The sequence below is a fragment of the Roseinatronobacter sp. genome (assembly GCF_051859525.1).
Classification (GTDB): Bacteria; Pseudomonadota; Alphaproteobacteria; order Rhodobacterales; family Rhodobacteraceae; genus Roseinatronobacter.
This window is the reverse complement of record NZ_JBHYFM010000004.1, coordinates 115,344-205,377: the sequence shown is the minus strand read 5'-3', so window position 1 is coordinate 205,377 and position 90,034 is coordinate 115,344. Positions and strand designations below refer to the sequence as shown.

The window sequence follows — 90,034 nt, the reverse complement described above, 5'->3', positions numbered from 1 at the left end:
CAGATTCGCGCGCCATTCGTCGGCCAGATCTTTCAACTCGTCACGAACGGCCTGACGGGTCCAGCTTGCGCCCAGATCCTCGCCTTTCCAGGTCCATTCTTCCATGGTGATCAGGTCAATGATGCCTTCCAGCTGGTCTTCTGCACCAATCGGAAGCTGTACTGGCAACGGGGTCGCGCCGGTACGGTCCTTGATCATTTTCACACAGTTAAAGAAATCCGCACCGATCTTGTCCATCTTGTTGACGAACACGATCCGCGGAACCTTGTAACGGTCAGCCTGACGCCACACGGTTTCAGTCTGCGGCTCAACACCGGCGTTACCGTCCAGAAGACAGATCGCGCCATCAAGCACAGCCAGCGAACGCTCGACTTCGATGGTGAAGTCAACGTGGCCCGGGGTGTCGATGATGTTGAAACGGTGCTTTTCGCTTAGGGGCGTTGAACCGTCGATGGTTTTTTCCCAGAAAGTGGTGGTCGCAGCAGAGGTGATGGTAATCCCACGCTCTTGCTCTTGCTCCATCCAGTCCATGGTGGCCGCGCCATCATGAACTTCGCCGATCTTGTGCGACTTGCCGGTGTAGAACAGAATCCGCTCGGTCGTCGTGGTCTTGCCAGCGTCGATATGCGCCATGATCCCGAAGTTGCGGTAGCGCTCAAGGGGGTATTCGCGTGCCATGGTGTTAGGTCCTTTGGCTTGACGAGTGGTCGAAGTTTACCAACGGTAGTGGCTGAATGCCTTGTTGGCATCGGCCATCTTGTGGGTATCTTCACGCTTCTTGACGGCAGAACCGCGCGAGTTGACTGCGTCAACCAGCTCGCCTGCCAAACGCTCTTCCATCGTGTTTTCATTACGGGTGCGTGCGGCCTTGATCAGCCAGCGAATCGCCAGCGCTTCGCGGCGCTCGGGGCGGACTTCGACCGGAACCTGATAGGTTGCACCACCAACACGACGAGAACGAACCTCGACCGAGGGTTTGATGTTTTCGAGCGCTTCGTGGAACACTTCGATAGGGGCGCGTTTCAGCTTGCCTTCAACGCGGTCCATCGCGTTGTAAACAATTGATTCCGCAACCGATTTTTTACCGTCGATCATGAGGTTATTCATGAATTTCGACAGAACCTTATCCCCGAACTTGGCGTCGGGCAGGATTTCGCGCTTCTCAGCGGCGTGACGACGAGACATCTGGGACTCTCCTTACTTCGGACGCTTCGCGCCGTATTTCGAACGGCGCTGCTTACGATCCTTGACGCCCTGAGTATCCAGAACACCGCGCAGGATGTGATAGCGCACACCGGGAAGGTCTTTTACGCGACCGCCACGGATCAGCACGACCGAGTGCTCTTGCAGGTTGTGCTTTTCACCCGGGATATAGCTGATGACCTCATACCCATTCGTCAGGCGCACTTTTGCAACCTTTCGCATGGCCGAGTTCGGCTTCTTAGGTGTGGTGGTATAGACGCGCGTGCACACGCCGCGTTTCTGGGGGCATTGCTCCAGATGCTGCGACTTGGAGCGCTTGACTTTAGGCTGCCGCGGCTTGCGGATCAGCTGTTGGATCGTTGGCATTCCGGTTCTTCCCGTTTCAACCCGTGTTACATGGCGCTTGCACGCCTCTCTATCGTATGCACCTGCCGAATCGACAGAACGCACAAAACCGCTTGCGCCCCATTGGGGACGCCGCGGTGGAATTCCAGAGGATCGGGGCATACACCCGGATCTTGACCACTAAAATTCGTATGCCTGACCACGCGCACCAAACGGCCTGCGGGCAAGGTTATCGCGCGTATAGGGGGAGTCGCTGGGGTTGTCAACAGCTACCCGCTCGATGTCAGGGATGCTGCCGCCATTCGCTGCTTGTGCCGCCGTTCACGGTACAATGTATAGATGCCCGTTATGACAACCACCCCACCCCCGACGAACGTAAGGCTGTCGGGCCATTCATCCAGCACGAACCAGCCCAGCATCAGCGCGGACAACAATCCCGCATAGCGGAAGGGCGCAACGAAGGTCAGTTCCCCCGTGCGCATGGCCAGAACAATCAAGTAATAGCCGATGAAGGAAAACACCACCGTGCCCGCCAGCCAGCCCCATGCAACAGCGCCAGGCATGACCCATGTTTCCGTCACCGCACCAACAAGCCCGAACAATGTGACACCCAGCGCAGTCGTGCAGGCAACAAGGGATGACGGGACATTCTTGGCCATGACACGGGTGGACAAATCGCGGATCGTAACCATCCCGACCGTCAGCAGTGCAAAAACCGAGGGTGCGCCAAAATCCGCACCACCCGGTCGCACAATCAGCAAGACGCCGCAGAACCCGACCAGAATCGCACTTAACCTGCGCCAGCCCAAGGGTTCGCGCAGAAACAGCCATGCAGCCAGCGCGACAGCCAGCGGCACCACCTGAAGAATGGCCGTGACATTAGCCAGCGGCATGTTGAACAACGCATTGAAGAAGAAATAGGCCGCCAATGCCTCGGCGCTGGACCGCAGAATCAACAGCCGCCGGTCGCGCGGGCCAAGCTGCGCGAAGGTGATACGACTGCGCCAGACCAACACACCGAACAGGGCCGTCACAATGGCACCCCGCATGGCCAGTATCTGGAACGCGGTCAGTTCATCACCCAGCAATTTCAGAAAGGTATCGTTGATCGCAAACGCACTTGACCCGAACAGCATGAACAGGGCCGCGCGGGTATTGTCATCTTTCATGGTCGCCCCTTAGGTCATGCATCCCGCTACCCGCCAAGTGACATCAGCGTCTGGCGCGAGAAGGGAAATCCTGCCGAAAGAATCCTGTCCAGCTCATCATCTGGCAGGTCAACGCGGGTGCCTGACATGAACCCGCTTGAATCATTGTCGCGGTGTACGGTCCTGATAAAACGCGGCGTCACACCGTCGGTAAAGCAGTTCCAGCGCGTATGGACCATGCGGTGATCCATTGAAAAGATCGTGGGCCGCGCGCCACGCTGGGCAACCAGCGACATGCCGATGCCCAGTGGTGTCTTTTCATGCACACCATAAAGCGTATTGCCCCCTGCCCCCAATTCCAGAAACAGCCCGTGATTGAACGCAATGATCGCGGGATTTTCAGGACCGGAGATCTGAAGCAGGGGTGGAACAATCCGTTTGGTTTCCGCAATGCAGTCGGCGCTGATGGCATCATCATCATCCAGACGCATGGACACCACATGCGACGTGTCGGGGCGGGTGCACTGGTCCAGCACCTTCTTGGTCGATTTGAAATTGTTCAGGGGCGGCAACGGGATGATCCGCGCGCCAGCCAGCGGGCGCATCACGTCCTGCAATCGCTGGTGCCAAGTGCGGGGGAAATCAGCCCCGATCAGGACTGCGGTTGTGAAATCCTGATCGGTCTGCGCCAGCAGGGACGGCAGGGTCAGGGCCTCGAACAGACGAAACCGCCGTTCCAGCCGTTCGGTCGCATACAATGCCTTTCGGACGTCCCCTTCCCCGTTCCTGCTAAGGCGGAACCCCGAGAGTGCAACATAGGAAAACCGGATCACAATAATGATTTGCGGGGAAAATTCAGGGGGCATGCCACGCTCCTTAACACATTCATAAGTGATGCCCGAGCGGTCGGAAAAAGAAAAGCCCCCGCAGCAACAGCTACGGGGGCTTTTCGTGTTTTCAGACGTGTCGCTTAGTCGTCGCGTTTGCCAAAGACGATATCGGCTTCCGAACGCTCTACCGGGGCGGGCGCCGCCAGGGCTGCCGCCGCTTCGGCTTCCGCGCGGCGTGCTTCCAGCACCTTGCGGTCGCGTTCACCCGCGATGTGGCGCACCTGATTGACAACGCCACCCGTGCCCGCCGGAATAAGGCGACCCACGATCACGTTCTCCTTCAGGCCGACCAGATGATCGCGCTTGCCCTGCACCGATGCTTCGGTCAGCACACGCGTCGTTTCCTGGAAACTTGCCGCAGAAATGAAGCTGCGTGTCTGCAAGCTGGCTTTGGTGATGCCCAGCAGGATCGGTTCGCCGCGCGCAACTTCCATACCATGTGCCATGGCCTTGGCATTTGCCTCGTCAAACTCGATCTTGTCGACATGCTCGCCTTTCAGCAGCGTGGTTTCACCACTGTCGAGGATCTCCCATTTCTGCAGCATCTGCCGCACAATCACCTCGATATGCTTGTCGTTGATCTTCACGCCTTGCAGACGATACACGTCCTGCACTTCGTCGATCAGGTAGTTTGCAAGCGCCTCGATACCCAGAATACGCAGGATGTCATGTGGCGCAGGGTTGCCGTCCATGATGTAATCCCCGCGCTGCACGAAGTCGCCTTCCTGCACCGGAATATGCTTGCCCTTGGGAACAAGGTATTCTGCCGGCTCCAGCGTTTCATCGATAGGCTCGATGCGGATACGGCGCTTGTTCTTGTAGTCCTTGGCAAAGCGCACATAGCCGTCCAGTTCACAGATGATCGCGTGATCCTTGGGGCGACGCGCCTCGAACAGTTCGGCAACACGCGGCAGACCACCGGTGATGTCCTTGGTCTTGGCACCTTCACGCGGGATACGCGCAACAACGTCACCAATCAGAATATCCTGCCCGTCCTCGATCGACAAAATGGCGTCAACCGACATCGGATAGGTTACCGGATTGCCCTGCTCGTTGCGGACGGGGTCGCCGGTTTCAGGGTCCATCAGAATGACTTCGGGCTTCAGGTCGCCACCTTTGGGCACCGACCGCCAGTCCGTGACAATCTTCTGTGTCATGCCTGTGGCTTCATCGGTTTCGTCACGCACCGACAGACCGGCAATCAGGTCCACGAAACGTGTCTTACCGTTGGTTTCCGCGATGATCGGCAGGGTATAGGGGTCCCATTCGAACAGCTTCGCGCCACGCTCCACTTGATCCCCATCCTTGACGAACAACTTGGACCCGTAGCCGGGCTTGAACACAGCCCGTTCCACGTTGTTTTCGTCGATGATGGCAATCTGCATGGACCGCCCCGTGACAATCAATTCACCGGCAGCATTCTCGATGGTCTGGGTGTTGCGCAACTCAACGCGGCCAGCAGCATTCGATTCCTGGAAGGACTGGCTGCCCCCCTGCGCGATACCCCCGATATGGAAGGTCCGCATCGTCAGCTGGGTGCCCGGCTCGCCAATGGACTGCGCCGCGATAATGCCGACAGCTTCGCCCTTGTTCACCAGCGTGCCGCGGGCAAGGTCGCGCCCGTAACACTTGGCGCAAACGCCTTCTTCAGCCTCGCAGGTCAGCGGCGAGCGGATTTTGACCGTGGCAATTCCGGCCCCTTCGATGATATCCGCGTCGCGTTCATCGATCAGGGCATTCTTGGAAACCAGCACTTCGCCTGAAGCCGGATCCACGACATCTTCTGCCGCGACACGCCCCAGAACCCGTTCGGCCAAGGATGATACCACTTCGCCGTCATTCACCGCAGCTTGCGCTGTGATGAACAATTCGGTGCCGCAATCGTCACTGCGCACAATGCAATCCTGCGCCACGTCAACCAGACGACGGGTCAGGTAACCGGAGTTTGCAGTCTTCAACGCCGTGTCGGCCAGACCCTTACGCGCCCCGTGGGTGGAGTTGAAGTACTCCAACACGGTCAGGCCCTCTTTGAAGTTCGAGATGATCGGCGTCTCGATGATCTCGCCCGACGGTTTGGCCATAAGACCGCGCATACCGCCAAGCTGCTTCATCTGGGCGGGCGAGCCACGCGCGCCGGAATGGGACATCATGTAAACCGAATTCGGTTCCAGTTCACGGCCTTCATCATCGCGGCGCACCGCCGATATTTCGGCCATCATCTCATTCGCGACGGCATCCGAGCATTTTGACCAGGCGTCTACAACTTTGTTGTATTTCTCGCCCTGCGTGATCAGACCGTCCAGATATTGCTGCTCGAAGCTGCCAACCTGATCGCGGGTTTCATTTACCAGCGTCCATTTGGTTTCAGGGATCAGCATGTCGTCCTTGCCAAAGGAAATACCGGCGCGGAACGCTTCGCGGAACCCAAGCGACATGATCTGGTCACAGAAAATAACCGACTCTTTCTGACCGCAGTAACGGTAGACGGTGTCGATGACATTCTGCACATCTTTCTTGCGCAACAGGCGGTTGACCAGTTCAAACGGCGCTTTCGCGTTCAATGGCAGCAACGCACCCAACCGCAAGCGGCCAGGGGTGGTTTCATACCGACGCGAAACTTCGTTGCCATCCTCGTCGATTTGCATGACGCGGCACTGGATCTTGGCATGCAGATGGACTTCATCCGCCGCAAGCGCATGTTCCACTTCCTCGATTGACGAGAAGATCATCCCCTCACCCTTCATGCCTTCGCGCATCATCGACACATAATACAGGCCCAACACCATATCCTGCGACGGCACGATGATCGGCGCGCCGTTCGCAGGCGACAGCACGTTGTTCGTGGACATCATCAGGACGCGCGCTTCAAGCTGGGCTTCAAGCGACAGCGGAACGTGAACAGCCATCTGGTCACCGTCGAAGTCGGCATTGAAGGCCGAACAGACAAGCGGGTGCAGCTGGATTGCCTTGCCTTCGATCAGGATCGGTTCAAACGCCTGAATGCCCAAACGGTGCAGGGTGGGCGCACGGTTCAGCAGAACGGGGTGTTCGCGGATGACTTCATCCAGAATATCCCAGACTTCGGGGCGTTCCTTCTCGACCAGCTTTTTCGCCTGCTTGACGGTCGATGACAGGCCCTTGGCCTCCAGCCGCGAATAGATGAAGGGCTTGAACAGTTCCAACGCCATTTTCTTGGGCAGGCCGCACTGGTGCAGTTTCAATTCCGGCCCGGTCACAATGACCGAACGCCCCGAGAAGTCCACGCGCTTGCCCAAAAGGTTCTGACGGAAGCGGCCCTGCTTGCCTTTCAGCATGTCCGACAGCGATTTCAGCGGGCGCTTGTTGTTGCCCGTGATCACGCGACCACGACGGCCATTGTCAAACAGCGCATCGACCGCTTCTTGCAACATACGCTTTTCGTTGCGCACAATGATATCGGGCGCACGCAGTTCGATCAGGCGCTTCAGGCGGTTGTTGCGGTTGATGACGCGACGATACAGGTCATTCAGATCCGATGTCGCAAACCGGCCACCATCCAGCGGGACCAGCGGGCGCAGTTCCGGCGGGATGACCGGCAGCACGGTCAGCACCATCCATTCCGGGCGGTTGCCGGATTCGATGAAATGCTCGACCACTTTCAGCCGTTTGATGATCTTCTTGGGCTTCAATTCGCCCTTGGCTTCTTTCAGCTCCTCGCGCAGGCGCATCGCTTCATCGTCAAGGTCGATATTTGCCAGCATCTCGCGGATCGCCTCGGCGCCGATATTGGCCGTGAAGGCATCCGCGCCATACTGGTCCTGCGCATCAAGAAATTCTTCCTCGCTCATCAACTGGCCATAGGTCAGGTCGGTCAGGCCCGGCTCGATGACGACATAGTTTTCAAAATACAGAATGCGTTCCAGATCGCGCAGCGTCATGTCCAGCATCAGGCCGATCCGTGACGGAAGCGACTTCAGGAACCAGATATGCGCGACAGGTGCGGCCAGTTCGATATGCCCCATGCGTTCGCGGCGCACCTTTTGCAGGGTCACTTCCACACCGCATTTTTCGCAGACAACGCCGCGGTATTTCATGCGCTTGTATTTGCCGCAAAGGCATTCGTAATCCTTGATCGGGCCAAAGATACGCGCGCAGAACAGCCCGTCACGTTCGGGCTTGAACGTGCGGTAGTTGATGGTTTCGGGCTTCTTGATCTCGCCGTAGGACCAGCTCAGAATACGCTCGGGCGAGGCCAGTGACACTTTGATCTGATCAAAGGTCTTGGTCTGGGCCAAGGGGTTGAACGGGTTTGTGGTAAGTTCCTGGTTCATGATCATTTCCTTGAAAGGGTCGGGGGGATGGGGGTTCAGCGTGAAATCACGCGCCCTGCCCGTTTGGGACAGGGCGCAAGCTCTCGCGCGGGCTTACCCCTCCTCCTCCGAATCCAGGAGTTCCATATTCAGGCCGAGGCCACGGACTTCTTTCACCAGAACGTTAAACGATTCCGGCACGCCCGCTTCATAATTGTCCTCGCCCTTGACGATCGATTCATAGACCTTGGTCCGGCCTGCCACATCGTCCGATTTGACTGTCAGCATTTCCTGAAGCGTGTAGGCCGCGCCATATGCTTCCAGCGCCCAGACCTCCATCTCGCCCAGACGCTGACCACCGAACTGCGCTTTACCACCCAGCGGCTGCTGCGTGACAAGGCTGTATGGCCCGGTTGAACGTGCGTGCAGCTTGTCATCGACAAGGTGGTGCAGTTTCAGCATGTATTTGACACCCACAGTCACCGAACGGGCAAACTGTTCGCCAGTGCGACCGTCAAAGACGACCGACTGGCCGGATGTGTCAAAACCGGCACGCCGCAGCGCATCATCCACGTCAGGTTCCTTGGCCCCGTCAAATACCGGCGTACCGATCGGCACCCCTTTGGTGACGGTGGTTGCGGATTCGACCAAGGCATCTTCATCCATGCCATCAAACACTTCGGCATAGAAATCGTCGCCATAGCCGATGCGCATTGCGTCACGCACAGGTGCCATGTCGCCCGACCGGCGGTATTCCTGCAACGCTTCGTCAATCTGGACACCAAGACCGCGCAACGCCCATCCCATATGTGTTTCCAGAATCTGACCGACATTCATACGCGATGGCACACCCAGCGGGTTCAGCACCATGTCAACCGTGGTCCCGTCTGCAAGGAAAGGCATATCCTCGACCGGCACCACTTTCGAGATGACACCCTTGTTGCCGTGACGACCGGCCATTTTGTCGCCGGCCTGAAGCTTGCGCTTCACGGCCACGAACACCTTGACCATTTTCATCACGCCCGGCGGCAGGTCGTCACCACGACGCACCTTTTCGACCTTGTCGTCGAAACGTGCCTGAAGCTGGCGCTTCTGCTGGTCATAAAGGGCATTCAGCGCCTCGACTTCCTGCGCATCTGCCTCATTGGACAGGGCAAGCTGCCACCACTGGCCACGGCTCAGGCTTTCAAGCAATTCCTCGGTAATCTCGGAATTGGACTTGACGCCTTTGGGGCCTTTGACCGCCACCTTGCCGATAATCAACTGGCGCAGACGGCCATAGATGTTGCGCTCCAGAATCTCCAGCTCGTCGTCACGGTCGCGCGACAGGCGTTCGATTTCCTCACGCTCGATCTGAAGCGCACGCTCGTCCTTTTCCACACCATGGCGGTTGAACACGCGCACCTCTACGATGGTGCCATATGCCCCCGGCGGCAAACGCAGCGATGTATCGCGCACATCGGACGCTTTTTCACCAAAGATCGCACGCAACAGCTTTTCTTCCGGTGTCATCGGGCTTTCGCCCTTGGGCGTAACCTTGCCCACCAGAATATCACCTGCCTGAACTTCGGCACCGACATAAACGATGCCCGCCTCATCCAGATTGCGCAGTGCTTCTTCACCCACGTTGGGAATGTCGCGGGTAATCTCTTCCGGTCCCAGTTTCGTGTCACGGGCCGCAACTTCGTATTCATCGATATGAATCGAGGTGAACACGTCATCTTTCAGAATACGTTCCGAAATCAGGATCGAGTCCTCGAAGTTATAGCCATTCCACGGCATGAACGCGACGACGATATTCCGACCAACGGCCAGTTCACCCATGTCGGTGCAGGGGCCATCGGCGATAACTTCGCCGCGCGTCACATGATCGCCCACTTTCACCAAGGGACGCTGGTTTATGCACGATGACGCGTTGGAGCGCTTGAACTTCCGCAGGCGGTAGATATCGACGCCCGGTTCGCCCGCTTCTAGCATTTCGGTCGCGCGCACAACGATACGCTGCGCATCCACCTGATCAATCACACCGGCGCGGCGTGTCAGAATGGCTGCACCGGAATCGCGTGCAACAGTGCCTTCCATGCCCGTGCCGACAAGAGGCGCGTCCGATTGTAGCAAGGGCACAGCCTGCCGCATCATGTTCGACCCCATCAAGGCACGGTTGGCGTCGTCATTTTCAAGGAACGGAATCAACGATGCCGCAACCGAGACAAGCTGCTTGGGCGACACGTCGATCAGGTCGACCGCTTCACGCGGGTTCAGCATGAATTCGCCGGCTTTGCGCGTGGACACCAGTTCGTTGACGAAGGCGCCATTTTCATCAAGCGTCGCGTTCGCCTGCGCCACAGTATGACGCTGTTCTTCTGTGGCTGACAGATAGACCACGTCATCCGTAACCTGCCCGTCCACAACCTTGCGGTATGGCGTTTCAATGAACCCATACTTGTTGACACGGGCAAAGGTCGCCAGAGAGTTGATCAGACCAATGTTCTGACCTTCTGGCGTTTCAATCGGGCACATGCGGCCGTAATGGGTCGGGTGCACGTCGCGCACCTCAAAACCTGCACGTTCGCGTGTCAGACCACCTGGCCCAAGCGCGGACAGGCGGCGTTTATGTGTCACTTCGGACAGCGGGTTCGTCTGGTCCATGAACTGCGACAACTGGCTGGACCCGAAGAATTCGCGCACAGCGGCGGCTGCCGGTTTCGCGTTGATCAGATCCTGCGGCATGACCGTGTCAATCTCGACCGAGGACATGCGTTCGCGGATCGCGCGCTCCATACGCAGCAGGCCGACGCGATACTGGTTTTCCATCAACTCGCCCACGGACCGCACACGGCGGTTGCCAAGGTGGTCAATATCGTCAATCTCGCCCTTGCCATCACGCAACTCAACCAGACCGCGAATACAGGCCACCACATCTTCAGGGCGCAAGGTGCGCAATGTGTCGGGTGCATCCAACTGAAGGCGCATGTTCATTTTCACACGGCCCACGGCAGACAGGTCATAGCGTTCTGCGTCGAAGAACAACTGGTCAAACAGCGCTGACGCTGTATCAACGGTCGGCGGTTCACCAGGGCGCATAACACGGTAAATGTCCATCAGCGCGTTGTCGCGGCTCCAGTTCTTGTCTGCAGCCATGGTGTTGCGGATGTACGGGCCAACATTCACACCGTCGATGTCCAGAACATCGATATTGGTGATGCCATTGTCCAGCAGCACTTTCAGGGTGCCGCCCTTGACTTCGCCGTCCTTGTCCAGTTCCCAGGTCAGTTCGTCACCGGCCTCGGCATAGATTTCGCCGGTTTCCTCGTTGATCAGGTCCTGGGCGACATAGCGGCCAACGATATGCTCAAACGGGACCAGCAGGTCCGTGACGCTGCCATCGTCGATCAGTTTCTTGACCATGCGCGGGGTCATCTTGTCGCCCGCCTTGCAGATCACCTCGCCGGTTGCCGCGTCCACCAGATCGATGGTCGGGCGGGTGCCGCGCACACGTTCGGGGAAGAATTTGGTGACCCAGCCCTTGTTCTTTTGCAGGCTGAAGCTGACGCGATCATAATACGCATCCATGATCTGGTTCTGGTCCATGCCCAACGCATACAGAAGCGTGGTCACAGGCAGCTTGCGGCGACGGTCGATCCGCGCATAAACCATGTCTTTGGCGTCGAATTCAAAATCCAGCCACGACCCGCGATAGGGAATGATCCGGCAGGTAAACAACAGCTTGCCCGAGCTGTGTGTTTTCCCCTGGTCATGGTCAAAAAACACACCGGGGCTGCGGTGCATCTGGCTGACAACAACACGTTCGGTCCCGTTGACAATGAACGTCCCGTTTCCGGTCATAAGCGGCATATCGCCCATGAACACGTCTTGTTCCTTAATGTCCTTCACGGATTTCGCGCCGGTATCTTCGTCGATATCAAACACGATCAGCCGCAGCGTCACCTTCAAAGGCGCTGCATAGGTCATGTCGCGCTGGATGCATTCATCCGTGTCGTATTTCGGCTTTTCCAGCTCGTACTTGACGAACTCCAGCGTAGCTGTTTCGTTGAAATCCTTGATCGGGAACACCGACTGGAACACGCCCATGATGCCTTCGCCGTCAAGCGGGCGGTCCGCATCGCCGGAGCGAAGGAACAAATCATAGGAATTCTTCTGAATCTCGATCAGATTCGGCATTTCCAGAACTTCACGGATCTTGCCGAACATCCTGCGGATACGTTTCTGGCCAACATAGGACTGAGCCATGCGCGTCGTCACCTTTCATGGTCTTCGCTGGCGGGCGCGCTGTCGGGCATCAGGCGCCGCGCCGCTTGCGAAACGGGGGGTGTGGCTCCATTCATGCGGACCCTCCCACAGGTCCACTCCCGAGCCGCACTATCCCTGGACAGGGCTTTCAAGTCACGGGCAAAAGCCCTGTCCAGAAACAGTGATAAACTGGGACCGGATGCGTCCGGTCCCAGTCTGATTTTCAGAAGGTCAAGATGCTGCGCATCCCGCCCTATTACTTCAGCTCGACTTTTGCGCCAGCTTCTTCGAGCTTCTTCTTGATCTCTTCGGCTTCCTCTTTCGGAGCGCCTTCTTTCACGGCCTTGCCACCAGCTTCGACCAGGTCTTTGGCTTCTTTCAGGCCCAGACCGGTGATGCCGCGAACTTCTTTGATGACCGCGATTTTGTTTGCACCGGCTTCGACCAGTACAACGTCGAATTCGGTTTTTTCTTCGGCAGCGGGGCCAGCATCGCCAGCAGGGCCTGCCATCATGACAGCGCCGCCAGCAGCGGGTTCGATGCCATATTCGTCTTTCAGGATTGTTTTCAGTTCCTGAGCTTCGAGCAGCGTGAGGTTCACGATTTGCTCTGCAAGTGCTTTAAGATCAGCCATTGTTCAGTTCCATTCTGTTCAGGTTCAAGGGTCCAACATGGGTGTGCTTCACGCCACACTGGCCAAAGGTTGCTTATGCCGCCTCGCGCTCTTCGAGCGTTGAAAGGATACCGGCAATATTCGAAGCAGGAGCGCCAATTGCACCCGCGATGTTCGAAGCAGGGGCACCGATGCACGACACGACCTGAGCGATAAGCTCTTCGCGCGACGGCATTGCAGCCACTGCCTTGACACCGGCCGGGTCAAGGGCCGATTCACCCATTGCACCACCAAGAACAACCAGCTTCTGGTTTTCCTTGGTGAACTCCTGGACCACTTTTGCAGCTGCAACAGGGTCTTCGGAATAGGCGAGAACGGTCATGCCTGTCAGAAGGTCAGAAATGCTTGCGCAGGGCTTTCCTTCCAGGGCGATCTTGGCGAGCTTGTTCTTGGCGACGCGAACAGCCCCACCCGCATCACGCATGCGTGCGCGCAGGACCTGCATCTCAGCAACCGTGAGGCCAGCGTAATGTGCTACCACAACCACGCCAGAGCTTTCGAAGATCTGGCCGAGTTCCTCGACCACTTTCTCTTTTTGGGCTCTATCCACAGGGTCTCTCCAATTATTAGGGGTTTCCCCCCGGCTCGTTTCGCCAGACTTGTCGTCTGGCATAAGGTCCGAACGGGCCTTTCCCAATTCCGCCCGAGGAAATACCCCGGAAACCGAAAATGTTCCTGTCCCGCCTCAGGCAGGAATTACGATGTTACCATCACCCACCGTCTCGGACGAATCGCCAGGGCATTCAAGTATGCACCTGATACCCCAGCGGGGCGTTCCTTAGACGCTATGCCCGCGAATGCCAAGCGAAAATGTCAGTTCTTTTGCCAAACCGCAGCCAGGTTGTCTGCAACTGCAAGCTGATCAGCCCTGTGACTGCTCCAGTTGGGCGCGATAATACTCTGCTTCGCTGCGTGCTTCGCGCAATCCGTCCATTGCGGCCCTCAATTCTGCCTCGGTCTGGGTCAGTCGCGCTGTCAGATCACGTTCGCGTGTCTCGACATACTCGATGGCCTGATCGCGAATTTCCTCGGCTTCATGAAGCGCCTGTGCCATGCGGTCCAATTCGCCCAGATCCTGCTGGCGAACGCGGGTGAACCTGTGCACCAGCCAGTTTGTGAACCACCCCAACGAGAAGGCGACAAACAGGATCAGGGCCGTAACGACGATAAATTCAAACCGGTTCATTTCTACCTCTGTTCAGGCGGGCCGCAGAAACAGCATTAACTAACATCCGCATATCAGGGGCTTTGCGGGCGGGGTGGCGGACGGGGCGCATCTTCGGCCCCTATCGTGACTTCAATTTCCAGATCATCCTCATCAAGCTGTATTTCAGGCTCCGCCTCCTCGCCCAGTTCCTCGCGGGCGGCAGCGGCAGACTCGCCAATCAGGCTGAACTCTATCCGGCGGTTTGCTTCGCGGCCAGCCGCTGTGCTGTTATCCGCGATCGGAAATTCGGGGCCATAGCCGCGGGCCTCAAACCCTGAAATCGGAATTCCGCGTGCCAACAGCGCCGCCATGACTGCTTCGGCGCGTTGCTGGCTTAGGCGCATATTGGTTTCCAGCCGCCCCTGACTGTCGGTATGACCCGCAATTTCCATTTCAAGGCGGCCACAATCGCGCAATACTTCGGCGATCTGGTCCATGACCCTGACGGCATCAGCAACCAAAGTTGCCGAACCCGGATCGAATGTCAGCTGCTCCTCGGTCAGGATTTCCTTGATCCATGCCTCGCAGCGGGCGGGGGTCGGCTGCATGGCAACAGGATCAAAGCGTTCATCATAGTTGATATTCAGATTAAAGCGCGCCCCCGCCCCCAGCCGGTCGGTCAGAATTTGCGAGATACGATCAGACGCGCCCGCATCCCCTGTCACGCCCCGAATATCGATCTGGGACGGACGCACCCGCACAGTACCATGTTCAAGATAGCTAAGCACATCGACCGCCAGCAGGGTGCGCACCGACCACCCTTCGGGGGTGTCGGGCGTGATATTGGCCTGCATATCCACGGCAGACAGCCCGAATTCCGACCGCGCCATGGACAAAAGCGCACTGCGCAAACGATCATCCGTCAGGCGCCCCCGCATCACAACCGCGCCTTCGGGCGCGCGGGTGATCTGGAATTCCACGGCATTTTCCGGCGCGTCGGTATCCCCTTCCTCGGGCGGCAACCTGACCGCCTGCAAGGAAAAGACATCCGGAATGGCGTTTTCCAGCGTTCCGACAATACGGTCGAATTCTGCAACCTCGACGGCATTCGGCACCACAAACGATATATCAGTATCCGAGAAGGTCACAGTGCCCGCACCCGCATCGGCAAGCGCACGAACCGCCGCGACAGTTGCCACCTGCCACCGTGGCGAGGGGCTGCCAAGGCCAATCGTGCATTCCAGCACCCCGCTTGCACCCGCCTGACGCGCGGCTTGCAAAATGGCCGCACGCGCTTCTTGTGAATCTGCTGAACAGGCATCAAAGCGCGCGCCATCCTCATCTATAACAAAACGCAATGTGAAGGGCGTGATCGCGGGACGGGGCGCGGATATTTCTATGCTGGCAATCAACCCGCGCGGGCGCTCGCGTTGCAGGCGTTGACGGAAATCGTCGCGCTGGCGCTCGGATTCGGCCAGACCAAACACCTCGACCTGATCGGCCGACACGGAAATCTTGCTGACCGGCACAAGCGACACGGCCTTCAGGGCATAATCCACCGACCGCTCCCAGCCGAAGGGCACGGCATGGGCGGCGGTCTCGACCATATTGACGACCGACACCTCTGGCCCGATTCCTTCGATCCGCCGGACAATACCATCCACATCATAGGTTTCCGGAACCAGGCCGATCAGCGACACATCAAGCCCGTTGCGCATCATCTCGACCGAGAAGCGGGGCGAGGCGATGGCCACCGAAGGGGCCACGGTCAGCCGGTCAATCACACGTTCCGCGCCGACCACATTGCTGACAACGCCCAGCGCGCGAAAGCGCTCTGCCTCGGACCCGGCCTGCCCATTCATGGTGACAAGAAGACCGTCCACCTGAATCTCTGGCCAGTCGATCTGCGCCTCGCCCAGCGCGTCTTGTGCTTCACTCGCAAGAAGATGTTCGGTTGCGCGCACACTCAGCGTGGCACCTGCAACAGCCAGAAGGGCCGCAACAACGAAGGCAGCCGCAGTCAGCACATTGGCCTTGTGGCGCTGCCACACCAAGGCAGTTCTGGTTCGCAGCACTGCCGGTATCTGGGAGATCTGGATTCGCATATCCGTCACCTAGCCAGTTGCGCAGACAGGCGCAATCACGCGAAAAGTGTTATGGCGAAAAACAGCGCAACGAAAAGCCCTGCATCGCGGTTGGATCTGAACAGTTTCAGACAGACATCGCCATCATCAATATCCAGCTTGCCCAACTGCCAGTTCATGTGCCACCCCATGGCCCACGCCCCCGCCAGACCAAGCGACATTTTCAACGGATTTGCCAATGGTGCCAAGGCGTAAATGACCGCAAGCGACAGCAGCACAACCGTGGCCACAAGGAACCCGCGCAGCCACTGGTCGGTCTGGTTTCCGAACAGCCGCGCGGTGGATTTCACGCCGATAAGTTCGTCATCCTCGCGGTCCTGATGGGCGTAGATCGTATCATAAAAAAGTGTCCAGCAAATGCCCGCAAGATACAGAAACACCGCAGGCAACCCCAAGGAACCGGTCTGTGCCGTCCATGCCAGAAGTGCGCCCCAGTTGAACGCCAGACCCAGGAATATCTGCGGCCACCATGTGAAACGCTTGGCAAAAGGATAGATGGCAACCAGACCCAGCGACAACACACCCAGCCCGATGGCCGCCCAGTTGAAGGTCAGCAGGATCAGCGCGGCAATACCCGCCTGAACCGCCATCCAGATGCCAGCCTGCTGCACAGTCACCTGCCCCGACGGTATGGGACGTGAACGGGTGCGCGCCACCTTGTCGTCAATGTCGCGGTCGGTGATGTCATTCCATGTGCAGCCCGCGCCCCGCATCAGCAACGCGCCCAGCCCGCAAGCTAGAACCAGCCATGCCGTAAGCCAGCCCGCTGTTTCGGGATAGGCGGCAGCGCCCAGAAACACCCCCCACCAGCACGGCAACAACAAAAGCCATGTTCCGATGGGACGGTCGGCGCGTGACAGGCGCAGGAACGGACGTGACTGCTCTGGCGCAAGCGTGTCTACCCAGTTTTCTTCCGGCGCATCTGCCACTGCACCATTCTTGCCCGGCCCCTCTGGTCTTTGATCGTCGTCGGTCATACTATCAATCCCATGGCAGCGCATAGTGAACAGGCGAAACACAGGCTCTATCTAGAGCATGCATTGGGTCAGGGGCAAGTGATTGACCTGTCGCGGGATCATGCACATTACCTTTTCAACGTATTGCGCCTGTCGGTCGGGCAGCGTGTGGCGGTTTTTGACGGTCAGAACGGCGAATGGCAGGCCGAAATTGTGACAAGCGGCAAGCGGGGCGGAACATTGCGCTGCCTGACGCAATCCGCACCACAGCGCATGCCGCCGGACCTTTGGCTGCTGTTTGCCCCCATCAAGAAGGCGCGCACGGATTTCATCGTTGAAAAGGCAACCGAACTGGGCGCTGCACGCATTCTGCCCGTCCAGACCGATTTCACCAATTCCGAACGCATCAGGCAGGACCGCTTGCAGGCCCATGCTGTGGAGGCCGCGGAACAATGCGGCGGCACCTATGTGCCCCAAGTGGCGGATTTGCAGCCCCTGTCGCGCCTGCTGGACGGGTGGGACACCTCTCGCGCGCTGATATTCGCGGATGAGACCCTGCGCGACACCCCTGCGCCCGCATTACCGCCCGCACCCGCCGCAATCGTCATCGGCCCCGAAGGCGGGTTCTCGGCCAGCGAACGGGACCGGTTGCGCAGCATGGCCGGCGTCACACCGGTTTCGCTTGGCCCGCGCATTCTGCGCGCGGACACGGCCGCAGTGGCGGCCCTGACCCTGTGGCAGGCGGCACAAGGGGATTGGGAATGATCCGGCCCGAATTGCGCACGGAACTGGCGCGCTGGTCCGAAGTGCTGACCGGCCTTGTCATTGCCGCACTGGGTGTGTGGGCCGCCTTGCTGGCGCGCGACAGTTTTTTTCAGCTGATTGCTGCATTGATTGCGGGCACTGGCCTGACGCTGGCCGTAATCGGCTGGCGGCGCATGCGGTTTCACCGCACAACGGACGGCCCGGGCATTGTGCAGGTGCTGGAGGCGCAGATATCCTATTTCGGCCCCGAAACCGGCGGCTTCATAAGCGCACGCGATCTGGTTGAATTGCACCTGACTGACAGTGGCACAAGCTGGCACCTGATCGGGCAGGATGGAACACGACTGGACATTCCTGTCGGTGCCGAAGGCGCTGATGCATTGTTCGACATTTTCGCAAATCTGCCGGATGTGCATATGCAGTCCATTCTTGATGCGCTGGACAGCCCCGCGCAAGTGCCCGCCCGCCCGCTATGGCTGCACCCGTCACGGCGCAGTATCGCCCGCCGCCTTCATTGATGCGGATACCGAAAACCGCCCATGTGGCGCGACGCCCCCCTTGGCTGTGCATTTTTGCACGGCAGTTCGTCTTGACTTGGACTGGCGCAAACGCCAAGTCCGGACTATCAAGCATAGCGATATGACACACACAGGATCGGAGCGCAGATGTCCATTCCCCAAACCGGCGGCGGGCCGATCGAGAACAAGGCGCAACTTGCCGAATATCTGGCATCAGGCTGCAAGCCAAAACAAGACTGGCGCATCGGCACAGAGCACGAGAAATTCGGCTATTGCCACGATACATTGAACCCCCTGCCCTATGACGGACCAAGGTCCATCCGGGCTGTGCTGGAAGGGTTGCGCGACCGCTTCGGCTGGTCCCCTGTGCTGGAGGGGGGCAATATCATCGGGCTGGAAAAGGACGGCGCGAATGTGTCGCTGGAACCGGGCGGACAGCTGGAACTGTCGGGCGCACCGCTGGAAACCATCCACCAGACCTGTGACGAGGTGAACCAGCACCTGCGCGAAGTGCGCAGCGTGGCGGATGAAATCGGCGTGGGCTTCATCGGGCTTGGCGCTGCCCCGATCTGGAGCCATGAACAAATGCCGGTCATGCCCAAAGGGCGCTATGCGCTGATGACCGATTACATGGACCGCGTCGGCACCATGGGCAAATCGATGATGTATCGCACCTGCACGGTGCAGGTGAACCTAGATTTCGGGTCCGAGCAGGACATGGTGCAAAAGCTGCGTGTCGCACTTGCCCTGCAACCTGTGGCAACCGCGCTGTTTGCCAATTCCCCCTTCTTTGACGGGAAACCCAACGGACATAAAAGCTGGCGCGCCCGCGTCTGGCGCGATCTGGACCCCGCACGCACAGGCATGTTGCCCTTCGTGTTCGATGACGGTTTCGGGTTTGAGGCATGGGTCGATTACGCGCTGGATGTGCCGATGTATTTCGTCTATCGCGACGGCAAATACATCAACGCATTGGGCCAGTCCTTCCGCGATTTCATGCAAGGGAAACTGCCCGCCCTGCCCGGCGAAATCCCTACCCTGTCGGACTGGGCCGACCACCTGACAACCATCTTCCCCGAAGCGCGCATCAAGAAATTCATCGAAATGCGCGGCGCGGACGGGGGGCCATGGCGCAGGCTGTGCGCGCTGCCCGCATTCTGGGTCGGGCTGACCTATGATCAGGGGGCGCTGGACGCGGCATGGGACATCGCCAAAAACTGGACACCGGAGTTGCGCGACGAATTGCGCATCGCGGCATCTGTGGACGGGCTGGCCGGTCAGGCACAGGGCCTGAAACTGCACGATCTGGCGCGCGAGGTTGTCGGGATCGCCGAAGCCGGACTGAAGGCCCGCGCGCAACCCGGCGCAGGGGGCATGTTGCCCGATGAAACCCATTTCCTGAACGCGCTGAAAGAAAGCGTCGAGACAGGCCAGACCCCTGCGGATGAATTGCTGCACCACTATCACAGTGACTGGCAAGGCGATTTGTCCCGGATCTACGGCGCATACAGCTACTGACACCTTGGCGCGCGGCAATTGATTTTGCCGCCGCTGTATTCTTGACTTTGACTGCCTGTCGGGTGCAATCAGCGGATATGGTGCAACAGTCGGAAATTTCAGCCGCTGACAAAGTCTCGTCACAGCGACCCAGTTGGCGACATTGGGCACAGGATCGCTTCGCGGCGGTGCTGCTGGCCATGTTGCGCCCGTTGCCCTATGCGTGGCGCATCCCTGCCATAGGCTGGCTGGGGGGGGTGTTGATTGGTCCGCTGGCAGGCATGCGCGCGCGCATTCGCGACAATCTGACACATGTGATGCCGGACATGCCCCCGTCAGAGGTGACGCGCCTGTGCCGCAAAGTGCCCGACAATATGGCCCGCACCATTGCCGAGATCTTCACAGGCGACGAGTTCCTTGAACGCGCCCGCAGCAGCACTGTCGAAGGCACCGGCCTGCCCGCCCTGCAGGATGCGCATGAACAAGGTCGCCCTGTCATGCTGGTCACTGCCCATCTGGGTAATTATGACGCTGCACGCGGCTTCTTGCTGGCGCAGGGGTTCAATGTCGCGGGGTTTTATATGCCCATGACGAACCCCGCCTTCAACACGCGCTATGTCGCGGCCATTTCCCGCATTGGCACGCCGGTTTTTGCGCGCGGGCGCGAAGGGCTGGCGCATATGCTGCGCTTCCTGCGCCGTGGCGGCATGGTGGGCATGGTGGTCGATCACTATATGGACCACGGCGAGATTGTGGACTTCATCGGCAAGCCCGCGCGCACGGCCCTGTCTGCGGCAGAACTTGCGCTGAAATATAACGCGCTGCTGGTGCCCGTCTATGGCATTCGCAATCCCGACGGGATTACCTTTCGGGTGCGCATTGAAGACCCTGTTCCCCACACGGACGCACGCACGATGACAGCACAGCTGAACCAGTCGCTGGAAAAGCTGGTCAAGTCCCATATGGACCAATGGATGTGGTCGCACCGGCGCTGGAAAAACACCTGACCCTTGCTTGCGGGTTGGTTGCTGCCTGTTGGGGACAGTCGTAGTTGGAACTAGCGCCTGTCGCGTTCATTCGTATTCACGCGACATGCTCTAACTTATTGGTTTTGCATGTTCGAGAAGCTCAAAACCGGTTCCCACTTTTGAGCAACATGCTCTAACTGTCGCCGCGCTTCACGGGTTTGGGGGCATCGTCATATTGCGCATTCAATATGCGCTGGCTGTCGCCATCAGGGTCGTCATACATGCCCTTGCGCAATGTCCACAAAAACGCGGCCAGACCCACGAACCCCAGAAACAGGGAAACGGGTATAAGAATGGTCAGAACTTCCATGCCCAGATGGTCCTTTTGTCATTTCAGCCGCAAGGCATTCAGCGTCACCGTGATGGATGAAATCGACATCACAGCCGCAGCCCAAAGCGGGGTTGCGAACCCCAGCAAGGCTATGGGAACGAATATAATATTATACAGGCCAGATTGCACGAAATTCTCGCGGATACGTCGGGTGGACTGGCCTGCGATCCGCATCGCATCGGAAATCGGTCCAATGTCACGCCCCAGAAGCACCATGTCGGACGCCGCGCGCGCCGCATCCAGTGCTGTGGCGGGCGATATGGACACATGCGCGGCGCTTAACGCCACAGTGTCGTTCAACCCGTCGCCCACCATAAGCACCTTGTGACCGGCATCGTGCAAAGCAGCAATCCGCGCGGCCTTGTCCTGCGGCAGCGCTTCGGCGTGCCAGTCGTCAATGCCCAACCGCTGCGCCATATCGCGCACCACATGCGCCACATCCCCCGAAACCAGCAAGACTGCCTTGCCTTGTGCCTGAAGTCCCTTGACGACATCTTCTGCACCGGGGCGCAACGCGTCGGTAAAGGTGAAGGCCCCCGTTTGCGTGCCAATAGACAGATAGGCCGCCGTCATCTCGCTTGCTGGTGCGCCGACCCAGGCCGCGCGGCCCAACCGCACGCGCTGGCCCTGCCAGTTCCCTTCAATGCCATAGCCCGGCACCTCTTGCACATCGTCCAGCCGGGCGAGGGCAACCCCGCGTGCGCGCAATGCCTGCGCAAGGGCCTGCGCCAGCGGGTGGCTTGATGCATCTGCCAGTGCAAGCGCCACGCGGGTTTCAGTTGCACCATGCGCATCCAGATTGGCGGGCACAGGCGCGCCCATTGTCAATGTGCCGGTCTTGTCAAAGACAACAGTGTCAACCTCGGCCAGACGTTCCAGTGCGGTCCCGTCCTTGATCAGCAACCCCTTGCGAAACAGTTTGCCACTGGCCGCCGTCACCACGGCAGGCACAGCCAGACCCAGCGCACAGGGGCAAGTGATGATCAAGGTGGCCGCAGCAATATTCACGGCCAGCCGCAAATCCCCGCCTGAAATATACATCCAGACAATGAACGCCCCGATGGACAGCAGGGGAATTGTCGGCGCATAGGCACGCGCGGCGCGTTCCGCCAATGTTGTATATCTGGTGCGGGCCGATTCCGCATTTGCAACCAGATCGGCCATGCGGTGCAGCGAACTGTCCTTGCCTGCCGCACTCACGCGCACATGCAGCGGGCCTGTCAGGTTCACTTCGCCCGCGCTTACCGCGCAGCCCTCGGCGGCATAGACAGGCAGGGTTTCCCCCGTCAGAAGCGAACGGTCGATTTCCGACTTGCCGGAAGTGACCACGCCGTCCACCGGCACGCGCCCGCCCGGACGCACCAGCACCATATCGCCCACGGCCAGATCCGCCACCGACACCGTGCTTTCGGTGCCATCCACCAAACGAATGGCGCGCGGCACCTCCAGTGCGGCCAGTTCCTGCGCGGCGGACCGCGCCACGGCACGCGCGCGAAAATCCAGATACCGCCCCGCCAGCAGAAAGAAGATCAGCATGACCACCGCTTCAAAATAGGCGTGTTCGCCCGATTGCAGCGTTTCATAAATGGATATGATCAGCGTCAGGATGATGGCAAAGGAAATGGGCGCATCCATATCCATACGCCCCGCGCGTAACCCCTTGAGTGCGGCGCGGAAAAAGGGCTGGCCGGAAAACGCCACTGTGGGAATCGCAATCAGCGCGGAAATCAGGTGGAACATGTCGCGGGTCGGCCCTTCGGCCCCCGACCACACGGCCACCGACAAAAGCATGATGTTCATCATGGCAAAACCGGCCACGCCAAGGCGCATCAGCAATTCGCGCCCCTGCTTGTCGGTTTCGGTCATCGACAGCGTGCCCGCGTCCAGTTCATGCGCGTCATAGCCCAGCTTGTCCAGCCGCGCGATCACGTCCTGCACCCCCACAGCGGCGGCGGCATCCACGCTTAACCGCTTCAGCGTCAGGTTCAGGCGGGCGGAATTCACCCCGTCCATGCGCGCCAGATCACGTTCAATCGTGGAAATGCAGGCTGCACAATGCACTTCGGGCACTGACAGCAGCAGCCGCGCATTGGGCAGGGCGGCATTACCTGCCAGCGCCTCGGCAGCGGGGGCCGCATCACAGGCAGGGCAGGCAGAAGGACGAAAGGTTGCAGTGCTCATCAAGCCACCCTAGAGCATGTCGCGTTCATTCGCATTCACTTTGCATACTCTAACTTATTGTTTTCGCATGTTCGAGAAGCCCAAAACCGGTTCCCACTTTTGAGCAACATGCACTAGCGGACGTGTAGAACCACACGCTGGCGAAATTCGGTCCCGTCTGCGGCGACTGCATGCATCCGGATATTCCAGTTCCCCTGCCCGATATCGACCGGCGCGCGATATGCCCCGTCAACAAAGCGGAAGTCTGGCGTCTTGTCGGCCCGCACATGCGTGGCCGCGCCGACCACAGCGTCCAGATGGGCCACCTGCACCGGCGCGCCCTGCGCATCCGTAATGGCCAGTTTCAGGTTCCCGTCTTCCACGCTTGCCTTCACGTCCCAGCCCAATGACAGCTGCGCCGCCAGTTCTTCGTTAAAATTCTGGCTGGCGACATAAGAATTCTCCACCTCCAGCCCCGGAAAAGTGCTGACGGCGTTGAATGCCAGCGTCAGATTGGCAGCAAGAATAACCCCGAATGCCGACACCGCGATGATCAATACCTTTCTTCCCGTCATCCGGAACCCGTTGCGCGCAGTTTGTGTCATTGGTTTCTCCCGTTAAATGTGGTGTCGGAATGGACACGTTCGGATGTGCCCGACAATGTTGCCCATATCCGCGCTGGCCGGCGTTCCGCCATAGCCGAGTCTGTGTTCGGGCCCGCCGTCAGATAGACGCGCAGCAAGGCCATTTCATCGGGCCCTACGGTCACTGCGGGGCCGTCCTCGCCCTCGATCGAGAGGGTCAGATCGGGGTTTTCGGTGACCGACAGAACAAATTCCCTTGGTTCATGATACATGTTGCGCAGGCGTATGTCATAAACATTGCGCACCGTGCCGTCTGACAAGACGATATGCGTGGGGTTGCGAATGGGCGACACGCTCATGTCCAGATCGGCGCGAATGAACAATGCGACGACCAGCCCAATCCCGATGGCAGCCCAGATTGCCGTATACAGAACCGTGCGCGGGCGGAATACATGTTTCCAGACGGATTTGGCATCCTTGCCCTCGCGCTCGGCAATCTCGTCGGACAGCGCCATATAGGCCACCAGTCCGCGCGGCTTGCCGATCCGGTCCATCACCTCGTCGCAGGCGTCAATGCACAACCCGCAGGTGATGCATTCCATCTGCTGACCGTCGCGAATATCAATGCCCATCGGGCAAACGTTGACGCAGGCCATACAATCGATGCAATCCCCCTGGTTCGGATCAAGCGCGCCTTTCTTCAGTTTGCCGCGCGGCTCTCCGCGCCAGTCACGATAGCCGATTGTGATGGTGTCTTCGTCCATCATCGCGGCCTGAATCCGCGGCCACGGACAGGCGTAAATACAAATCTGTTCACGGAAAAAACCGCCAAACAGAAACGTCGTCATCGTCAGAATCAGAACGGTCAAATAAGCGATTGTGCTGGCCTGTCCGGTAAACAGATCAACGAACAAGGTGGGCGCGTCCGCAAAATAGAACACCCATGCCCCGCCGGTCGCCATGCCGATTGCGAACCACAATGTCCATTTCAGCCCGTATTTGCGGACCTTTTCAAAATCCCAGCCCTTGCGGTGCAGGCGCAACCGCGCGTTGCGGTCGCCCTCGACCCAGCGTTCCACCAGTATGAACAGGTCGGTCCAGACCGTCTGCGGGCAGGCATAGCCGCACCAGACACGCCCCAGCGCCGAAGTGAACAGGAACAACCCGATCCCCGCCATGATCAACAACCCCGCCACGAAATAGAATTCATGGGGCCATATCTCGATCATGAAGAAAAAGAAGCGCCGGTTGGCAAGGTCCAGCAAAACTGCCTGATTGGGCATTTCCGCGCCACGGTCCCAGCGTATCCACGGCACCAGATAGTAGATTCCCAGCATCACGGCCAAAAGCCACCATTTCATCGTGCGGAAATTCCCACTGACGCGACGCGGGAAAATCGGTTCGCGTTTGGCGTATAATGGCGGCGGTGTCTGGTCTGGGGAACTCATCCAGGTACTCCGGCTAATGGGTTGATCCGGTTATGACAGGCGCCGCCGGACCACTCCTTGACTTGAATCAAAAAAACGCTTTCCTGATGCATCTTTTCGCGATTTGCATTGGCGCCACAAATAATCGAAGGGGAATGATGTAGCGTCGGCCCTCAGTAACACGCGCGAACAGGAACGAAGGCCGACGCGGCCCTGCATCGCAAGGCGTGGCCGAGCATTGCCCCCAATTCGCGCGAACAACCTTGATGCAGATCAAATACTTCTGGGCATTGAACAACAGGCGACAGGATGTCGCAACGCCCTGTGATACTGCTAAAATGATCAGGCCCCCGCATTGCGAGGGCCTGACAAACCACTTGATACGGCAGTCCTACTGCCCGCCACCCAACTGGTGGACATAGGCCGCAACAGCGCGGATTTCAGCTTCGCGCAGGCGTGTCTCGAAACCGGGCATCACACCGAAACGCGAGTAGTAGATCGTTTCGCGGATGGCATCGAACGACCCGCCATACAACCACACCTGATTGTTCAGCGCAGGCGCACCAAGGAAGTAATCCCCTTCGCCACCGTCGCCATGGCAGGATGCACAGTTGAATTCGTACAATTCTGCGCCCGCTGCGGCGATCTGTGCGTCATGATCCGACCCTGACAATGACAGAACATGATGTACGATCTGGTCAATCTCGGTATCATCCAGAAGGCCGTCACGGCCGAAGGCAGGCATTTCCGACCAGCGCGCATCAGGATAATCCTCGTTTCGGATACCCCATGTCACAGTCGTCAGAATATCCTCATAGGTGCCACCCCATAGCCAGTCATCATCCAGCAGGTTCGGATAGCCGGCGGCCTGCACACCCGCGCCGCCACTGCCGTGACATTGCGAGCATTGCGCACGAAATACCGAAGCACCGGCATTCACCGCAAAACGGTGCAATTCGTCATTGTCGCGCAGGTCTTCCAGATCCGTATCTACCAACTGGACAAAAAACTGTTCGTTGCGGGCTTCAAAATCGCTGATCTCTGCCGCGACATTGGCGCGCGACGAATAGCCCAGCAAACCCGCCGTTGACGACTTGATCCCCGGCCATGCCGGATAGGCGATCCAGTATCCCACAGACCAGATGATGGTGATGATGAAAATCCAGACCCACCAGCGCGGCATAGGGTTGTCATATTCCTCGATTCCGTCCCAGCTGTGGCCGGTTGTGGCAACATCATCTTTCAGCTTCTTGGCCGGATCAGGATACTGCCGAGAGGCAGGTGTGACCTTGTTGTCGGAATTGTCAGCCATCAGCGGGCCTCTTTTGGTTCGGCGTGACGCCCCGTGCGGGGGGCGCTTTCGTCCCCTGCCGGTTTGTCATCATTACGGAAAATCATGTTCGCGGATTCGTCGTGAACCTTTCGTGAGCCGGGGCGCAGGATGAACACGAACACCCCGATGAAGAAGCAGAACATGAACAGCAAATGCCAGCTATCGGCAAACGCGCGCAGAAAAGTGTATGTTTCCATTCCCCTTCCCCCTTAGCGATTGGCCACAGGAACGAATGTGTCGAAATCGACCAGCGTTCCCAGCATCTGCATATAGGCAATGATGGCATCCATTTCGGTGACCTGATCCTGCCCGTCGAAGCTGCGCTGCTGCGCACCCGGATAGCGGTCCACCACACCCGGGTCACCGAATTCCTGCGCTTGCGCGAAGAAGTCATCGACCGCATTTTCCATCATCTCATCGGTGTAGGGGTGCCCCAGCACACGGTAGACCGCCATGATATCGCGCACATGTTCCGCATCCGAGCGGTCCAGCGTGCGGTTCATCATGAACCCGTAGGATGGCATGATCGATTCCGGCACAACGTCGCGCGGGTTGATCATGTGCTGGACATGCCAGTCATCGCTGTAGCGCCCGCCCAGACGGGCCAGATCCGGCCCCGTCCGCTTGGACCCCCACTGAAACGGGTGATCATACATCGATTCCGCAGCAAGGCTGTAGTGGCCGTAGCGTTCCACCTCGTCGCGCATGGGGCGGATCATCTGGCTGTGGCAGGTATAGCACCCTTCACGCAGATATATCTCGCGGCCCGCGATTTCCAGCGGCGCATAGGGGCGCATGCCTTCGACCTTCTCGATGGTGTTATCAAGATAGAACAACGGCACGATCTGAACGATGCCACCTATGGTGACGACCAGAAACGACAGCACCAGCAAAAGCGTGGCATGTGTTTCGATTTTCTTGTGATGATCAAGAAGTCCCATCACGCCCTCCGTTATTCAGCGGGAACTGCGGCAGCGCGGGCGGGTTGTCTTTCCGCCGTGCTTGTCACAGTTTTCCACAGGTTATAGCACATGATGATCGCGCCCAGCAGGAACAGCGTTCCGCCCAGACCCCGCACCACATACATCGGGAACTTGGCCGCAACCGTGTCCGCGAAGGAGTTGACAAGGAAGCCTTGCGCATCAACTTCACGCCACATCAGACCTTCCATGATGCCGGTCACCCACATCGACGCCGCATACAGAACGATGCCGATTGTCGCCAACCAGAAGTGCCAGCTGACCAGCCGCAGGCTATACAGCCCCTCGCGCTGCCACAGTTTGGGCACCAGATAGTATAGCGCGCCGAAGGTGATCATGCCGTTCCAGCCCAACGCGCCGGAATGCACATGCCCAATGGTCCAGTCGGTGTAATGCGACAGGCTGTTGACGGCCTTGATCGACATCATCGGCCCCTCAAACGTGGCCATACCATAGAAGCCCACGGCGACAACCATCATGCGGATAATGGGGTCTGTGCGCAACTTGTCCCATGCGCCCGAAAGCGTCATAAGACCGTTGATCATGCCCCCCCATGACGGCATCCACAGCATGATCGAGAATGTCATGCCCAATGTCTGTGCCCAGTCAGGCAACGCCGTGTAATGCAGGTGGTGCGGACCGGCCCAGATATACAGGAAGATCAGCGCCCAGAAATGCATGATCGACAGTTTGTAGCTGTAGACCGGACGTTCTGCCTGTTTGGGGATGAAGTAATACATCATGCCCAAGAAGCCGGCCGTCAGGAAGAAGCCGACCGCGTTATGGCCATACCACCACTGGATCATGGCAGATTGCACGCCCGACCAGACAGGAACCGATTTCGACCCGAATGCCGAAACGGGGATTGCGGCGTTGTTGACAAGATGCAGCATCGCAACTGTCACAATGAAGGCAATGTAGAACCAGTTGGCCACATAGATATGCGGTTCGCGCCGGTTGATGACCGTGCCCATATAGACAGCAAGGAACGCCACCCACACGATGGTCAGCCACAGGTCGGTCAACCATTCAGGTTCTGCATATTCATTGCCCTGGGTCGAGCCCAGCACATAGCCTGTTGCGGCCATGACAATGAAAATCTGATAGCCCCAGAACACGAACCATGCCAGACCACCGCCCCAAAGGCGGGACGCTGATGTGCGCTGCACAACGTAGAATGCTGTTGCAATCAGGGCGTTGCCCCCAAACGCGAAAATCACCGCCGAGGTATGCAGCGGACGCAGACGGCCGAAGTTCAAATAGCCCTGTGCCCATTCAAAATTCAATTCGGGCCATGCCAACTGAAATGCGATGACAACGCCCACCAAAAACCCGACAACGCCCCAAAATGCCGTCGCCACCACGCCGAAGCGAACAGGGCCATCCATATATTCATTCGGATTCGCGACAACGGCCGGTTCCCCGACACGGCGAATCTGCCACACGAAGGTGATCGCTGCCGCAAGCATGATCACCAGCATGTGGACCAAATAAGGCAAATCGCGTGCCATGCTGGCAGCGATCGCGGCGACAACCACGACGACCCCCAATACAGCAAGCTTCAAGTAATCCCACATGTTCTGCGTCCCTTTTTATCGTCCTGCCACGTTCATACATCCAGCACAGACAGTTTTGCATGATGCGTTTTGTCACGGTCTGCGTATACCGACTTTGATTCATGTCAATTTTTGTGACCGTTAAGTTTGCGTCAGATCAATGCACGATAGCACAGGTCGGGGCATGTTGGGCGGGTTGCATGTAAAAGACTGTAATATCATGGTGCAAACAGGTGGTGCCCAACAGCGCCGGGATTGTGAAATCAAGCGTGTCGCCGGTGAAGCAAATGATCCTTTCACCACGGCACATTCAATGAAAGGAGTGCACGATGTCCTATAAAACTCTGGTCACATTTGTTGCAACCGAAACAGGCCTGAAGCCGCTGCTGCAATCTGCCAGCGCCCTGGCAAGACGTTTTGACGCCCATCTGGAAGTCTGCTGCATGGGCGTAGACACGACACAAAGCATGGGGTTCTATGCCGGTGCGCCTGCAATCATCTATCAAGACAGCCTGAACGCGGCAAAAGCGACTGCCGAAACGCTACAGGACACGGCAAAAGAATGCCTACGCGGTGCCGATATACGCTGGAGTACGGATAGCGCAGTTCTGTCACTGGGTGGAATCACGTCCTATGTCGGTTTGAAGGCGCGGTTTTCCGACCTTGTGGTCTTGCCATTACCATATGGTGCAGGACGCGGCCCGCAAGACGAGGTTATCATCGAAGCGGCCTTGTTCGAAGGGGATACGCCGGTTCTGGTGTTGCCCCAAACAGGTGGCGCCTTGCCGGAATTCAACAAGCTGGTTCTTGCATGGAACCAAAGCAATGAGGCGCTGCATGCAACCCGCGCCGCCCTTCCACTGATGAAACAGGCCGATCTGGTCAATACCGTCATTATCGACCCGCCCTCTCATGGCGCGGAACGATCCGATCCTGGCGGTTTGCTGGCCCAGATGCTTGCACGGCACGGCATTCAGACGGATGTATCCGTTCTGGCGCGGACATTGCCCCGCACCAGCGATGTGTTGCGCAGACACCTGAAGGATCAGGCCGCGGATCTGCTGGTCATGGGGGCCTATGGCCGGTCGCGGCTGCGCGAGGCAATTCTTGGCGGCGCAACGCGTGACATGCTGGAAGACACGCCATGCGCGGTATTCCTTGCGCATTGACACCGCGCGCGGGAAGGGGCTGACAGCGCTTCCCGCGCGGGAAATTTCTTGGGCGCCTTGCACAAAGGATCAGAGTGGGGCGCGCAAATATGCGCTATGGCAGGGTATTGAATACGGCCAGACCGCGCCTGTCCATTTCCAGTTGCAACAGGGTCAGGACGTCATTCAAGGCATCCACGCCCAAACCGTTGGCGGCATGAACCAGATCCGCTTTGGTCTGGCGGGCATAGGTGACGACATCGGCATCTGAAATCGCCGCGATACCCGCCATGAAGTGACGAAATTCCGGATCGGAATAGGCCCGCAGCCCGACCGGCATTGCAATATGGTCCATTCCATCCGCGCCGGTAAACGGCGATATCACGGCGAAGGCCAAGGCGGAACCGGACGCTGTGCCGGATTTGCTTGGGAACAGCGCGATAAGGGCCGCGCAAATCAATGCCGCAATCAGTGCGACGCGGCCCAGATGTGACGTCACATCATCAGAGCCGGACATTTCCGGATATACGCCTGCCTTGGTGTTGGTCCGGTTCCCATGAACCAGATCATCGTAATCCCTGTCCCAATCGAACATCCGTCCCCCGATGCATGCAGCCATTCAACCCTAAGTATATTCAGGACTACAAGCTGCATTGATGGCGATTCGGCGCACAAACTGTGTTAATTATATGGCACGCCTTCGGAATAAGGCGTTATATATCTGCACGTTAAGAAATTGTTCAGAATGTCAGACCAGAAAGCCGCCATCAGAATCGTCACCGGTTTGTTCCAGAAGCTGGTCGAAATCGGGAATGACAATTCGGCGCTTGCCCTCGGTTATGATCAACCCTTCCTTGCGCAGGCTGGACATCTGGCGGCTTACCGTCTCCAATGTCAGCCCCAGATATTCGGACATCGCCTCTCGTGTCAGGGGCAATTCGAAACTTAATTCGCCCTGCGACTGGCTTAGCTGAAGCGATGCATCGCGCCGCGCAATGATACACAGCAGGCTCGCGATTTTCTCTCGGGCGGTCTTGCGCCCCAGAAGCAGCATCCATTCGCGTGCAGCGTCCAGTTCATCAAGGGTCATCTCCAACAAGCGCTGCCCGATATGCGGCGTGCTTATCATCAATTCCTCGAATGGTTTTCTGCGAAAACAACACATAACAAGATTGGTCGCGGCGGTCACGTCATAAGCGGATGTGCTGCGGCCGGGGCGGCCTGCAAAATCCGAGGGCAGCAATAGGCCCACCATCTGGCGGCGCCCATCCTCCATAGTCTGGCTTAATGTCGCGATCCCCGTGACAACGGATGCGACAAAATCCATCGTATCACCCGCCCAGACAACCGTCTGGCCCGCCTCGAAGCTGCGATAATATTTTATCTGCTCAAGGACTTGTAGTTCATCAGCTTCGCAGCGCGCGCAGACGGCACGATGCCTGATTGGACATGCTTCGCAATCATGGCCAGGCGTCTGGATTTTCGAGGTTACGCGATTCATGCTGGTTGATCTACATCAAAGAGTTTCGGGCTTTCGTGCGTATATTCTACAGGCATGTCACATCTTTCGCAACTTAGTAAGCTGGGCCTGTTTGACGCGCGTGTGCCGCGCTACACAAGCTACCCGACCGCGCCGCAGTTCTCATCCGAGTTGCGCGGCAACACTTTAACAAGCTGGATCCAACAAATCCGGCCGAACAGTGAAGTGTCGCTGTATCTGCATGTGCCCTTCTGTCGCAGGCTTTGCTGGTTTTGCGCGTGTCGCACCCAAGGCACCAGCAGCGATGCGCCGGTGCTGGCCTATATAGACTCGTTGCGCATGGAGCTGGAGCTGCTGCGCGCCATATTGCCGGACGGTGTGCGCCTGTCGCGGCTGCATTGGGGCGGTGGCACGCCAACGCTTATGCCCGCTGCGCAGATGCGGGAACTGGCAGCGCTGGTGTTCGACATCGCGCCAATGGCCGAAGGGGGCGAATTCTCGGTCGAGATTGACCCGAATGAAATTGACGCGGCGCGTCTGGACGCGCTTGCCGATGCGGGAATGAACCGTGCCTCCATCGGGGTGCAGGATTTCGACCCGGAAATCCAGAAAATCATCGGGCGCGACCAAAGTTTCGAAATTACGAAACAGACCGTTGACGGGCTGCGCGCGCGCGGGATCGTCAGCCTGAACGCAGATATCCTGTATGGCCTGCCCCATCAGACCCCCAAACGCATTTCCGATTCGGTGCAAAAACTGCTGTCGCTGAATCCTGATCGCGTCGCATTATACGGCTATGCGCATGTGCCATGGATGGCGCGGCGTCAGCAAATGATCCCGTCGGAAACCCTGCCGCGTCCCGAAGAACGTCTGGAACTGTTTGATACGGCCCGCAGGCTGTTCATGTGGGACGGATATGATGAAATCGGCATCGACCATTTCGCCCGCCCCCATGACAGCATGGCAAGGGCAGCCGCCGCTGGTACGCTGCGCCGGAATTTCCAAGGATATACCGACGACACATCCCCTGTGCTTATCGGATTGGGCGCATCGTCCATTTCGCGTTTCCCGCAAGGCTATGCACAAAATGCACCGGCAACTGCGGACTGGAAAAAATCCGTGCATGCAGGCCAGTTTGCAACGGCACGCGGGCATGTGTTCACCCCGGCCGACCTGTGGCGCGGCCGCGCAATCGAGGCATTGATGTGCGATTTCGCCATCAATCGCGCGGAGCTGGTGGAGAGGCTGGGCGCAGATCCGGTCGAACTTGACCAGTTGTTTGATCGTGTGGCGTTGAAATACGGGGCATTCGTCAAACGGACATCTGCGGGGCTGGAAATTCCCGCCGAAGGGCGGCCCCTGACACGAATGATTGCCACCATGTTTGATGAATATGCGATGGCAAAGGCGGGCCATAGTTCTGCTGTATAGCCGGATTACGCAAGGGGGGCGTGGGGTTATCCCCCTTCAACAAACCTGACAAGGCGCGGCAGGCAAATCCGCTTCAGGTCATAATTCTCGATAATCGTGCGGCGTGCATTTTCGCGTATCCGGTCATAGCGGTATGGCGCTTCCAGCGCGTCAACCAGCATCTCTGACCAGCGGTCTATATCGAAGAAATCGACCAGCCGCCCATTCTCGCCATCGGTTATGACTTCTTCCACAGGGCCAGTGCGCGATGCCACGACACAGGCGCCCATGCTCATGGCTTCCAGCAACGACCATGACAGCACGAAGGGCACTGTCAGATAGGCATGCACACGGCTGATACGCATGATGGACATGAAATCGGCATAGGGCACGCGGCCCGTGAAATGGACGCGCGACATATCCAGCCGCCCCTGCACTTCGCGCAGGAACTGGTCTTTCCAGCTGCCATGTCGGGGCGCGGCCCCGTAGCTGGCGCCATCCCCGCCGACAATCACCACATGCACGCCCGGGCGCGCCGCCATAACTTCGGGCAGGCTGCGCAGGAAAATATGTGCCCCGCGATAAGGTTCCAGATTGCGCGCAACGAAGGTCAGAACCTCATCGCCGGAATGCAGCAACGGACCGCCGGGCACCTGATAGCGCGCCAGCGGGTCCGGTGTCAGATAATCGGTATCAATGCCGTCATGATTGATGGTTATCTTGTCACGGAACGCGGCGGGAAAACTGTCGGCCTGCCATTCTGTGGGCGACAATGCCGCATCGGCCTGCACCATGGACAGTGCCAGATGGGCCTGACGCGCCACCACAGAGAACTGCCCCGCAATATCATCACGGCTGAATTCAGGGTCAAACCCCACATCCAGCCCTTTGGTCGCGTAGTAGAATTCCGCGTAATTCAGCAGGCGGGCATCAGGCCAGACTTCGCGCAGGAACAGGGTTTCGCCCCAGCCGGAATGCCCGAATATGACATCCGGACTGAACCCGATATTGTCGCGCAACTGTACCGCTGCGCGCGCGGCACGGTGCGCGCGATCTGTCATCGCGGTATAGGTTGTGCCCATGCGCGAATGTCGCGGGTCGGGCGCGGGGTCGGGCATCGGATAGCGGTAGGTGCGCAACGCGGTTTGTCGGGTGTTGTGTTCCGCAGTCAGCGCAATGACATGATGCCCCCGCTGTGCAAGCGCCGGTGCAAGGTGTTTGAACTGACCGGGGAAGTTCTGATGCACGAACAGTATCTTCATCGCCCCTCCCCCCGCGGCCGGATTTATCAGGCGGCACCAATCGCCGTAATGTCAAAAGCGGCGGCAAGCAACTGTCGGGTATAGTCCTGCCGTGGGGAATCGAAGACCTGATCAATCTGGCCAGCCTCGACAACGTCACCTTGCTTCATCACCATAACCTTATGCGACAGCGCCCGCACAACGCGCAAATCATGGCTGATGAACAGATAGGCCAGCCCGTGTTTGCGTTGCAGGGCACGCAGCAATTCGACAATCTGCACCTGCACGGTCATGTCCAGCGCGGATGTCGGTTCGTCCAGAACCACCAGTTTGGGGCGCAGGATCATGGCGCGCGCAATCGCAATGCGCTGGCGCTGGCCGCCCGAAAACTCGTGCGGGTAGCGTTCCATCGTGGCGGGGTTCAGGCCAACTTCTTCCATGATTTCCGCGACCAGATCGCGCGATGACCGGCCCGAGGGCACGCCATGCACGCCCAGCCCTTCAGAAATGATCTGCTCAATGGTCATACGCGGCGACAGGCTGCCGAAAGGGTCCTGAAACACGATCTGCAAATCCCGCCGCAGCGCGCGCAACTCCTTGAACTTGCGGCCCTGAATATCCGCGCCGTTAAAGACAATCGGCCCTTCACTGGAAATCAGCCGCAATATGGCCAGTGCCAGCGTTGTCTTGCCCGACCCCGATTCCCCCACAACCCCAAGGGTTTCACCCGCGCGCAGGGTCAGGCTGGCATCATTCACGGCCTTTACATGCCCCACAGTGCGCCGCAAAAACCCGCGCTGGATGGGAAACCAGATGCGCAGCCCGTCCGTGCGCAGGATTTCCGGCGCATTTTCCGGCACGGCATCCGGCGAGCCGGTGGATTCCGCCGCCAGAAGCTTGCGCGTATAGGGGTGCTGCGGGTCTGCGAAAATCTGCGCCGTAGCGCCTTGCTCGACAATCTCGCCGCCTTGCATGACGCACACACGGTCGGCAAAGCGGCGCACGATGTTCAGGTCATGGGTGATGAACAGCAGGCTCATGCCCTCGGCGCGTTTCAGGTCAACAAGCAGTTCAAGGATTTGCGCCTGAATTGTGACATCCAGCGCGGTGGTCGGTTCATCGGCAACCAGCAATTCCGGCCCGTTGGCCAGCGCCATGGCAATCATGACCCGCTGGCGCTGCCCGCCCGACAATTGGTGCGGATAGGCCGACATGCGGCTTTCGGCATCACGAATGCCCACCTTGTCCAACAGGTCCAGCACACGCGCCCGCGCCGGCGCACCGGACAGGCCCTGATGCAGCGACAGACTCTCAAGGATCTGCTTCTCGATGGTGTGTAGCGGGTTCAGGGATGTCATCGGTTCCTGAAAGATGAAACTGACATCATTGCCGCGCACCTGCCGCAGCACCTTGTCACTTGCGCCCACCAGTTCGCGCCCCTTGAAGGTAACCGATCCGGACACGTCCGCCGAATCAGGCAACAGCCCCACGGTGGACAATGCAGTCACGGATTTACCGGAACCGGATTCGCCCACGATGGCGACCGTTTCCCCCTTGTCGACATGAAACGACACCCCGCGCACGGCATGCACGGGCTGCCCCGCCTGCATGAATGTCACGGACAGGTTTTCAACAGCCAGACAACGCGTCATGAAAAGGTCTTTCGTGGATCAAAGGCATCGCGCACCCCCTCGAATATGAACACCAGCAGCGACAGCATGATCGCAAAGGTGAAGAAGGCACTGAACCCAAGCCATGGCGCTTGCAGGTTGTTTTTCGCCTGAAGCGTCATTTCCCCAAGGCTGGGTGCCGAGGATGGCAGGCCAAATCCCAGAAAATCCAGCGCGGCCAGCGACCCGATAACCCCCGTCACAATGAATGGCAGGAATGTCAGCGTGGCCACCATCGCATTGGGCAGGACGTGGCGGAACATGATTGTGGTGTTCGACACACCCAGCGCACGCGCGGCGCGCACATATTCGAAATTACGCGCCCGCAGGAATTCCGCACGCACCACGCCCACAAGGCCAGTCCAGCCAAACAGCGTCATCAAAAACACCAATAGCCAGAAATTCATCATGAACATCGAAGATACAATGATGATGATGTAAAGCGACGGCACCGATGTCCATAATTCGATCACGCGCTGGAACAGCAAGTCCAGCAAGCCCCCGAAAAACCCCTGCACCGCCCCCGCGGCAATGCCGATCACCGATGTCAGCGCGGTGACCACCAGCGCGAAGGTAATGGACAGCCGGAACCCGTAGATGATGCGCGCCAGCACATCGCGCGCCGTGCCATCCGTGCCCAGCCAGTGGCGACTTTCGGGCGGGGACGGGGCAGCGCGGCCAATATCATTGACCGTGTTGTAGGAATAGGGGATCAGCGGCCAGACCATCCAGCCCGCGACAATTTCCTGCCCGTCAACAATGCCGGTGGTTTCGGCCTGTTCCATCGCTTCGCGCGGGTCGTCAAGGCACAATTCCGCCCCGCCTGTGCGGATCAGGCATTGCACTTCGGCATCGCGGTAGACGGCTTCGGTCCTGAAATCCCCGCCAAAGGCCGTTTCAGGATAGAAGTTATGGATGGGGAAATAATACCCGCCACGATAATTGATGACGATGGGCCGGTCATTGGCAATAAATTCGGCAAATAGCGACAGGCCATACAGCACCAACAGGATCATCAAGGACCAGAACGCGCGACGGTTGGCCCTGAAATTGCGCCAGCGGCGCTGGTTCAGGGGTGATAGTGTAATCCCGAAGCGGCGCTTGCGCTGCGGCAGGGCTTGGCCCACCCCGTCTTGTTGTGGTGCGGGGGGCGTGTGAACCAGAATATCGGTGCGTTGGTCCATGGCTATGTCTCTCGCGATTCGAAATCGATGCGCGGATCAATCCAGACATACATCAGGTCTGAAATCAGCCCCACAACCAGCCCGATCAGGCTGAACACGAACAGCGTGCCGAACATGACAGGATAATCCCGCGCAACCACAGCCTCAAAGCCCAGCCGCCCCAGACCATCCAGCGAGAAGATGGTTTCAATGATCAGCGACCCGCCAAAGAATACGCCCACAAATACCGCCGGAAACCCCGCAATGACAATCAGCATCGCATTGCGGAACACATGCCCGTACAGCACGCGATTTTCCATCAGCCCCTTGGCGCGCGCGGTTATGACATATTGCTTGCGGATTTCTTCCAGAAAGCTGTTCTTGGTCAGCAGCGTCAGCGTGGCAAAGGCGGATATGGTCGAGGCCAGCACCGGCAGCGTGATATGCCAGAAGTAATCCAGCACCTTGCCCAACGGGCTTAACTGGTCCCACACTTCCTGCGGTGAAGTCAGCCCCCGCGCGGGAAATATCTGCCAGTATGACCCACCTGCAAACAGCACCAACAGCAGAATGGCAAACAGGAAACCCGGTATTGCATAGGCCACGATGATCAACCCCGAAGTGAAGCTGTCATAGCGCGATCCGTCGCGCACAGCCTTGCTGATACCCAGCGGGATAGACACCAGATAGGCAATCAGCGTTGACCATAGCCCAAGGCTGATGGACACAGGCAGCTTTTCGATCACCAGATCCACCACCGAAATGGACCTGAAATAGCTTTGCCCGAAATCGAACCGCATGTAGTTCCACATCATATGCAAGAAACGCTCCAGCGGCGGTTTGTCGAAACCGAATTCGCGTTCAAGCTGGGCAATGAATTCCGGCGGCAGGCCCCGCGCGCCGGTATAGCGCTCATTCTCCATGGCGCCGACATTCACATCCGATGCACCCCCGTCGAACGCACCGAACACATTGCCTTGCCCTTCCATCTGGGCAATGACCTGTTCAATCGGGCCACCGGGTACGAATTGCACCAGAAAGAAATTGATGACCATCACCCCGAACAGTGTCGGAATGATCAGGGCCAGCCGTCGCGCGATATAGGCGCCCATGGTTACCTCAACGCGCCAGCGGCGCGCAGTTCAGCGGCGCGGTCTGCGTTGAACCACCAGAAATCAAGCTCTCCGGTGGAAAATGGCGGCGTCTCCTCGGCCGGGCGGGAAAAGATATCCCAATACGCGACCCATGCCGTATCATTATACCATGCGGGTATCATGAAAAGTTCATGCCGCAAAACCCGGTCCAGTGCCATCAGGGCCGCGTCACGTTCTTCCGGCGTGGGGGCCATAAGGGATGCGTCGATTACTGCATCCACCAGCGGGCTGGCCAGTCCGGCGGGGTTGAACAGGCTGAATTCGGCGGTTTCCGACCCGTAGCGCTGGTGCAACCCTGTCCCTGTGTCCATGAAGGCACCATACTGGTCGAATATGATGTCATAGTCACGGTTGCGCCGCCGGTCGGTGTGTTGTGCCGCGTCAATGCGCTGGAAACGCGCGTCGATGCCCAGTTGTTGCAGGTTCTGGGTATAGGTTTCGATAATCGCATCCATGGTGGCCGATCCGGCACTGGACACGGGAATTTCGATCACCATACGCTCGCCCGCGTCATTGCGCAGCACGCCGCTGGCGTCAATGCTCCAGCCGGCGTCATCCAGCAGGCGGGTGGCGCGGCGAATATTGCCGCGGTCGACCAGCCGTTCCACACTGGATGTATGCGGCATGCGCGCAGGCTGTGTCAGCACGTCCTCGGGCACCAGATCGCCCAGCGATTGCAACAGGTCCAGTTCAAGCCCTTCGGGCGGGCCATCGGCTTGCAGCGGCGTGCCTTGGGTGAAGGACGCGCGGGGCTGGAACAATCCGAATTGTAATGTCTGGTTCGTCCATTCAAAGTTATATGCAAGCGACAGCGCCTCGCGCACGCGCTTGTCCTGCAAGAACTCCCGCCCAAGGTTGAATATGAATCCGGACGCTGAAGGCGGTGTGCCAACGGGCAATTCGCCCCGCACCACATGGCCGCGCGACATGGCAGGGAAATCATAGCCCGTGGCCCATTGGCGGGAATTATTTTCTGCGCGGAAGGTGTATTCGGCAGTCTTGAACCCTTCAAACGCGGCCGCCCCATCGGCGAAATATTCAACGCGGATCACATCAAAATTATGCCGCCCGCGATTTTGCGGCAGATCACGGCCCCAGTAATCGGGGTTGCGCCGATAAGTGATGCGGCGGTTCACCTCATAGCTGTCCAGCATATAGGGGCCGGACCCCGGCGATGTGGTCATGCGCGATTCATCCAGCCGCGCGCCGGTTTCTTCATACCATTTCTGCGAAAAGACCGGCGTGCCCCCCACCTGATCAATCAGCGACCGCCGAGAGATACCCTCGGCAAAGGTGAATTTGACAGTGTGATCGTCCAGCACCTCTGCATCGATGACGCGCGCGCCGACACCCTGGGCATAGGATGGCAGACCCTGTTCCAGAAACAGGTTATGCGAAAACACAACATCATGCGCGGTTACCGGCGTGCCATCGGAAAACCGCGCTTCCGGGCGCATATGGAAGATCACCCAATCTTTGGTTTCAGGGTATTCGACGGTATGCGCCAGCAAACCGTAGCTTTCGCCATACACATCGGCGGGAACACCGCCACCGCCCATCGGTTCGGCCGTTTCCAGCAGGCTTTCATACATGGAATTCGACAAAACGCCCGGACGACCGGCGCGTGTGTAGGGGTTCATCGAATCGAATGTCCCCTGAAACGAGATCGAAATCTCGCCCCCTTTGGGGGCATCGGGGTTCACATAGCTGAAATGCTCGAAATCCGGGGGATAGCTTAGATCGCCATAGAAGGAATAACCGTGTGCAACAATCATTTGCGGTTCGGTGTCATCCGCATCGGGGCGCGCGGGACTGGCCCAAAGCGCTGCAAGCAGCAGCCCTGCGGCAGAAATTTGCACGACATGACGAATGGAACACACACCCGCCTTGATCACCACCGATGCTGAATCGCGTCCCTGATGCATAGAACCCCTCCGTGCTGTGGCGGCCATCTGCTTGTCCGGCCGCGCCTTTTTCGCATTATTCCGGTTTTCCGCGCCCCTGTCGATAACAGCACGCAAAAATAGCCGTAACCACAAGGTAATTTGATTTCAGTTCAAAAAAAGCAAACAGACCGCACTTATTCAGTGCGGTCTGTCTATTATGCGTGGTGCAGGCAAAAGCGATCAGCTTTCGCTTTCGATATAGGCAATCAGGTTCGCGCGATCTGTTACACTGGCAATACCACGAAAGTTCATGGATGTGCCCGGGGCAACCGCACTTGGGTTCGCAATGAAATCCGACAGGATTTCGGGTGTCCAGACATCGCCTGCCTGCGACAGGGCACCGGAATAGTTGAACCCTGCAACATCGCCGATCTCGCGGTTCACGATACCATGCAGATAGGGACCAACGCCGTTGCGCCCTTCTTCCAGTGCGTGGCAGGCGCGGCATTGCGACCACAGGCGCGAACCGGCAGCGGCATCTGCAATGTCATAGGCCTCATCAAATGTCAGCTCTACCGCATCTTCGACAACCACATCATCGTCGCCGGTATCGATGATGTAGGCTTGCGGGGCGTCAGCGTTGCGCGGCACATAAAGTTCCATTGCAGCCCAGTTACCCAGCAGGAAAACAAGTAGAGCGCCGCAAAATGCGGCAACGGCTTTGGTGATGACCATTGTGTCGAACATATCGCAATCCTGTTCCGAGCAAGTTTGAGCCTATCTATCCGCTTCCCCTTGGATGATTCAAGCGGTAGTTACCGCGACTAAATGCCCTTTTGGGCGGAATCTGGGAACTATGGGCGCAAACATGGCACGAAAGATCGCATTTCAGGGTGAACTGGGGGCTTATGGACATCAGGCTTGCGCAGATGCGCGGCCTGAATATGACCCGCTGCCCTGCACGACATTTCACGACACAATGGCCGCAATCCGGGAGGGGCGCGCCGATCTGGGTATGGTCGCGGTGGAAAATTCCATCTACGGGCGCGTTGCCGATGTGCATTCCCTGTTGCCCGAAAGCGGCCTGCATATCGTGGACGAGGCGTTCGTGCGCGTGCATGTCAATCTTCTGGGCGTGCGCGGCGCGTCGCTGGAGCAGGTGCGCGAAGCCCATGGGCATGTGGTCATTCTACCGCAATGCGGGGTGTTCCTGCGCGACCATGGCATTCAGGGCGTCATCAGCAGCGACAATGCCCGCGCGGCCCGCGAAATCGCCGAACGCAACGACCCGACCCATGCCGCCCTTGCCAGCGAGATGGCGGCGCAAATCTATGGGCTGGATGTGCTGGCCCGCCATATCGAGGACCACCCGAACAATACCACCCGCTTTCTGATCATGGCGCGCGATGCCGATTTCAGCCGCCGCGGGGATCATGGCATGATGACCGCATTCCTGTTTCGGGTGCGCAACATTCCTGCGGCGCTGTACAAGGCGATGGGCGGTTTTGCCACGAATGGTGTGAACATGGTCAAACTGGAAAGCTACATGGTGAACGGATCATTCACCGCCACGCAGTTTTTCGCTGAAATCGAGGGGCATCCGGACGACGACAACGTCAAACTGGCGCTGGATGAATTGCGCTATTTCACGTCCTATCTGAACATCCTTGGCACCTATCCGGCAGACCCCGCGCGGCATTGATGCTGTTGGCCGGTGGAAGGAACACGCAGGCAGGGTGTGTCTTGGCCTGAAGCGACCCTTCGCACTTGGATTAAGCCCGCGCCATCGGCGGGCCGGGGTCTGCCGATCCGGCGTCATAGAAGTTCACTTTATGCTGGCGGCATACTCCGTCGTTCAAGGCTGGCCTGCCATCAGCGTAATCGGCAGGCCGCGGGACGGCCCACCGATGGCGCGGCGGGCTGCGCCCTTGATTCCGCGCCTTGGGCATTCCCCCAATCTCCGCTTCAGGCCAATTTCAGCCGGCGCTTCTGTTGGAATTCGCCCAGCCTGCCCCCAACTGTGCTTCAGCCCATCATCGACAGCACTTTTGCCAATGCAGGGCGGGCGGTCATGCGTTCCAGATAATCCGACAAGCGCGCTTCGTGGACAGGGAATTTGGCGACCCGCGCCCAGATCCCGCAATGCGTCAGGATAATATCGGGCACTGTCATCTGCGCCCCCATCAGAAACGGCCCCTCTCCCATCCGGTGCACCAGCGTTTTCTGACTGTTGGCAAATTCCCAGATCAGCGATTCCTTGATCGCGGACTGGCGCATTTCAGCGGGCAGAATGAAACTGTGTCGCGCGGCCATCCACAGCGCGGCGTCAAATTCATCCAGCAAGAACTGGGTCAGGCTGTCCTGTCGCGCGCGGTCCAGTGTTCCGGCACGATAGGTCATGGCGCCATGTTTGTCGGCCAGGTATTGAATGATTGCGGTCGAATCGGTGATTGGCGTGCCGTCTTCAATCAGCACCGGAACCTTGCCCGCAGGGTTGAAACTGACGACCCCTTCGGATTGCGGGGCGGCGGGCACATGATCATAGCTTTGGCCCAATTCCTCCAGCATCCACAAGACGCGGGTGGCGCGGCTGTTGGCTTTCCCGATAACAGTATACATTGCAAACCCCTGATCAGCGCCGCACCAGCATTGCAAGCCGGATAAGCGTGCGTTCCATAACGGCCATGCTGGGCGCGTTTGAGGCCGAACGCAAGGTAAGATCGGCATCGATAATATCGCCAAGGGCGCGCTCCACCCGCGCCAGCCCCCATTTGGCCGCCTGCGACAGAATCCTGTCGCGGCGCGGTCCGAAAACCGGCGGGCGCATCCGTTGAATGCCCGCCGACGGACCGCCGGGATCACTGCACACGACATGCAATGTCCGGAAATGGCGCAATGTCATGATGGCCAGTGTCACAGGGGCCACACCTTGCGCTTGCAATCGCACCAATAGCGGCCCGATGTGATCGGCCTGCCCTTCGGCCGCGGCGTTCAGGACGTCATCCACGGCGGCCTCGGTGCTGGTGGGCGCAACCTCGGCAATATCAGCGGGCGTCAGGGCTGTGCTGTCGCCGAATTTATACAAGGCAATCTTTTCGATGGTCTGCCGGAAATCGCCGGGATCCAACGCACGCGCCAGCGCCTCCAGATCACGCATTGCGTCTGCGCCAACCTGTTGCAGCCCCGCCGATTTCAGCGCCGCCTCGATTTCGTCGCGCGATGGCGGGTCGTCATAGATTGCAGCGGCCCCTGCCGTGCGCGCCCCCTCGAACAACTTGCGCAACTTGGACGACGCCTTCAGGCCCCCCGCAGTGACAATGATCTGCGCATCGCCTGCGCGCCATTCTGACAAGGCCGACGCAATGGCATCTGTCGCAAGGTCAGTTGCATCCTCGACAAAGACAACCCTTGCGCCGGGAAAAAAGCCTTGCGCCTTGACCGCATCCAGCAATTGCGCGCCATCGCGGCGCAGTTCCGCGCCCTGCATGCGTTCCAGCCGCATTTCCGATTCGCCTTGCGGACCAATAATCGCGGCAACCAGTTCCTGACGCTTCATCGCCACGCGCATCGCGTCCTGCCCGAAGATCAGCACCCCCGCCAGCGCCGGATCGGGCTTGGCGATCAGTCGGCCCAGATCACGCGGGTTAAGTTTCATCCAGCCTGCGCAGCAATCAACCGCGTTGCCACCTCATCTGCCAGAATACGCATCAGCCGGCGCTCGGCATCCTCGCGGGCGCGCAGGCTGGCCAGCTGCGTCGATGTCGTCGAATAATTGGTGAAATTGCGCACACTGCCGGAACTGACCGTCGCACCGCTGGCGCGGTCTTTCAATTCATAGGTGACTGTTCCAATCACCGAAATCCGTGTTTCGCCCACGCCTGCAACGCGGGCGGACCCGCGTTGCGATGTGGAAATGCTGTAGCTTAAGTCGAAGCGCGGATTGGTCGGGCGGCCAAGGCGTTCTTCAAGCGCACCGACAAAACCGAATCCCAGCGAATCGGTGGGGTCTGCGGCGCGCACTTGTCCGCGCAGCGCCATCCCTGCACCGCCCGGCGCATAGGCGGGTGTAAACCCGCATGCGGCCAACGGCAGTGCTGCCAATATCCCCAGAACCCGTCTGCGTTCAAACAACGACATTCACAATCCGCCCCGGCACCACAATCAGCTTCTTGGGCGCACTGCCCGCCAAAGCCTTGATCACAGCATCATCTGCCAGCGCAAGTTTTTCAACCTCTTCCTTGCTGGCATCTGCGGAAACCGCAATCTCGCTGCGGCGTTTGCCATTGATCTGGATGGGCAGGATCACCGTGTCGCGCACCAGCATTGTGGGGTCCGCCTGCGGCCATGACGCTTGCGCAACCAGCCCCGCACCGCCCATGCGCGCCCAGATCTCCTCGGCCAGGTGGGGCACCATGGGGGCCATCAGTTGCGCCAGCGTGCGCATGGCCGTTTTCTGCGCGCCCCCGCTGGCCTGCGATTTTGTCAGCGTGTTGGTGAACGCATAGAGTTCGGCAATCGCCTTGTTGAAGGTGAAACTGTCGATGGATTTGGTGATGTCGGCAATGGCGCGGTGCATGGCGCGCATCAGGTCGGTGTCGGCGTCCGTGGGCGTGCCGTCCGGCATGGCGGCGATACGTTCGGACAGCATCCAGACGCGGTTCAGGTGCTTGAACGCGGCTTCCGCGCCCGCGCTTGTCCATTCCACGTCCCGTTCGGGCGGGCTGTCGGACATGACGAACCAACGCGCGGTATCGGCGCCAAACGCGCCGATAATGTTGACAGGGTCCACCACGTTTTTCTTGGATTTCGACATTTTTGCCGAAGGGATGATACGCACGGGCTGGCCTGTTGCCTTCAATTTACCATCTTCGACATCTTCGGGCAGGTGATATACCGCGCGGCCTTTGGCGTCCTGCGTGGTGTAAATCTCATGCGTGACCATCCCTTGTGTGAACAGCGCATTGAACGGCTCGGACGCGGTTTCGGGCAAATGGCCGGTTTTCACCATCGCGCGGGCGAAAAACCGCGAATACAGCAGGTGCAAAATCGCATGTTCGATCCCGCCAATATACTGGTCCACATTCATCCAATAGGCCGCATCTTCGGCATTGGTGGGTGTGTCGGCCTGAGGATTGGTGAAGCGCGCGTAATACCAGCTGGAATCGACAAACGTGTCCATTGTGTCGGTTTCGCGCTTGGCGGGCTTGCCACAATTCGGGCACGCGCAATCGCGCCATGTCGGGTGCCGGTCCAGCGGGTTGCCGGGGATGGAGAAATCAATGGGCGTGCCATCTTCATCATAGGGCAACGCGATAGGCAGGTTTTCCTTACGCTCGGGCACGACACCGCAAGCATCGCAATGCACAACCGGAATCGGGCAGCCCCAATAGCGCTGACGCGACAGGCCCCAGTCGCGCAGGCGGTATTTCGTGACACCATGCCCCACGCCTTGCGATTCGCAGAACGTGATCGCGGATTCAACCGCCTGTTCGCCTGTCTGCACCTCCTCGCCCGCGAACCCGCGGATATAGCGCACCTTGTCAGTCTTGGGCGGAACGAAGGCCACAGTATCAACCGGCGTGTCATCGTCCAGTGCGGCAAACACATCAGGATGCGGAAGCCCGTACTTATTCGCGAAATCAAGGTCGCGCTGGTCATGGGCGGGACAGCCGAAAATTGCGCCGGTGCCGTAATCCATCAAGATGAAATTGGCGATATAGACGGGCAGTTCCCAATCATTATCAAACGGGTGGCGCACGCGAATGCCAGTGTCGAACCCGCGCTTTTCGGCCTTTTCCAGCGCTTCCTCGGTGGTGCCGATCTTGCGGCATTCGGCGTTGAACGCGGCCACATCCGCGTCATGGCGTTCCAGATGTTTCGCCAGCGGGTGATCGGGCGATACGCCCACGAATGACGCACCCATCAGCGTATCTGGGCGGGTGGTATACACCTCGATCCGGTCAAACCCTTCGGGCGCATCAATGGTCGAGAACGCGAATTGCAGCCCGCGCGACTGGCCAATCCAGTTGCGCTGCATCAGGCGCACTTTCTCCGGCCAGTTCTCCAACCCGTCCAGCGCGCTCAGCAATTCCTCGGAATAGTCGGAAATCTTGAAAAACCACTGCGTCAATTCGCGGCGTTCCACTTCCGCGCCCGAACGCCAGCCCTTGCCGTCAATGACCTGTTCATTGGCCAGAACGGTCATGTCAACAGGGTCCCAGTTCACCACCGCATTCTTGCGGTAAACCAGCCCTTCATGCAGCATGTCGATGAACATGGCCTGTTGCTGGCCGTAGTAATCGGGGCGGCAGGTGGCAATTTCGCGCGACCAGTCAATCGACAGGCCCAAGGGCTTCATCTGGCCTTTCATCACCTCGATATTGGCTTCGGTCCAGTCGTTGGGGTGCCCGCCCTGTTCCATCGCGGCATTTTCCGCAGGCATGCCGAACGCGTCCCAGCCCATCGGGTGCAGCACTGAAAACCCTTGCGCGGACTTATAGCGCGCGACCACATCGCCCATGGTGTAATTGCGCACATGGCCCATATGAATGCGCCCTGACGGATAGGGGAACATTTCCAGCACATAATATTTCGGGCGCGCGGGGTCGCGGCGGGCCTTGAACACCTGGGCGTCATGCCATGCGTTCTGCCATTTGGGTTCAAGTGTCTGGGGCTGATACCGCGCATCTGGCTGGCTGGACATATTCGTTCTTTCCTGTGGCATTCGGGCAATGGAAAACGCCGGGCGCGACCGGCCCGGCGTGTTTAGCGCTGTGGTCGCACAAGGTCCAGCGGGTGTTAAAGCCCGCGATCCTGAATGCGAAGCTGGCGCGCGCGGGTCAGAATGGCATCTTCAACCGCGCGAATTGTCTCGCGGCTGGCAGGTCCGCTGCGCGTCATGATGGCCACATTCAGCGAACGTGCGTCAAGGGCGGGGTCATTCACCAGAATCGCAGCGCGATAGGCCTGCCCGCCGCCCGGTGGGGTGCCGAACCCTGTCACAATCACACCAGAGAAGGGGTCAACTGACTGGATCGGCAAGAAATCCAGTATCTCGAGCGAGGCATTCCACAAGTAGCGGTTCACCTCGACCGAGACATTCATGTCCTGACCACCGGAAAACAGGTCCCATACAGTGGATTGCCGTGTCGGCCCGCCGGACAGGCGATTTTCAGCATGGATGTCTGCAGCGACCTGCCGAGAGCGTTCGCCACCCTGAAACATGTTTCCAAGCCCGCCACCGCAGCCAGAAACCGCAAGCGCCAAGGCCAGAACTGCACTGCCGCGCAAAATACCTTTGAATACCATCGCAACTGTTCCCTGTCCGGTTTCGTGTATCTGTAGCCCGTAAGATCGCGTCAAACAAGGCCCCAGAAAGCACTCTTGGCCATGTCGGGCACCGGAACATGCCGGTTTTCCGGATAGAACGGCTTTTTTTATCCGCAGCGCTGCGATACCAAGCGCGTGGTGGACCTTGTTCGTGCGGGTAATCGCCCTAAGACAATGGACATATTCGGAAGGTGGGACATGACGGCGAAAGTGCATCTGATCAAACTTTGCGTCGGTGCAGAGACGGTCGAGGACCTTGTCCAATGGCAGGCCAGCGCACGCGCGAAGGGGGCTGACGGCCTGCCGCGCCATGTGACGCGCATGTGGCCCAAACGGGGCGACGAATTGCTGGCGGGCGGGTCGCTGTATTGGGTGTTCAAAGGGTCCGTTCTGGCCCGCCAGCGTGTTTTGCGACTGGATGAGGTGACGGGCGGGGACGGGATTATACGCTGCGCGATTGTTCTGGACCCCGAAATCATCCGAACAGCCGCCGCCCCGAAACGGCCATTTCAGGGCTGGCGCTACCTGAAACCACAAGATGCCCCGCCAGACCTTCCGAAAGCGCGCAAGGGCGATGACAGCTTGCCCCCCGAACTGGACGCGGCGCTGGCAGAATTGGGGCTGCGCTAACCCAGTCTGGACATGGCGGGGAATGTTTCCAGCAGCCACCATGAAAACGCCGAGAACGCGCCGGTCACCAGCGCAATTCCAACCAGCAGCAACAGCAGCCCCATAACCTTTTCGATCAGGGACATATGCCGCTTCAGCCGTGTCATTATCGCCATGGATCGCTGCACAAACACCGCAGCCAGCAGGAACGGCAGGCCCAGCCCCAACGCATAGACCCCCAGCATGGCGGTACCGCGTGCAACTGTGCTTTCGGTCGCGGCCAAGGACAGGATCGCCCCCAGAACAGGCCCAATACAGGGGGTCCAGCCAAACGCGAAGGCCAGCCCCAGAATATACGCCCCGAACGCGGACCCGCCACGGTCGCCGGCATCAAACCGCAGATCGCGCGACAGAACCGACATTGTCAGGAACGCAGGCGCCGTCATATTCGCACGTTCAAACCCCGAGGCCGCCATTTGGCCAACGGCCCTGTAGACGCCCAGAAAATGCAGGCCGAAGGCAATGACCACCACACCCGCGATCTGGCCAAACATTTCGGCATTTCGCAAAAACAAATGCCCCATGGTTGACGCCGTGAACCCAAGCAGAAGGAACACTGTCGACAGCCCCATGACAAAAAACAATGCGGGCAGAATGGCACGCCTGCGTGCCTGTCCGTCGCCGGTCATGTCCTGCATGGAAATGCCGCCCATATAGGCCAGATAGGGGGGCACAATCGGTAACACACAAGGCGACAGGAACGACAGCACCCCTGCCCCAAGCGCGATAAGCAGCGCGGGCATCATGGCAGCATCGAACAGGTCTATTCCAAACATGTGGCGCTTTGCTTCCAAATCAGTGCAAAACAGTTATTTGCGCTTACACCAAAGGTCAGCGTACTGCACGTCACATTCATGTGGCATGCGTCAACTTGGCACAGATGAACAGACGAAGGGGCACCTTGCGGGTGCCCCTTGCTTGGTCAGATGTCCTATCAGATTTTCAGCGACCACCAGCCCCTGCGTTTGGGCGCGGGTTTTGCCGGGGGTTCCTCCGGCGTAGCCTCTGGTTCGGCGGCCTCTGGTTCGGCGGGCGCTGGTTCGTTGACCGGCGATCCCGCAGCTTCCGCAGGCTGATCCGGCGCGGGCGCTTCGGGCACTGGCACCGGCTGGGTGGTTTCGTCCACGACAGCAGGCGCCACATCCTGAACCTGAGCTGCTTGTTCCGGCACAGCCGCAGTTTCCGCTTCGGGTGACGCTGCACTGACGGGCGTTTCACCTGCCCCGTCAGGCACCACATCCGCAGACACCGCATCCGCAGGCGCATCGGACCCTGCCGCAGGCGTTACATCGGCATCCTTGGGCGCCGGTTTGCGGCGTGTGCGCGGCTTTCTGGCGGGTTTGGCCTTCGGTGCGTCTGCATCCTCGGTTGGTGCAGCGTCCGGTTGCGTCCCGCCCGCTGGATCAGAAACAGGGTGTGTTTCAACCGCTGGCTCTGCCACTTTTTTCGCACGCGGCTTGCGTGTCCGCTTGGGCTTCGCAGGCGCTTCGTCTGCATCGGCGTCGCCAGCTTGTGCGGGCGTATCCGCCTTGTCAGCTGCCAAGGCCGGTTCCGAAACGACTTCGGGGGCAGGCGCATCTGCCGCTTCTGTCTGGTCACCATCATGCGCATCAACACTGTCTGCGCCATTGTCCTTGCCACCCCGCTTGCGCCGCCGCCTGCGGCGTTTCTTGCGGGGTTGGTCTGCCGCGTCATCTGCTTCCTCGGGCTGGACGGCGGCAACCTCTTCGGGCGTCTCGTCCTCCTCGGGGTCGGACATATGGCTGGCATTCAGCGACACGACCGCAGCATTGGGCTGCACCGAAACCCGCGTTGCGGTCTTCAGCTTCTCAAGGCTGAAGTCCGGGCTGACCATCAAGGGATCGGCTTCCAGACGGACGGCCATGCCATAACGCGCTTCGATCTGGGCAATATGTTCGCGCTTGAAGTTGAACAGGAAGTTCACGGCCCCAGCAGGGGCGCGCACCACAACCTCGCGCGATTTACCACGCGTGCCTTCTTCCTCGATCTGGCGCAGGATGGTCAGGCCCATGCTGTCATCGGACCGGATCAATCCGGTGCCGTGGCAATGCGGGCAAGGCTGGGTCGTGGCCTCCAGCATACCGGGGCGCAGGCGCTGGCGCGACATTTCCAACAAGCCAAAGCCGGAAATCCGGCCCACCTGAATGCGGGCGCGGTCCGATTTCAGCTTGTCTTTCAACATCTTCTCAACGGCGGCGTTATTCTTACGCTCTTCCATGTCGATGAAGTCGATGACGATCAGACCGGCAAGGTCACGCAAACGAAGCTGGCGCGCGATTTCGGCAGCGGCTTCAAGGTTCGTCTTGACGGCGGTATCTTCGATCGAGCCTTCGCGCGTTGCCCGACCGGAGTTGATATCGATCGCAACCAGCGCTTCGGTCACACCAATAACAATATACCCGCCCGATGGCAGCTGCACTGTGGGGTTGAACATGCCGCCAAGATAGCTTTCGACCTGATAGCGGGCGAATAGCGGCATTGTGTCATTATAGGGTTTCACGTTCTTGGCATGGGACGGCATGATCATTTTCATGAAGTCCTTGGCCACGCGGTAGCCTGCCTCCCCCTCGACCAGAACCTCGTCAATCTCGCGGTTATACAGGTCGCGGATGGACCGCTTGATCAGGTTGCCTTCCTCATAGATCGGGGTTGGCGCGATGGATTTCAGCGTCAGTTCGCGAATCTGTTCCCACAGGCGGAACAGGTATTCGTAATCGCGCTTGATCTCGGCCTTGGTGCGGTTCGCGCCTGCGGTACGGATAATCAGGCCCGCACCTTCGGGCACTTCGATTTCATTGGCGATTGCCTTCAGCTTCTGGCGGTCGGCGGCATTCGTGATCTTGCGGCTGATACCACCGCCACGCGCCGTGTTGGGCATAAGCACGCAATACCGGCCCGCAAGGGACAGGTATGTGGTCAGCGCCGCGCCCTTGTTGCCGCGTTCTTCCTTGACGACCTGCACCAGCATGATCTGGCGCACACGGATGACTTCCTGAATCTTGTAGCGGCGCGGGCGCGGCTTGCGGCGCACCTGCACTTCTTCGGACGGGTCACCACCTTCGGAAACCGCCTCGATCCGGTCATCGTTTTCGACCGCATGATCCGCTGCGCGATAGGCTTCTTCGGCACTGTCATCAGTGGCGGTGGCATTTGCCGCGCTTTCGCCTGTTGGGGCATCCGCGGGCGGTTCGTCCTGCACGTCTGCGGCCACTACATCAGCAGCGGGCGCTTCAGGTGCCGATGTGTCGGCAGCGTCCGGTGCAGATGCGCCAAACCCTTCGGCGATCAATGTATCCGCATCACGGTCATCGCCATCATCCAGAATGTCCATACCCGACACTTCGCGGGTTTCAACCGTGTCGGAACTGCTGACGCTTTCGGCCTTCGCGGCAGGCTTGCGCCGGTTGGATGAACGGCGCGGTTTCTTGGCCGGTTTGTCCGTTTTCTCGGCGCTGGGGGCGCGATCGTCATCTTCCTGCTCGCGCACGCTTGCGCGTTCTTCGGCCAGCAACGCCGCGCGATCCTCGGCAGGAATCTGGTAGTAATCCGGGTGGATTTCATTGAACGCAAGGAAACCGTGACGGTTGCCCCCGTAATCAACAAAGGCTGCCTGCAAAGAGGGCTCTACGCGCGTGACTTTTGCTAGATAGATATTCCCGGCGAGTTGACGACGACTTGCGGTTTCAAAATCGAATTCCTCGACCTTGTTGCCGTCCACCACCACAACGCGGGTTTCCTCCGCGTGGGTGGCATCGATAAGCATTTTCTGTGCCATATAAATCCATTGCACGCAGCACCTGGCGGGCTGTGCCTGACCTGTCTTCCTGCGGAAGCAGCAGACCCACGCACGCCATCTGGCGCGTGACTTGTCTGAGGGGGGGACAGGCGCGAAACTGTCACCGCCGCTGCGGACAAGGGAATTCCCCTTTCGCGGCAGCATGGTGGTTTGTGTTCGACGCCTGTCATCATGTTTCCTGAACACCGCAAACCTGCGATGCGAGTTAAGTTTGCCTGAACCGCTTTCCGGCAGAACAGACCATTGAAGCCTTGCGGCCTATCCATCTGCGGAGGAAAAAGAGGGGGCCAGTAAGGCGCGCCATTCATCCAACGCAGCGAAATTCGTTCGGACTATCGTTTTTTCGCACAATATCCTTACACGACGAGCATAAGGGCGAATGCGACAAAAAGACAATGGCGTTTTTCACTTTGCGCCGGTGTGCACTGCCCATATGGGCAAAAAATATGTCACAAAACCCGTTTTTAAGGCCAATTTGCCTGCAAACGCCCGACAAAAGCCAAATACAGACGGGGTATGACAGGTTCGTGCAATGCAATCGCACGCCCGTCAGGCAGGCTGCCGCCCCCCGCCTGCGGGCTCAGGACTGCACATAATCCGACCGCACCAGACTGTATTTTGCCATTTTTTCGTTCAATGTCCGGCGTGGCAGGCGCAATTCTTCCATCACGGCAGTGATCGACCCCTTGTGCCGGCGCATGGTGTTGTCGATCAGCATACGTTCAAACGCTTCCACATGTTCCTTCAGGGGCTTGCCTTCGGTTGTCATAACCTCGCTGGAGGCTTCGTTATCGGCCATGATCAACGACATCAGCGCGCCATCCTCGCGCCTGCTTTGCAGCACCGCGCGTTCGGCAATATTGACAAGCTGGCGCACATTGCCGGGCCAGGGCGCCTGCAGCAACTGCGCGGCTTCCGGCATACTGACCACGGGTGCGGCGCAGCCGTATTCATCCGCAAATTGCGCCAGATAGGTCTCGAACAGGGCCAGAATGTCCTCTCCGCGCATGCGCAGGGGCGGCAGCAGCAGTTTATGGGCCGCAAGGCGGAAATACAGATCAGGGCGCAAACCGTCCTCGATGGTCTGTCCGGCGGTGTGGCTGTTGCACACTGCCACGATGCGGGTATCGGGCGGTGTGCCCAGTTCATTCAGGAACCCGACCAGCCGCGCCTGCGTATCGGGCGACATGGCTTCGATATCTTCCAGAACCAGCGTTCCGCCGCGGGCTTCCTCGACGATGGGCTTGACTGCGCCATCCTCCAGCGGGCCGAACAGTCGGGCAACCAGATCGGCCTCGGCGTAGCCTGCGCAGCTGACGGAAACCAGCTTGCGCCCCGCGCGCGATCCCACTGCATGCAGCGCATGCGCCACCAGCGTTTTACCAGTGCCGGTTTCACCGTCGATCAGCACATGCCCGTCAGCCTGACCGACATCAAGAATATCCTCGCGCAAGCGCTGCATCACATCAGACGCGCCGACAAGACGCCGCATAATGGTGGTCCCGTCGGACAATTCATGCCGCAACGCACGACTTTCCAGCGCCATTGTGCGGGCCTTCACGGCCCTTTCGGCCAGCGCCATCATTTTTTCGGGGTCGAAAGGCTTCTCCAGAAAATCGAACGCCCCCAGACGCATCGCCTCAACGGCGATGGGCACGTCACCATGACCGGTGATCATGATGACAGGGATCGTGCTGTCCAGCGCCACCAGTTTTTTCAGCAATGTCATGCCGTCCATGCCGGGCATGCGGATGTCGGTGATAACGACACCGGGGAAATCCGCGCCAATCGCGGCAAACGCTTCCTGACCATCGCAATAGGTTTCGGTTTCAAACCCCGAAAGCGCCATCCACTGGCCGATGGACTGACGCATATCCTGTTCATCATCTACGATAGCAACACGCATGTGGCGGGTCATGATCCTGGTTCCTCTCGGGCGTGTGCCCATTTTATTTTTTCAATCCTGACGGTTGGCATGTGCCAACATGATGTCGGCGATCACCATATGATAGATACAACACAAACTGTTTATTCCGCCGCATCCTTCTGCGCCGCATGATATCTTGGAAACTCGACCTCGAATACGGCGCCGCCTTCGGGTGTGTTCATCGCGGTCAACCTGCCCCCGTGGTCCCCCACAATTCCCGATGAAATGGCAAGTCCCAGCCCGACCCCCTGTCCGGCGACTTTTGTTGTATAAAACGGCTCGAACAGGCTGTCGATATCGGCAATTCCATGGCCATTGTCGCGCACGGTCAGGTTCGTGGCCTCGCCCTGACTTATGATAATGTCGATTTGCGGCGCATTCACCCCGCGCGTTGCGTCCACAGCGTTGCGCACCAGATTCAGGATAACCTGTTCCACGCGCACCGAATCGCCCAGTATCATGACGGGTTCGGGCGGCACGGTGCGCACGACCAGAACACGGCAGTCGCGCAACATGGGTTCCATCATGGTCAGCGCATCGCCAAGGCAGGTGCGCAGGTCGATGGGGGCAAAAGCCTCTCCGCCTTTGCGGGCAAAGGATTTCAGCGTGCGGGCAATCGCGCCCATGCGGTCAATCAACCCGTCAATCCGCTGGAAGGACGCCAGCGCTTCTTCCGTGCGCTTGCGCTTCAGCAGCAGACGCGCGCCCGCAAGATATGTTTTCATGGCCGCCAGAGGTTGGTTCAATTCATGGCTGACGGATGCCGACATTTCCCCAAGGCTGGCCAGCTTGGCAGATTGCGCAAGGGTCTGTTCGGCCACCGCAAGGTCCTTCTGCACGCGCAGACGGGTGGCGATTTCGCGCTGCAAACGCGCGTTCAAGGCCCGCAAATCCTGCGACTCCCGCTGGAACAGGGCCGATTGCGACCATGCGCTGCGACTGACCAGATAGAATGTCAGCGCCAGCAACAACGCAAACCCTGTCAACACCAGTGCCAACGCTGCATTCACACGTTCGCGAACGGAGTCATAGCGGGTGAAACTGACCAGACGCCAGCCACGAAACGGCACGCGCACTTCGGATTGCAGCACCGCTTCGCCGCGCACAAATGTGTCGGGCGGGGTTTGAGCCCAATCCGCCGTGGCCCGAAGCGCGCGCGCAATCGCAGAAGGCGCATCGCGCAGCGCCAGCGCTTCTTCCAGCGAACGCCCCCGCCAACGCGGTTCTGTGGCCAGAATGATGCGCCCGCCGGAATCCAGCAGTGCAACCGCATCGGCAAAGCCCGCCCAGCTGCGTTCAAACTTCGACAGGTCCGCATCCACGACGACAACGCCCAGCACATCGCTGGCCACACGAATGCTGCGCGCAAAGGAGAACCCGAACCCCCCGCTGTCCAGTTCCTTGACCATGAACACAGTGTCCGATGTGCGGCGCGAATCGACGAACGCCTGATCGCCGCTGCGGTTCTTGCCCAGCTGGACGCGATCCGTTGCGCCAACCACCCGCCCGCTATTGTCCAGAAGCTCGATCGAGGCTGCGCCAATCTCGCCCTGCAAATCAATCAGGCGTTGCGATGTGGTCGCAAAATTCCCCTCGCGCAGGGCGACAATCAGTTCGGGGTCGCGCGCCAGAAGCAGCGGCACAACGGAGTTTCGCTGAAGTTCGGACTGTATGTTTCCCGAATAAAGAACCAGCCGCAACTCGGCCCGGTTGCGTGTCGCATCGGTGAACCGTTCCGACAGCCACGAGTTCATGAACCAGATCAGCCCGATGCCCACCACAATCAGGAACAGGATAACCACCCGCCCCCAAAGCGGGATGCCCAGAATACTGGCGCGTCTGTTATCAAGATCAGGTGGCACGGACATGCCGCACAGAATATGTCGAATGCCGCGCGTGCTCAAGCGTCACGCAAAACCGTCCCATTCAGGCTGGCGCGAAAGCGCCTATCAGACCCTGAAACATGGCGCGGCCATCCGTGCCGCCATGCACAGCACTGAACGCGCGTTCAGGATGTGGCATCATGCCCAATACGCGGCGGTTTTCCGACAGAATGCCCGCAATATCCGCCGCTGATCCGTTGGGGTTCTCGACATAGCGGAATGCCACCCGCCCGTCCCCTTGCAACCGCGCAAGGGTTTCGGCATCAGCCGTGTAATTCCCGTCATGATGCGCAATCGGCACCGTGATCTGCGCACCCGCGCCATAGCCTGCGGTAAACGCGCTGTCAGTGGTTTCGACCCGAAGTGCCACGGGCTTGCATATGTATTTCAGATTGGCATTGCGCAGCAGCGCACCGGGCAACAACCCCATTTCGACAAGCACCTGAAACCCGTTGCAAATGCCCAGAACATGCCCGCCGCCCGCCGCGAAACCGGTGATCGCGCGCGCAATGGGGGACCGCGCGGCAATCGCACCGCAACGCAGATAATCCCCGAAGCTGAACCCGCCGGGAATACCCACAATATCCGTTCCCGCAGGCAATTCGGTGTCCTTGTGCCATACGCGCGTCACGTCTGCGCCGACCCCCTCAAAGGCCATGGCAAGGTCACGGTCGCAATTCGATCCGGGGAAAGTGATGACAGCAGCTTTCATCGCGCGCGGCTCCGTCCATATCTGGGTTTGTGCGCGCTTTAGCGCGAATACAGACCATGCGCAAAGGGAAACACCCCTTTCAGGCTGCAAAATCCGAAATCACCGCCACACCGGGGGCCATTGGCCCGTCAAACAGCGCCAGTTCCGCGCCAGCCTGTGACAAGGGCACCTGCCGCGCGATCATCGGCATGAAATCGACCAGTCCCGCGTCAATCATACCCAGAAGCGACGGATATTTATGCGCTGGCATGCCGCGCGTGCCATAGACCGCGAGGTTCTTTTGATAAACCGCGCTCATGTCGATCTCCATGCGGGCCGTATGGCCCACGGGCATGCCCACCTGTACATGCCGCCCCAAGGGCCGCAGGCATTGCAGCGATGCGTTGGTCGTTTGTGCAATACCCAGCGCCTCGACCGAGACATGCGCGCCGCCGCCGGTTATATCGCGGATGGCCTGCGCCACATCTCCGCTGCGCGCATCAATGGCCGCATCCGCGCCCAGCGCGCGGGCGTGGTCCAGCTTGTCAGGCACGATATCCACCGCCACCACGCGCGCGCCCAGCGCATGGCCCAATATCAGCGTGGCCAGCCCGATCCCGCCTGTGCCATGCACGGCCAGCCATTCACCGGGGCGCAACGCGGCACGGTCGGTCAGCGCATGAAAGGCCGTTGTCACGCGGCACCCCAGTCCAGCGGCCAGAACCGGCGACATGTCATCCGGCAGGCGCGCAAGGTTATGGGCATGGGGCACGCCCACATATTCGGCAAAGGCACCGGGTTCGATAAACCCCGGCAAACGCTGGTCGGGGCAGGTATTGGACACACCCGACCGGCAGGCAGGACATGTCCCGCACGCAAGGATAAAGGGCGCGATCACCTTGTCACCAATGGCCCAGCCGCTGCGCGGACCCGCTGCCACCACTTCGCCGCAATATTCATGGCCCGGTATCTGGCCGGGCTTCACGCGGGGGTGTTCGCCCACCCATCCATGCCAGTCCGACCGGCAGATCCCGCAGGCAAGCGTGCGCAGCACGACACCGTCTTCCTCGCAGACGGGGTCTGCGACGGATTCGATACTAAGATCCTTGCGATATTCCCTTAAGACTGCCGCGCGCATAATCCCCTCCCCGTCAATGCAGGATACAATGCTGCCCGCAAAGCGCAGGGGCGTCAATCACCCTTGCGGCCGGAGTCAGGCCTGCTCGATGTGGTAGCTTTCGATCACGGGGTTGGCGAGCAGCTTGTCACACATGGCCTGTGCCTGTGCACGGGCCTTGTCGGCATCGGTTTCGGCCAGATCAAGTTCGATCATCTTGCCCTGACGCACACCATTGACCCCGTCGAAGCCCAGCGCGCCCAGCGCGTGGCGCACGGCTTCGCCTTGAGGGTCCAGAACGCCAGATTTCAGGGTGACGAATACACGCAGTTTCATGGGCGTCCGGGCCTTTCAGTTCATCAGTTTGGGTTTGTTGAAGGGCGTGGGCGATTTGGGCATGACACCCAGCCGCCGCGCAACTTCGGAATACGCATCAGTCAGGCTGCCCAGATCGCGGCGGAACACATCCTTGTCCAGCTTCTGGCCGGTTTTCATGTCCCACAGGCGGCAGCTGTCAGGGCTGATTTCATCAGCAACAATCAGGCGCTGCATTTCACCGTCGAACTGGCGGCCGATCTCGATCTTGAAATCCACCAGCTTGATTCCCACCGCCAGCATGATGCCCGACATGAAATCATTCACCCGCACGGCCAGCGACACCATGTCGTCAAGATCCTGATGGCTGGCCCAGTTGAAGGCCAGTATCTGGTCCTCGGTCACCAGCGGATCGCCCAGCGCATCATCCTTGAAATAGAATTCGATGATGGGGCGCGGCAGCGGCGTGCCCTCTTCTATGCCCAGACGTTTGGAAATCGATCCGGCTGCGACATTGCGCACCACGACTTCCAGCGGAATGATCTCCACAGCGCGGATAAGCTGTTCGCGCATATTGATACGTTTGATAAAATGGGTCGGAACACCAATCTGGTTCAGGCCGGACATGAAGAATTCCGACAACATGTTGTTCAACACGCCCTTGCCTTCGATCACGTCACGCTTTTCGGCGTTGAATGCGGTGGCGTCATCCTTGAAGTATTGAACCAGTGTCCCCGGCTCCGGCCCTTCATACAGAACCTTGGCTTTGCCTTCATAGACTTTGGTGCGGCGGGCCATGGTAATCTCCGATCATGGGGTAAGGATAAGGGCTGCAGCTTTGGCTTGCCTATATCCCAGCGGTGCTGGCGCTGCAAGCGGCGGTGTTTGCGCCCGCAAGCGGTGATTTCACCTTGCAGTGCAGGCCACCAGCCTCCATATAATTTGCGAACGCTTTTGATCACGCAATCCGACATGAGGGCCGCAATGACATCCTTGAACGACCGCGAACGCGCATTTGAAAACAAATTTGCCCATGATCAGGAAATGGTTTTCAAGGCCGTTGCCCGCCGCAACAAGAAACTTGGTCTGTGGGCCGCAGGGCTGCTGGGCAAGACAGGTGCCGATGCAGAAGCCTATGCGATGGACGTCATCCGCGCCGATTTCGAGGAAGCGGGCCATGAAGATGTTGTGCGCAAGGTCACGGCCGATCTTGCCGGCAAGGCGGATGAGGCCACGATTCGCGGCATGATGGCCACAATGCTGACCGAGGCGAAGGCAGAGCTTGCCGAAGGCTAAGACCACACCAACATGAATTTCACGCATGTTTTTCATGCGGAATATGAATTTGCCGCTTGTTTTCGCATGTGGCATATCCCCCAAAGCGGGAGTGCGGAAACGCCTCCCGCTTCTCGCAATCCGGAGATGCGCTTGATGACCGACGCCTTAACCAAAATGCTGTCTGAACGGGACTGGATCCTGACAGATGGCGCGACAGGGACCAACCTGTTCAACATGGGCCTTGCGTCCGGTGATGCGCCGGAATTGTGGAATGCGGATGAACAAGACAAGATACGCACATTATATCGCAATGCGGTCAATGCGGGGTCCGACCTGTTTCTGACCAACACATTCGGCGGCAATGCCAGCCGCCTGAAACTGCATAATGCGCAAAACCGTGTGCGCGAACTGAACCGGCTTGGGGCAGCACTGGGGCGCGATGTCGCCGATGCTGCGGGCCGTGCGGTTGTGGTTGCAGGCTCTGTCGGGCCTACGGGTGACATTATGGAACCCATTGGCGCACTGACCCACGAGTTGGCCGTTGAAATGTTCCATGAACAGGCCGAGGGGCTGAAAGAAGGCGGCGCGGACGTGTTATGGGTGGAAACCATTTCCGCGCCCGAAGAATACAAGGCCGCTGCCGAAGCCGCTGCACTTGCGGGCATGCCATGGTGTGGCACCATGAGTTTTGACACCGCAGGCCGCACCATGATGGGCGTGACATCGGCGGCAATGGTGCAGATGGTCGGCAAGCTGAAATCACCCCCGCTGGCTTTTGGGGCGAATTGCGGTGTTGGCGCGTCCGACCTGCTGCGCACGGTTCTGGGTTTTGCCGATGCCGATGCCCCCCTGCCACTGATCGCGAAGGGCAATGCCGGCATTCCAAAATACCATGACGGGCACATCCATTATGACGGCACGCCTGAATTGATGGCAGATTACGCCGTGCTTGCACGCGCTTGCGGGGCACGAATTATTGGCGGGTGCTGCGGCACCATGCCCGAACACCTGCGCGCCATGCGCCATGCGCTGGAAACCCGCGATCCCGGACCACGCCCCACGCTGGAACAGATCACGGCGGCACTGGGCGGGTTTTCATCGGCGCTGGACGGCACAGAGGCCGTGGGCAGCGCACCAGAGCCGCGCCGCGGGCGTGGGGGCGGGCGCAGACGCCGTGACGGGTCATAGAACTGCCGGAAATCACCAGATTGCGACCACTCGGGTCGCCACCAATCGGGCGTATGTCGCAAATGGAATAGTCGCCTGCGGCATTCTGTCAGAAAGCAAATGCAATAGTGGTCCAACACGCCGGAAGCCGCGTGTCCTAAGGGGTAAAGCCTATGTCTGAAGAAGACGATATCATCCTTGCCGACCTGTCTGACGACGAACTTGTCGAGCAGATGATGGATGACCTTTACGATGGCCTGAAAGAGGAAATCGAGGAAAGCGTCAATATCCTGCTGGAACGCGGCTGGACCCCCTATGACATTCTGACCAAGGCGCTGGTGGCGGGCATGACGATTGTGGGCCATGACTTCCGCGATGGCATCTTGTTCGTGCCTGAAGTGCTGCTGGCCGCAAATGCGATGAAAGCGGGCATGTTCATCCTGAAACCGCTGCTGGTGGAAACAGGTGCACCGCGCATGGGCAAAATGGTCATCGGCACCGTCAAGGGCGACATTCACGACATCGGCAAGAACCTTGTCGCCATGATGATGGAAGGTGCCGGGTTCGAGGTTATCGATCTGGGCATAAACAACGCGGTCGAAAGCTACATGGACGCGCTGGAGAAAGAGCAGCCTGATATTCTGGGCATGTCCGCGCTGCTGACAACGACCATGCCCTATATGAAGGTCGTGATCGACACGCTGGTCGCACAAGGCAAACGTGACGACTATATCGTGCTGGTGGGCGGCGCGCCCCTGAACGAGGAATTCGGTCGCGCCATCGGGGCGGATGCCTATTGCCGCGATGCGGCTGTCGCGGTGGAAACAGCCAAGGATTTCGTGGCGCGCAAACACAACCAGATGGCGGCGCACTGATCACCGAAATTGCGCAGCAATACGCACATAATTGGCCGGACGGGGCAGCCCTGTCCGGCCTTTTTGTGATGCCATGGCACAATCGCCCCCTGATCACCTTGAGTTCGGCCCCCAAGGCGCTAGGCTTCGGATCGCGCATGCCGATCCGGCACGCTGGCAGATTGCGCCAGCGCATCTACATGTTTTGCGGGACGTTCCGACCATGACCTCTGCTTTGATCCTTGAAAACCTGTGCAAAAGTTTTGGCAGCGGCGCGGATGCGGTGCAGGTGCTGGACCATGTGGCGCTGGACCTGCCGCAGGGCCAGTCACTTGCGCTTACGGGCGACTCCGGCAGTGGGAAATCCACCTTGTTGCATATCTGCGCGGGGCTGGAACCGTTTGACCGTGGCAAGGTGGTCCTGGCGGGTCACGACATCACGCAAAACGATGATGCGGCGGGCGCTGCCCTGCGGCGTGACACAATCGGGCTGGTGTTCCAGCAGTTCAACCTGATCCCGTCCCTGACGGTTGCGGCCAATCTTGCGTTTCAGGCACGGCTGGCGGGACGGCATGACCCCGATTTCACGACCGAACTGGCCCGGCGTCTGGGGATTGCGCAGCTGATGTCGCGCTATCCCGAACAACTGTCGGGCGGACAACAGCAACGTGTGGCCATCGGGCGCTGCCTTGCGGCGCGGCCCCGTCTGGTGCTGGCAGATGAACCGACCGGCAATCTGGACGAAGCCACAGGCGATGCCGTGCTGGACCTGATGATGGAACTGGCCGCACAGGCGGGCACGGCGTTGTTGCTGGTCACGCATTCCACCCGTCTGGCACAACGCTGCGATTCGCGCGTGCATTTGCGGGCAGGCAAATTGCAGGTGCCCGCGTGACCCGCACGGCGTTACATGCAATGTTGTCCCATTGGGCGCGTAGCCCGTTTCAACTGGCCATGCTGCTTGTCGGGCTGGCGCTGGCAACCGCGCTTTGGTCAGGGGTTCAGGCCCTGAACACCGAGGCCCGAACCGCCTATGCAACCGCTGAAAACCTGCTTGCGGGGGGCAATGCGGCGCGGCTGGCCGCGCCCGCAGGCCAGATACCCGAAAGCGCGTTTGCACGCCTGCGCCGCGCGGGCTGGGATGTGTCGCCAGTGGTGGAAGGGCGCGTGGCCATGGGCGACACACGCGTCACCGTGCTGGGGATCGAGCCGCTGACCGCGCCCCAAGGTAGCACCAGTGCGGAACTGGCCGCGCCTGACCTGACAGGGTTTCTGGCGGGGCTTGGGTTCGCGCACCCCCAGACGCTGGACGATATCCGCAACCCCGAACTGGACCTGCGCCCCAGCCAAGCCATTCCTGTGGGCACGGTTCTGGTGGATATTGCGCAAGCGCAGGCCCTGCTGAACAACGCGGGCTTCATTACATACCTGACACTGGCCCCTTCGCAGCGCGACGGGCTGACACCGCTGGCCACGCTGGTGCCTGACCTGCGCCTGACACCGGCTGGCGATGGGGCCGATCTTGCGGGGCTGACAGACAGTTTTCACCTGAACCTGACCGCCTTCGGGCTTCTGGCCTTCGCAGTGGGGCTGTTCATCGTGCATTCAGCGGTCGGACTCGCATTCGAGCAACGCCGCACAATGTTTCGCACGCTGCGTGCCCTTGGTGTGCCGCTGCGCCATCTGGCAGTGTTACTGGCCACAGAACTTGCACTTTTCGCGGTGCTGGCGGGGGTTGCGGGGCTGGCGCTGGGGTATGTGATGGCCGCAAGCCTGCTGCCCGATGTCGCGGCCACGTTGCGCGGCCTGTATGGTGCCCCCGTGCCCGGTGCGCTGCAATTCAACCCTGCATGGGCTTTCGCGGGGATGGCCATGACACTGGCGGGCACAGCGCTGGCGGGCGCGCAGGCCCTGTGGCGGCTGTGGCGCTTGCCGGTTCTGGCGCCCGCACAACCGCGCGCATGGGCACATGCCGGAATGCGCAGCCTGCGCGTGCAGGGCGGGGTCGCGATGGGGCTGGCGGTTGTGGCCATCGTGCTGGCACAAACGGGCGGCGGGTTGGTGACAGGGTTTGCCCTGCTGGCGGCGGCATTGCTGGCGGCGGCGCTGGCCATGCCGCTGGTGCTGGCAGGCGCGCTGGCATTGGGCCAAAGGCTTGCGCGCGGGCCGGTGGCGCAATGGTTCTGGGCCGACAGCCGCCAGAACCTGCCGCGCCTGTCACTGGCATTGATGGCGCTGTTGCTGGCACTGGCCACCAATATCGGCGTGGGCACCATGGTGTCGTCATTCCGCGCCACATTCATCGGATGGCTGGACCTGCGCCTTGTCGCCGAAGTGACCGTCACCCCCCGCACCCCGTCCGAGGCCCGCGCCCTGCAGGAGTTCCTGCAAGACCACGCAGACGCCATTCTGCCCACGCAACGCCTTGACGCCCCCCTTGCCGGACAACCGGGGCAGATTTACGCCATGAAGGACCACGCCACATTCCGCGACACCTGGCCGCTTCTGGAGGCGGTGCCACAGGTCTGGGACCGGCTGGCCGCTGGCGAAGGGGTGCTGATCAACGAACAACTGTTCCGCCGCGCGGGTTTGCCCGCTGGCAGCGGCATGCTGGATTTGCCCGAACTGGGCGCTGTGCCTGTTCTTGGCGTCTATCCCGATTACGGCAACCCGCTGGCGCAGGCGATCATCGGGCAGGATCGGTTCAGGGACATCTGGCCGGACACGCCGATCACGCAATTCGCGCTGCGCAGTGAAACCCCGCAGGCATTGATCGCGGTGCTTCAGGACGAATTCGGCCTGCCAAGTGGCCAGATCACGGATCAGGCACAGGCCAAGGCGCTGTCCATGTCCATATTCGAACGCACCTTCATGATAACCGGCGCGTTGAATGTGCTGACATTATCAATCGCCGGCATGGCGCTGTTTGCAGCACTTGTCACGCTGTCAGGAATGCGGGTTGTGCAGCTTGCGCCCCTTTGGGCACTGGGGCTGACCACAGGCAGGCTTGCCGCGCTGGAACTGGCGCGCGCGCTGGTTCTGGCGGGCCTGACGCTTGTTTTCGCGCTGCCGGTGGGGTTGATGCTGGCGCAGGTGCTGCTGGCGGTTATCAATGTGCAGGCTTTTGGCTGGCGCCTGCCGTTGCAGTTTTTCCCTGCCGATTGGGGGCGTCTGGCGCTGTGGGCGGGGTTGGCAGTGCTGGCGGCGGCGCTGCTGCCCGCCTATCGGCTATGGCGCCATGGGCCGAACCGGTTATTGCGGGTATTCGCACATGAGAAGTAGGCATTACAGCAACAAGGGGCTGCATTATCCTGCCCCTATCCTTGGGCCGATTACGGCGCTGCTGCTGATCGTCACAGCGACGCAAGGCGGCGCACAGGGCTTTGCAGGGCTTGGGACAACGGCAGACGGGTTTGCCGTGCCCGAACGCGGGCGCGCGCTGGAGTTTCCGCAAGATCATGGCGCGCATCCGGATTACCGCATTGAATGGTGGTATCTGACCGCGACACTGACGGGCGATGACGGGCAGGATTACGGGGTGCAATGGACGCTGTTCCGGTCCGCCTTGCAACCCGGGGACAAGGTGGGCTTTTCCTCGCCCCAGATATGGATGGGGCATGCGGGCCTGACCACGCCGGACAGCCATTTTGCCGCCGAGACATTCGCGCGCGGCGGCACAGGGCAGGCAGGTGTCACGCCGGACCCGTTCACCGCCTTTATTGACGACTGGCACATGACCAGCCGTGCTGACGCGAATGCCGACCCTTATGACCGGCTGGACGTGCACGCCACAGGGCAGGTTTTCGCGTTCGACCTGACGGCGCAGGCCACGGGGCCATTGGTGTTTCACGGCGATCAGGGCTATTCGGTCAAGTCCTTTGACGGTCAGGCAAGTTATTATTACTCGCAGCCGTTCTATGACATCAGTGGCACGCTGCACCTGCCGGACGGGCCGGTTTCTGTATCCGGTCAGGGCTGGCTGGACCGTGAATGGTCAAGCCAGCCCCTGTCAGACGATCAGGAAGGCTGGGACTGGTTCTCACTCGGCTTCGATGACGGGCACCGGATGATGGGGTTCCAGTTGCGGGGCGCACAGGTTTTCACTGCGGGCACATGGATAACGCCGGACGGGACCGCAACGCCCTTGCCCCCGGATGCGCTGCAATTCACCCCCCTTGGCACCGAACAGGTTGCCGGGCGCGATGTGCCGGTGCGCTGGCAGGTGGACTGGCCCGAAGGTGGCGTATCGGTCACCACCACGCCCCTGAACCCGCAGGCATGGATGGACCTGTCCGTCAGCTACTGGGAAGGGCCGCTGCGCTTCAGTGGCAGCCATGAGGGGCGCGGCTATCTGGAAATGACAGGGTATTGACGCGGCGTTCATGGTGACAGCGCGCGCCCTGCGCGGTTAACGTCCCCCAACCCTGAGGAGGTCCCCATGACGCACTACCCCCATATGTTTGCCCCCCTTGATCTGGGCTTTACCACCCTGAAAAACCGCGTGCTGATGGGGTCTATGCATACGGGGCTTGAAGAACGCGGCGACTGGAACCGCGTTGCGGAATATTACGCCATCCGTGCGCGGGGCGGCGTAGGGCTGATGGTCACCGGCGGCATGGCCCCCAGCCCCGAAGGGGGCGTCTTTCCCGGTGCGGCGGGGCTGTATACCGCGCAGGACATCGCCAATCACCGCATGGTCACAGACCGCGTGCATGATGCAGGTGGCAAGATCGCCATGCAGATTCTGCATGCAGGGCGCTATGCTTACGGGCCTGACTGCGTGGCCCCGTCGGCCATCAAATCCCCGATTTCACCGTTCAAGCCGCAGGAACTGGATGAGGACGGCATCGAAAAGCAGATCGCCGACATGGTGACTGCTGCGGTGCGCGCACGTGAAGCGGGCTATGACGGGGTCGAGGTGATGGGATCGGAAGGGTATTTCATCAACCAGTTTTTATGCGCGGCCACCAACCACCGCACCGACCGCTGGGGCGGCAGCTATGACAACCGTATGCGGCTGGCGGTTGAAATCATGCGCCGTGTGCGCGCGGCAGTGGGGCCGGATTTCATACTGATTTACCGGATATCGCTGATTGATCTGGTGCCGAACGGGCAAACATTTGACCAGGTGACGCGCCTTGCCCAAGCCGTCGAGGCCGCAGGCGCCACGATCCTGAACACCGGCATCGGCTGGCACGAAGCGCGCGTGCCCACAATCGCCACATCCGTGCCGCGTGCGGGCTGGGCGTGGGTCACGCGCAAGCTGATGGGCAAGGTGGGCATTCCGCTGGTCACATCGAACCGGATCAACACCCCCGATGTGGCCGAGCATCTGCTGGCAGGGGGCGCGGCCGATATGGTGTCCATGGCCCGCCCGTTTCTGGCCGACCCCGATTTCGTGGCCAAGGCCGCAGACGGGCGCGCAGACCAGATTGCACCCTGCATCGCGTGCAATCAGGCCTGTCTGGACCACACGTTTCAGGGCAAGGTGTCCAGCTGTCTGGTCAATCCGCGCGCCTGCCATGAAACCGAACTGACCTATGACCAGACCACCACAGCCCGCAACGTGGCGGTTGTGGGCGCGGGACCGGCGGGGTTGATGGCCGCACTCGTGGCCGCAGATCGCGGGCATACCGTGACCTTGTTCGAGGCCGACAAGCAGATCGGCGGGCAGTTGAACATGGCCCGCCAGATCCCCGGTAAGGAGGAATTCCACGGGCTGGTCGACTGGTTCACGACGCGCGTGGCGCAATCACACATCAAGCTGCGTCTGGACACACACGCCACCCCTGAATTGCTGGACGGGTTCGACGATGTGGTGATTGCAACAGGTGTCATCCCGCGCGATCCACAGATTGACGGGCAGGATGCGCCGCATGTGCTGCGCTATACCGATGTGCTGCGCGACAAGGCGCAGGTGGGCGCGCGCGCGGTCGTGGTGGGCGCGGGCGGTGTCGGGTTCGATGTCGCCGAATACCTGAGCCATGAAGGCGAAAGTGCGACCGGAAACCTTGCGTTGTGGCAGCGCGAATGGGGCGTGGGCGACCCGTCCGATACCCCCGGCGGACTGGCACCGGATGGCCCGCAACCCCTGCCGCCCACACGGTCGGTCACATTGGTGCAGCGCAAGGCAGCCAGACCCGGCAAGGGGCTGGGCAAAACCACGGGCTGGATACACCGCGCCAGTCTGGCGGCCAAAGGGGTGCGCATGCTGGGTGGCATGGAATACCGCCGGATCACAGCGGACGGGCTGGTGGTCCTGCGCGACGGGGTCGAAGAAACGCTGACCGCAGATACCGTAATCCTGTGCACAGGTCAGGAACCCCTGCGCATACTTGCCGATACGCTGATTGCAAAAGGACAGACCGTGCATGTGATCGGCGGCGCGGATGTCGCGGCCGAACTGGACGCGAAACGCGCCATCGATCAAGGCGCGCGACTGGCCGCAACGCTGTAAGACCGCGCGCCTATAGGGCCCAACCGCCGGACCCGCGCCCATATGGCGCGTTTGTGCCATTCCGGCAGTTTCGGCCTGTCGGCAAGGTGAATGGACAAACCCGCCGCGTCTGATACTCTGGCCCAAACGGATCAGGAGGCTCGTCTTGGCATTACCCCTTGCCCCCATCGCGGCTGTTGCCGTCAAATATGGCGCATTGGCCCTTGCCGGCTATGCCCTTGCGCGGCAGGTGCGTCCCGGCCATATCGCACAACCGCTTGAGGATGCGCTGGACGACGTGCCAGAAGGCATATGCTTGACCCGACCGCGCGACGCCGACCAGATTAACGGCACCGCACGGCTGCGCAGGACCATAAGGCTTGGCCATGGCGGACGCGGCGTTGAACTGGATGCAGCGTTTCTGGCGCGCGTAAAGCTGCGGTGGGTCTGATGGCCTTGACCCTGTATTACAGCCCCACATCCCCCTATGCCCGCAAGGTCATGGTGGTTGCCCATGAAGCAGGCATCGCGTCCACGCTGGATATCGTCACCGGATCCGGCACACCGCTGGACAACGGACAAGCGCCCGTAGCCCATAACCCGCTGGGCAAGGTGCCGACGCTGGCGCGCGACGACGGACCGGCGATTTATGACAGCCGCGTCATTTGCGCCTATCTGGACAGCATCGCGGACTCCGGGCTGTATCCGGACGGGGCGCGGCGCTGGGATGCCCTGACGCTGGAAGCTACGGCAGACGGCATTCTGGATGCGGCACTGGCCATGGTCTACGAATCCCGCCTGCGTCCGGAAGAAATACGCTTCGCCCCTTTTGTCGAGGGGCAATGGCTGAAAATCGCGCGCAGCCTTGATATGCTAGAAGGGCGCTGGATCAGCTATCTTGCCGGACCCATCTGTATCGGGCAAATCGCCACGGCTTGCGCCCTGTCCTATCTGGACCTGCGCCATAGTGCGCGCAACTGGCGCGATCAGCATGCGGAACTTGCGGCATGGCACCATAGTTTCGCACAACGTGACAGTATGGGTGCGACAGCGCCGCCCGCGTAAATTCCGCCACATCTGCGCTGAAGAATTGCGGCGCAGACCCGTCGCCTCTTGGGCGTTGCATTTACGGTTGCGCTCACAGTGTGGCTTCTGGACACGAATCCCTTGAAAAACCACCCACCTGCGACACCATTGCCCGCTTTCGCGGCTGGACGGGCTATGGATTCCCCGCTAAATAGCCAATTCATAGGGTTACGGTTTTGCCGTGGCCTGATGATTATTTGCAGCCCTCGTACCCATTGAAAAGGGAGAATGCTTGTGTCCCATGCTGATGACAACGAAAGCACCCGTAGGGATTTCATCTATTACGCCACTGCAGGTGCGGGCGTTGTAACAGTTGGCGCCGCTGTATGGCCACTGGTAAACCAGATGAACCCATCGGCTGACGTTCAGGCGCTATCATCGATTTTCGTCGATGTGGGCGGACTTGAACCCGGCGGCCAGATCACCGTCAACTTTCTGGGCAAGCCGGTCTTTATTCGCCGCCGCACCGAAACCGAGATCGAGGAAGGGCGCGCCGTCACACTGGACCAGCTGTCCATCGACCGCGCATCGCAAAACCCCAACAAGCCCGGAACCGACGCGCTGGACGAAAACCGCACCATGGACGAAGCCGGTGAATGGCTGGTCATGACAGGTGTGTGCACCCATCTGGGCTGTGTGCCGCTGGGCAATGGCGCAGGTGATTTCAACGGCTGGTTCTGCCCCTGCCACGGGTCGCATTATGACACGGCGGGCCGTATCCGCCGCGGTCCAGCCCCAGAAAACCTGCATATTCCGCCAGCGTCGTTCGTTGACGACACGACAATCCAGCTCGGCTAAGGGAGGAAACACCTATGTCCGGTATCCCACACGATCATTACGAGCCGACGACGAACGCTGAAAAATGGGTTCATCGCAGGCTGCCTATCGTCGGTCTGATCTATGATACAATCATGATCCCGACGCCCAAGAACCTGAACTGGATGTGGATCTGGGGCATCGTGCTGATGTTCTGTCTGATCCTGCAAATCGTCACAGGCATTGTTCTGGTGATGCATTACACGCCGCATGCAGACATGGCCTTCGCCAGTGTCGAGCATATCATGCGCAACGTGAATGGCGGCTATATGCTGCGCTATCTGCACCAGAACGGCGCGATGCTGTTCTTTGCGGCCGTATATATCCACATTTTCCGTGGCCTGTATTACGGCAGCTACAAGTCGCCCCGCGAAATCACATGGATTATCGGCATGTTGATTTACCTGCTGATGATGGCAACGGCGTTCATGGGTTATGTGCTGCCATGGGGTCAGATGTCGTTCTGGGGTGCAACCGTGATCACCGGCCTGTTCGGCGCCATTCCCGGCATTGGTGAAGCGCTGCAAACATGGCTGCTGGGCGGACCGGCGGTTGGCAATGCAACGCTGACGCGCTTCTTCTCGCTGCATTATCTGCTGCCTTTCGTTATTCTGGGGCTGTCGATCCTGCATATCTGGGCATTCCACACCACCGGCAATAACAACCCGACAGGTGTTGATGTGCGCCGCACATCCAAGGAAGAAGCCGCGAAAGACACCCTGCCCTTCTGGCCTTATTTCGTTATCAAGGACCTGTTCGCGCTAGTGCTGATTCTGGCCGGTTTCTGGGCCTTGGTCGGCTTCATGCCGGGCTATCTGGGCCACGCCGACAACTATATCGAGGCGAACCCGCTGGTCACGCCGTCGCATATTGTGCCGGAATGGTACTTCCTGCCCTTCTACGCAATCCTGCGCGCCTTCACATCTGATGTCTGGGTCGTTATGGCTGCGAACTGGTTGTCCTTTGGCATTATTGACGCGTCCTTCTTCGGGGTTCTGGCCATGTTTGCCGCAATCTTCGTGATGGCGCTGGTGCCTTGGCTGGACACATCGTCAGTGCGTTCCGGCCGTTACCGCCCCATGTTCAAATGGTGGTTCTGGCTGCTGGTGGTGGACTTCTTTGTCCTTATGTGGGCAGGGGCCATGCCAGCCGAGGGGATCTACACGACCATCGCGCTGATCGGCACCGCATACTGGTTCGCCTACTTCCTGGTCATCCTGCCCATCCTTGGCGTGATCGAGAAGCCCTTGCCGCAGCCTGAAACCATCGAGGCTGACTTCAAGGCCAGCCTGAAAAAGAAATCCGGCGGTTCCGGCCCCTCGCCCGAACAAATCCCGGCCGAGTGAGATCAGGAAACAGGAGAGATATGATGTTTAAGAAACTCGCTGCTTCCGCCCTCATGGCAGCTACTTTGGCAGCAACCCCAGCCTATTCGGCCGGGGGGCTGGGCGAAATCACGGATTACAGCTTTTCGTTTGAAGGGCCGTTTGGTGTCTATGACCGCAACCAGCTTCAGCGCGGGCTTCAGGTCTACACCGAAGTTTGCGCAAGCTGCCACGGTCTGGAATATGTTGCATTCCGCACCCTAAGTGACCGCAACGGGCCTGAACTGCCCCCCGAACAGATGCGCGCCTATGCCGAGATGTTCGAAGTCTGGGACCCCGAACTGCGGGACTGGCGCACAGCCGGCGGTCCGGACCATTTCCCCGAATCGCAGTTTGAAGGGGCGCCGGACCTTAGCCTGATGGCCAAGGCGCGTATCGGCTTTGAAGGGCCATATGGTCTGGGTCTGAACCAGCTGTTCCGCGGCTTGGGCGGGGCGGAATATATCGCGTCCTTCCTGATGGGCTACACCGGAGAGGAAGACTTTCAGGCGGGCGCATTGTTCTACTACAACAAGGCCTATGATGGCTGGGTGTCCATGAGTCCCGTATTGTTCGATGACATGATCGAATACGCGGACGGAACGCCCGCCACAGAAGAGCAGATGGCCAAGGATGTCGCCGCATTCCTGATGTGGACCGCTGAACCGAAACTGGTCGAACGCAAGCACGCCGGTTTCGTGGGTGTCATCTTCCTGTCGGTTCTGGCTGCGTTGCTGTATCTGACCAACAAACAACTTTGGGCACCCGTCAAGCGCGCCGCAAAGGAAGATTAAGTCTGAGCCAGACCTGTTCAAGACTGCAAAGCGCGCCAATACTGGCGCGCTTTTTCTTTTGCGCTTCCAAAATCACTGCGCGGGTTGTAGCCATAGCGCAAGTTCACATGTGAAAGACCCCCAATGACCGACAATCTGCGCGGCGCTGTTCTGATGTCCCTTGCCATGGCGGGTTTCGCGCTGGAAGACATGTTTATCAAACTGCTGGCCGACGCGCTGCCCGTTGGCCAGATTCTTGTCCTGCTGGGGTTTGGCGGTGCAGTGGCCTTTGGCGTCGTTGCCCATCGCAAGGGGCAACAAGTGCTCTCGCCCGCGCTGCTTACACCTGCGCTGTTGCTGCGCAATGCGGCCGAGCTGGTCGGCACAGTCGGTTTCGTTCTGTCATTCGTGCTGGCCAGTCTGGCCACAGCCTCGGCAATCCTGCAGGCAGCGCCCCTGTTTGTGACCCTTGGCGCGGTGCTGTTTCTGGGCGAAAAAGTGGGCTGGCGGCGCTGGACAGCCATTTCAATAGGGTTTGCAGGTGTCCTGCTGATTGTACGCCCGGGCATGGCAGGGTTTGAACCCGCATCCTTGTTCGCTGTCATCGGCGTAATCGGGCTGGCGGGGCGCGATCTGGCAACGCGGGTCATCCCGAATGCGGTCTCCAGCTATCAGATTTCATCCTGGGCATTTGCCATGCTGGTCCCCGCCGGAATATTCCTGATGCTTGCCATGGACCATGCCGTTATCATCCCCTCTCTGGCGCAAATCCTGACACTGGCGGCGGCACTGGGGGTAGGTGTGCTGGCCTATTATTCGCTTGTCGCGTCCATGCGCGTGGGCGAATTGTCCTTTGTCACGCCTTTTCGATACACGCGCATGCTGTTTGCGCTGATCGTGGCCATTCTGGTATTCGGCGAACGCCCCGACGGGCTGACATTGATTGGCGCTGCGGTGATCGTGGCTGCAGGGCTGTTCACACTGTGGCGGGAAACGAAAGTGACCTAGAACTTGTCATACTCTGCCGCTATACGGAAACAGAAGCGTTACTCAGCGAATAGGGGCAGAACATGAGCACGATTATCGACATCATTGGCCGCGAGATACTGGACAGCCGTGGCAACCCCACGGTCGAGGTGGACGTGATTCTGGAAGATGGCACCATGGGCCGCGCCGCGGTGCCGTCGGGCGCATCAACAGGCGCGCATGAAGCCGTGGAACGGCGTGACGGCGACAAATCGCGCTATCTGGGCAAGGGCGTTCTGGACGCCGTGGCCGCCGTGAATGGCGAGCTGGCCGAGGCGCTGGTGGGCTTTGACGCGACCGAACAAGTGGCCATCGACGCCGCCATGCTGGAATTGGACGGCACCCCCAACAAGGCACGACTGGGCGCGAATGCCATTCTGGGCGTGTCACTTGCTGTGGCCAAGGCGGCTGCGGACTATACCGGCCAGCCGCTGTTTCGCTATGTTGGCGGGACATCCGCGCGCACATTGCCGGTGCCCATGATGAATATCATCAACGGAGGTGAACATGCAGACAACCCGATTGATATTCAGGAATTCATGATCATGCCCGTTTCCGCGACGAATATTCGCGAAGCCGTGCGCATGGGGGCCGAGGTGTTCCACACCCTGAAGAAGGAACTCTCGGCTGCGGGCCTGTCAACTGGCATCGGCGATGAGGGCGGTTTTGCACCGAACCTGTCCAGCACCCGCGACGCGCTGGATTTCATCCTGAAATCGATCGAGAAGGCAGGCTACAAGCCCGGAGAAGATATCTGCCTTGCGCTGGATTGCGCCGCGACAGAATATTTCAAGGGCGGCAAATATGAAATGGCAGGCGAAGGCAAATCCCTGACACCGGCGGAAAATGTCGACTATCTGGCGGCACTGGTGGCCGACTACCCGATCATCAGCATCGAAGACGGCTGTTCCGAGGATGACTGGGACGGATGGAAACTGCTGACCGACAAGCTGGGCGGGACAGTGCAACTGGTGGGGGACGATCTGTTTGTCACCAACCCCGTGCGTCTGGCCGAAGGCATTGAAAAAGGTTGCGGAAATTCCTTGCTGGTCAAGGTCAACCAGATCGGCACCCTGACTGAAACACTGGCAGCCGTCGACATGGCACACCGCGCACGCATGACATGCGTGATGTCGCACCGTTCGGGCGAAACAGAAGACGCGACCATCGCTGATCTGGCGGTCGCCACGAATTGCGGGCAAATCAAGACCGGCTCGCTGGCGCGCTCCGACCGGCTGGCAAAGTATAACCAGTTGATCCGGATCGAGGAAATGCTGGGCGAAACCGCCATTTATGCAGGCCGCAGCATTCTGCGCCGGGCTTGAAAAACCATACAGATCAGGCCCGTTATACGCGCGGGCCTGATCTGCAATAAGCCGGAAGAATACCGGATAAGAGCGGTCCGGGTTAACCATATTTCAATGTTTTTCGTTTTTTAACAATACATTAGGAATCTTGCTCTATGATAGAAATCCTGAAGTCTGTTCGGGAACTTGATATCTGGAGTGTGTCATGCCAGTTCTGCCAACCATGCCCGCAAATGGTCCGATCGCACCGGGGCACCGCGAGCCATTGGGCCAGTTAATGCAGCCACACCCGTCTCGTGGTGTTGCAGCCACCGGAACAAACATAACGACCACAGCCGTCCAGCAAGGGCAGGCTGCAATGAAAGCCGACATGTCTGCGCTGCGCCCTGTTCTGCACGCGCAGGACAAACGCCACCGCCTTGTCGGACCGCCCCCATCATTCGAGGTGAACGTCATACAGCACCTTCGCGAAAGTCTGGCCGAACCACCTGCGCAAGACACCATTTCGCGTGACGGCGCCCCCGTGCCAACGCAGGGCATGCAGGATGCCTATGGTGTCCTTTCTGCGCAAACGCCGCCCACCGGACAGGATACGGAAACACACATCGACATCAGCGTCTAAAGTAACCGCTTTGATAGGGCGGGATACCCTAAAACCGTGATGGGTGTGCAGGTGATTTCAGCAACAGCAAGCAGGTTTTCCGGATCGAGAATGCGCCCAACAATCGGTGAACGCGTTTCGGTCCTTCGACCGAATACAGTAGCGGCTTAGAGCATGTTGCTCAAAAGTGGGAACCGGTTTTGAGCTTCTCGGACATGCGAAACCAATAAATTAGAGCATGTCGCGTGAATACGAATGAAACTGACATGCTCTAATCCCGCAGCACGGGTCGCGCACGCACGCGCCGCACTTTTCACAAAAAGCAATAGATTCCGCCAGCTTCGCGCAAAACCGAACAAACGCAGTATCTGGGTAGACAGGATACCTGCCAGTGCCTTGCAGTGAACAAGGGGAAGGCAGCTTTGCAACTTGCAAAGTTTTGCCGCTGAACGTAGTGTTTCGCGAACAGATCAGCGCGGATTATTGTATGCTTTCATTCGGTTGCTTGGCACACCCCTTGGGGCAGTGGATTGCCCCATGATGGCGTGTGCCGCATCCGCAGTAATTGATACATCTATTGTTATCATTATTGTGATCTTTCTTGGCACATTGGTCATGACCTATCAGGTTGCCAGGCAATCGCATTTTTCCGGGCAACGGTTTTGCATTTTCGCGCATCTGGCAATGCTGGGCTGGCTGGCATCAGCTATTCTGGAAATGTCTGCGACCACCAAAGACTGCAAGGTCATGTTTGCGCTTATGGCGTGGCCCTTCATTGCCGCGCTGCCGACTGTCTGGGCGTTCTTCCTGCACGCCTATGCGTTCGGGCGCGATAGGAAACTGACGGGGCGGGACTGGGCCGCCTTGATCGGCGGGCCGCTGGTGATAACCCTGATCGCGTTCACCAATCCATGGCATGGGCTGCTATATGGACCACAGACCACCATGCTGCAGATTGATGGCCGTTTGTCGGTGCAATATGAACATGGTCCGTTCTTTTACCTTGCAGCGGGATATTTGTATCTGTTTTTGGGCGCGGCAATCGGGGTTGGTATTTCGGGAATGTGGTTTGCCAACCCTGCATATCGCGGCCATTTCGGTGTATTGATTGCGATAACCGCCTTTCCGATTGCCGGAAACCTTGCCTATGTCTTTGGCCGTGTCACGATACTCGGGTTTGACCCTACGCCATTCATGTTTGCGCTGGTGCTGTTTCTGTTCACCTGGATGATGACCATCACACGACCGTTCGAGTTGTCGACAATCGGCAGGGACCTGTTGTTTTTCACAACGCGTGATCCAGCGATCATGATCGACACAAGCGGGCGCGTCATGACAACGAACACAGCCGCCCGCAGAATATTCGCGCAGGCGAACATAGCGTTGCAGCACGGCCAGCCCCTGCCCGCGCAAACGCCGATTACCCCTTTGCTGCGCAGCGTTGTCGCAGACGCCCCGCCGCCACAGCCAACGCGACTGGCACTTATGGGGCGCACCTATGCGGCACAGATTCTGGCCGTAAACCGCCCGCTTGCCCGAAAGGCGCCGCCTATGGGGTGGCTGCTTTCGCTGACGGATATCAGCGATGTCCTGACATTGAAGGATGAATTGCGCAGTGAACGGCACTTTCTGGCGAGAGTGCTGGAAACCGACCTGTCCGGAATGCTGGCCTTCGGTCATGACGGGCGTATCGTATTCGCAAATGCAGAAGCAGAACGCCTGCTGGGTGTTGGTCCGGGGCAATGCATCAACCGGCGGTATGACGACGAAAGCTGGGGCATAAGGGCACTCGACGGCAGCAACATACCCGAGGATGAATTGCCCATCGCACAGATTCTGCGCATGAACACATCATTGCGGGATGTGCGTCTGTCAATTCGCCGCCCCGACGGCGAAAGGCGCGCGATATCGCTGAACGCCACCCCCTTGCATATTGCCGGAAATGCAGCGCGTGTCGTTTGCTCGATCGTGGACATTACCGACCAACTGGCAACTGAATCTGCGTTGCGCGATGCGGTCACGCGTGCGCAGGCAGCGAATGCGGCAAAATCCGCCTTTCTGGCGAATATGAGTCATGAAATACGCACGCCCCTGACCGGTGTTCTGGGCATGGCGGACCTGTTGGCCGAAACGGAACTGACCGCAGGCCAGAAACCGATGATCGACACTATTCGCCTCTCGGGGTGGAGTTTGCTGTCCCTTATCAATGACATACTTGATCTTGCGCGCGTTGAGGCAGGCAAGTTGACACTGGATCAACGCCCCTTTTCGTTGAATACATTCATGCAGCAACTGAATGCCCTGCATATTGCGTCAGCGCGCGCGAAGGATCTTGAATTTAGCGTATCATTTCAGGACGGCGATGGACTGCCGCGCATGGGCGATATCACCCGCGTTATGCAAATCATGCAAAACCTGATCGGCAATGCCATAAAATTCACCGAACGCGGCAGCGTCAAAGTCCATGTTGATGCGACCGATCCGGAATTCGTGGAATTCAGCGTAAGCGATACCGGCATTGGCATGACACAAGAACAATCCATCCGCGTCTTTCAGGAGTTTGAACAAGCGGAGTCCGGCACCTCGCGCCGGTTTGGGGGAACAGGACTTGGGCTTGCGATTGTCCAGCGGCTGGTGGACATGATGGATGGCGCCATCTCGGTAAAATCGGTCATAGATGAAGGCACGGAAATCACCTTTCGGCTGCACTTGCCCGTTTTTCGCGAAACCATTGCCCCGCGCGCGCAGGTGGCCCTGCCGGATCAGGAAACGGAAACCACGAATGTCAGTCTGGCGGGACGCAGGGTTCTGGTCGCCGATGATACCGCGACCAACCGGATGGTCATGCAGATCATGCTGCAACAGCTTGGCATAGAGGCTGCGTTCGCGGAAAACGGGCTACAAGCATGCGAGCTGTGGCGCGCGCAACAGTTTGACCTGATTATACTGGATATTTCCATGCCCGTAATGGATGGTATGGACGCCCTGAAAACCATTCTGCAGGAAGCCAGCAAGACCGGCCGCACGCCACCGCGTATTATCGCGGCAACCGCAAATGTCATGAAGGAACAAACCGACACCTACCTTGACGCCGGCTTCACCCAGGTTCTGCCCAAACCCATAAACAAACAAAAACTGGCCAAGGCGTTGCGCGCGGCGCTAGGTTAAGACGGGTTTATGCAGCCGCCCCTAGACCAGCCGCGACACGTCAACCGCCGCGCGCACGAAATCGGCAAAGAGCGGATGCGGCTCGAATGGTTTTGATTTCAACTCCGGATGGAACTGAACCCCAATAAACCAAGGATGGCCTTCGTGCTCCACAATTTCCGGCAACTTTCCATCAGGTGACAGGCCCGAGAATGTCAGGCCAACCCCCTCCAGCGCCGCGCGGAATTGCGTATCCACCTCATAGCGGTGGCGGTGGCGTTCCTCAATGCGGGTTGCGCCATAGATTCGGGCCACATTCGACCCCTCTTTCAGATGTGCGGTATAGGCCCCCAACCGCATGGTGCCACCCTTGTCATCGCCCAGCTTGCGTTCAACCTTGTGGTTGCCCTGAACCCATTCCTTCAGGTGATAGACAACCGGGGTAAACCGCTTCTTGCCAGCCTCGAAGTCGAATTCTTCAGACCCTGCATCAGGAATATCTGCCAGATTACGCGCGGCCTCGATACAGGCCATCTGCATACCCAGACAAATGCCGAAATAGGGAATCTTCTTTTCGCGCGCATAGGTCGCGGCGCGAATCTTCCCCTCGGTCCCGCGTTCACCGAACCCGCCGGGCACCAGAATAGCATGGAAGCGTTCCAGCGCGGGGCCTGGGTCCTTGCTGTCGAACACCTCGGCGTCGATCCATTCGACCTGAACCTTCACGCGGTTGGCAATGCCACCATGAATCAACGCTTCCTTGATGGATTTATACGCATCTTCCAACTGCACATATTTTCCGACAATGGCGATTCGGACTTCGCCCTCGGGGTTTTGCAGGCGGTCCATCACATCTTCCCAACGGTCCAGATTGGGGCGTGGTGCGGGCGTTATGCCGAACGCATCCAGAACCGCCTGATCCAGGCCCGCACGGTGATAGGCCAGCGGCGCTTCATAAATGGATGTCAGATCATAGGCAGGGATAACCGATTCAGGCCGCACATTGCAAAACAGGGCAATCTTCTGACGCTCTTTTTCGGGGATGGGCTGCTCGGAACGGCAGACAAGCACATCAGGCGCAATCCCGATGGATTGCAATTCCTTGACGGAATGCTGTGTCGGTTTGGTTTTCAACTCCCCGCTGGCTGTCAGATACGGCAACAAGGTCAGATGCATGAAAATGCACTGCCCGCGCGGGCGCTCATGGCTGAATTGTCGAATAGCCTCGAAAAATGGCAGCCCTTCGATGTCGCCTACCGTGCCACCAATCTCGCACAGCATGAAATCAACCTCATCCTCGCCCACGGCAAGGAAGTCCTTAATCTCATTGGTGACGTGGGGAATAACCTGAATCGTCTTGCCAAGATAATCGCCACGGCGTTCCTTTTCCAGCACATTGGAATAGATCCGCCCGGATGACACCGAATCAGTGCGGCGCGCAGCCACCCCCGTGAAGCGTTCATAATGGCCAAGGTCCAGATCGGTTTCCGCACCGTCATCGGTCACGAACACCTCGCCATGTTCAAACGGGGACATCGTGCCAGGATCGACATTCAGATAGGGGTCCAGTTTGCGCAACCGCACGGTAAACCCGCGCGCCTGCAACAAAGCGCCCAGCGCAGCCGATGCCAGCCCTTTTCCAAGGCTGGAAACAACACCGCCTGTTACGAAAATATAACGTGCCATGGTCGAAACGACCCCCCGTGATCATGTATTTCGGTGGATGCGGGGCGCGTTCAAAAACCCCTGTATCACGGGGTTCAAGCAATAGCTTAAATTGCCCGCCACCACAAGCCAGCCGCTAGATAAGGGCACAGAAAAAATGCGCCCCGCAATAAATTGTGGTTTTGCGTCAGTCTGCGGCCGGCGGTGCCAGCGTGTCATCTGCAGCGGGTGGCGGCAGCAAGCTGTCGGTTGCGGGCAATGTTGGCGCGCTGGAACTGGCCGGTGTCGGAACGCCCAGACGGTCCAGCACAGACACGCTTGCGGATTGTTGCGCCGCGATCACAGTCAGTGTCAGCGATGTTGCGATGAATGCAATCGCCAGACCCCATGTCAGCTTTGCCATTGCTGTCAGCGGCGGACGGCCTGCCTGCGGGCTGCCATCACCACCACCAATTCCCAAACCGCCCCCTTCGGAGCGCTGCACCAGCACGACACCGATCAGCGTCAGCGCCAGTAAAAGATGGACAATCAGCACGACATTTTGCATCAGGAACAACCCGCTTTTTCTGTTCCCGCCTACTTAGGCGCTTGGGGCATTGCCCGCAACCCCTGTTTCCCGCACGACACAGCGCGCAGGCATGTTATTTCGGGTTTTACAGCGCGCGGCGAAGCGTTAAGACAGGCGGCGGTTTGCAAGTCAAAGGGGACCATTCATGGCCAATGTCGTGGTAGTCGGCGCCCAATGGGGTGACGAAGGTAAAGGCAAGATCGTCGACTGGCTGTCGGAACGTGCCGATGTGGTGGCGCGGTTTCAGGGCGGCCATAATGCCGGACACACGCTGGTTGTTGATGGCAAGGTCTACAAATTGCATGCGCTGCCTTCGGGCGTGGTGCGCGGCGGCAAATTGTCGGTCATTGGCAATGGTGTCGTTCTGGACCCCTGGCACCTGCTTCAGGAAATTGAAACGATCCGCGCGCAAGGCGTGGACATCAGCCCCGATACGCTGATGATTGCCGAAAACACCCCGCTGATTTTGCCGTTCCATGGGGAATTGGACCGCGCACGCGAAGCGGCCGTAGGTGTTGCCAAGATTGGCACAACAGGGCGCGGCATTGGCCCGGCCTATGAAGACAAGGTTGGCCGCCGCGCCATTCGTGTCGCCGATCTGGCCGATGCGGAAACACTCGAACGTCGCGTGGACCGCGCGCTGGCCCATCACGATGCATTGCGCCGCGGGCTGGGAATTGACCCCATTGACCGCGATGCGCTGATCGCGCAGCTTCAGGCCATCGCGCCCGCAATTCTGGAATTCGCAGCACCCGTCTGGAAGGTGCTGAACGACAAGCGCAAGGCCGGCAAGCGTATCTTGTTCGAAGGGGCGCAAGGCGCGCTGCTGGATATCGATTTCGGCACTTACCCGTTTGTGACATCCTCCAATGTTATTGCGGGGCAAGCTGCGACTGGCGTGGGCATCGGGCCGGGCGCGATTGATTTCGTGCTGGGCATTGTCAAAGCATATACCACCCGCGTCGGCGAAGGCCCCTTCCCGACCGAGTTAGAGGATGCCGACGGCCAGCGTCTGGGCGAGCGGGGCCGTGAATTCGGCACGACAACGGGCCGCAAACGGCGCTGCGGCTGGTTCGATGCCTGCCTGCTGCGCCAGACCTGTGCAACCAGTGGTGTCAACGGTATCGCACTGACCAAACTGGATGTGCTGGACGGGTTCGAGGTGCTGAAAATCTGTGTCGGCTATGAACTGGACGGCAAGCGTCTGGATTACCTGCCCACCGCCGCCGAGGCACAGGCGCGCTGCGTGCCCGTCTATGAAGAAATGCCCGGCTGGAGTGAGTCCACCGAAGGTGCGCGCCGCTGGGCGGACCTGCCTGCCAATGCCATCAAATACGTTCGTCGCGTAGAGGAGTTGATTGATTGCCCGGTCGCGCTACTTTCAACCTCACCTGAACGCGATGACACAATCCTAGTAACAGACCCGTTTGCAGACTGATGGCCTTATCCTGGAAAGCAAGACGACGCTGGGCGCTTTTTGCGCTGGTGGTGGCGCTGCCGCTGTATATCGTCGTGACCGTCAATGTGATTGAATTGTTCGACCGCCCGCCCTTCCTGCTGGAACTGGCGATATATGTCGCGCTGGGTATTGTCTGGGCATTCCCGTTGAAACGCATATTCAAAGGGGTGGGTCAGGCCGATCCGGATGCCCCCCCCGATACCCCCAAGGAGTAGCGCAGCAGATTGTGCGTCATCCCGATTGCGTTACCTGTCTGCGCCTGCGCCAAATACCAAAGGCCCCGAATATCAATTCGGGGCCTTTGGTATTTTTGCAAGGTGCGAATTCAGCTTGTCGCGTATTTGCGGGCCGGTTCGTCATATTCGGAACTGGGCGACAGGCGGAACATGCCTGTTTCCGCGCGCTCCAACCGCTCTTCGCGCAGGATGGTTCCGAAACCGCGCAACATATCTTCGCGGGTAACGGTTTTGCCGTCATTATAGGCCAGCACATATTTGATAAGGTCTGTGCGCGAAAATTCTGCCTGCCCTTGTATATGCGTGATATAGGCTGCTGCGGCCTCGATCTGCTCATCCAGCAGCCATGCGTCCACATCATCCGCAAATTTCTTGAATGTCGCGATTGTTTCCGGCGTTGCCGTTTTCAATGGTGCCGAAGGGGCCTGCGCATCCAGTGACACACCGACACGCCGCGGGCGAACACGTTGCGCAGGAACTTCAGGCTCAACGCGTTGCTCTGATACCAGAACCAGCGGCGCACGCTCTGTCGTGCCACGTTCTGCACGGCGGTTCCCGATTGCGGCAGGGCGGCGGGGGCGTGGGCGTGCATCAGCTTTCGGCATGTCGGCTGCGGGTTCGGCCGCAGGTTGTGTGTTGTCGGTCTGGGCCGCTGGGGTCAAATCACGCGCTTGCTGCGTCTCTTGGGGCTTGGGCGCGGACACAATCGCAGGTTCTGGTGCTGCAACCTCCGCCGGTGCGGTTTGCGCAGCGCTGTCAGCCGCATCCGCACCCTGCGCGCCTGTTGCGGCAGCGCGCTTGCCTGCCGTCCGCGACAGCGCCAGATCATGCGGGTCGGGCATGCCGATATCCTCGCGGTACCTGTCGATTTCGCGCGCCTCGGCAATATCGCGACGGCGCGGGCCTGTCGCTTCTTCTTCTGCGCGTGTTGCCGTGACAGCAAGGCTCAGATGCTCGAACGCTTCGCGACGGCGGCGGGAATCAACTTCGTTCAACTGGCTTTGCGCCTTCTCCATCAAACGATCGGCAGTATTTTCGGTGTTTTCCGCCAGCGCGTTCTGACGGGTTTTCATGAAATTGGGATGCTTGAGAACGACATCTTGTTCAATCTCGGCCAGTTCTTGCACCAGCCCTTGTTCCTCCGCGCTGGCAAGCCCGGTATCGCCCAGAACATTGCGGATTTGCGCGCGCAACTGGTCTATCGACACACGTTCCTGTTCTGCTTGGGCGTGCTGGTTCAGCGCCTGCTGCAACTCGGTGTCGAAATCATCATCGGCGTATTCGGCAAAACTGTCATGTGCAGGCGCAGGTTCTGCGGGATCATCCGAACCGTCCGCATCAGAGAATACATTTTCACTTGCTGCGGATGATGTGCCGGCGTCGTCGAAATCATCTTCGTCAAGTTCATCAAATGTATCTTCTTCATCTTCCGCGCCAGATGCGTCCTCGTCCTCGTCCAGAAACTCGTCAAATGCGTCTTCTTCGGGTTTCGCGGCAGGCGCAGGTTCCTGTGGGAAATCATCTTCGTCGAACATGCCCGTATCTTCGGCAAATTCGGGTGATTCCATATGATCGCGTTGCGAGGTTTGCGGACGCATATCGTCAAAAGCATCCAGATCCGAATCGTCGAAATCGAATTCCGAGGACATCAGCCGTGCGGCGTCGTTAAGGTCCTTCTCGGCGGCGCTTTCGGCAGGTTCTTCCAGCGGTTGCACAGGGCTGTCCACTGGCATTTCCTGTGTCGGCAACTGCGCGGGTTCATCGGTATCTTCGTCGTCATTCTGCTGGGCCAGAAACGCGCGGATATTATCGGCACCGGCGTCCTGCGTCAGGGGCTGCTGGGCATCAACGGGGTCAGCGACCTGCGCAGTATCTTGCGACCGGGATTGCCCTTCGGCCAGCGCGACGGCCGCGCGAATTCGCGCCAGCTTCGCGCTGATATCCGATGTATCGGCATTGGGTTCCGATACAGATGTGTTCGTTGTAACGGGTGCAGGCGCGGCGGCCGGGGCGGCGGGCGCAGCGGGTGTCGGGGTCGCAGCGGGCGTCGGTGTCGGGGCCGCTTTCGGCGACACATCCGCCGTCAGCGAACTTAAGGCAACATTGGCTGGCATAGCCGTGGCGGCAGCGGCAAATCCCATACCCAAAGGGGCAGCAGGGGTCTGCTGTGCCTCGGGGCGCAGGACGATCCCGTTATCCTGCACGCGCGACTCAACGCGGCGCTGGATTTCACGCTCCGCGATCCGGTGCAGCATTTCCGCGTCCGGGGTTGGTGGTTCAGCCCCGAAATAACGATCATCCGCAGCCAGATCGCGAAAATACTCCGCAATCGCCTTCATCGTCCCGAAAGGTTCGTCAAAACCTTCCAGTGTGCACGAGAAGGTGCCATAGGAAACTGTTAAAATTCTGTTCGGGCCTACCATAACGACGCTCGCTTTTTACCTTACACACTGGCAAACTCGCGTATCACATGAGCGATTACATGGTCGGACTAGGGTAATTTGGTGATCGGAATATGGCCAATTCCCGCAAGTCCGCCATAATTAAGGTAGGTTAACAAAGTGGCTGCCCTTGTCCATTCCCAACATGGTGTAACGCTGGTCGGGGGGGCCGGTTTTGCACCCGATGATCTGGAACTTGCCTTATCCCTGGCGCCCTGTCTGGTGGCCGCAGACGGCGGGGCCAACGGGTTGGCAGATGCGGGCCATTTTCCGCAGGCCATCATCGGTGATATTGATTCGCTGCGCGATGACCTGCACCACCGGATGCAGGCGCGAATTCACCGGATCGAGGAGCAGGACAGCACCGATTTCGACAAATGCCTGACCAGTATTGATGCGCCATTCATTCTGGCACTTGGCTTCGCAGGGGCGCGGCTGGATCATACGCTTGCGTCAATGTCGTCGCTGGTGCGGTTCGGGTCTTCGCGGGTGATGCTGGTGGCGGAATATGACATATGTTTTGTCGCGCCGCCCTGTTTGGAACTGGACACAGACGAAGGGCAGCGCGTTTCCCTGTTTCCAATGGGGTATTGCGCAGGCCGGTCAACCGGTTTGCACTGGCCCATCGACGGGCTGGACTTCGCGCCATACGGGGTTATCGGCACATCGAACATGGCGGTGTCAACGCGGATCACGCTGGAATTTGATGCCCCCCGCATGCTGGTTATGCTGCCGCAAACCCAGTTGCGCGCGACACTTGCGGCGCTGACCACCAGCCCTGACTGGTCCCACTGACTGGCCGGATTGGCGGGGCTACAGCAACGCCCCCAATGCCACACCGACCCCGACCAGCCCCGCGCCCAAGGCGGTCCATATAAACGGGTTTGGCCCGCGCGCCGGTTGTGGGGGCTTGTCGCCATTGGCCTGCGCGATCAACGCATCCTCGACCAGACGCGGCAGGCGCGGGCCGAAACGCGACAGAATTTTTGCCGTCAGGATCAGGTCACGCGCAACTGCCTGCGGCCCGATATGGCCGCGGATATATTCCTCGACCACAGGTTTTGCGACATGCCACATGTTGATTTCAGGGTTCAGCGACCGCGCGACCCCTTCCACAACAACCATGGTGCGTTGCAGCAAAATCAGTTCAGTGCGGGTTTCCATGCCAAACCGTTCGGTCACGTCGAACAGATAGGCCAGCAGACGCGCCATGGAAATATGCTGCGCATCCATTCCGAAAATCGGTTCGCCCACCGACCGTAGCGCCCGCGCGAATTCATCAATATCGCGATCGGCAGGGACATAGCCCGCCTCGAAATGCACTTCGGCGACGCGGCGGTAATCCTTGCGGATGAACCCGAACAGGATTTCCGCATAGGCGCGGCGGGTATAGGGATCAATGCGCCCCATGATACCGAAATCCAGCGCGATAATCTCGCCCGTGGCGGTCACCTTCAGGTTGCCCTGATGCATGTCCCCGTGGAAAAAACCGTCCCGCAAGGCATGGCGCAAGAACAGGCTAAGGATACGCACACCCAGTTCACGCCGGTCCAGCCCCAGCGCGTCCAGCGCGGCATTATCGCCCAGCGGCACACCTTCGGCCCAGTCCAGTGTCATCACCCTGCGCGATGAATAGGCCCAGACGGGCTTGGGGACGCTGAAGCCCGCATCATCTGCGGTATTGGCCCCGAATTCCGCCGCCGAGGCCGCTTCCAGCCTAAGGTCCAGTTCGCCCTCGACCACAGTTTCAAAATGCGCAATCACATCCAGCGGACGCAAACGCCGCGTGGATGGCAGCAGCCGTTCAATCATGCCCGCGGCAAAGTAGAACGCATCAATATCGGTGCGGAACGCGCGTTCGACCCCCGGACGCAACACCTTGACGGCGACCTTTGCGCCGGTGCCGACCAGACGCGCGGAATGCACCTGCGCAATGGACGCGGCAGCCACAGGTTCGGACAGATCGGTAAAGATCGACTCGACCGGCGCTTCCAGATCCTCTGCAATGACCTGCATGGCCTGCGCGCGCGGGAAGGGGGGCAGCTTGTCTTGCAAGTAGCGCAGCTGCTCGGCCAGATCGGGGCCGACAACATCGGGGCGCGTGGCCAGCGTCTGGCCAAACTTGATATAGGCAGGGCCAAGTGCCGTCAGGGCACGCACAAGGGGCGGCAGGTCCGGATCGCCCTTCAGGCCCAGAAACCGGAACGGCCAGCCCATAATGCGTGCGGCAAGGCGCAAACGCGGGGGCGCGTTCATCGCCTCCAGCACCACATGCATGGCCCCGGTCCGTTCAAACGTGGCCCCCGTGCGCACAAGGCGCCAGAAATTATGTGGCCCGCGCATGACTAAATTTTCCAGCCGGAATGCAGGGCAGCAATGCCCATGGACAGATTGCGATATTTCACCTGCTCAAACCCCGCATCACGGATCATGGCGGCAAACCGGTCCTGATCGGGGAATTTGCGGATTGATTCGACCAGATACTGATAACTGTCGCGATCATTCGCCACGATCTGGCCCATAACGGGGATCACATTGAACGAATACAGATCATACAGCTTTTGCAACCCGTCGACCGGAAGCTGGCTGAATTCCAGCACCATCAACCGCCCGCCGGGGCGCAGGACGCGGTAAGCCTCGCGCAGCGCATCCTCAATGCGGGTGACATTGCGAATACCGAAGCTGATTGTGTAGGTGTCAAAACTGTTGTCGGGAAAGGGCAAGGCCATCGCATCGCCCACGGTCCAGTCCAGCGCATGCGACAGGTTTTCGGCCTCGGCGCGTTTTTGCCCCTCCAACAACATGGATTCGGTCAGGTCCAGCACGGTCGCACGCGCACTGTCGCCTGCACGCCCCACAAAACGAAAGGCAACGTCGCCGGTGCCACCCGCCACATCCAGAAGGCGCTGGCCGGGACGCGGGGCCAGCCAGTCCATCATCGCGTCCTTCCAGACACGGTGAATGCCCATCGACATAAGGTCGTTCATCACGTCATATTTCGACGCCACGCGCGTAAATACACCATGCACCATGCCGGCTTTCTGGTCCTCGTCCACGGTCTGGAACCCGAAATGCGTGGTCTTGTCGTCCTGCGTCATCCGATCTGCCCTTTGACTGCCCCTTGTGGGGGAACTGCTACACTCCTTATAGGGGATTGCAGGGGCGTGACAATGCGACCCTGCGACCAGCTCAGGGGGGACCAATGCCCGAATTGCCCGAAGTGGAAACCGTGCGCCGCGGCCTGTTGCCCGCCATGGAAGGCGTGCGCCTTGCCCGCGCGGAGTTGCGCCGCGATGGCCTGCGCTGGCCTTTCCCGCCGGATATGGGCGCAAGGCTGGACGGCGCGCGAATTGTCGCACTGCGGCGGCGGTCAAAATACCTGCTGCTGGACACGGACCGCGACGACACATTGATCATTCATCTGGGCATGTCGGGGCGCATGGTCGTGTCAGGGCTGCGCGGCCCCCATGCACCGGGGCAATTCCATTTCGACCACCCTGCCGTCGAGAAGCATGACCATGTCATATTTCATATGGAAAACGGCGCGCGCATCACATTCAATGATCCGCGCCGCTTCGGGGCAATGGACATTTGCACCACCAGCACATTGGCGCAGCACAAACTGATCGCTGGCCTTGGCCCTGAACCATTGGGCAATGATTTCAGCGCGCCCTATCTGGCAAGCCGCCTGAAGGGGCGCAAAATGCCGGTCAAAGCCGCGCTGCTGGACCAGCGCATCATTGCGGGGCTGGGCAATATCTATGTGTGCGAAGCGCTGTTCCGCGCGGGCATCAGCCCGACACGCGCGGCGGGGCGTATCGGCCCCGTGCGCATCGAATCACTGACCGACGCGATTCGGCAGACCCTGCATGATGCGATTGATGCGGGCGGTTCATCGCTGCGCGACTACCGGCAGGCTGATGGCGAACTGGGGTATTTCCAGCATGCGTTTCGTGTCTATGGCCGCGAAGATGCGCCCTGTATGACACCGGACTGCAAGGGAAATATCCGCCGGATCGTGCAGTCGGGGCGGTCCAGCTTCTATTGCGCGCAGTGTCAAAGATGACTTGAACCCCTATGCCAAGCTGTTATGCCAAGATGCTGATTGCAACAAACAAGGTGCCGCCTCATGGCCTATGAAACGCTGATCGTCGATATTTCTGACCATATCGCACTGATCCGCCTGAACCGCCCCGAAGCCCTGAACGCGCTGAACTCGACGCTGCTGGGCGAACTGGCGCAAGCCCTGACCGAAGCCGACCGCAACGACAAGGTGCGCTGCATTGTCCTGACAGGCTCGGAGAAGGCATTTGCGGCAGGGGCCGACATCAAGGAAATGGCCGACAAGGGCTTCGTGGATATGTTCCAGGAAGATTTCTTTGCGCCCGAAACCGAAGCATTGCTGCGCGTGCGCAAACCCATTATCGCAGCCGTTTCGGGCTATGCGCTGGGGGGCGGGTGCGAATTGGCGATGATGTGCGACTTCATCATCGCCTCCGATACCGCCAAATTCGGCCAGCCTGAAATCAACCTTGGCGTGGTCGCAGGCATTGGCGGCACACAGCGCCTGACACGCTTTGTGGGCAAATCCAAGGCCATGGACATGCATCTGACCGGCCGCTTCATGGATGCCGAAGAAGCAGAGCGTTCGGGCCTTGTCAGCCGTGTCGTGCCCGTCAAGAAGCTGATGGAAGAAACCATGGCCGCGGCTGCCAAGATTGCCGAGAAAAGCCAGATCACGGTCAAGGTCGTCAAGGAAGCGGTCAACCGCAGCTACGAGACGACCCTGCGCGAAGGGTTGCTGTTTGAACGCCGCGTGTTTCACATGCTGTTCAACACCGAAGACCAGAAGGAAGGCATGTCCGCCTTTCAGGAAAAGCGCACCGCGCAATTCCGCGACCGCTGAAGTTTCAGCTTTCCTTTTGGCGCGCGCTGGATTATAGGGCGCGTCACATGCGCGTGGGCCCGCTTAAGGCAAGATATGTCACCTGTCGAAGTCACAGGTCGGGTCCATGATGCAAACGTATTGAAACAGACCCGAAAGTAGACCCGCTATGGCAAACACACCCCAGTCCAAAAAACGCGCCCGCCAGATCGAGCGCCGCACCGAAGTGAACAAGGCGCGCCGCTCGCGCATCCGCTCCTATCTGCGCAAAGTCGAAGAAGCGATTGCATCGGGCGATCAGGCCGTCGCCGCTGCCGCATTGCTGGCCGCACAACCCGAATTGATGCGCGGTGTCACAAAAGGCGTTCTGCATAAGAACACCGCATCGCGGAAAATGTCGCGCCTGTCATCACGCGTCAAGGCGCTTGGCGCCTGAAGCCTGAAAGCTGACGGTTAGGTATTTTGAAGAAAGGCGCAGACTATGCGCCTTTTTTGCATTCTGGGCCTGCATTCGGCACAACGACCGGCCACCGCACAAGGCCACATTGCAAATCAGCCTTGGTGAAACGCCGATGTGACCGGAAGTATACAGGCTTCGATTCTTTGCCCGTCGAAATGCTGTCAAGCGCGATGTTGTGTTGCGCGCGGCAGGATCGGATTGCTATGCAGGTGCCACGGTAAAGAATCTGTCCTGGGGGGGACATATCAACACACGAACCGACGAATGTCGGACCTTCTTGTGTTGGTGATCAAACGAACCAAGCGCCGATATGCGCCCTTTGGTTCATGCCCCTCCTGAC

76 protein-coding genes are annotated in these 90,034 nt (G+C 59.3%); 30 read left to right on the top strand and 46 right to left on the bottom strand.

The features are described from left to right. The 12 genes from ACTIE1_RS06395 to ubiA all read right to left on the bottom strand — a co-directional run. Positions 1-678, bottom strand: a 678-nt coding sequence (locus tag ACTIE1_RS06395) for a GTP-binding protein (RefSeq protein WP_439563305.1), incomplete at its 3' end; no start/stop codon positions are given. Positions 679-714: 36 nt separating this feature from the next. Then, positions 715-1,185 (bottom strand): 30S ribosomal protein S7, encoded by a 471-nt coding sequence (rpsG, locus tag ACTIE1_RS06390; protein ID WP_274352817.1) that lies wholly within the window; start codon positions 1,183-1,185, stop codon positions 715-717. Between the two features lie 12 nt (positions 1,186-1,197). Further along, positions 1,198-1,569 (bottom strand): 30S ribosomal protein S12, encoded by a 372-nt coding sequence (rpsL, locus tag ACTIE1_RS06385; protein WP_071479239.1) that lies wholly within the window; start codon positions 1,567-1,569, stop codon positions 1,198-1,200. Between the two features lie 248 nt (positions 1,570-1,817). Continuing rightward, entirely contained in the window at positions 1,818-2,717 is a 900-nt protein-coding gene (locus ACTIE1_RS06380) for a DMT family transporter (protein ID WP_439561276.1), read from the bottom strand. A 26-nt stretch (positions 2,718-2,743) separates the two neighbouring features. After that, a complete protein-coding gene (locus tag ACTIE1_RS06375) occupies positions 2,744-3,562 on the bottom strand; it encodes a glycosyltransferase (RefSeq protein ID WP_439561277.1) in 819 nt (272 codons plus the stop codon). Between the two features lie 104 nt (positions 3,563-3,666). Further along, positions 3,667-7,896, bottom strand: a complete 4,230-nt coding sequence (rpoC, locus tag ACTIE1_RS06370) for a DNA-directed RNA polymerase subunit beta' (RefSeq protein ID WP_439561278.1) — start codon at positions 7,894-7,896, stop codon at positions 3,667-3,669. A gap of 93 nt (positions 7,897-7,989) precedes the next feature. Next, complete coding sequence (rpoB, locus tag ACTIE1_RS06365; protein WP_439561279.1) at positions 7,990-12,126, bottom strand: DNA-directed RNA polymerase subunit beta; 4,137 nt, start codon at positions 12,124-12,126, stop codon at positions 7,990-7,992. 256 nt (positions 12,127-12,382) lie between these two features. Then, complete coding sequence (gene rplL / locus ACTIE1_RS06360) at positions 12,383-12,760, bottom strand: 50S ribosomal protein L7/L12 (RefSeq protein ID WP_071479236.1); 378 nt, start codon at positions 12,758-12,760, stop codon at positions 12,383-12,385. A 73-nt stretch (positions 12,761-12,833) separates the two neighbouring features. After that, positions 12,834-13,349: a 50S ribosomal protein L10 gene (gene rplJ, locus ACTIE1_RS06355; protein WP_439561280.1), complete on the bottom strand. Its 516-nt coding sequence runs from the start codon at positions 13,347-13,349 to the stop codon at positions 12,834-12,836. A 312-nt stretch (positions 13,350-13,661) separates the two neighbouring features. Beyond that, positions 13,662-13,985, bottom strand: a complete 324-nt coding sequence (locus ACTIE1_RS06350) for a hypothetical protein (protein WP_439561281.1) — start codon at positions 13,983-13,985, stop codon at positions 13,662-13,664. 53 nt (positions 13,986-14,038) lie between these two features. Next, the gene (locus tag ACTIE1_RS06345; RefSeq protein ID WP_439561282.1) at positions 14,039-16,051 is read right to left on the bottom strand and encodes an OmpA family protein; all 2,013 of its coding nucleotides are present in this window, start codon (positions 16,049-16,051) and stop codon (positions 14,039-14,041) included. A 35-nt stretch (positions 16,052-16,086) separates the two neighbouring features. Next, the gene (gene ubiA, locus ACTIE1_RS06340) at positions 16,087-17,067 is read right to left on the bottom strand and encodes a 4-hydroxybenzoate octaprenyltransferase (RefSeq protein ID WP_439561283.1); all 981 of its coding nucleotides are present in this window, start codon (positions 17,065-17,067) and stop codon (positions 16,087-16,089) included. A gap of 12 nt (positions 17,068-17,079) precedes the next feature. Between ubiA and ACTIE1_RS06335 the strand changes: the two genes are divergently transcribed. The 4 genes from ACTIE1_RS06335 to ACTIE1_RS06320 all read left to right on the top strand — a co-directional run bounded on the left by ACTIE1_RS06335 (position 17,080) and on the right by ACTIE1_RS06320 (position 20,833). After that, positions 17,080-17,811 carry a 16S rRNA (uracil(1498)-N(3))-methyltransferase gene (locus tag ACTIE1_RS06335; protein ID WP_439561284.1) on the top strand — a complete coding sequence of 244 codons (732 nt, stop codon included), beginning with the start codon at positions 17,080-17,082 and terminating at the stop codon, positions 17,809-17,811. After that, positions 17,808-18,329 (top strand): hypothetical protein, encoded by a 522-nt coding sequence (locus ACTIE1_RS06330; protein ID WP_439561285.1) that lies wholly within the window; start codon positions 17,808-17,810, stop codon positions 18,327-18,329. The genes ACTIE1_RS06335 and ACTIE1_RS06330 overlap by 4 nt, the downstream gene beginning before the upstream one ends. Positions 18,330-18,476: 147 nt before the next feature. After that, positions 18,477-19,847 (top strand): glutamate--cysteine ligase, encoded by a 1,371-nt coding sequence (locus ACTIE1_RS06325; RefSeq protein ID WP_439561286.1) that lies wholly within the window; start codon positions 18,477-18,479, stop codon positions 19,845-19,847. Between the two features lie 77 nt (positions 19,848-19,924). Next, on the top strand, positions 19,925-20,833 hold the full coding sequence (locus ACTIE1_RS06320; protein WP_439561287.1) for a lysophospholipid acyltransferase family protein: 909 nt from the start codon (positions 19,925-19,927) through the stop codon (positions 20,831-20,833). A 154-nt stretch (positions 20,834-20,987) separates the two neighbouring features. Here the strand turns inward: ACTIE1_RS06320 and ccoS are convergent, their stop codons facing one another. From ccoS to ccoN, 8 genes are all read right to left on the bottom strand, one after another. Further along, positions 20,988-21,164 carry a cbb3-type cytochrome oxidase assembly protein CcoS gene (gene ccoS / locus ACTIE1_RS06315; protein ID WP_277805787.1) on the bottom strand — a complete coding sequence of 59 codons (177 nt, stop codon included), beginning with the start codon at positions 21,162-21,164 and terminating at the stop codon, positions 20,988-20,990. A gap of 18 nt (positions 21,165-21,182) precedes the next feature. After that, on the bottom strand, positions 21,183-23,366 hold the full coding sequence (locus ACTIE1_RS06310; RefSeq protein WP_439561288.1) for a heavy metal translocating P-type ATPase: 2,184 nt from the start codon (positions 23,364-23,366) through the stop codon (positions 21,183-21,185). Positions 23,367-23,479: 113 nt separating this feature from the next. Further along, entirely contained in the window at positions 23,480-23,950 is a 471-nt protein-coding gene (locus ACTIE1_RS06305; protein WP_439561289.1) for a FixH family protein, read from the bottom strand. After that, the gene (gene ccoG, locus ACTIE1_RS06300; protein ID WP_439561290.1) at positions 23,947-25,377 is read right to left on the bottom strand and encodes a cytochrome c oxidase accessory protein CcoG; all 1,431 of its coding nucleotides are present in this window, start codon (positions 25,375-25,377) and stop codon (positions 23,947-23,949) included. Before ccoG ends, ACTIE1_RS06305 begins: the two co-directional genes overlap by 4 nt. A gap of 370 nt (positions 25,378-25,747) precedes the next feature. Further along, on the bottom strand, positions 25,748-26,668 hold the full coding sequence (ccoP, locus tag ACTIE1_RS06295; RefSeq protein WP_439561291.1) for a cytochrome-c oxidase, cbb3-type subunit III: 921 nt from the start codon (positions 26,666-26,668) through the stop codon (positions 25,748-25,750). Continuing rightward, positions 26,668-26,886 (bottom strand): cbb3-type cytochrome c oxidase subunit 3, encoded by a 219-nt coding sequence (locus ACTIE1_RS06290; protein ID WP_439561292.1) that lies wholly within the window; start codon positions 26,884-26,886, stop codon positions 26,668-26,670. The genes ccoP and ACTIE1_RS06290 overlap by 1 nt, the downstream gene beginning before the upstream one ends. A gap of 12 nt (positions 26,887-26,898) precedes the next feature. Beyond that, positions 26,899-27,630 carry a cytochrome-c oxidase, cbb3-type subunit II gene (gene ccoO / locus ACTIE1_RS06285; protein ID WP_439561293.1) on the bottom strand — a complete coding sequence of 244 codons (732 nt, stop codon included), beginning with the start codon at positions 27,628-27,630 and terminating at the stop codon, positions 26,899-26,901. Positions 27,631-27,641: 11 nt separating this feature from the next. Beyond that, a complete protein-coding gene (ccoN, locus tag ACTIE1_RS06280) occupies positions 27,642-29,246 on the bottom strand; it encodes a cytochrome-c oxidase, cbb3-type subunit I (RefSeq protein ID WP_439561294.1) in 1,605 nt (534 codons plus the stop codon). A gap of 308 nt (positions 29,247-29,554) precedes the next feature. Here ccoN and ACTIE1_RS06275 point away from each other — a divergent pair, with 308 nt between their 5' ends. Beyond that, positions 29,555-30,394 carry a universal stress protein gene (locus ACTIE1_RS06275; RefSeq protein WP_439561295.1) on the top strand — a complete coding sequence of 280 codons (840 nt, stop codon included), beginning with the start codon at positions 29,555-29,557 and terminating at the stop codon, positions 30,392-30,394. A 94-nt stretch (positions 30,395-30,488) separates the two neighbouring features. Here the strand turns inward: ACTIE1_RS06275 and ACTIE1_RS06270 are convergent, their stop codons facing one another. Together ACTIE1_RS06270 and fnrL are read right to left on the bottom strand one after the other, a co-directional pair. Further along, positions 30,489-30,968, bottom strand: coding sequence for a hypothetical protein (locus ACTIE1_RS06270; protein ID WP_439561296.1), 480 nt, complete (start codon positions 30,966-30,968; stop codon positions 30,489-30,491). Positions 30,969-31,121: 153 nt separating this feature from the next. Then, positions 31,122-31,874 carry a transcriptional regulator FnrL gene (gene fnrL / locus ACTIE1_RS06265; protein WP_439561297.1) on the bottom strand — a complete coding sequence of 251 codons (753 nt, stop codon included), beginning with the start codon at positions 31,872-31,874 and terminating at the stop codon, positions 31,122-31,124. Positions 31,875-31,928: 54 nt separating this feature from the next. Here fnrL and hemN point away from each other — a divergent pair, with 54 nt between their 5' ends. Beyond that, on the top strand, positions 31,929-33,284 hold the full coding sequence (gene hemN / locus ACTIE1_RS06260) for an oxygen-independent coproporphyrinogen III oxidase (RefSeq protein ID WP_439561298.1): 1,356 nt from the start codon (positions 31,929-31,931) through the stop codon (positions 33,282-33,284). A gap of 26 nt (positions 33,285-33,310) precedes the next feature. On the opposite strand, the gene ACTIE1_RS06255 is transcribed toward hemN, so the two are convergent. From ACTIE1_RS06255 to ACTIE1_RS06230, 6 genes are all read right to left on the bottom strand, one after another. Then, complete coding sequence (locus ACTIE1_RS06255) at positions 33,311-34,525, bottom strand: glycosyltransferase (protein WP_439561299.1); 1,215 nt, start codon at positions 34,523-34,525, stop codon at positions 33,311-33,313. 26 nt (positions 34,526-34,551) lie between these two features. Further along, positions 34,552-36,156: an ABC transporter ATP-binding protein gene (locus tag ACTIE1_RS06250; RefSeq protein ID WP_439561300.1), complete on the bottom strand. Its 1,605-nt coding sequence runs from the start codon at positions 36,154-36,156 to the stop codon at positions 34,552-34,554. Next, positions 36,153-37,262: an ABC transporter permease gene (locus tag ACTIE1_RS06245; protein WP_439561550.1), complete on the bottom strand. Its 1,110-nt coding sequence runs from the start codon at positions 37,260-37,262 to the stop codon at positions 36,153-36,155. The genes ACTIE1_RS06250 and ACTIE1_RS06245 overlap by 4 nt, the downstream gene beginning before the upstream one ends. 98 nt (positions 37,263-37,360) lie before the next feature. Continuing rightward, positions 37,361-38,449, bottom strand: a complete 1,089-nt coding sequence (locus tag ACTIE1_RS06240) for a microcin C ABC transporter permease YejB (protein ID WP_439561301.1) — start codon at positions 38,447-38,449, stop codon at positions 37,361-37,363. Between the two features lie 2 nt (positions 38,450-38,451). Further along, a complete protein-coding gene (locus ACTIE1_RS06235; protein WP_439561302.1) occupies positions 38,452-40,416 on the bottom strand; it encodes an extracellular solute-binding protein in 1,965 nt (654 codons plus the stop codon). Positions 40,417-40,617: 201 nt separating this feature from the next. After that, positions 40,618-41,124, bottom strand: coding sequence for a c-type cytochrome (locus tag ACTIE1_RS06230; RefSeq protein ID WP_439561303.1), 507 nt, complete (start codon positions 41,122-41,124; stop codon positions 40,618-40,620). Between the two features lie 121 nt (positions 41,125-41,245). On the opposite strand from ACTIE1_RS06230, the gene ACTIE1_RS06225 reads away from it, so the two are divergent. After that, entirely contained in the window at positions 41,246-42,079 is an 834-nt protein-coding gene (locus tag ACTIE1_RS06225; protein WP_439561304.1) for a prephenate dehydratase, read from the top strand. A 323-nt stretch (positions 42,080-42,402) separates the two neighbouring features. On the opposite strand, the gene ACTIE1_RS06220 is transcribed toward ACTIE1_RS06225, so the two are convergent. From ACTIE1_RS06220 to ACTIE1_RS06200, 5 genes are all read right to left on the bottom strand, one after another. Further along, positions 42,403-42,996 carry a glutathione S-transferase family protein gene (locus ACTIE1_RS06220; protein WP_439561305.1) on the bottom strand — a complete coding sequence of 198 codons (594 nt, stop codon included), beginning with the start codon at positions 42,994-42,996 and terminating at the stop codon, positions 42,403-42,405. Between the two features lie 13 nt (positions 42,997-43,009). After that, entirely contained in the window at positions 43,010-44,032 is a 1,023-nt protein-coding gene (gene holA / locus ACTIE1_RS06215; protein WP_439561306.1) for a DNA polymerase III subunit delta, read from the bottom strand. Next, positions 44,029-44,514 carry an LPS assembly lipoprotein LptE gene (gene lptE / locus ACTIE1_RS06210; RefSeq protein WP_439561307.1) on the bottom strand — a complete coding sequence of 162 codons (486 nt, stop codon included), beginning with the start codon at positions 44,512-44,514 and terminating at the stop codon, positions 44,029-44,031. Before lptE ends, holA begins: the two co-directional genes overlap by 4 nt. Continuing rightward, the gene (gene leuS, locus ACTIE1_RS06205) at positions 44,501-47,080 is read right to left on the bottom strand and encodes a leucine--tRNA ligase (RefSeq protein WP_439561308.1); all 2,580 of its coding nucleotides are present in this window, start codon (positions 47,078-47,080) and stop codon (positions 44,501-44,503) included. Before leuS ends, lptE begins: the two co-directional genes overlap by 14 nt. 95 nt (positions 47,081-47,175) lie before the next feature. Next, entirely contained in the window at positions 47,176-47,685 is a 510-nt protein-coding gene (locus ACTIE1_RS06200) for a DUF3576 domain-containing protein (protein ID WP_439561551.1), read from the bottom strand. Positions 47,686-47,904: 219 nt separating this feature from the next. Here ACTIE1_RS06200 and ACTIE1_RS06195 point away from each other — a divergent pair, with 219 nt between their 5' ends. Further along, complete coding sequence (locus tag ACTIE1_RS06195; protein ID WP_439561309.1) at positions 47,905-48,336, top strand: DUF1489 family protein; 432 nt, start codon at positions 47,905-47,907, stop codon at positions 48,334-48,336. Here the strand turns inward: ACTIE1_RS06195 and ACTIE1_RS06190 are convergent. The 8 genes from ACTIE1_RS06190 to purC form a co-directional block, all read right to left on the bottom strand. Next, entirely contained in the window at positions 48,333-49,151 is an 819-nt protein-coding gene (locus ACTIE1_RS06190; RefSeq protein ID WP_439561310.1) for a cytochrome c biogenesis CcdA family protein, read from the bottom strand. The two genes, ACTIE1_RS06195 and ACTIE1_RS06190, sit on opposite strands and share 4 nt — an antisense overlap. Positions 49,152-49,309: 158 nt before the next feature. Then, positions 49,310-52,171 carry an Rne/Rng family ribonuclease gene (locus tag ACTIE1_RS06185; RefSeq protein ID WP_439561311.1) on the bottom strand — a complete coding sequence of 954 codons (2,862 nt, stop codon included), beginning with the start codon at positions 52,169-52,171 and terminating at the stop codon, positions 49,310-49,312. A 601-nt stretch (positions 52,172-52,772) separates the two neighbouring features. Continuing rightward, positions 52,773-54,110 carry a sigma-54-dependent transcriptional regulator gene (locus tag ACTIE1_RS06180; RefSeq protein ID WP_439561312.1) on the bottom strand — a complete coding sequence of 446 codons (1,338 nt, stop codon included), beginning with the start codon at positions 54,108-54,110 and terminating at the stop codon, positions 52,773-52,775. Between the two features lie 110 nt (positions 54,111-54,220). Next, entirely contained in the window at positions 54,221-55,987 is a 1,767-nt protein-coding gene (locus ACTIE1_RS06175; RefSeq protein ID WP_439561313.1) for a sensor histidine kinase, read from the bottom strand. A gap of 58 nt (positions 55,988-56,045) precedes the next feature. Beyond that, the gene (gene purQ, locus ACTIE1_RS06170) at positions 56,046-56,714 is read right to left on the bottom strand and encodes a phosphoribosylformylglycinamidine synthase subunit PurQ (RefSeq protein ID WP_439561314.1); all 669 of its coding nucleotides are present in this window, start codon (positions 56,712-56,714) and stop codon (positions 56,046-56,048) included. 79 nt (positions 56,715-56,793) lie between these two features. Continuing rightward, the gene (locus tag ACTIE1_RS06165) at positions 56,794-57,831 is read right to left on the bottom strand and encodes a zinc-dependent alcohol dehydrogenase family protein (protein WP_439561315.1); all 1,038 of its coding nucleotides are present in this window, start codon (positions 57,829-57,831) and stop codon (positions 56,794-56,796) included. Between the two features lie 75 nt (positions 57,832-57,906). Continuing rightward, positions 57,907-58,146: a phosphoribosylformylglycinamidine synthase subunit PurS gene (gene purS / locus ACTIE1_RS06160; protein WP_439561316.1), complete on the bottom strand. Its 240-nt coding sequence runs from the start codon at positions 58,144-58,146 to the stop codon at positions 57,907-57,909. A 15-nt stretch (positions 58,147-58,161) separates the two neighbouring features. Next, entirely contained in the window at positions 58,162-58,923 is a 762-nt protein-coding gene (gene purC, locus ACTIE1_RS06155; RefSeq protein WP_439561317.1) for a phosphoribosylaminoimidazolesuccinocarboxamide synthase, read from the bottom strand. A 186-nt stretch (positions 58,924-59,109) separates the two neighbouring features. On the opposite strand from purC, the gene ACTIE1_RS06150 reads away from it, so the two are divergent. The 16 genes from ACTIE1_RS06150 (at position 59,110) to ACTIE1_RS06075 (ending at position 78,001) form a co-directional block, all read left to right on the top strand. Then, positions 59,110-59,421, top strand: coding sequence for a DUF1476 domain-containing protein (locus ACTIE1_RS06150; RefSeq protein WP_439561318.1), 312 nt, complete (start codon positions 59,110-59,112; stop codon positions 59,419-59,421). Positions 59,422-59,556: 135 nt separating this feature from the next. Continuing rightward, positions 59,557-60,591, top strand: a complete 1,035-nt coding sequence (gene bmt / locus ACTIE1_RS06145; RefSeq protein WP_439561319.1) for a betaine--homocysteine S-methyltransferase — start codon at positions 59,557-59,559, stop codon at positions 60,589-60,591. A gap of 152 nt (positions 60,592-60,743) precedes the next feature. After that, entirely contained in the window at positions 60,744-61,445 is a 702-nt protein-coding gene (locus ACTIE1_RS06140) for a corrinoid protein (protein WP_439561320.1), read from the top strand. A gap of 202 nt (positions 61,446-61,647) precedes the next feature. Beyond that, a complete protein-coding gene (locus tag ACTIE1_RS06135) occupies positions 61,648-62,319 on the top strand; it encodes an ABC transporter ATP-binding protein (RefSeq protein ID WP_439561321.1) in 672 nt (223 codons plus the stop codon). Positions 62,320-62,339: 20 nt separating this feature from the next. Then, a complete protein-coding gene (locus ACTIE1_RS06130; protein WP_439561322.1) occupies positions 62,340-64,706 on the top strand; it encodes an FtsX-like permease family protein in 2,367 nt (788 codons plus the stop codon). Beyond that, entirely contained in the window at positions 64,696-65,796 is a 1,101-nt protein-coding gene (locus ACTIE1_RS06125) for a lipocalin-like domain-containing protein (RefSeq protein WP_439561323.1), read from the top strand. Before ACTIE1_RS06130 ends, ACTIE1_RS06125 begins: the two co-directional genes overlap by 11 nt. Positions 65,797-65,862: 66 nt before the next feature. Continuing rightward, positions 65,863-67,881 (top strand): FAD-dependent oxidoreductase, encoded by a 2,019-nt coding sequence (locus ACTIE1_RS06120; protein ID WP_439563304.1) that lies wholly within the window; start codon positions 65,863-65,865, stop codon positions 67,879-67,881. A 145-nt stretch (positions 67,882-68,026) separates the two neighbouring features. Further along, the gene (locus ACTIE1_RS06115) at positions 68,027-68,311 is read left to right on the top strand and encodes a hypothetical protein (protein WP_439561325.1); all 285 of its coding nucleotides are present in this window, start codon (positions 68,027-68,029) and stop codon (positions 68,309-68,311) included. Positions 68,312-68,316: 5 nt separating this feature from the next. After that, positions 68,317-68,925 carry a glutathione S-transferase gene (locus ACTIE1_RS06110; RefSeq protein ID WP_439561552.1) on the top strand — a complete coding sequence of 203 codons (609 nt, stop codon included), beginning with the start codon at positions 68,317-68,319 and terminating at the stop codon, positions 68,923-68,925. A 255-nt stretch (positions 68,926-69,180) separates the two neighbouring features. After that, the gene (gene petA, locus ACTIE1_RS06105) at positions 69,181-69,744 is read left to right on the top strand and encodes a ubiquinol-cytochrome c reductase iron-sulfur subunit (protein ID WP_439561326.1); all 564 of its coding nucleotides are present in this window, start codon (positions 69,181-69,183) and stop codon (positions 69,742-69,744) included. Positions 69,745-69,758: 14 nt separating this feature from the next. Further along, a complete protein-coding gene (locus ACTIE1_RS06100) occupies positions 69,759-71,108 on the top strand; it encodes a cytochrome b (protein ID WP_439561327.1) in 1,350 nt (449 codons plus the stop codon). 23 nt (positions 71,109-71,131) lie between these two features. Then, positions 71,132-71,920 (top strand): cytochrome c1, encoded by a 789-nt coding sequence (locus ACTIE1_RS06095; protein WP_439561328.1) that lies wholly within the window; start codon positions 71,132-71,134, stop codon positions 71,918-71,920. Positions 71,921-72,043: 123 nt separating this feature from the next. Then, a complete protein-coding gene (locus ACTIE1_RS06090; RefSeq protein WP_439561329.1) occupies positions 72,044-72,907 on the top strand; it encodes a DMT family transporter in 864 nt (287 codons plus the stop codon). Between the two features lie 62 nt (positions 72,908-72,969). After that, a complete protein-coding gene (eno, locus tag ACTIE1_RS06085; RefSeq protein ID WP_439561330.1) occupies positions 72,970-74,250 on the top strand; it encodes a phosphopyruvate hydratase in 1,281 nt (426 codons plus the stop codon). A gap of 187 nt (positions 74,251-74,437) precedes the next feature. Next, positions 74,438-74,854, top strand: a complete 417-nt coding sequence (locus tag ACTIE1_RS06080; RefSeq protein ID WP_439561331.1) for a hypothetical protein — start codon at positions 74,438-74,440, stop codon at positions 74,852-74,854. Between the two features lie 516 nt (positions 74,855-75,370). Then, positions 75,371-78,001: a histidine kinase N-terminal 7TM domain-containing protein gene (locus ACTIE1_RS06075; RefSeq protein ID WP_439563303.1), complete on the top strand. Its 2,631-nt coding sequence runs from the start codon at positions 75,371-75,373 to the stop codon at positions 77,999-78,001. 21 nt (positions 78,002-78,022) lie between these two features. On the opposite strand, the gene ACTIE1_RS06070 is transcribed toward ACTIE1_RS06075, so the two are convergent. Both ACTIE1_RS06070 and secG read right to left on the bottom strand, forming a co-directional pair. After that, on the bottom strand, positions 78,023-79,666 hold the full coding sequence (locus ACTIE1_RS06070) for a CTP synthase (protein WP_439561333.1): 1,644 nt from the start codon (positions 79,664-79,666) through the stop codon (positions 78,023-78,025). Between the two features lie 166 nt (positions 79,667-79,832). Next, entirely contained in the window at positions 79,833-80,192 is a 360-nt protein-coding gene (gene secG / locus ACTIE1_RS06065; protein WP_439561334.1) for a preprotein translocase subunit SecG, read from the bottom strand. 166 nt (positions 80,193-80,358) lie between these two features. On the opposite strand from secG, the gene ACTIE1_RS06060 reads away from it, so the two are divergent. Further along, on the top strand, positions 80,359-81,651 hold the full coding sequence (locus tag ACTIE1_RS06060; protein ID WP_439561335.1) for an adenylosuccinate synthase: 1,293 nt from the start codon (positions 80,359-80,361) through the stop codon (positions 81,649-81,651). Then, positions 81,651-81,887, top strand: coding sequence for a DUF2842 domain-containing protein (locus tag ACTIE1_RS06055; RefSeq protein ID WP_439561336.1), 237 nt, complete (start codon positions 81,651-81,653; stop codon positions 81,885-81,887). Before ACTIE1_RS06060 ends, ACTIE1_RS06055 begins: the two co-directional genes overlap by 1 nt. A 110-nt stretch (positions 81,888-81,997) precedes the next feature. On the opposite strand, the gene ACTIE1_RS06050 is transcribed toward ACTIE1_RS06055, so the two are convergent. Further along, entirely contained in the window at positions 81,998-84,331 is a 2,334-nt protein-coding gene (locus ACTIE1_RS06050) for a hypothetical protein (protein WP_439563302.1), read from the bottom strand. A 138-nt stretch (positions 84,332-84,469) separates the two neighbouring features. On the opposite strand from ACTIE1_RS06050, the gene ACTIE1_RS06045 reads away from it, so the two are divergent. Continuing rightward, on the top strand, positions 84,470-85,144 hold the full coding sequence (locus ACTIE1_RS06045; protein ID WP_439561338.1) for a thiamine diphosphokinase: 675 nt from the start codon (positions 84,470-84,472) through the stop codon (positions 85,142-85,144). An 18-nt stretch (positions 85,145-85,162) separates the two neighbouring features. On the opposite strand, the gene ubiB is transcribed toward ACTIE1_RS06045, so the two are convergent. Beyond that, a complete protein-coding gene (gene ubiB / locus ACTIE1_RS06040) occupies positions 85,163-86,692 on the bottom strand; it encodes a 2-polyprenylphenol 6-hydroxylase (protein WP_439563301.1) in 1,530 nt (509 codons plus the stop codon). Between the two features lie 2 nt (positions 86,693-86,694). After that, positions 86,695-87,447, bottom strand: coding sequence for a bifunctional demethylmenaquinone methyltransferase/2-methoxy-6-polyprenyl-1,4-benzoquinol methylase UbiE (gene ubiE, locus ACTIE1_RS06035; protein WP_439561340.1), 753 nt, complete (start codon positions 87,445-87,447; stop codon positions 86,695-86,697). A gap of 104 nt (positions 87,448-87,551) precedes the next feature. Here ubiE and mutM point away from each other — a divergent pair, with 104 nt between their 5' ends. The 3 genes from mutM (at position 87,552) to rpsT (ending at position 89,670) form a co-directional block, all read left to right on the top strand. After that, positions 87,552-88,415 (top strand): bifunctional DNA-formamidopyrimidine glycosylase/DNA-(apurinic or apyrimidinic site) lyase, encoded by an 864-nt coding sequence (mutM, locus tag ACTIE1_RS06030; RefSeq protein WP_439561341.1) that lies wholly within the window; start codon positions 87,552-87,554, stop codon positions 88,413-88,415. Between the two features lie 63 nt (positions 88,416-88,478). Further along, the gene (locus tag ACTIE1_RS06025; protein WP_439561342.1) at positions 88,479-89,255 is read left to right on the top strand and encodes an enoyl-CoA hydratase; all 777 of its coding nucleotides are present in this window, start codon (positions 88,479-88,481) and stop codon (positions 89,253-89,255) included. 148 nt (positions 89,256-89,403) lie between these two features. Continuing rightward, complete coding sequence (rpsT, locus tag ACTIE1_RS06020) at positions 89,404-89,670, top strand: 30S ribosomal protein S20 (protein WP_439561343.1); 267 nt, start codon at positions 89,404-89,406, stop codon at positions 89,668-89,670. The last annotated feature ends 364 nt before the right edge of the window (positions 89,671-90,034 follow it).

What these genes read in the sequence shown, in the direction of transcription:
- ACTIE1_RS06380 (WP_439561276.1), bottom strand. Translation starts at nt 2,717, where the DNA reads ATGAAAGATGACAATACCCGCGCGGCCCTGTTCATGCTGTTCGGGTCA.
- bmt (WP_439561319.1), top strand. Translation starts at nt 59,557, where the DNA reads ATGACCGACGCCTTAACCAAAATGCTGTCTGAACGGGACTGGATCCTG.
- ccoG (WP_439561290.1), bottom strand. Translation starts at nt 25,377, where the DNA reads ATGAGTTCCCCAGACCAGACACCGCCGCCATTATACGCCAAACGCGAA.
- ACTIE1_RS06055 (WP_439561336.1), top strand. Translation starts at nt 81,651, where the DNA reads ATGGCCTTATCCTGGAAAGCAAGACGACGCTGGGCGCTTTTTGCGCTG.
- ACTIE1_RS06135 (WP_439561321.1), top strand. Translation starts at nt 61,648, where the DNA reads ATGACCTCTGCTTTGATCCTTGAAAACCTGTGCAAAAGTTTTGGCAGC.
- ubiA (WP_439561283.1), bottom strand. Translation starts at nt 17,067, where the DNA reads ATGACCGACGACGATCAAAGACCAGAGGGGCCGGGCAAGAATGGTGCA.
- rpsT (WP_439561343.1), top strand. Translation starts at nt 89,404, where the DNA reads ATGGCAAACACACCCCAGTCCAAAAAACGCGCCCGCCAGATCGAGCGC.
- ACTIE1_RS06075 (WP_439563303.1), top strand. Translation starts at nt 75,371, where the DNA reads ATGATGGCGTGTGCCGCATCCGCAGTAATTGATACATCTATTGTTATC.
- fnrL (WP_439561297.1), bottom strand. Translation starts at nt 31,874, where the DNA reads ATGAATCGCGTAACCTCGAAAATCCAGACGCCTGGCCATGATTGCGAA.
- ACTIE1_RS06275 (WP_439561295.1), top strand. Translation starts at nt 29,555, where the DNA reads ATGTCCTATAAAACTCTGGTCACATTTGTTGCAACCGAAACAGGCCTG.
- ubiB (WP_439563301.1), bottom strand. Translation starts at nt 86,692, where the DNA reads ATGCGCGGGCCACATAATTTCTGGCGCCTTGTGCGCACGGGGGCCACG.
- ACTIE1_RS06070 (WP_439561333.1), bottom strand. Translation starts at nt 79,666, where the DNA reads ATGGCACGTTATATTTTCGTAACAGGCGGTGTTGTTTCCAGCCTTGGA.
- ACTIE1_RS06095 (WP_439561328.1), top strand. Translation starts at nt 71,132, where the DNA reads ATGTTTAAGAAACTCGCTGCTTCCGCCCTCATGGCAGCTACTTTGGCA.
- rpsG (WP_274352817.1), bottom strand. Translation starts at nt 1,185, where the DNA reads ATGTCTCGTCGTCACGCCGCTGAGAAGCGCGAAATCCTGCCCGACGCC.
- ACTIE1_RS06025 (WP_439561342.1), top strand. Translation starts at nt 88,479, where the DNA reads ATGGCCTATGAAACGCTGATCGTCGATATTTCTGACCATATCGCACTG.
- ACTIE1_RS06290 (WP_439561292.1), bottom strand. Translation starts at nt 26,886, where the DNA reads ATGGAAACATACACTTTTCTGCGCGCGTTTGCCGATAGCTGGCATTTG.
- ccoO (WP_439561293.1), bottom strand. Translation starts at nt 27,630, where the DNA reads ATGGGACTTCTTGATCATCACAAGAAAATCGAAACACATGCCACGCTT.
- rpoB (WP_439561279.1), bottom strand. Translation starts at nt 12,126, where the DNA reads ATGGCTCAGTCCTATGTTGGCCAGAAACGTATCCGCAGGATGTTCGGC.
- ACTIE1_RS06240 (WP_439561301.1), bottom strand. Translation starts at nt 38,449, where the DNA reads ATGGGCGCCTATATCGCGCGACGGCTGGCCCTGATCATTCCGACACTG.
- eno (WP_439561330.1), top strand. Translation starts at nt 72,970, where the DNA reads ATGAGCACGATTATCGACATCATTGGCCGCGAGATACTGGACAGCCGT.
- ACTIE1_RS06120 (WP_439563304.1), top strand. Translation starts at nt 65,863, where the DNA reads ATGACGCACTACCCCCATATGTTTGCCCCCCTTGATCTGGGCTTTACC.
- ACTIE1_RS06090 (WP_439561329.1), top strand. Translation starts at nt 72,044, where the DNA reads ATGACCGACAATCTGCGCGGCGCTGTTCTGATGTCCCTTGCCATGGCG.
- ACTIE1_RS06190 (WP_439561310.1), bottom strand. Translation starts at nt 49,151, where the DNA reads ATGTTTGGAATAGACCTGTTCGATGCTGCCATGATGCCCGCGCTGCTT.
- ACTIE1_RS06270 (WP_439561296.1), bottom strand. Translation starts at nt 30,968, where the DNA reads ATGTTCGATTGGGACAGGGATTACGATGATCTGGTTCATGGGAACCGG.
- ACTIE1_RS06185 (WP_439561311.1), bottom strand. Translation starts at nt 52,171, where the DNA reads ATGGCACAGAAAATGCTTATCGATGCCACCCACGCGGAGGAAACCCGC.
- ACTIE1_RS06335 (WP_439561284.1), top strand. Translation starts at nt 17,080, where the DNA reads ATGGCAGCGCATAGTGAACAGGCGAAACACAGGCTCTATCTAGAGCAT.
- ACTIE1_RS06305 (WP_439561289.1), bottom strand. Translation starts at nt 23,950, where the DNA reads ATGACACAAACTGCGCGCAACGGGTTCCGGATGACGGGAAGAAAGGTA.
- ACTIE1_RS06150 (WP_439561318.1), top strand. Translation starts at nt 59,110, where the DNA reads ATGACATCCTTGAACGACCGCGAACGCGCATTTGAAAACAAATTTGCC.
- ACTIE1_RS06200 (WP_439561551.1), bottom strand. Translation starts at nt 47,685, where the DNA reads ATGGTATTCAAAGGTATTTTGCGCGGCAGTGCAGTTCTGGCCTTGGCG.
- ACTIE1_RS06375 (WP_439561277.1), bottom strand. Translation starts at nt 3,562, where the DNA reads ATGCCCCCTGAATTTTCCCCGCAAATCATTATTGTGATCCGGTTTTCC.
- ACTIE1_RS06255 (WP_439561299.1), bottom strand. Translation starts at nt 34,525, where the DNA reads ATGAAGATACTGTTCGTGCATCAGAACTTCCCCGGTCAGTTCAAACAC.
- ACTIE1_RS06175 (WP_439561313.1), bottom strand. Translation starts at nt 55,987, where the DNA reads ATGTCCGTGCCACCTGATCTTGATAACAGACGCGCCAGTATTCTGGGC.
- ACTIE1_RS06220 (WP_439561305.1), bottom strand. Translation starts at nt 42,996, where the DNA reads ATGTATACTGTTATCGGGAAAGCCAACAGCCGCGCCACCCGCGTCTTG.
- ACTIE1_RS06235 (WP_439561302.1), bottom strand. Translation starts at nt 40,416, where the DNA reads ATGCATCAGGGACGCGATTCAGCATCGGTGGTGATCAAGGCGGGTGTG.
- ACTIE1_RS06080 (WP_439561331.1), top strand. Translation starts at nt 74,438, where the DNA reads ATGCCAGTTCTGCCAACCATGCCCGCAAATGGTCCGATCGCACCGGGG.
- secG (WP_439561334.1), bottom strand. Translation starts at nt 80,192, where the DNA reads ATGCAAAATGTCGTGCTGATTGTCCATCTTTTACTGGCGCTGACGCTG.
- ACTIE1_RS06320 (WP_439561287.1), top strand. Translation starts at nt 19,925, where the DNA reads ATGGTGCAACAGTCGGAAATTTCAGCCGCTGACAAAGTCTCGTCACAG.
- ACTIE1_RS06310 (WP_439561288.1), bottom strand. Translation starts at nt 23,366, where the DNA reads ATGAGCACTGCAACCTTTCGTCCTTCTGCCTGCCCTGCCTGTGATGCG.
- hemN (WP_439561298.1), top strand. Translation starts at nt 31,929, where the DNA reads ATGTCACATCTTTCGCAACTTAGTAAGCTGGGCCTGTTTGACGCGCGT.
- ccoN (WP_439561294.1), bottom strand. Translation starts at nt 29,246, where the DNA reads ATGTGGGATTACTTGAAGCTTGCTGTATTGGGGGTCGTCGTGGTTGTC.
- ACTIE1_RS06180 (WP_439561312.1), bottom strand. Translation starts at nt 54,110, where the DNA reads ATGACCCGCCACATGCGTGTTGCTATCGTAGATGATGAACAGGATATG.
- mutM (WP_439561341.1), top strand. Translation starts at nt 87,552, where the DNA reads ATGCCCGAATTGCCCGAAGTGGAAACCGTGCGCCGCGGCCTGTTGCCC.
- ACTIE1_RS06165 (WP_439561315.1), bottom strand. Translation starts at nt 57,831, where the DNA reads ATGCGCGCGGCAGTCTTAAGGGAATATCGCAAGGATCTTAGTATCGAA.
- ccoP (WP_439561291.1), bottom strand. Translation starts at nt 26,668, where the DNA reads ATGGCTGACAATTCCGACAACAAGGTCACACCTGCCTCTCGGCAGTAT.
- purC (WP_439561317.1), bottom strand. Translation starts at nt 58,923, where the DNA reads ATGGCCCGCCGCACCAAAGTCTATGAAGGCAAAGCCAAGGTTCTGTAT.
- rpsL (WP_071479239.1), bottom strand. Translation starts at nt 1,569, where the DNA reads ATGCCAACGATCCAACAGCTGATCCGCAAGCCGCGGCAGCCTAAAGTC.
- ccoS (WP_277805787.1), bottom strand. Translation starts at nt 21,164, where the DNA reads ATGGAAGTTCTGACCATTCTTATACCCGTTTCCCTGTTTCTGGGGTTC.
- ACTIE1_RS06140 (WP_439561320.1), top strand. Translation starts at nt 60,744, where the DNA reads ATGTCTGAAGAAGACGATATCATCCTTGCCGACCTGTCTGACGACGAA.
- ACTIE1_RS06195 (WP_439561309.1), top strand. Translation starts at nt 47,905, where the DNA reads ATGACGGCGAAAGTGCATCTGATCAAACTTTGCGTCGGTGCAGAGACG.
- ACTIE1_RS06130 (WP_439561322.1), top strand. Translation starts at nt 62,340, where the DNA reads ATGTTGTCCCATTGGGCGCGTAGCCCGTTTCAACTGGCCATGCTGCTT.
- ACTIE1_RS06350 (WP_439561281.1), bottom strand. Translation starts at nt 13,985, where the DNA reads ATGAACCGGTTTGAATTTATCGTCGTTACGGCCCTGATCCTGTTTGTC.
- ACTIE1_RS06230 (WP_439561303.1), bottom strand. Translation starts at nt 41,124, where the DNA reads ATGTTCGACACAATGGTCATCACCAAAGCCGTTGCCGCATTTTGCGGC.
- rpoC (WP_439561278.1), bottom strand. Translation starts at nt 7,896, where the DNA reads ATGAACCAGGAACTTACCACAAACCCGTTCAACCCCTTGGCCCAGACC.
- ACTIE1_RS06250 (WP_439561300.1), bottom strand. Translation starts at nt 36,156, where the DNA reads ATGACGCGTTGTCTGGCTGTTGAAAACCTGTCCGTGACATTCATGCAG.
- holA (WP_439561306.1), bottom strand. Translation starts at nt 44,032, where the DNA reads ATGAAACTTAACCCGCGTGATCTGGGCCGACTGATCGCCAAGCCCGAT.
- purQ (WP_439561314.1), bottom strand. Translation starts at nt 56,714, where the DNA reads ATGAAAGCTGCTGTCATCACTTTCCCCGGATCGAATTGCGACCGTGAC.
- purS (WP_439561316.1), bottom strand. Translation starts at nt 58,146, where the DNA reads ATGAAACTGCGTGTATTCGTCACCCTGAAATCTGGCGTTCTGGACCCT.
- leuS (WP_439561308.1), bottom strand. Translation starts at nt 47,080, where the DNA reads ATGTCCAGCCAGCCAGATGCGCGGTATCAGCCCCAGACACTTGAACCC.
- lptE (WP_439561307.1), bottom strand. Translation starts at nt 44,514, where the DNA reads ATGTCGTTGTTTGAACGCAGACGGGTTCTGGGGATATTGGCAGCACTG.
- rplL (WP_071479236.1), bottom strand. Translation starts at nt 12,760, where the DNA reads ATGGCTGATCTTAAAGCACTTGCAGAGCAAATCGTGAACCTCACGCTG.
- ACTIE1_RS06050 (WP_439563302.1), bottom strand. Translation starts at nt 84,331, where the DNA reads ATGGTAGGCCCGAACAGAATTTTAACAGTTTCCTATGGCACCTTCTCG.
- ACTIE1_RS06225 (WP_439561304.1), top strand. Translation starts at nt 41,246, where the DNA reads ATGGCACGAAAGATCGCATTTCAGGGTGAACTGGGGGCTTATGGACAT.
- ACTIE1_RS06330 (WP_439561285.1), top strand. Translation starts at nt 17,808, where the DNA reads ATGATCCGGCCCGAATTGCGCACGGAACTGGCGCGCTGGTCCGAAGTG.
- ACTIE1_RS06100 (WP_439561327.1), top strand. Translation starts at nt 69,759, where the DNA reads ATGTCCGGTATCCCACACGATCATTACGAGCCGACGACGAACGCTGAA.
- ACTIE1_RS06060 (WP_439561335.1), top strand. Translation starts at nt 80,359, where the DNA reads ATGGCCAATGTCGTGGTAGTCGGCGCCCAATGGGGTGACGAAGGTAAA.
- ubiE (WP_439561340.1), bottom strand. Translation starts at nt 87,447, where the DNA reads ATGACGCAGGACGACAAGACCACGCATTTCGGGTTCCAGACCGTGGAC.
- ACTIE1_RS06325 (WP_439561286.1), top strand. Translation starts at nt 18,477, where the DNA reads ATGTCCATTCCCCAAACCGGCGGCGGGCCGATCGAGAACAAGGCGCAA.
- ACTIE1_RS06345 (WP_439561282.1), bottom strand. Translation starts at nt 16,051, where the DNA reads ATGCGAATCCAGATCTCCCAGATACCGGCAGTGCTGCGAACCAGAACT.
- ACTIE1_RS06125 (WP_439561323.1), top strand. Translation starts at nt 64,696, where the DNA reads ATGAGAAGTAGGCATTACAGCAACAAGGGGCTGCATTATCCTGCCCCT.